The organism is Pseudoxanthomonas sp. P4_B2 (assembly GCF_056402315.1).
In genome coordinates this window covers 746,473-861,815 of sequence record NZ_JBFUHQ010000001.1, presented here as the reverse complement: position 1 = coordinate 861,815, position 115,343 = coordinate 746,473, and the positions used below count along the sequence as shown (strand labels likewise).

At 62.4% G+C, this 115,343-nt stretch carries 93 protein-coding genes and 1 other RNA gene (1 of these 94 running past the window's edge); 54 read left to right on the top strand and 40 right to left on the bottom strand.

From position 1 onward, the window contains the following. Positions 1-433: the 5' portion of a sugar O-acetyltransferase gene (locus AC1DTQ_RS03820; protein WP_477848109.1), read on the bottom strand. Its footprint begins 125 nt before the window's first position; 433 of the gene's 558 nt are visible here — the first part of the coding sequence; its start codon is at positions 431-433; its stop codon lies beyond the left edge, outside the window. Positions 434-549: 116 nt separating this feature from the next. Next, positions 550-903, bottom strand: a transfer-messenger RNA (tmRNA) gene (gene ssrA / locus AC1DTQ_RS03815). Between the two features lie 156 nt (positions 904-1,059). Here ssrA and AC1DTQ_RS03810 point away from each other — a divergent pair. Continuing rightward, positions 1,060-3,531 (top strand): S8 family serine peptidase, encoded by a 2,472-nt coding sequence (locus tag AC1DTQ_RS03810; RefSeq protein WP_477848107.1) that lies wholly within the window; start codon positions 1,060-1,062, stop codon positions 3,529-3,531. A gap of 15 nt (positions 3,532-3,546) precedes the next feature. Here AC1DTQ_RS03810 and smpB read toward each other — a convergent pair whose 3' ends face one another. Further along, positions 3,547-4,041 (bottom strand): SsrA-binding protein SmpB, encoded by a 495-nt coding sequence (smpB, locus tag AC1DTQ_RS03805; RefSeq protein WP_310090884.1) that lies wholly within the window; start codon positions 4,039-4,041, stop codon positions 3,547-3,549. 64 nt (positions 4,042-4,105) lie between these two features. Here smpB and AC1DTQ_RS03800 point away from each other — a divergent pair, with 64 nt between their 5' ends. Both AC1DTQ_RS03800 and AC1DTQ_RS03795 read left to right on the top strand, forming a co-directional pair. Continuing rightward, positions 4,106-4,534 carry a type II toxin-antitoxin system RatA family toxin gene (locus AC1DTQ_RS03800; RefSeq protein ID WP_477848105.1) on the top strand — a complete coding sequence of 143 codons (429 nt, stop codon included), beginning with the start codon at positions 4,106-4,108 and terminating at the stop codon, positions 4,532-4,534. After that, complete coding sequence (locus AC1DTQ_RS03795) at positions 4,534-4,791, top strand: RnfH family protein (protein WP_477848103.1); 258 nt, start codon at positions 4,534-4,536, stop codon at positions 4,789-4,791. Before AC1DTQ_RS03800 ends, AC1DTQ_RS03795 begins: the two co-directional genes overlap by 1 nt. Positions 4,792-4,797: 6 nt before the next feature. Here the strand turns inward: AC1DTQ_RS03795 and AC1DTQ_RS03790 are convergent, their stop codons facing one another. Then, the gene (locus tag AC1DTQ_RS03790; RefSeq protein ID WP_477848101.1) at positions 4,798-5,190 is read right to left on the bottom strand and encodes an outer membrane protein assembly factor BamE; all 393 of its coding nucleotides are present in this window, start codon (positions 5,188-5,190) and stop codon (positions 4,798-4,800) included. A gap of 115 nt (positions 5,191-5,305) precedes the next feature. On the opposite strand from AC1DTQ_RS03790, the gene fur reads away from it, so the two are divergent. After that, on the top strand, positions 5,306-5,707 hold the full coding sequence (fur, locus tag AC1DTQ_RS03785) for a ferric iron uptake transcriptional regulator (protein WP_310090879.1): 402 nt from the start codon (positions 5,306-5,308) through the stop codon (positions 5,705-5,707). Between the two features lie 168 nt (positions 5,708-5,875). Here fur and recN read toward each other — a convergent pair whose 3' ends face one another. Then, positions 5,876-7,558: a DNA repair protein RecN gene (gene recN, locus AC1DTQ_RS03780; RefSeq protein WP_477848098.1), complete on the bottom strand. Its 1,683-nt coding sequence runs from the start codon at positions 7,556-7,558 to the stop codon at positions 5,876-5,878. A gap of 102 nt (positions 7,559-7,660) precedes the next feature. On the opposite strand from recN, the gene hrcA reads away from it, so the two are divergent. The 14 genes from hrcA to recJ all read left to right on the top strand — a co-directional run bounded on the left by hrcA (position 7,661) and on the right by recJ (position 26,272). Beyond that, a complete protein-coding gene (hrcA, locus tag AC1DTQ_RS03775; protein WP_477848096.1) occupies positions 7,661-8,704 on the top strand; it encodes a heat-inducible transcriptional repressor HrcA in 1,044 nt (347 codons plus the stop codon). An 88-nt stretch (positions 8,705-8,792) separates the two neighbouring features. Then, positions 8,793-9,323: a nucleotide exchange factor GrpE gene (gene grpE, locus AC1DTQ_RS03770; protein ID WP_477848094.1), complete on the top strand. Its 531-nt coding sequence runs from the start codon at positions 8,793-8,795 to the stop codon at positions 9,321-9,323. Between the two features lie 190 nt (positions 9,324-9,513). Next, on the top strand, positions 9,514-11,430 hold the full coding sequence (gene dnaK, locus AC1DTQ_RS03765) for a molecular chaperone DnaK (RefSeq protein WP_477848092.1): 1,917 nt from the start codon (positions 9,514-9,516) through the stop codon (positions 11,428-11,430). Between the two features lie 98 nt (positions 11,431-11,528). After that, positions 11,529-12,656, top strand: a complete 1,128-nt coding sequence (gene dnaJ / locus AC1DTQ_RS03760) for a molecular chaperone DnaJ (RefSeq protein ID WP_477848090.1) — start codon at positions 11,529-11,531, stop codon at positions 12,654-12,656. A gap of 33 nt (positions 12,657-12,689) precedes the next feature. Further along, the gene (locus AC1DTQ_RS03755) at positions 12,690-13,562 is read left to right on the top strand and encodes an alpha/beta fold hydrolase (RefSeq protein ID WP_477848088.1); all 873 of its coding nucleotides are present in this window, start codon (positions 12,690-12,692) and stop codon (positions 13,560-13,562) included. A gap of 75 nt (positions 13,563-13,637) precedes the next feature. After that, complete coding sequence (locus AC1DTQ_RS03750) at positions 13,638-14,843, top strand: aminotransferase-like domain-containing protein (protein WP_477848086.1); 1,206 nt, start codon at positions 13,638-13,640, stop codon at positions 14,841-14,843. 81 nt (positions 14,844-14,924) lie between these two features. Continuing rightward, entirely contained in the window at positions 14,925-15,797 is an 873-nt protein-coding gene (locus AC1DTQ_RS03745) for a metal-dependent hydrolase (protein ID WP_477848084.1), read from the top strand. A gap of 58 nt (positions 15,798-15,855) precedes the next feature. After that, positions 15,856-16,569 (top strand): 4-hydroxy-tetrahydrodipicolinate reductase, encoded by a 714-nt coding sequence (gene dapB, locus AC1DTQ_RS03740; RefSeq protein WP_477848082.1) that lies wholly within the window; start codon positions 15,856-15,858, stop codon positions 16,567-16,569. Positions 16,570-16,742: 173 nt separating this feature from the next. Beyond that, complete coding sequence (carA, locus tag AC1DTQ_RS03735; RefSeq protein ID WP_477848080.1) at positions 16,743-17,867, top strand: glutamine-hydrolyzing carbamoyl-phosphate synthase small subunit; 1,125 nt, start codon at positions 16,743-16,745, stop codon at positions 17,865-17,867. 98 nt (positions 17,868-17,965) lie between these two features. Next, on the top strand, positions 17,966-19,876 hold the full coding sequence (locus tag AC1DTQ_RS03730) for a S9 family peptidase (protein WP_477848078.1): 1,911 nt from the start codon (positions 17,966-17,968) through the stop codon (positions 19,874-19,876). 17 nt (positions 19,877-19,893) lie between these two features. Beyond that, positions 19,894-23,139, top strand: coding sequence for a carbamoyl-phosphate synthase large subunit (carB, locus tag AC1DTQ_RS03725; RefSeq protein ID WP_477848077.1), 3,246 nt, complete (start codon positions 19,894-19,896; stop codon positions 23,137-23,139). Then, positions 23,136-23,612: a transcription elongation factor GreA gene (gene greA, locus AC1DTQ_RS03720; RefSeq protein WP_477848076.1), complete on the top strand. Its 477-nt coding sequence runs from the start codon at positions 23,136-23,138 to the stop codon at positions 23,610-23,612. Before carB ends, greA begins: the two co-directional genes overlap by 4 nt. A 12-nt stretch (positions 23,613-23,624) precedes the next feature. Next, entirely contained in the window at positions 23,625-24,545 is a 921-nt protein-coding gene (locus AC1DTQ_RS03715; RefSeq protein ID WP_477848074.1) for a phosphoglycerate mutase, read from the top strand. A gap of 2 nt (positions 24,546-24,547) precedes the next feature. Continuing rightward, the gene (recJ, locus tag AC1DTQ_RS03710) at positions 24,548-26,272 is read left to right on the top strand and encodes a single-stranded-DNA-specific exonuclease RecJ (RefSeq protein WP_477848073.1); all 1,725 of its coding nucleotides are present in this window, start codon (positions 24,548-24,550) and stop codon (positions 26,270-26,272) included. Between the two features lie 78 nt (positions 26,273-26,350). On the opposite strand, the gene AC1DTQ_RS03705 is transcribed toward recJ, so the two are convergent. After that, positions 26,351-27,541: an acyltransferase family protein gene (locus tag AC1DTQ_RS03705; protein ID WP_477848071.1), complete on the bottom strand. Its 1,191-nt coding sequence runs from the start codon at positions 27,539-27,541 to the stop codon at positions 26,351-26,353. 158 nt (positions 27,542-27,699) lie between these two features. Here AC1DTQ_RS03705 and AC1DTQ_RS03700 point away from each other — a divergent pair, with 158 nt between their 5' ends. From AC1DTQ_RS03700 to AC1DTQ_RS03680, 5 genes are all read left to right on the top strand, one after another. Further along, positions 27,700-28,611, top strand: a complete 912-nt coding sequence (locus AC1DTQ_RS03700) for a LytTR family DNA-binding domain-containing protein (RefSeq protein WP_477848069.1) — start codon at positions 27,700-27,702, stop codon at positions 28,609-28,611. Positions 28,612-28,663: 52 nt separating this feature from the next. Beyond that, a protein-coding gene (prfB, locus tag AC1DTQ_RS03695) for a peptide chain release factor 2 (protein ID WP_477848067.1) occupies positions 28,664-29,789 on the top strand; the annotation gives its coding sequence in 2 pieces (ribosomal slippage) (positions 28,664-28,738 and positions 28,740-29,789; 1,125 coding nt in all). A 51-nt stretch (positions 29,790-29,840) separates the two neighbouring features. Beyond that, positions 29,841-31,352 carry a lysine--tRNA ligase gene (gene lysS / locus AC1DTQ_RS03690; RefSeq protein ID WP_477848064.1) on the top strand — a complete coding sequence of 504 codons (1,512 nt, stop codon included), beginning with the start codon at positions 29,841-29,843 and terminating at the stop codon, positions 31,350-31,352. 292 nt (positions 31,353-31,644) lie between these two features. Further along, entirely contained in the window at positions 31,645-32,784 is a 1,140-nt protein-coding gene (gene rpfG, locus AC1DTQ_RS03685; RefSeq protein ID WP_310090849.1) for a cyclic di-GMP phosphodiesterase response regulator RpfG, read from the top strand. A gap of 21 nt (positions 32,785-32,805) precedes the next feature. After that, entirely contained in the window at positions 32,806-34,974 is a 2,169-nt protein-coding gene (locus AC1DTQ_RS03680; protein WP_477848356.1) for an ATP-binding protein, read from the top strand. Positions 34,975-35,052: 78 nt separating this feature from the next. Here AC1DTQ_RS03680 and AC1DTQ_RS03675 read toward each other — a convergent pair whose 3' ends face one another. Together AC1DTQ_RS03675 and AC1DTQ_RS03670 are read right to left on the bottom strand one after the other, a co-directional pair. After that, positions 35,053-35,922, bottom strand: a complete 870-nt coding sequence (locus AC1DTQ_RS03675) for a crotonase/enoyl-CoA hydratase family protein (protein ID WP_477848062.1) — start codon at positions 35,920-35,922, stop codon at positions 35,053-35,055. Positions 35,923-36,191: 269 nt separating this feature from the next. Then, positions 36,192-37,877: a long-chain fatty acid--CoA ligase gene (locus AC1DTQ_RS03670; RefSeq protein ID WP_477848060.1), complete on the bottom strand. Its 1,686-nt coding sequence runs from the start codon at positions 37,875-37,877 to the stop codon at positions 36,192-36,194. Positions 37,878-38,087: 210 nt separating this feature from the next. On the opposite strand from AC1DTQ_RS03670, the gene AC1DTQ_RS03665 reads away from it, so the two are divergent. Further along, on the top strand, positions 38,088-38,444 hold the full coding sequence (locus AC1DTQ_RS03665) for a hypothetical protein (protein ID WP_477848355.1): 357 nt from the start codon (positions 38,088-38,090) through the stop codon (positions 38,442-38,444). A 53-nt stretch (positions 38,445-38,497) separates the two neighbouring features. Here AC1DTQ_RS03665 and acnA read toward each other — a convergent pair whose 3' ends face one another. Further along, positions 38,498-41,263: an aconitate hydratase AcnA gene (gene acnA, locus AC1DTQ_RS03660; protein ID WP_477848058.1), complete on the bottom strand. Its 2,766-nt coding sequence runs from the start codon at positions 41,261-41,263 to the stop codon at positions 38,498-38,500. Positions 41,264-41,462: 199 nt separating this feature from the next. On the opposite strand from acnA, the gene AC1DTQ_RS03655 reads away from it, so the two are divergent. From AC1DTQ_RS03655 to acnB, 3 genes are read left to right on the top strand one after another with little or no spacing between them, the layout of a single operon-like run. Beyond that, positions 41,463-41,708, top strand: a complete 246-nt coding sequence (locus AC1DTQ_RS03655; protein ID WP_093280101.1) for an AbrB/MazE/SpoVT family DNA-binding domain-containing protein — start codon at positions 41,463-41,465, stop codon at positions 41,706-41,708. A 31-nt stretch (positions 41,709-41,739) separates the two neighbouring features. Then, positions 41,740-42,141, top strand: coding sequence for a type II toxin-antitoxin system VapC family toxin (locus AC1DTQ_RS03650; protein WP_477848055.1), 402 nt, complete (start codon positions 41,740-41,742; stop codon positions 42,139-42,141). 38 nt (positions 42,142-42,179) lie between these two features. Next, the gene (gene acnB / locus AC1DTQ_RS03645; RefSeq protein ID WP_477848053.1) at positions 42,180-44,765 is read left to right on the top strand and encodes a bifunctional aconitate hydratase 2/2-methylisocitrate dehydratase; all 2,586 of its coding nucleotides are present in this window, start codon (positions 42,180-42,182) and stop codon (positions 44,763-44,765) included. Between the two features lie 117 nt (positions 44,766-44,882). Here the strand turns inward: acnB and hflD are convergent, their stop codons facing one another. From hflD to AC1DTQ_RS03625, 4 genes are read right to left on the bottom strand one after another with little or no spacing between them, the layout of a single operon-like run. Then, on the bottom strand, positions 44,883-45,494 hold the full coding sequence (hflD, locus tag AC1DTQ_RS03640; protein ID WP_477848051.1) for a high frequency lysogenization protein HflD: 612 nt from the start codon (positions 45,492-45,494) through the stop codon (positions 44,883-44,885). Then, positions 45,491-46,645, bottom strand: a complete 1,155-nt coding sequence (gene mnmA, locus AC1DTQ_RS03635; RefSeq protein ID WP_477848049.1) for a tRNA 2-thiouridine(34) synthase MnmA — start codon at positions 46,643-46,645, stop codon at positions 45,491-45,493. The genes hflD and mnmA overlap by 4 nt, the downstream gene beginning before the upstream one ends. After that, positions 46,642-47,103 carry an NUDIX hydrolase gene (locus AC1DTQ_RS03630; protein WP_477848047.1) on the bottom strand — a complete coding sequence of 154 codons (462 nt, stop codon included), beginning with the start codon at positions 47,101-47,103 and terminating at the stop codon, positions 46,642-46,644. The genes mnmA and AC1DTQ_RS03630 overlap by 4 nt, the downstream gene beginning before the upstream one ends. A 1-nt stretch (position 47,104) precedes the next feature. Next, a complete protein-coding gene (locus tag AC1DTQ_RS03625) occupies positions 47,105-47,599 on the bottom strand; it encodes a YbjN domain-containing protein (protein ID WP_477848045.1) in 495 nt (164 codons plus the stop codon). A gap of 89 nt (positions 47,600-47,688) precedes the next feature. Here AC1DTQ_RS03625 and clpS point away from each other — a divergent pair, with 89 nt between their 5' ends. After that, positions 47,689-48,009, top strand: coding sequence for an ATP-dependent Clp protease adapter ClpS (gene clpS, locus AC1DTQ_RS03620; protein WP_310090835.1), 321 nt, complete (start codon positions 47,689-47,691; stop codon positions 48,007-48,009). Positions 48,010-48,199: 190 nt separating this feature from the next. Further along, positions 48,200-50,482: an ATP-dependent Clp protease ATP-binding subunit ClpA gene (clpA, locus tag AC1DTQ_RS03615; protein WP_477848043.1), complete on the top strand. Its 2,283-nt coding sequence runs from the start codon at positions 48,200-48,202 to the stop codon at positions 50,480-50,482. 21 nt (positions 50,483-50,503) lie between these two features. On the opposite strand, the gene AC1DTQ_RS03610 is transcribed toward clpA, so the two are convergent. The 6 genes from AC1DTQ_RS03610 to trxB form a co-directional block, all read right to left on the bottom strand. Continuing rightward, the gene (locus AC1DTQ_RS03610) at positions 50,504-50,869 is read right to left on the bottom strand and encodes a hypothetical protein (RefSeq protein WP_477848041.1); all 366 of its coding nucleotides are present in this window, start codon (positions 50,867-50,869) and stop codon (positions 50,504-50,506) included. Between the two features lie 209 nt (positions 50,870-51,078). Next, complete coding sequence (gene infA / locus AC1DTQ_RS03605; protein ID WP_079726088.1) at positions 51,079-51,297, bottom strand: translation initiation factor IF-1; 219 nt, start codon at positions 51,295-51,297, stop codon at positions 51,079-51,081. Between the two features lie 82 nt (positions 51,298-51,379). Then, on the bottom strand, positions 51,380-52,138 hold the full coding sequence (gene aat, locus AC1DTQ_RS03600) for a leucyl/phenylalanyl-tRNA--protein transferase (protein WP_477848039.1): 759 nt from the start codon (positions 52,136-52,138) through the stop codon (positions 51,380-51,382). Between the two features lie 22 nt (positions 52,139-52,160). Next, positions 52,161-53,294, bottom strand: a complete 1,134-nt coding sequence (locus tag AC1DTQ_RS03595; protein ID WP_477848037.1) for a GNAT family N-acetyltransferase — start codon at positions 53,292-53,294, stop codon at positions 52,161-52,163. Then, a complete protein-coding gene (locus AC1DTQ_RS03590) occupies positions 53,291-53,728 on the bottom strand; it encodes a GNAT family N-acetyltransferase (protein WP_477848035.1) in 438 nt (145 codons plus the stop codon). Before AC1DTQ_RS03590 ends, AC1DTQ_RS03595 begins: the two co-directional genes overlap by 4 nt. Further along, on the bottom strand, positions 53,728-54,696 hold the full coding sequence (trxB, locus tag AC1DTQ_RS03585) for a thioredoxin-disulfide reductase (RefSeq protein WP_477848033.1): 969 nt from the start codon (positions 54,694-54,696) through the stop codon (positions 53,728-53,730). Before trxB ends, AC1DTQ_RS03590 begins: the two co-directional genes overlap by 1 nt. 366 nt (positions 54,697-55,062) lie before the next feature. On the opposite strand from trxB, the gene AC1DTQ_RS03580 reads away from it, so the two are divergent. The 5 genes from AC1DTQ_RS03580 to AC1DTQ_RS03560 all read left to right on the top strand — a co-directional run bounded on the left by AC1DTQ_RS03580 (position 55,063) and on the right by AC1DTQ_RS03560 (position 62,116). Next, positions 55,063-57,447, top strand: a complete 2,385-nt coding sequence (locus tag AC1DTQ_RS03580; RefSeq protein ID WP_477848031.1) for a DNA translocase FtsK — start codon at positions 55,063-55,065, stop codon at positions 57,445-57,447. A 56-nt stretch (positions 57,448-57,503) separates the two neighbouring features. Beyond that, on the top strand, positions 57,504-59,465 hold the full coding sequence (locus AC1DTQ_RS03575; protein WP_477848029.1) for a DUF3857 domain-containing protein: 1,962 nt from the start codon (positions 57,504-57,506) through the stop codon (positions 59,463-59,465). 131 nt (positions 59,466-59,596) lie between these two features. Continuing rightward, positions 59,597-60,220: an outer membrane lipoprotein periplasmic chaperone LolA gene (gene lolA, locus AC1DTQ_RS03570; RefSeq protein ID WP_477848027.1), complete on the top strand. Its 624-nt coding sequence runs from the start codon at positions 59,597-59,599 to the stop codon at positions 60,218-60,220. Between the two features lie 109 nt (positions 60,221-60,329). Next, complete coding sequence (locus tag AC1DTQ_RS03565) at positions 60,330-61,721, top strand: replication-associated recombination protein A (RefSeq protein WP_477848025.1); 1,392 nt, start codon at positions 60,330-60,332, stop codon at positions 61,719-61,721. Further along, positions 61,718-62,116, top strand: coding sequence for a fluoride efflux transporter FluC (locus tag AC1DTQ_RS03560; RefSeq protein ID WP_477848024.1), 399 nt, complete (start codon positions 61,718-61,720; stop codon positions 62,114-62,116). The genes AC1DTQ_RS03565 and AC1DTQ_RS03560 overlap by 4 nt, the downstream gene beginning before the upstream one ends. 23 nt (positions 62,117-62,139) lie before the next feature. On the opposite strand, the gene AC1DTQ_RS03555 is transcribed toward AC1DTQ_RS03560, so the two are convergent. Then, positions 62,140-62,343 (bottom strand): hypothetical protein, encoded by a 204-nt coding sequence (locus AC1DTQ_RS03555; RefSeq protein ID WP_477848022.1) that lies wholly within the window; start codon positions 62,341-62,343, stop codon positions 62,140-62,142. Positions 62,344-62,461: 118 nt separating this feature from the next. On the opposite strand from AC1DTQ_RS03555, the gene AC1DTQ_RS03550 reads away from it, so the two are divergent. The 5 genes from AC1DTQ_RS03550 (at position 62,462) to AC1DTQ_RS03530 (ending at position 66,934) form a co-directional block, all read left to right on the top strand. Continuing rightward, complete coding sequence (locus AC1DTQ_RS03550; RefSeq protein WP_477848020.1) at positions 62,462-63,790, top strand: hypothetical protein; 1,329 nt, start codon at positions 62,462-62,464, stop codon at positions 63,788-63,790. A 119-nt stretch (positions 63,791-63,909) separates the two neighbouring features. Continuing rightward, positions 63,910-64,377 (top strand): hypothetical protein, encoded by a 468-nt coding sequence (locus AC1DTQ_RS03545; RefSeq protein WP_477848018.1) that lies wholly within the window; start codon positions 63,910-63,912, stop codon positions 64,375-64,377. Further along, complete coding sequence (locus AC1DTQ_RS03540; protein ID WP_477848016.1) at positions 64,374-65,066, top strand: C39 family peptidase; 693 nt, start codon at positions 64,374-64,376, stop codon at positions 65,064-65,066. Before AC1DTQ_RS03545 ends, AC1DTQ_RS03540 begins: the two co-directional genes overlap by 4 nt. Before the next feature lie 3 nt (positions 65,067-65,069). After that, on the top strand, positions 65,070-65,585 hold the full coding sequence (locus AC1DTQ_RS03535; protein ID WP_477848014.1) for a hypothetical protein: 516 nt from the start codon (positions 65,070-65,072) through the stop codon (positions 65,583-65,585). A gap of 62 nt (positions 65,586-65,647) precedes the next feature. Further along, positions 65,648-66,934, top strand: a complete 1,287-nt coding sequence (locus tag AC1DTQ_RS03530; protein ID WP_477848012.1) for an acetate kinase — start codon at positions 65,648-65,650, stop codon at positions 66,932-66,934. 10 nt (positions 66,935-66,944) lie between these two features. Here AC1DTQ_RS03530 and AC1DTQ_RS03525 read toward each other — a convergent pair whose 3' ends face one another. Next, positions 66,945-67,355, bottom strand: a complete 411-nt coding sequence (locus AC1DTQ_RS03525; protein WP_477848010.1) for a low affinity iron permease family protein — start codon at positions 67,353-67,355, stop codon at positions 66,945-66,947. Between the two features lie 158 nt (positions 67,356-67,513). Here AC1DTQ_RS03525 and ku point away from each other — a divergent pair, with 158 nt between their 5' ends. Both ku and ligD read left to right on the top strand, forming a co-directional pair. Next, on the top strand, positions 67,514-68,425 hold the full coding sequence (ku, locus tag AC1DTQ_RS03520) for a non-homologous end joining protein Ku (protein ID WP_477848008.1): 912 nt from the start codon (positions 67,514-67,516) through the stop codon (positions 68,423-68,425). A gap of 3 nt (positions 68,426-68,428) precedes the next feature. Then, positions 68,429-70,867: a DNA ligase D gene (gene ligD, locus AC1DTQ_RS03515; RefSeq protein ID WP_477848006.1), complete on the top strand. Its 2,439-nt coding sequence runs from the start codon at positions 68,429-68,431 to the stop codon at positions 70,865-70,867. A gap of 22 nt (positions 70,868-70,889) precedes the next feature. Here ligD and AC1DTQ_RS03510 read toward each other — a convergent pair whose 3' ends face one another. Further along, complete coding sequence (locus tag AC1DTQ_RS03510) at positions 70,890-71,963, bottom strand: SAM-dependent methyltransferase (RefSeq protein WP_477848004.1); 1,074 nt, start codon at positions 71,961-71,963, stop codon at positions 70,890-70,892. 435 nt (positions 71,964-72,398) lie between these two features. Between AC1DTQ_RS03510 and AC1DTQ_RS03505 the strand changes: the two genes are divergently transcribed. Beyond that, positions 72,399-72,824 carry a hypothetical protein gene (locus tag AC1DTQ_RS03505; protein WP_477848002.1) on the top strand — a complete coding sequence of 142 codons (426 nt, stop codon included), beginning with the start codon at positions 72,399-72,401 and terminating at the stop codon, positions 72,822-72,824. Positions 72,825-72,831: 7 nt separating this feature from the next. Here AC1DTQ_RS03505 and AC1DTQ_RS03500 read toward each other — a convergent pair whose 3' ends face one another. Further along, complete coding sequence (locus AC1DTQ_RS03500) at positions 72,832-73,740, bottom strand: LysR family transcriptional regulator (protein ID WP_477848000.1); 909 nt, start codon at positions 73,738-73,740, stop codon at positions 72,832-72,834. A 106-nt stretch (positions 73,741-73,846) separates the two neighbouring features. On the opposite strand from AC1DTQ_RS03500, the gene AC1DTQ_RS03495 reads away from it, so the two are divergent. After that, positions 73,847-74,788: an MBL fold metallo-hydrolase gene (locus AC1DTQ_RS03495; protein WP_477847998.1), complete on the top strand. Its 942-nt coding sequence runs from the start codon at positions 73,847-73,849 to the stop codon at positions 74,786-74,788. Between the two features lie 21 nt (positions 74,789-74,809). Here AC1DTQ_RS03495 and AC1DTQ_RS03490 read toward each other — a convergent pair whose 3' ends face one another. After that, positions 74,810-75,304, bottom strand: a complete 495-nt coding sequence (locus tag AC1DTQ_RS03490; RefSeq protein WP_477847996.1) for a lipocalin-like domain-containing protein — start codon at positions 75,302-75,304, stop codon at positions 74,810-74,812. 113 nt (positions 75,305-75,417) lie between these two features. On the opposite strand from AC1DTQ_RS03490, the gene AC1DTQ_RS03485 reads away from it, so the two are divergent. Then, entirely contained in the window at positions 75,418-76,257 is an 840-nt protein-coding gene (locus AC1DTQ_RS03485) for a LysR family transcriptional regulator (protein ID WP_477847994.1), read from the top strand. Positions 76,258-76,291: 34 nt separating this feature from the next. On the opposite strand, the gene AC1DTQ_RS03480 is transcribed toward AC1DTQ_RS03485, so the two are convergent. Beyond that, positions 76,292-77,740 carry an alpha-L-fucosidase gene (locus AC1DTQ_RS03480; protein ID WP_477847992.1) on the bottom strand — a complete coding sequence of 483 codons (1,449 nt, stop codon included), beginning with the start codon at positions 77,738-77,740 and terminating at the stop codon, positions 76,292-76,294. 147 nt (positions 77,741-77,887) lie between these two features. On the opposite strand from AC1DTQ_RS03480, the gene AC1DTQ_RS03475 reads away from it, so the two are divergent. Continuing rightward, the gene (locus tag AC1DTQ_RS03475; RefSeq protein WP_477847990.1) at positions 77,888-78,670 is read left to right on the top strand and encodes a copper homeostasis protein CutC; all 783 of its coding nucleotides are present in this window, start codon (positions 77,888-77,890) and stop codon (positions 78,668-78,670) included. A gap of 61 nt (positions 78,671-78,731) precedes the next feature. Here AC1DTQ_RS03475 and AC1DTQ_RS03470 read toward each other — a convergent pair whose 3' ends face one another. The 12 genes from AC1DTQ_RS03470 to glk form a co-directional block, all read right to left on the bottom strand. After that, complete coding sequence (locus tag AC1DTQ_RS03470; protein ID WP_477847988.1) at positions 78,732-79,727, bottom strand: carbohydrate kinase family protein; 996 nt, start codon at positions 79,725-79,727, stop codon at positions 78,732-78,734. Positions 79,728-79,760: 33 nt separating this feature from the next. Beyond that, positions 79,761-80,828 (bottom strand): LacI family DNA-binding transcriptional regulator, encoded by a 1,068-nt coding sequence (locus AC1DTQ_RS03465; RefSeq protein WP_477848354.1) that lies wholly within the window; start codon positions 80,826-80,828, stop codon positions 79,761-79,763. A gap of 362 nt (positions 80,829-81,190) precedes the next feature. Next, positions 81,191-82,288 carry a sialidase family protein gene (locus AC1DTQ_RS03460; protein WP_477847986.1) on the bottom strand — a complete coding sequence of 366 codons (1,098 nt, stop codon included), beginning with the start codon at positions 82,286-82,288 and terminating at the stop codon, positions 81,191-81,193. Positions 82,289-82,312: 24 nt separating this feature from the next. Then, a complete protein-coding gene (locus AC1DTQ_RS03455; protein ID WP_477847984.1) occupies positions 82,313-83,695 on the bottom strand; it encodes an alpha-L-fucosidase in 1,383 nt (460 codons plus the stop codon). Between the two features lie 100 nt (positions 83,696-83,795). Beyond that, complete coding sequence (locus AC1DTQ_RS03450; protein ID WP_477847982.1) at positions 83,796-85,640, bottom strand: glycoside hydrolase family 35 protein; 1,845 nt, start codon at positions 85,638-85,640, stop codon at positions 83,796-83,798. Positions 85,641-85,708: 68 nt separating this feature from the next. Continuing rightward, a complete protein-coding gene (locus AC1DTQ_RS03445) occupies positions 85,709-88,066 on the bottom strand; it encodes a GH92 family glycosyl hydrolase (RefSeq protein ID WP_477847980.1) in 2,358 nt (785 codons plus the stop codon). Positions 88,067-88,113: 47 nt separating this feature from the next. Beyond that, the gene (locus AC1DTQ_RS03440) at positions 88,114-89,556 is read right to left on the bottom strand and encodes a glycoside hydrolase family 125 protein (RefSeq protein WP_477847978.1); all 1,443 of its coding nucleotides are present in this window, start codon (positions 89,554-89,556) and stop codon (positions 88,114-88,116) included. Between the two features lie 125 nt (positions 89,557-89,681). Then, the gene (locus tag AC1DTQ_RS03435; RefSeq protein ID WP_477847976.1) at positions 89,682-92,312 is read right to left on the bottom strand and encodes a glycoside hydrolase family 3 protein; all 2,631 of its coding nucleotides are present in this window, start codon (positions 92,310-92,312) and stop codon (positions 89,682-89,684) included. A gap of 77 nt (positions 92,313-92,389) precedes the next feature. Further along, on the bottom strand, positions 92,390-95,074 hold the full coding sequence (locus tag AC1DTQ_RS03430; RefSeq protein WP_477847974.1) for a beta-mannosidase: 2,685 nt from the start codon (positions 95,072-95,074) through the stop codon (positions 92,390-92,392). A gap of 18 nt (positions 95,075-95,092) precedes the next feature. Next, positions 95,093-97,495 carry a beta-N-acetylhexosaminidase gene (locus AC1DTQ_RS03425; protein ID WP_477847972.1) on the bottom strand — a complete coding sequence of 801 codons (2,403 nt, stop codon included), beginning with the start codon at positions 97,493-97,495 and terminating at the stop codon, positions 95,093-95,095. Positions 97,496-97,880: 385 nt separating this feature from the next. After that, positions 97,881-100,457: a TonB-dependent receptor gene (locus tag AC1DTQ_RS03420; protein ID WP_477847970.1), complete on the bottom strand. Its 2,577-nt coding sequence runs from the start codon at positions 100,455-100,457 to the stop codon at positions 97,881-97,883. A gap of 158 nt (positions 100,458-100,615) precedes the next feature. Further along, positions 100,616-101,620 (bottom strand): glucokinase, encoded by a 1,005-nt coding sequence (gene glk / locus AC1DTQ_RS03415; RefSeq protein WP_477847968.1) that lies wholly within the window; start codon positions 101,618-101,620, stop codon positions 100,616-100,618. Between the two features lie 293 nt (positions 101,621-101,913). Here glk and AC1DTQ_RS03410 point away from each other — a divergent pair, with 293 nt between their 5' ends. Then, the gene (locus AC1DTQ_RS03410; RefSeq protein WP_477847966.1) at positions 101,914-102,996 is read left to right on the top strand and encodes a LacI family DNA-binding transcriptional regulator; all 1,083 of its coding nucleotides are present in this window, start codon (positions 101,914-101,916) and stop codon (positions 102,994-102,996) included. A gap of 195 nt (positions 102,997-103,191) precedes the next feature. Here AC1DTQ_RS03410 and AC1DTQ_RS03405 read toward each other — a convergent pair whose 3' ends face one another. Further along, positions 103,192-104,427, bottom strand: a complete 1,236-nt coding sequence (locus AC1DTQ_RS03405; RefSeq protein ID WP_477847964.1) for an AGE family epimerase/isomerase — start codon at positions 104,425-104,427, stop codon at positions 103,192-103,194. A 525-nt stretch (positions 104,428-104,952) separates the two neighbouring features. Here AC1DTQ_RS03405 and AC1DTQ_RS03400 point away from each other — a divergent pair. The 7 genes from AC1DTQ_RS03400 (at position 104,953) to AC1DTQ_RS03370 (ending at position 112,539) form a co-directional block, all read left to right on the top strand. Then, complete coding sequence (locus AC1DTQ_RS03400) at positions 104,953-105,972, top strand: aldo/keto reductase (RefSeq protein WP_477847962.1); 1,020 nt, start codon at positions 104,953-104,955, stop codon at positions 105,970-105,972. Then, a complete protein-coding gene (locus tag AC1DTQ_RS03395; RefSeq protein WP_477847960.1) occupies positions 105,969-106,808 on the top strand; it encodes an amidohydrolase family protein in 840 nt (279 codons plus the stop codon). The genes AC1DTQ_RS03400 and AC1DTQ_RS03395 overlap by 4 nt, the downstream gene beginning before the upstream one ends. A gap of 67 nt (positions 106,809-106,875) precedes the next feature. Next, entirely contained in the window at positions 106,876-107,622 is a 747-nt protein-coding gene (locus AC1DTQ_RS03390) for an SDR family oxidoreductase (protein WP_477847958.1), read from the top strand. Between the two features lie 27 nt (positions 107,623-107,649). Further along, on the top strand, positions 107,650-108,501 hold the full coding sequence (locus AC1DTQ_RS03385; protein WP_477847956.1) for a fumarylacetoacetate hydrolase family protein: 852 nt from the start codon (positions 107,650-107,652) through the stop codon (positions 108,499-108,501). 52 nt (positions 108,502-108,553) lie between these two features. Continuing rightward, positions 108,554-109,894 (top strand): L-fuconate dehydratase, encoded by a 1,341-nt coding sequence (locus tag AC1DTQ_RS03380; RefSeq protein WP_477847954.1) that lies wholly within the window; start codon positions 108,554-108,556, stop codon positions 109,892-109,894. Between the two features lie 74 nt (positions 109,895-109,968). Beyond that, positions 109,969-111,336, top strand: coding sequence for an alpha-L-fucosidase (locus AC1DTQ_RS03375; protein WP_477847952.1), 1,368 nt, complete (start codon positions 109,969-109,971; stop codon positions 111,334-111,336). A 63-nt stretch (positions 111,337-111,399) separates the two neighbouring features. Beyond that, on the top strand, positions 111,400-112,539 hold the full coding sequence (locus tag AC1DTQ_RS03370; protein WP_477847951.1) for an L-lactate dehydrogenase: 1,140 nt from the start codon (positions 111,400-111,402) through the stop codon (positions 112,537-112,539). Between the two features lie 37 nt (positions 112,540-112,576). Here the strand turns inward: AC1DTQ_RS03370 and AC1DTQ_RS03365 are convergent, their stop codons facing one another. Together AC1DTQ_RS03365 and fucP are read right to left on the bottom strand one after the other, a co-directional pair. Then, positions 112,577-112,963 carry an L-rhamnose mutarotase gene (locus AC1DTQ_RS03365; RefSeq protein WP_477847950.1) on the bottom strand — a complete coding sequence of 129 codons (387 nt, stop codon included), beginning with the start codon at positions 112,961-112,963 and terminating at the stop codon, positions 112,577-112,579. A gap of 3 nt (positions 112,964-112,966) precedes the next feature. Then, positions 112,967-114,271 carry an L-fucose:H+ symporter permease gene (gene fucP, locus AC1DTQ_RS03360; RefSeq protein ID WP_477847948.1) on the bottom strand — a complete coding sequence of 435 codons (1,305 nt, stop codon included), beginning with the start codon at positions 114,269-114,271 and terminating at the stop codon, positions 112,967-112,969. A 193-nt stretch (positions 114,272-114,464) separates the two neighbouring features. Between fucP and AC1DTQ_RS03355 the strand changes: the two genes are divergently transcribed. Further along, entirely contained in the window at positions 114,465-115,247 is a 783-nt protein-coding gene (locus AC1DTQ_RS03355; RefSeq protein ID WP_477847947.1) for an IclR family transcriptional regulator, read from the top strand. The last annotated feature ends 96 nt before the right edge of the window (positions 115,248-115,343 follow it).

Here is a 115,343-nt window from a genome sequence, read left to right as displayed (position 1 = left end):
CACCGGCACCGATCCAGACGTTCTCGCCGATGCGCACCGAGCGGCCGAATTCCAGACCCGTGCGCCTAATTTCCGGATCGCGCGGATGATCGGCCGTCAGTATCTGCACGCCCGGTGCGATCTGAGTCCTGGCGCCGATGGTTACGGCCACAACGTCCAGGATCACGCAATTGAAATTGAGGAATACGCCTTCGCCCAGGCTGATATTGAATCCGTAGTCGCAATGGAACGGCGGCCGGATGACCGCGCCATCGCCCACAGTGGCCAGACGTTCGCGCAGCAATTCGCGGCGAAACGAAGCAGGCTGATCCGCGGCGGCGTTGTAGCGCGCCATCCAATGTTTGGCCGCGGTTTGTGCGGTCTGTATTTCCGCATCGCCCGCGTCGTACAACTCGCCGGCGAGCATTTTCTGCATTTCGGATTGGGGATTCATCGGTGTCGTTTTATGCGAGGTAGCGCGATTCTAGTGTCCGCGCATACGGTTGCCGAAGCAGCCTGCCTTCGGCAAAAAAGAACGGGCCGCTTTCGCGGCCCGTTCTTTCCACTGGATGGTGGAGATGGCGGGAATCGAACCCGCGTCCGAAGGCACTCCATCCCCGGTACTACATGCTTAGCGTTCCGTTAGGTCTCGTCCCCGAGCAGCACGGCACGCAAAGCGCACCCGGTGACCAGCCTGTTTTGGTTAAGCCGTGACTGACAGGCAGCCGTCACAGCCGGTTCCGTGATAATGACCCTACATCCACGAGCACGGGCACAAGTGGGTTCGGGGCTTACGCCTTAAGCGGCGAGAGCGTAGTTGTCGTCGTTGGCAACTAGAAGTTTGCTACTGGATTAACGAGGAAAGTCGCCCCCTCGGCATGCACCAGGCAATTTCGCAACCCCCGTCGAAGCCAGTGCATCCCCGGGAATCAGATCTTGCTGATATCCCCAGTGTAGGGGCGATGGACCCGGGTCACAACTTCTGCGACAGACGCTGGTTAGCATCGCTTCATCGCTTTCCTGCCCATGGCCCCGAGCCCGGAGGAAGCGCGTTTTCCACGGAAAGGCGGAGGATCGACCATGGCAGCAAAGAAGGGCGGCAAGCGACCCCCAACTTCCCACAGCGTCGCAGCAGCGGGAAAGACGACCAAGAAGGTGAGCAAGGCGTCTGCCGGGGCCAGGAGAGCGGCTTCCCCGAAGGCCAACCAGTCGAACGCCCTGCAACGGTCCGGCTTCATGGCCGCCGCTCAGGGCGAAGCCAAGACCGTCATCTACATACATGGCATCGGCAACAAGCCCACTGCCGAGGTGCTGCGCTGCCAATGGGACAAAGCGCTGTTCGGTCGCGGCATGGGCGAGCGGACGCGGCTGGCGTACTGGGTCAATCGTGATCGTTATCCAACCCCAGAGCCCGGCACCTGCGGCGACCGCGATCAAGGCCCCACCATCAACCAGGCCGAGCAACGGGTACTGAGCGCGCTGGGCGTGGCCCCCAGCCGCCGCGACCTGGGCGAACTGGCCGACGCACTGGCCGCTACGCCGGCCGAGAGCGAAATGCTGCACACCATGCTCGACGAAATGGGCGCTACTGGGACGCCGCAACGCGGCCCCGGTAAGCGCGGGCTGCTCGACAAAGTCAACGAAATCCTGCTCAAGCTGATCTCCGCCGCCTTGTTGCAGGACGTGCACGATTTCTTCTTCGACAAGCAACGGCGCGCGGCCATGGAACGCAGTCTGCTGGACCGCATGGAATCCGGCGGCGGGCCGTTTGTAGTGGTGGCTCACAGCCAAGGCTCGATGATCGCCTACGAAGTGCTGCGTAAACTCGACCCAGCCAAATACGACGTAGCGCTGTTCGTCACCATCGGCTCGCCGCTGGGTCTGCCCAGCGTCCGCAGTATGTTCAAGCGGTCGATCGGGAAAAAGAAATTGCCGTTCCCGCCGTGCGTGCGGCATTGGTACAACGTCGCCGACCGCCAGGATCCGGTGGCGCTGGACGGAAACCTGACCGATGACATCGAGAATCCAGGGCAACGCTTCTCCAATCTGCAGGGCGCCGACGTCAATACGGACAGCCCGCGCAATCCGCATTCGGGTTCCGGCTATCTTTCCAACCTGCATGTGCGCGCCAAAGTGCGCGAAGTGGTGGGCGTGGGTTTCGATCAACCGGTTTCCAATACCGTGCTCATCAAGGATCTGTCCGATCGGCTGGAGGCCAACGGCGCCGAGCACCGCCATGAAGTTCTGATCGAACTCGATAAGCTGCCGGCGGGTGAGGGCGGACGCGAGGCGGCGCGCGCCGCGCTGCTTGCGCGTATACGCAGTCTGGCTTCGGAGACGACCAAGCTCAAGAACGAGGCGCTGGACGACGAAATCTACCTGGAGGACGGTCTGCAGCGCTTCGTTTCGGCCAAGCTGACCCGTTTCGAAATCGAATCGCTGCGCAACGACTACCAGGCCCTGAGTTTCAAGCGGCTATGGCGCGATGCGGGCAAGCGCGCGCTGCTTAACCAGTCGCGCAGCGTGATCCAGGCTGATGCCGCGCAATCGGCGTATCGCGCGCTCGGGCAGAAGATCGGCTGGGCAGTGCTGGATACCGGCATCGCCGCCGGGCATCCGCATTTCTACGAGAAGGGCAAGCGCGATGTGGTCGCGGCGCAGTGGGATTGCACCGTGCGAGGCAAGCCGAAGAAATTGCTGCGCGCCGACGGCGTCGCTTTCAGCAAATTGGACCGCAATGGCCATGGCACCCATGTGGCGGGAGTGATCGCAGGGCAATGCAGCGCTCCCTTGCCGGGTGAGGGCAAGGACAAGGTGGATTTCGCCGGCATCGCACCGCTGGCGCAACTGTACGGGTTCAAGGTGCTGGACGACGACGGCAACGGCCGCGATTCTTGGATCATAAAGGCGGTGCAGCAGGTGGCCGACATCAACGACCACGCCGGGGAACTGGTCATTCACGGCATGAACTTGAGCCTGGGCGGCTATTTCGACGCGGAAAGCTACGGCTGCGGCTTCACCCCGCTGTGCAACGAACTACGCCGCTTGTGGCGGCAAGGCGTGGTCGTGGTGCTGGCCGCAGGCAACGAAGGCCTGGCCTGGCTGGTGCAGAACGACGGCGAGTCGTATCCGGCGAACATGGACATGACCATCGGCGATCCGGCGAATCTGGAGGACGCGATCGCGGTGGGTTCGGTGCACAAGGGTAATCCGCACAGCTACGGCGTTTCCTATTTTTCCTCGCGTGGCCCGACCGCCGACGGCCGGCACAAACCCGATGTGGTGGCGCCTGGCGAAAAGATCATTTCGGCGCACTACGATTTCAAGGTAGCCGATCCGAAGACCTGGATGGTCGAGATGAGCGGCACCAGCATGGCGGCGCCGCATGTATCCGGATTGATCGCGGGCTTCCTTTCGGTGCGGCGCGAGTTCATCGGCTTCCCCGATAGGGTCAAGCAAATCGTGCTGAGCCACTGCACCGATATCGGGCGCGATCCCTACATGCAGGGGAAGGGCATTCCCAACATGATCCAGATGCTGGCATCGACCTGATCAGAAGCGTTCTGATCAGGCGTCGCGGTTGTGGCGGCGCATCACGCGCTGCTTGTCGCGCGCCCAGTCGCGGTCCTTGCTGGCTTCGCGCTTGTCGTGGGTCTGTTTGCCTTTTGCCAAGGAGATGCCGGCCTTGACCTTGTTGCCCTTCCAGTAAAGCGAAGTGGGCACGATGGTGTAGCCGTCGCGCTCCACCTTACCGATCAGTACGTCGATCTCTCGTTTGTGCAGCAACAGCTTGCGGGTGCGGCGGTCGTCGGCGACCACGTGGGTCGAAGCCTGGATCAAGGGCGTGATCTGCGCGCCGAACAGGAACAGCTCTCCGTTGCGGACCACCGCATAGGCTTCGGTGATATTGGCGCGGCCGGCGCGGATCGCCTTCACCTCCCATCCCTGCAACGCCATGCCTGCCTCGTAATGTTCCTCAAGGTGGTATTCGTGGCGTGCGCGCTTGTTCTGCGCAATCGTGCCAGTGCTGTTTGCTTTATCCTTGCCGGGTTTCTTCGCCATGGCGCTATTGTCGCCGATGGTGGAAGTGCAAGCGAGCCTAACCCAGCCAGAGCCCCGTCAACGCATGCAAACCATCCGCCGCAGCGCCCTGGTCGAACACTCCACCACCCGCATGTTCGACTTGGTCAACGACGTGGCCGCCTACCCGCGGCGTTTCGACTGGTGCAGCGCCGCCGAGCTGATCGAATCGGACACCGACAGGCTGGTCGCGCGGCTGGACCTGGGACTGGGCGCCTTGAGCACCTGGTTCACCACCGAAAACACGCTGGATCGTCCGCATAGCATCGACATGAACCTGGTCGATGGCCCGTTCCGGAAACTGCACGGGCGCTGGGAATTCCACGCGCTGGACGAATGCGCCAGCAAGGTCACCCTGACACTGGAGTTCGATCCGAGCAACCGCTTGCTGGGTCCCGCTATCGCACTGGGATTCCAGGGACTGGCGGATCGCATGGTGGATGATTTCGTGCGGGTCGCCGACCGGGGCGAATGATGAAAATAGAACTGGTCATGGCCTGGCCGCGCCGGCACGAGGCCGTAGCGCTGGATCTGCCCGAAAACGCCACGCTGGAGCAGGCTCTGGTGGAGGCGGGCTGGGCCGAGGTCGAAGGAGTGAACGGCTACGCGATCTTCGGCATCAATGCCGAAGCATCGACCGTATTGCACGAGGGAGACCGCATCGAATTGCTCAGACCGCTGCAGATCGATCCGAAGGATGCGCGCAGGCGGCGCGCGGCCAAGCCCAAATAGCGAAGATCAGCGACGGGCGCCTTTCTTCTTTTCCTTGGCCAGGTTGGGACCGAACTTGCGCACGTCCTTGGACAATTGCACGTCGTTTTCCGGGAAGTATTCGCCCTCCCACTTGGTCACCGTGTCGCCTTCGAAAAACACCGTCAGGTTCTTGATTTCGGTGGTGCCGCGACGGTTGGTGCGTTCGACGGCGGTATAGTCCCAGCGCTGCGCGTGGAACGGGTCGGCGATCGAAGGCGTGCCGAGCAGGGCGACGACCTGCTGCTTGCTCTGGCCCACGGCCAGCTGGTCCGCATTGCTCTTCTCGATCAGGTTGCCCTGGTAGATCGGCTGTTTGTACAGGATGCCGCAACCAGAGACAGCGAAGGTCACGGCGGCGATCAGCAGGAATTTACGCATCGGGAAGGGCACCGCGTTTCGACAGGGAAGAGGACCGGGCGATGATACACTTCCAACGGCCGCCGCAACCCAGCCCAAGGCGGCTGGCGCTAAACCGCCAATGAACGGAGAGGCCATGGAATCGCAGGATTTACGCAAAGTCGGACTGAAGGTGACGCATCCGCGGATGCGCATCCTGGAGCTGCTGGAACAGAGCAAGCCCCGGCACATGACCGCCGAGGACATCTATCGCCATCTGCTGGACCATGGCGATGAAATCGGGCTGGCCACGGTGTACCGCGTGCTGACTCAATTCGAGGCGGCTGGCCTGGTTCTGAAACACAATTTCGAAGGCGGCCAGGCCGTCTATGAACTGGACCGGGGCGAGCATCACGACCACATGGTGGACATCGAAACGGGCAAGGTCGTCGAGTTCTCCAGCGAAGAGATCGAAGCTTTGCAGCGGAAAATCGCGTCCCAGCACGGTTACGAGATCGAGGAACACTCGCTGGTGCTGTACGTGCGCAAGAAGCGCTGAGTCTTGGATTTCCCTGATAACGCAACTGTAGGGCGGGTCTTGACCCGCCATTGCCATCGTTCCGATTGCGATGGCAACCGGTCATTCCGCTTTATGCCGCGACTATTTTTCGCTATAGGCCAACGCGAGGTTTGTGCATGGTAATGACGGGTCAAGCCCCGCCGTGCGTTAGGCCACGTCGCTTAAAAGCCGCTTCGCCGCCGCGCGCGCTTCTTTGCTGACTTCCACGCCGCCCAGCATGCGGGCGAGTTCTTCCTCCCGCTGTTTCCCATCCAGCAACTCCACCGAGCTCTGGGTCATGCCTTCCACCGGCGCCTTGCTGACCCGGTAATGCGCATGGCCCTGCGCCGCGACCTGCGGCAGGTGCGTCACGCAGAGCACCTGACGCTTTTCGCCGAGCGCGCGCAATTTCTGCCCGACGATGTCCGACACGGCGCCGCCGATGCCGGAATCGACTTCGTCGAAGACCATGGTGGGAACCGCGTCCAGTCCCAATGCGGCGACCTCGATGGCCAAGGAGATGCGCGAGAGCTCGCCACCCGAAGCGACCTTGCGCAGTGCGCGCGGCGGTTGCCCGGCATTGGCCGACACCAGGAACTCCACGCGCTCGCTGCCCTGCGGATCGGGCCGTTCGATTTCATTGGGCTCGATGGCGATCTCGAAATGCCCGCCCGCCATTCCCAACTCGGCGATCAATACGCTGGTGGCCTTGGAAAGTTTCGCCGCCGCGGTTTGCCGGGTCTTGCCGAGCTTGGTGGCCGCGGCGCGCCAGGCAGCGGCGGCCGATTCGATTTCGGTGTTGAGACTGAGCAGGCGCTCGCCAGCGCCGCGCAGACCTTCCAGCTCCAGGGCGATGGCATCGCGACGCGCCCCAAGCTGTTCAGGGGCGACCCGATGCTTGCGCGCCAGATCGTGGATGCGGGTGAGTCTGCGCTCCAGTTCCATGAACTGCGCCGGATCGGCATCCAGGTCGTCGCGCACCTTGTCCAGGACCACCAGCGCTTCGTCCAACTGGATGTTGGCGTTTTCCAGTAGCGAATCGACTTCGCGAAGACGCGGCTCGTGCTCGGCCATGCGCGCCAGTTCGCTGCGGGTCTGTTGCAGTTGTCGGGAAACCGAAGGAGCTTCTTCGCCTGCCAGGCGTGAGAATGCGGCATTGCAGGCATCGATGAGACCTGAGGCGTTGGCCTGGCGACGATGGCTGGCGGAGAGCGACTCGATGTCCGCTGCAGTGAGGTCTTCGCGCTCCAGTTCCTTGAACTGATGCTCGAGATAGTTGATGCGGTCCGACACATCGCCTTGCTGGGAGAGGGCGTCGCGTTCGTGCAGCAAGGCATTCCAGGCTTGCGCGGCGTTGCGGACAGCGCTGCGTTCGGCTTCGTTGCGCGCATAGGCGTCCAGCAGCTCCAGCTGGCTGGCGCGGGACAGCAGTGCTTGGTGCTCATGCTGGCCATGGATTTCCACTAGCAGGCCAGCGAGCTCGGTCAGCTGGGCCAGGGTGACGCTGCGGCCGTTGATGAAAGCGCGCGAGCCGCCGTCGGCACGGATCACCCGGCGCAGTTGGCAATCCCTGCTGCCGTCGTCGGGTGCGTTGTCGAGTTCGTTGTCGCGCAGCCAGGCCAGGGCAGGGGAAGCGTTGTCCAGGCTGAACTCGGCGGAGAGCTCAGCGCGCTCGGCGCCATGGCGCACCACCCCGCTATCGGCGCGCAACCCGGAAAGGAAACCCAGGGCGTCCACCAGCAGGGATTTGCCTGCGCCGGTTTCACCCGAAATCACGGTCATACCCGGGCCGAATTCCAGTTCGGCGGATCGGACGACGGCGAAATCCTTGAGGGCGAGGTGTCTGAGCATGGGTGCGCATTGTAGTGGCATGCGGCGCAATCTCTGAGACGGACAGCGGAGGTTTGCGCAGGGCGGCTTGCATTGGTCCATCGGGAAGGCTATCTATCCGGAATGTCTACACGCCCCGCCGATCTCGACATCCGCGCCCGCCACCTACTGCGCACGCTGATATCGCGCTACATCCGCGATGGCGAACCGGTGGGCTCGCAGACGCTGGCCCGGCATGCGGGTCTGGACGTCAGCGCCGCCACCATTCGCAACATCCTGGGCGATTTGGAAGAACTCGGCCTGCTGGCCTCGCCGCACACCTCCGCCGGTCGCATCCCCACCGCGCAGGGCTACCGCATGTTCGTCGACAGCCTGGTGCAGATGAAGCCGCTGGGCGAGGGAGAAGTGGCGCGACTGCGCTCCGAACTTCCGGCCGGCGTCGGTACCCAAGCGTTGCTGGGGAACGCGTCCGAGCTGCTCTCGGCGATGACCCATTTCGTCGGCGTGGTCAGCGCGCCCAAACGCGAGCAGTTCGCCTTCCGACATATCGATTTCGTGCCGCTGGACGGGCGCCGAGTGCTGGCGATCCTGGTGTTCGCCGACAACGACGTGCAGAACCGGGTCATCGAGCCCCGCCGTACTTACGATCCTTCCGAACTGGAGCGGGTCGCCAATTACCTGAATTCTAATTTCGCGGGCCGGCCCCTGTCCGAAATCCGCGCGACCCTGCTGCGCGACTTGCGCAATGCCCAGTCCGAGATGGAAGGGCTGCTGGCGCATACCGTGGAGCTTGCCGAACACGCCTTCGTGCCGGCGAGCGACGACATGGTGCTGACCGGGCAGACCCGACTGATTGGCGTGCAAGACCTGTCGGATCTGGACCGCTTGCGGGAACTGTTCGAAACCTTCGCCCGCAAGCGCGAGATCCTGCAGTTGCTGGAACGCACCCTGCAGGCGCCGGGGGTACGCATCTTCATCGGTGAGGAAACCGGCCTGGCCCCGCTGGATGGAGTCTCGGTGGTCACCGCGCCGTATATCGCCGGCGGGCAGGTGCTGGGTGTGCTCGGGGTGATAGGACCCACCCGGATGGCGTATGAGAGGGTGATTCCGGTGGTCCAGGCCGCCGCCGACGCACTAGGCGCGGCTATGGACGCGCCGCAACCGTAACGCCCTCCGCCTTGAATCCTGCAGCGCCGGCCCCATAGGTTCGTCTTACGCCGCCCGTTCCCCGGGGCGGCCCGCCACGGAAGCCCGCATGACCCACAGCCATAACGAATCCGATTCCGCGCCCGACAGTGTCTCCGAAGGCGAGGAAAACAGTCTTGAAAACCAACTGGCCAGCGAAGTCGAACACCTGCGCGCCGAGCTGGAGCAGACCCGCGCCGACGTGTTGCGCGAACGCGCCGACCTGGAAAACCAGCGCAAGCGCGTGAGCCGCGACTTGGAGCAGCTGCGCAAGTTCGCCAACGAACGCCTGCTGTCGGACCTGCTGCCGGTCTTCGATAGTCTCGATGCCGGCCTGGCTGCAGCGGGCAAGGAACCAGGTCCGCTGCATGACGGCCTGGAGTTGACCTTTCGTCAGCTGCTCAAAGTGGCTGCCGACAACGGCCTGAGCATGCTCGACCCGACCGGCGAACCCTTCAATCCTGAATTCCACCAGGCCGTCAGCCACGTGGAAGCACCTGGCGCCGCCCCGGACAGCGTGGTGCAGGTGTTCCAGAAGGGCTACCTGCTCAACGACCGTCTGCTGCGGCCGGCGTTGGTAGTGGTGGCCAAGCACGACTGACTATTTCCTTACCTTGTAAAGGTAAGGACGGGATGGGGGATGGTTTTCGCGCAGGCGAGCTGAATCTCGAAGGCAGGCAAACACCGTTCCCACCCAACCCTCCCCTTGAAGGAGAGGGCTTAAACCCCACATTTCATCCATCAACCCGGCGCATGGCCGGCCAAAGACAGACTTTTAGGGAGCAAGCAACATGGGCAAGATCATTGGCATCGACCTGGGCACGACCAACTCGTGCGTGGCGATCATGGACGGCGGCAAAGCCCGCGTCATCGAGAATTCGGAAGGCGACCGCACCACGCCCTCCATCGTCGCTTATACCAAAGACGGCGAAGTGTTGGTCGGCGCCTCGGCCAAGCGCCAGGCCGTCACCAACCCCAAGAACACCTTCTATGCGGTGAAGCGCCTGATCGGCCGCAAGTTCACCGACGCCGAAGTGCAGAAGGACATCGGTCTGGTGTCCTACGGCATCGTCCAGCACGACAACGGCGACGCCTGGGTTTCGACCTCCGACGGCAAGAAGATTTCCGCACAGGAAATTTCCGCGCGCATTCTGGAAAAAATGAAGAAGACGGCCGAAGCCTTCCTCGGCGAGACCGTCACCGAAGCCGTGATCACCGTGCCGGCCTACTTCAACGACAGCCAGCGCCAGGCGACCAAGGATGCCGGCAAGATCGCCGGCCTGGACGTGAAGCGCATCATCAACGAACCCACCGCGGCCGCGCTGGCCTACGGTCTGGACAAGGACGGCGGCGACCGCAAGATCGTGGTCTACGACCTGGGCGGCGGCACCTTCGACGTGTCGGTCATCGAGATCGCCAATGTCGATGGCGAAAAACAGTTCGAAGTGCTGGCCACCAACGGCGACACCTTTCTGGGCGGCGAAGATTTCGACAAGCGCGTCATCGACTACCTCGTCGATGAATTCAACAAGGACCAGGGCATCGACCTGCGCAAGGATCCGCTGGCCCTGCAGCGCCTGAAGGATGCGGCCGAGCGCGCCAAGATCGAGCTGTCGTCCTCGCAGCAGACCGAAGTGAACCTGCCGTACGTGACGGCCGACGCCTCCGGACCGAAGCATCTCAACATCAAGCTGACCCGCGCCAAGCTTGAGGCGCTGGTCGAAGACCTGATCAAGAAGACCATCGAGCCGTGCCGCATCGCCATGAACGATGCCGGCCTGCGCACCAGCGACATCGGCGAAGTGATCCTGGTCGGCGGCCAGACCCGCATGCCCAAGGTGCAGGCGGCGGTGACCGAGTTCTTCGGCAAGGAACCGCGCAAAGACGTCAACCCGGATGAAGCAGTCGCTTTGGGTGCCGCGATCCAGGGCGGTGTGCTGGGCGGCGACGTCAAGGACGTGTTGCTGCTGGACGTGACTCCGTTGAGCCTGGGCATCGAGACCCTGGGCGGCGTGTTCACCAAGATCATCGAGAAGAACACCACCATTCCGACCAAGGCGTCGCAGACCTTCTCCACCGCCGAAGACAACCAGTCCGCGGTGACCGTGCATGTGCTGCAGGGCGAGCGCGAACAGGCCCGCTTCAACAAGTCGATGGCCAAGTTCGACCTGTCCGGCATCGAACCGGCGCCGCGCGGCCTGCCGCAGGTGGAAGTGTCCTTCGACATCGACGCCAACGGCATCATTCACGTCAGCGCCAAAGACAAGAAGACCAACAAGGAACAGAAGGTCGAGATCAAGTCCGGTTCCGGTCTGTCCGAGGCAGAGATCCAGCAGATGGTGGCCGACGCGGAAGCGCATCGCGAAGAAGACCAGAAGTTCCACGAACTGGTGCAGGCCCGCAACCAGGCCGACGGCCTGATCCACGCCACCCGCACCGCCATCACCGAGCATGGCAGCAAGGTCGACGGCAGTGTCATCGGCAACGTCGAGGCGGCCCTGGCCGATCTCGAAACCGCGATGAAGGGCGACGACAAGGCGCAGATCGAAGCCAAGACCAAAAATCTGGAGGAAGCCGGCCAGTCGCTGTATGCGGCGGTCGCGGCGGCGGGACAGGAAGGCGGCGGCGGTCAGGCCTCCGGCCAGAACGCGGGCGAAGACGTGGTCGACGCCGAGTTCACCGAAGTCAAAGAAGACGAGAAGAAGTGATCGGGTAACGATCGTGATTCTGTAGATCCGATGGGGCGGGGCGTTAGCCTCGCTCCATCTTGTTATCCGATTCCTGAAACCTGGTTCCCGATCAACTCATGAGCAAACGCGACTACTACGAAGTCCTGGGCGTGGCCCGCAATGCCAGCGAGGAGGAGCTTAAAAAGGCCTACCGACGCTGTGCGATGAAGCACCACCCGGACCGCAATCCCGGCGATTCCGCCGCGGAAGCCGCGTTCAAGGAATGCAAGGAAGCCTACGAAGTGCTGTCCGACGGCGGCAAGCGCCGCATGTACGACCAGCACGGGCATGCCGCGTTCGAGCACGGCATGGGCGGTGGCGGCGCAGGGCCCAACCCAGCCGATATGGGCGATATCTTCGGCGATATCTTCGGCAATATTTTCGGTGGTGGCGGTGGTGCACGCGCTGCACGCCGTGGCGCCGATGTCGGCTACGTGATGGAACTCGATCTGGAAGAGGCCGTCGCCGGCATCGAGAAACGTATCGAGATTCCGACGCTGGCCGCGTGCGAGCCCTGCCATGGTTCCGGTTCGGAGGACGGCAAGACCGAAACCTGCACCACCTGCGGCGGTCGCGGCCAGGTGCGCATGCAGCGCGGCATCTTCGCCATGCAACAGGCCTGTCCGCATTGCGGCGGCCGCGGGCAGATCATCCGCAACCCCTGCAAAACCTGCCATGGCGCCGGTCGCGTGGAAGAAGAGAAAGTCTTGTCGGTGAAGATCCCGGCGGGCGTGGACAACGGCGACCGCATTCGTCTTGCGGGCGAAGGCGAAGCCGGCCCTACCGGCACTCCCCCCGGCGACCTTTACGTGGAAGTGCGCGTGCGCGAGCACCCGATCTTCCAGCGCGACGGCGACGACCTGCACTGCGAAGTGCCGATCCGTATTTCCCAGGCCGCGCTCGGCGACACCGTGCGCGTGCCTACCCTGGAAGGCGAAGCGGAAATCCGCATTCCCGCCGAAACCCAGACCGGCAAGCTGTTCCGCCTGCGCGGCAAGGGCGTGAAATCCGTACGTAGCCGCAGCACCGGCGACCTGTTCTGCCGGGTGGCGGTCGAGACGCCGGTCAACCTGACCGCCGAACAGCGCGAGCTGATGGAGAAGTTCGAGGCCACCTTCACCGGTGAGGACGCGCGCAGACACTCGCCGAAGTCGGCCACCTTCCTCGACGGGGTGAAGTCATTCTGGGACCGGATGACTTCGTAAGGATTACCCCCGGTCCCATGCAACAATCGCCGCATGCGCAAGGGCGAGGTCACGGCCAACGGTTTGCGGTTCACCTACCTGGAGCAGGGGGAAGGTCCCCTGGTCCTGCTGCTGCATGGCTTCCCGGATAATGCGTACTCCTGGGAGCGCCAGATGCCGATGCTGGCAGAAGCCGGTTATCGCGTCGTAGCCCCTTTCCTCCGCGGCTATCCGCCGACCGAAATCCCCAATGGCGGCTACTTCGATCTGGCCACGCTGGCCACCGACATCAAGTGCCTGATCGAGGCGCTGAACGCAGGTCAGCGCTGTTGCTTGGTGGGGCAGGACTGGGGCGCAGCGATCAGCTATTCGGTTTTGAGCGCTTATCCGGGATGGATCCATCGTGCGGTCATACTAGCGGTGCCGCATCCCAAAGAAGGGCGCCGCACGATCAGGAGATCGCCCAGACACATCCTGCGTTCGTTTCACTGGTTCCTGTTCCAGTTGCCCTGGTTACCGGAAGCGCTATGCAGGGCCAGCAATTTCGCCTTCATCGAACTTCTTTGGAAAATGTGGTCGGCGACCTACGACGACCGCGCGCATGTCCAGCAGATCAAGCGGATGCTCGCGCAACCCGGCGCGATGGAAGCCACGCTGGCCTACTACCGGGCCATGATGAATCCCAAGAAAGGCGACCCGGCGCTGGCCGACGTCACCGCCAGGCTGGACGACCTCATCGCCACGCCCACGCGCGTGCTGTGCGGATCGCGCGATATACGCAAGGAACTGCTGGGCTGTCAGAGCGATCTTTTCGCCGGCCCTTACGAATGGGGCATTGTCGAAGGGGCAGGGCACTTTCTGCACCGCGAGAAGCCGCTGGAGGTCGGCGCGTCCATCATCGACTGGCTGGCGAGAACGGAAGTCTGACTCTGGAAGCGCTCCTGAGGTCCCCAGTCGGCCCCAGGACCAACGGCCCGCACGGCTAACCGGTAAACTTGCCGGATGACTACCTCCATCCAAATCTCCAAGCGCGCCCAGGGCCTCACCAGCTCGGCGATCCGTGAAATCCTCAAAGTTACCGAGCGCCCGGAGGTAATCTCCTTTGCAGGCGGTCTGCCATCGCCGGACACTTTTCCCATCGAGCGCATGCGCTGGGCCTGCACCAAGGTGCTGGACGAAGCCCCGCAGGCGGCATTGCAGTACGGCCCCACCGAGGGCTATACGCCGCTGCGCGAGTGGGTTGCCAAACGGTTGAGCCAGAACGGCGCCACCATCCGCCCCAGCCAGGTGCTGATCACCACCGGTTCGCAGCAGGGCCTGGACTTGCTGGGCAAAGTGCTGATCGACGAGGGCTGCAAGGTGCTGGTGGAAACCCCCAGCTACCTCGGCGCGTTGCAGGCGTTCTCCCTGTTCCAGCCGGCATTTTCGGCCATGGAAACGGACGAGGACGGCATCATCACCGACGCTCTGGACGAAGCGAAACTGGACGGCGCGCGTTTCATGTACTGCCTGCCCAACTTCCAGAACCCCACCGGTCGTCGCCTGCCGCTGGAACGCCGCAAGGCGCTGCTAGAAAAAGCCATCGCTGCCGGTGTGCCGGTAGTCGAAGACGACCCTTATGGCGAGCTTTGCTACAGCGGCGACGCGTTGCCCAGCCTGCTGTCGATGGCGCCGGAAAACGTGATCTACATGGGCTCGTTCTCCAAGGTGCTGGCTCCCGGCCTGCGTTTGGGCTTCGTGGTCGCGCCCGAAGAGCTGCACGGCAAGCTGGTGCAGGCCAAACAGGCCGCCGACCTGCATACGCCGTCGTTTTCCCAGCGCATCGTTTACGAAGCGGTGCAGGACGGCTTCCTGGATGCCCACATTCCCACTATCCGTACGCTGTACGCGAAGCAGTGCGAGCTGATGTTGGCTGCGCTGGAGCGTTATTTCCCCTCCGAAGCGACTTGGAACCAGCCCGCCGGCGGCATGTTCATCTGGGTCAACCTGCCCGAAGGCGTGGACAGTGGCGCCCTGCTGGCCAAGGCTATCGAACAGCATGTGGCTTTCGTACCCGGCGCACCGTTCTATGCGGTCGATCCGCAATCGAACACGTTGCGTTTGTCGTTCGTCACCGTGCCCGCAGAGAAGATCGAGATCGGCATGCAGAAATTGGGTGCCTTGTTGAAGGCGGAAATCGCCGCTTTGCCCGAGCGCAATGCGGCGTAAGTTTGTTTTTTGCTTTGCCGTAATGCGGTTTCCAGGAGTTGTAGGAAGTGACGCAGGTTGTAGGCGTCGAGGAGTCCAAACATGTCCGACCCGATCATCCCGCGCAGTTTCACGCCCACGTTGCCCTTGGATATCCCGCGCCATTGGCTTCCCGGAAATCCGGTTGTCTCATCGATTCTGAATGCCTATACGGTGCTGGTGCCGGCCAACGAGGCGTTCTACATACGCACGCTGAAGCGCTGCATGCCGCGGATCCACGATCAGGCGCTTCGCGACACCGTGGTCGATTTCATCCATCAGGAAGCGCAGCACGGAATCGCCCACAAGCGTTACTGGCGCAATCTGGATGCGCAAGGCTACCGGTTCAGAGGCTTCGAAAAGGCGGTGGAATTGCTCACTTTCCGCACGATCGAACGCACCACGCCACTCGCGCTCCGCGTGTCGCTGGTGAGCTGCGTGGAACACATCAACGCCTATATCGGCCATGAATTCCTGTCGCAGGATTTACTGGCCGAAGCGCATCCGCAGATGCGCGCGCTGATGGAATGGCACTTCGCGGAGGAAATCGAACACAAGCGCGTCGCCTTCGACGTGCTCGCCGCCGTTTCCCCGACTTACGTCGTGCGCGCGCTTGGCTTCTTGCTGACCGTGCCGCTGTTCTATCTATTGATCAGTATGGCTATGGTCCGTTTTCTGGCGCAGGATCGACTGTTGTTCAAGATCGGTACGTGGAGGCAACTGTGGCGGCATCTCGGGCCGGACCACCACATGTTTGCCCGCACCTTGGGTCATCTATGGGCTTATCTGCGTCCGCGATTCCATCCTGACCTGCTCGATGATCGCGAGATGTCGCGCACGGTGATCGCTGGCTATGCCTTGGCGCAACCGCCTCTGGTGGTGCCCACGTTACGGTCGAAAAGAATGGGGGAGGGTTCTCCCCAAACTACGAATTGAAGCCGGCACCGCTTAGATGCGGCTTGTTACCGCATGGGCATCGGGCTAGCCTTGGCGGATGAACCGCCCCATAAAAATGTTGATCCACGGTGCCTCCGGTCGTATGGGCCAGGCCTTATTGCGGTTGTGCGCCGAACAGGGCGATTGCCAAGTCGTGGCGGCGGTCACCCGTAAGTCGCCAGCGCAACGCGTGGTAGACGGCGTGCCGTTCTTCGCCGCCAACGAGCTTTCGGGTGCGCCCGCTTTCGACGTCGCCATCGATTTCAGTCTGCCGGAGGGATTCGACCCGGTGCTCGACCTGTGCGTGGCGCGTGGCGCAGCGTTGGTGTCGGGAACCACCGGGCTGAGCGAAGCGCAACGCGCTGCCCTGGACGCAGCGGCTACGAGAGTTCCACTGGTCTGGGCCTCCAATTTCAGCCTGGGCGTGGCGGTGCTGACCGAATTGGTCGAACGCGCCGCAGCGGCTTTACCCGGCTGGGACTGCGACGTGATCGAGGCCCACCACACCCAGAAGAAGGATGCGCCCTCCGGTACCGCCCTCACTCTGGGCGAAGCCGCGGCCGCGAACGGCGCCAAAGTCAGCTATGCCAGCCTGCGCGCCGGGGACATCGTGGGCGAGCACACGGTCCAGTTCACCGGCCTGGGCGAGCGTCTGGAGCTGGTGCACCGTGCCGGTAACCGCGATATTTTCGCCCGGGGCGCCTTGCACGCGGCCGTGCGCATCGTCGGCAAGCCGGCAGCCGCCTACCGGCTCCGGGATTTGTTGGACTGAACTAGGGCCTGTTCCGCCGATTCCCGAAAAACGACTGGCGTCCACGACCCCGCGCCCGTACAATTCTCGCTCGCCTGTTACCCACCGCCACGGACCGGAGAAATACCGAGTTCGCGGTTTCTTGCAGCCGCAAGTTGGAGGGACAGGGTTCCTTCACCCCCAAGGCGAGCCCAGTGACCCAACCCGCAATCCTCGTACTCGAAGACGGCACCGTATTCGAGGGCGAATCCGTAGGCGCGAGCGGCCTTTCCGCCGGCGAGGTGGTGTTCAACACCGCCATGACCGGCTATCAGGAAGTCCTTACCGATCCCTCGTATGCCCGCCAACTGGTCACTCTGACCTATCCCCATATCGGCAACACCGGCTGTACCGACCAGGACGACGAAGCGCGTCGGGTCTGGTCCGCCGGCTTGATCGTCCGCGACGTGCCGCGCCGTCCTAGCAACTGGCGCAACCAGCAAGCGCTGCCCGAGTGGCTGACGCAGCGCAACGTGGTAGCCATCGCCGGCATCGACACCCGCAAGCTGACCCGCCTGCTGCGCGACCGCGGCTCGCAGAACGGCGCGCTGATGGCCGGTGACATCGATGTGGAAAAGGCGCTGGAAGCCGCCCGCAAGTTCCCCGGCCTGAAAGGGATGGATCTGGCGAAGGTGGTTTCCACCACCCAGAGCTATCCGTGGAAAGAAGGGCAGCTGGATCTGGATACGGGGCTTCCCGTCAACGTCGGGGCCAGATTCAAGGTCGTCGCCTACGACTTCGGCGTCAAGTTGAACATCCTGCGCATGCTGGCCGAACGTGGTTGCGATGTGACTGTGGTCCCTGCTCAGACCTCGGCTGCCGCTGCGCTGGCGCTCAAGCCCGACGGGGTGTTCTTGTCCAATGGTCCTGGTGATCCGGAACCTTGCGATTACGCTATCGCGGCGATACGCGAGTTCGTCGCGCAGAAGATCCCGACTTTCGGCATCTGCCTGGGCCACCAGTTGCTCGCGCTCGCAGCCGGCGCCAAAACCCTGAAGATGGGCCACGGCCATCACGGCGCCAACCATCCGGTGCAGGATCTCGATAGCGGCCGGGTGATGATCACTTCGCAGAACCATGGCTTCGCGGTCGACGAATCGACCCTGCCGGCCAACGTGCGCGTGACCCATCGCTCACTGTTCGACGGCACCAACCAGGGCATCGAGCTCACCGATGCGCCGGCGTTTTCGTTTCAGGGGCATCCGGAAGCCTCGCCGGGGCCGCGCGATGTGGCGCCGTTGTTCGACCGGTTCATTGAACAAATGAAACTGGCAGGATGATCGCTCAATGGGATTCGCTTTAGGGGCGACGGGTGTCTGACGTCGTGATGAGAGGGGCGCAGAAGCGCCGTAAAACTAAGTTCAAAAGGGAGTTGGATATGAAGCTCGTCAGTCGTCTTTTGTTGCTGCTGCTGGTGCTATTCCCGTTGTTCGCGACGGCCGGTGAAGTGCCCATCCGGGATTTCTTCAAGGATGCTGAGTTCACCACTGTCAGTCTTTCGCCGGACGGGAAGCACATCGCTGTCAGTGTTCCCCGCGCCGATCGCACCGTGCTGGCTGTATTGAGGGTTTCCGACCAAGGAGTGGTGGGGAAGTGGGACTACGGTGAGAACCGCCATTTCCGGCAGGTGGTGTGGGCCAACAACGAGCGCCTGCTGTTCTTCGTCACCTTCAAGACCGGCGAGTTCGATTTCGAAACCTCGAAGGGCGATCTTTACGCTTCCAATATCGACGGAACCAAACGCCTCGATATTCCCAACGGGAATTTTTACAATTTCGTCGACCTGACTCCTGAAGATCCCAATACGATTCTTGTCGAGCGGTCTATCGACAACGCGTATCTGTTCAAGCTGAACGTCTACACCGGCAACATAACCACCGTGGCCAGCGCGCCCGTCGACGGCGGCAGCTTTCTGGTGGACCATCAGCGCAAGCCCCGCTTCGTTTTCGGCGAGATGGAAGACGGTCGGCAGGTCACCTATCGCCGCGACGGTGAGCAATGGAAGCTCATTCACGAAAGCCAGCGCGGTGGAGCGACCTATACGCCGCTAGGCTTCGCCACCGACGATAAGCGCGTGTACTTCTCGAAGGGCGAGGAGGGCAAGCCGGAAACGCTGGTGCTGGTCGATCCCGAAACGCAAAAGGAAGAATTCCTCTCCACCGACGGAACCGTGGATGCCGCGCGCTATCTGTGGAGCAGCGACGACAAGACCCTGCTAGCCGTGCGCTACGACAACGGCATTCCCGAGTGGGATATCGTCGCTCCGGAGCACCCCGAAGCGAAAATCTACTCCGGCCTGATCAAGGCGTTCCCGGGCAAAGCGGTCTCGTTCGGCGGAATCAGCGATGACGCGCGCTACATAGTGGTACGTGCCTACAGCGATACCGATCCGGGACAGGTCTTCCTGTACGACAGCAAATTGGGCAGCGCTTCCTATCTGCTTTCGTTCATGGATTGGATCAAGCCGGAAGACATGTCGCCGATGCGGCCGATCTCGGTGAAGACCCGCGACGGCACCATGATCCACGGCTACCTGACCATTCCGAAGAATAGCGACGGCAAGAACCTGCCGCTGATCGTCAATCCCCATGGCGGCCCGCATGGAGTGCGCGACGATTGGGGCTTCAATCCGGAAGTGCAGCTTCTGGCCAATCGCGGTTATGCGGTGATGCAGATGAACTACCGCGGTTCGGGCGGTTACGGCAACACGTTCATGCGCGCCGGTTATCGCAACTGGGGGACGTCGATGCAGGACGACCTCACCGATTCGGTGAGCTGGGCGGCCAGCCAGGGTATCGTGGACAAGAATCGCGTCTGCATTTACGGCGCTTCCTACGGCGGTTACGCCGCGCTGATGAGCGTCGTACGCGAACCCGATCTGTACCGTTGCACCGTGGGTTATGTCGGCGTTTATTCGCTGCCGATGATGTTGGCCAAAGGCGACATCCAGGAGAGCAAGAGCGGACGGAATTTCCAGAAGGATATTTTGCCGTTGGGAACCGGCGCTATGCAGACCTACAGCCCGGCCTACAACGTAGACAAGATCAAGGCGCCCATCATGTTGGTCCATGGCGCAAAAGATCAGCGCGTTCCGATCGCGCAAATGAATTTCCTGATCAGCCAGCTGAAGACGGTGGGCAAGCAACCCGAAGATGTCGTGGTCGAGAGCAAGGAAGCGCACGGTTTCCGCGACATCGACAACCAGGTCAATCTCTACACCAAGATGCTTGCCTTCTTCGACAAGTACATCGGCCAGAAAAGCGCTGCCGCGCCAGCGGCCGCCAAGTAAACCAGAGCGTATCCCCAATGCCCAAGCGTAACGACCTCAAAACCATCCTGATCATCGGTGCCGGCCCCATCGTCATCGGCCAGGCCTGCGAATTCGATTATTCGGGCGCGCAGGCGTGCAAGGCGTTGCGGGACGAGGGCTACCGGGTGGTGCTGGTCAACAGCAATCCGGCCACCATCATGACCGACCCGGAGATGGCCGACGCGGTCTATATCGAGCCCATCACCTGGCAGATGGTCGAGAAGATCATCGACAAGGAGAGACCCGATGCGCTGCTGCCCACTATGGGCGGACAGACCGCACTCAACTGTGCGTTGGATCTGGCCGACAACGGCGTGTTGGAAAAGTACGGCGTCGAACTGATCGGCGCCAAACGCGAAGCGATCATGATGGCCGAGGACCGCGAGCTGTTCCGCGTGGCCATGGCCGAGATCGGCCTGGAATGCCCGAAGGCGGAGGTCGCGCGTTCGCTGGAACAGGCGCTCGATATCCAGACCCGCGTGGGCTATCCCACCATCATCCGCCCCAGCTTCACCCTGGGCGGAAGCGGCGGCGGCATCGCCTACAACCGTGAAGAGCTCATCGACATCGTCAATCGCGGCCTGGAACTCTCGCCCACCAGCGAAGTCCTGGTGGAAGAATCCGTGTTGGGCTGGAAGGAATTCGAGATGGAAGTGGTCCGCGATACCGCGGACAACTGCATCATCGTCTGCTCCATCGAGAACCTGGACCCGATGGGCGTGCATACCGGCGACTCGATCACCGTCGCCCCGGCGCAGACCCTGACCGACAAGGAATACCAGCGCCTGCGCGACGCCTCCATCGCGGTGCTGCGCAAGATCGGCGTCGACACCGGCGGCTCCAACGTGCAGTTCGGCATCAATGCGCAGACCGGCCGCGTAGTGGTGATCGAAATGAACCCGCGCGTGTCGCGCTCCTCCGCGCTGGCGTCCAAAGCCACTGGCTTCCCGATCGCCAAGGTCGCAGCGAAGCTCGCAGTGGGCTACACGCTGGATGAACTGCGCAACGAAATCACCGGCGGCCTGACCCCGGCCTCGTTCGAGCCGGCGATCGACTATGTGGTCACCAAGATCCCTCGTTTCGCTTTCGAAAAGTTTCCCGCGGCCGACGCGCGTCTGACCACGCAGATGAAATCGGTGGGCGAGGTGATGGCGATGGGCCGTACCTTCCAGGAGTCGCTGCAGAAAGCGCTGCGCGGACTCGAAACGGGCAAGGTGGGCCTCGACCCCACGGGTTTGGACCTGAGCAGCGCGGACGATCTGACCGACCTGCGTCGCGAGATGAAGGAGCCTGGCCCCGAGCGCCTGTTCTACGTGGCCGATGCGTTCCGCGCCGGCATGAGCGTGGAAGACGTGCATGCGCTGTCCTTCATCGACCCGTGGTTCCTGGACCAGATCGAGGAAATCATCTCCGAAGAGAAGACCCTCGCTGCCGAAGGTCTCGCTTCGCTGGACGCAGCGCGTCTGCGCAAGCTCAAGCGCATGGGTTTTTCCGACACGCGTCTGGCGCAATTGTCCCAGACCAATGAAACGGCGGTGCGCAACCTGCGCCGCACGCTCAAGGTCAAACCGGTGTACAAGCGCGTCGACTCCTGCGCAGCGGAGTTCTCCACCAGCACCGCCTATCTGTATTCGACCTACGAGGACGAGTGCGAGGCGGAGCCGAGCGGCCGCGACAAGATCATGATTCTGGGCGGCGGTCCTAACCGCATCGGCCAGGGCATCGAGTTCGACTACTGCTGCGTGCATGCGGCGCTCGCGCTGCGCGAGGATGGTTTCGAGACCATCATGGTCAACTGCAACCCGGAAACCGTCTCCACCGACTACGACACTTCCGATCGCCTGTACTTCGAGCCGCTGACGCTCGAGGACGTGCTGGAGATCGTCGAATTGGAGAAACCCAAGGGCGTGATCGTGCAGTACGGCGGGCAGACCCCGTTGAAGTTGGCGCAGGCGCTGGAAGCCAACGGCGTGCCGGTGATCGGCACTTCGCCCGATTCGATCGATCTGGCCGAGGACCGCGAACGCTTCCAGCAGCTGGTCGAAAAACTGGGCCTGAAGCAACCGCCCAACCGCATCGCCCGCAACGACCAGGAAGCGCTGGTGCTGGCGCGCGAGATCGGCTACCCGCTGGTGGTACGTCCGTCGTACGTGCTCGGGGGCCGCGCGATGGAAATCGTGTACGGCGAGTCGGACCTGGCGCGCTACGTGCGCGATGCGGTCAAGGTCTCGAACGACTCTCCCGTGCTGCTGGACCGCTTCCTGGACAATGCGGTGGAGGTGGACGTCGACGTGATCGCCGACCACACCGGCGCGGTGCTGGTGGGCGGGGTGATGGAACATATCGAAGAAGCAGGCGTGCATTCCGGCGATTCTTCGTGTTCGCTACCGCCTTATTCGCTGTCCGCGAAAACCCAAGCAGAACTGCGTCGTCAAGTGGTCGAATTGGCCAAGGCCCTGAACGTAGTCGGTCTGATGAACACGCAGTTCGCCATCCAGACCAGCGACGATGGCGACGACACCATTTTCCTGCTGGAAGTAAACCCGCGGGCCTCGCGCACCGTACCGTTCGTGTCCAAGGCCACTGGTATGCCACTGGCCAAGATCGCCGCGCGCTGCATGGCCGGCAAATCGCTGGCCGAGCAGGGCGCGATCAAGGAAATAGTGCCGCACTACTATTCGGTGAAGGAAGCCATCTTCCCGTTCGCCAAGTTCCAGGGCGTCGATCCCATTCTCGGTCCGGAAATGCGTTCCACCGGCGAGGTCATGGGCGTGGGGCGCAATTTCGGCGCCGCGTTCGCGCGCGCGCAGGAAGCCGGCGGCATCAAGGCGCCACCGGTGGGCAAGGTGTTCCTGTCGGTACGCGATCCGGACAAATCCAGGGTATTGCCGGTAGCCAAGGACCTGATCCAGCGTGGTTACACGCTGGTCGCCACCCGCGGCACCTGCGCCTGGCTGCAAAAGAACGGCCTTGCCTGCGAACAGATCAACAAGGTGGTCGAAGGCCGCCCGCACATCGTCGACCTGATCAAGAACGGCGAAATCGTGTATATCGTCAATACCACCGAAGGACGCCAGGCGATTTCCGACTCGTTCTCGATACGGCGCGAAGCCCTCCAGCACCGCGTGACCTATTCCACCACCATCGCCGGCGCCCGCGCGCTGGTGCATTCGCTTGAATTCCGCGGCACCGGTCCCGTCTGGGCGCTGCAGGAACTGCACAAGGAGTTGCAAGAGCAATGAGAGCGCCACTTACATTAAAAGGCTCGCAGCGCCTGCGCGACGAGCTGGACCAGCTGAAATCGGTGAAGCGTCCGGAGATCATCAATGCGATCGCCGAAGCGCGCGCGCACGGCGATCTGAAGGAGAACGCCGAATACCACGCCGCCCGCGAGCAGCAGAGTTTCGTCGAAGGCCGCATCAAGCAGCTCGAAAGCGAACTGTCGCATGCGGAAGTGATCGACGTCGCCCAGCTCAACGCGGGGTCGCGCGTGGTCTTCGGCGCGACCGTGACCCTGGCCGACGTGGAAACGGACGAAGAGAAGCGCTATCAGATCGTCGGCGACCTGGAAGCCGATATCAAACTATCGATGATCGCGATTTCCTCGCCGCTGGCGCGCGCACTGATCGGCAAGAACGAAGGCGACTCGGTGGTCATCGACGCGCCGGCCGGTCAGCGCGAATACGAAATCGTCAGCGTCGCGTACGCGGGCTGAGCGGGGCCAACGATGGCATCGGCAACGCTGCTGCTGCCCGCACGTTCGCGGTTCGCGGGCCGGCCCTTGCCAGCAGCGTTCGCCAAGGCCCTTGCGCAAGCCGATCGCGAAGGCAGCGAGGCGGGCGAACCCGAACAACTGCGTCGCCATTTCCAACTGATTCCCGACCATTGGCCCGTCGCCGCGCTCACCCGGCAACTGGACGCCGGCGATGCGGCGCAATCGTCCTGGCTACGGGTGGACCCCGCGCACATCGCCCCGGATATGGGCGGGGCACGCATGCTCTCGCATGGCGACTCGCTGGCGCTCACCGCCGAGGACAGCGCCCAGCTGCTGCCCTCCTTGCGGCCGCTGTTCGGCGATGCCGGCTTCGCCCTGGATGCGCCACGGCCTTCGCGCTGGTATCTGCGTCTTCCCCGGGAGTCGAAATTGCCGGCGTTCGCGACCCCCGACGAAGTACTGGGCGAAGACCTGTTCGCTCACCTGCCCGAAGGCGACCTAGGGCGCCGCTGGCGCGCCTTACTCACCGAAACCCAGGTCGTCCTGCACAACCATCCCTGGAACGCCATGCGCGCTTCGCTGGGCAAACCGGCAGTCAATTCCCTCTGGTTCTGGGGCGCGGGCGCGCTGCCGGATTTCGTGCGCACGCATTACCGGCAGGTCAAAGGCAACGAGATTCTGCTGCGGGCATTGGCCAATGCCGCAGGGGTGTCGGCGACGACCGACGACGCGGAGGAAGTCGACGCGCTGGTCGACTTGCGCCATCTGCGCGATCTGGCGTTGGTGGCTCACGAGGCTGTGCAACCGTTGCTGGAAGCGGTGCGCAAACGCGAGCTGCAGTCGCTGACCCTCGATTTCGAAGACGGCGCGATTTTCCATCTGCGCCGCGACCAGCGCTGGCGATTCTGGCGGAAGCCGTTGGCGACGCTGTAGGCATGGCTCAAAGTCCGAGGATCCGTCGCCGCGAGGGCGATGCGGCAGGAAGCTGGCCGGAGAGCCTTTCGCCGCTGCTGCGCCGCATCTACGCTGGACGCGGCGCGATCAGCCTGGAGCAGGCGCAGCCGAAGCTGGCGCAACTGCTGCCGCCCGAAACCCTGGGCGGGCTGGCGGAAGCGACGGCATTGCTTGCCGATGCGATCGCCGCTCAGCGCCATATCGTCGTGGTCGGCGACTTCGATTGCGACGGCGCCACGGCTTGCGCCGTCGGCGTGCGTGGATTGCGCATGCTCGGCGCGACGCGCGTGACCCCGGCGGTGCCCAACCGCATGGTGCACGGTTACGGCCTGTCGCCGGCCTTGGTGGGCGAACTCGCCGGGCTGGAACCCGACCTGTTGGTGACCGTCGATCACGGCATCGCCTGCCATGCAGGCATCGCGGCGGCCAAAGCGCTGGGATGGAAGGTGCTGGTAACCGACCACCATCTGCCCGGCGAGTCGTTGCCGCCGGCCGATGCCATCGTCAATCCCAACCTGCGTGGCGACGCGTTTCCCAGCAAGATGTTGGCCGGTGTGGGGGTGATGTTCTATGTGTTGCTGGCGTTGCGGAAACAGCTGCGCGAGCAAGGAGCGCTGGCGCAAGGCGAGCCCGACCTTTCCACGCTGCTCGACCTGGTTGCGGTCGGCACCATCGTCGATCTCGTTCCGCTCGACGTCAACAATCGCGCCCTGGTTGGCGCTGGATTGCGGCGGCTGCGTGCAGGGCAGGGTTGCGCAGGGCTTAGAGCGCTGATCGAGGTCTCAGGCCGCGACGCCGCCCGGTTGACGGCCGCGGATATCGGTTTCGCCATCGGACCCCGACTCAATGCCGCCGGCCGCCTGGAAGACATGGCCATCGGCATCGAATGCCTGCTCAGCGACGATGCCACCCAAGCCTATGAACTGGCGCAGATATTGAATGGAATCAACGCCGAACGCCGTGGCGTGCAACAGCAGATGGTCGACGAAGCCGAGGCCGCAATCGAGCGACTCGACAGCACGGACAACCCGCAGACGCCGATAGCCCTATGCCTGTTCGATGCGGAATGGCATCCGGGCGTGGTCGGTCTTGTAGCATCGAAGATGAAGGAAAAACTGCATCGTCCAGTGATCGCTTTCGCGCCTTCGGAACCGGGCGGCAGCAGTCTGCGCGGTTCGGCAAGATCGATTCCCGGTTTCCACATCCGTGATGCGCTGGCCAACGTGGACGTCGCCCATCCGGGACTGATGGGCAAGTTCGGCGGTCACGCCATGGCGGCGGGGCTGAGCCTGGAAGAAAGCGAGTTCACCCGCTTCCAGGCTGCCTTCCTCGAACAAGTCGAGGCGATGATGGATCCGGCCATGCTGCATGCGGAACTGCTGAGCGACGGCGAACTGTCGGCCGAGGAATTCGTCGTGGCCAACGCAGAGGCGCTGCGCAGTGGCGGACCGTGGGGGCAGGGCTATGGCGAGCCGCTTTTCGATGGCGTGTTCGAGGTGATCGACTGGCGCGTGGTCGGCGAACGCCACCTCAAACTCAGCTTGCGGGTCGAAGGCCGCCGGGAACCGCTCAATGCCATCCACTTCGGCGGCTGGCGCGAGCAGGAACCCGAGTCCCACCTGCGCCTGGCGTATCGGCTGGTGCCCGACGACTATCGCGGCGGCAACGCCGTCCAGCTGATCGTCGAGCACCGCGAATCTCTGTAGAGCCGAGCTTGCTCGGCTGCTCTTGATTGCGCGAAAAGCAGCCGAGCAAGCTCGGCTCTACAAGGCTGCGGCAACCGTCTACACGACTGGTTGAGGCGCATCGCCGAGGGCGGGGGTAAGCGAACGCCGCTTGAGGCCAAACAAAGGCCGCAGCCAGTCCGCGCGCCGGATGACCTCGTATCCACCGAAACATGCCGCGAACGTCAGCATGATTAGCAGCGGGCCTTCGATCCCCGGCGCAATGCCCAGCGGCTTCATGTTGTACGCCGCTATCACGATCACACTCTGGTGCAGGATGTAGACCGGGAACACCGCCGGTACCAGATATCGCAACGCCGGGCTGTCTGCATGCCGGAAACGGTAGGCGAAACCGAAGATGGCGGCGATGCTGCTCCATTGGTTCAGCGCCCACACTGCTCGTTGGAACTGGCGCAAGGCACCCGGCGGTGCGTTGGCGTCGCCATACCCGCTGCCATAGAAGTACCAGATGATGAAGCCATAGCTGATCGCGGCCAAAGCGAGCGATGCCCAGCGCAGACGTCGCAAGGCTTCCCAGAATCCGGTGGCGCGGGCCATCAGGAAGCCCAGCAGGAACACGCTGAAGTACTGCGCATGGTTGTACCAGTCGTCGACCAGCGCATGGGTAGCTTCGAAGCGTTCGACCAATGCGATCCGCGCGACTGTCAGCAGCAGTACCGGCCACAGCAGTACGCCCCAACCGGATAGTAGGCCGCCCAGCCATTCCCCCGCGCGCCGGCAGACGTTTGGCATCAGCCGGGCGATCAGCCAGATCGCCACTGTGTACACCCACAGGTAGGCGACGAACCACAGGTGGTTCCAGGTCGGCAGATCCAGACAGCCGTCGTCATCACAGAACGTGCCATCGTTCGCCATATAGCGCCCCCAGAAGGCCAGGTAACCGTCGTGGTAGCCGCCGGGAATCCGCGAATCCATCACTTCGTAGTACGCCTGCGGCACCACGATGACCAGCATCCCGAAGATCAGCGGAACCAGCAGGCGCCAGGAACGCGACTTCAGGAATCCCTGCGGCTGCTTGCCGAACAGGAAGGCGCTGGCCGCGCCGGACACCAGGAAAAGCAGCGAGAGCCGCCAAGGGCTGCTCAGCAGCATCAGTGGCTCGAGGGTTGCGCTGGCGTAGGGGCTCTTCACGTGCCAGTCCCAGGTCACGTAATACATGCCCACGTGATAGAGGACAAGCACGCCGAAGGCGCAGACGCGGACCCAATCCAGATCGTGGCGACGTTGCATGGTCAATTCCCGTTCAATGAAGACAGGCAGCCATTGGGGCGCCAACGGTCCTGCGGCGCGAGCGCAAGGGGACCGGTTGCGGGGACGAAGGGACGAATCGCGGGTCCGCAGGGACGACCGCCCGCAGGGAATCCCGCACGCTCGCCTAGAATGCGCTTATGACCGAATCCGCTTCCGATGCCGCTTACCGCCGTTTCCTGCCCTGGCGCCGGACTTTCGAGATCGGCTTCTGGGTATTGCTGATCGGTATGAACTGCATCGGCAACAGCATCACTACGCTGATGGAAATCCGCCGTGGCCAGTCGGACATCCTGAGCTGGGAGCCGGCGGTGTGGGAGTCCAGCAGTGCGCTGGTCTGGCTGTTGGCGCTGTTGCCTGCCATCGTCTGGTTCACTCGCCGCTTTCCGCTGCATTGGGATACCTGGCGGCAGCAGCTGCCTTGGTATCTGCTGGCCAGTGTGGCGATTTCGATGTTGCATGTGGCGGGCATGGTCGCCTTGCGCGTGCTGATCTATCGCTGGCAGGGCATGGAGTACAACTTCGGCCCCTGGGGAAGGGAATTCCTTTACGAATACCTGAAGGACATCCGCAGCTTCATGATCATGGTGTTCAGCATCGAGGCTTACCGTTTCCTGCTGCGTCGCTGGCAGGGCGAAGCCAGTCTGCTCGACGCACCCGATGAGGGACCGCCGGTAGAGCGGATCGAACTGCCCGAGCGCTTCCTGGTACGCAAGCTGGGCCGGGAATTCCTGGTCGCGGCCAACGACATCGAATGGATCCAGGCCTCCGGCAATTACGTCAACCTGCGCATGCGCCAGCATGACTATCCGCTACGCAGCACCATCGCAGCCATCGAGACCAAGCTCGACCCACGCCGCTTCGCGCGGGTCCACCGCAGCTATCTGGTCAATCTGGACCAGGTCGCCTCTATCGAACCCATGGATACCGGCGACGCGCGCCTGCATCTGAAGGACGGCACCACGCTGCCATGCAGTCGCCGCTATCGCGCCGATCTGCGTGGCCGAGTGGGCGCGGGAGGGGGCGTGGAATTGGGCGCGCCCAGCGCCTGAACCCGTCAGCCTGCTAGAATTTGCGGCTGTTTCGCATCCCACCACTACCCTCATGATCGAACTCAACCCTATCCGCCAGCGCATCGCCGACCTCCAGGAACGGCTGCATGCGCTTCGGGGGTATCTTTGACTACGACGCCAAGCGCGAGCGCCTGGAAGAAGTAAACCGGGAGCTGGAAAGCCCCGATATCTGGAACAACGCCGAATACGCCCAGACGCTGGGCCGCGAACGTTCCAGCCTGGAAAAGAACGTCAACGGCATCGCCAGCCTGGAAGACGGGCTAGCCGGAGCGGTCGAACTGCTGGAACTGGCTGAAAGCGAAAACGACGAAGAAACCGCCGTGGCGGTGGTCGCCGACGTCGATCGCTTCAATACCCACGTGGAAAAGCTGGAATTCCAGCGCATGTTCTCCGGCGAACTCGATCCGGCCAACTGCTTCGTCGATATCCAGGCCGGCGCCGGTGGCACCGAGGCCCAGGACTGGGCCGAGATGATGCTGCGCATGTACCTGCGCTGGTGCGAATCGCGCGGCTGGAAGACCGAGCTGATGGAAGCCAGCGCCGGCGAAGTGGCGGGCATCAAGTCGGCCACTTTCCGCGTGGAGGGCGACTACGCCTATGGCTGGCTGAAGACGGAGATCGGCGTGCACCGCCTGGTGCGCAAGTCGCCGTTCGACTCGGACAACCGCCGCCACACCTCGTTTACTTCGGTATTCGTGTCACCGGAAGTCGACGACAACATCGAGATCGACATCAATCCCGCCGACCTGCGCACCGACGTCTATCGCTCTTCCGGCGCCGGCGGCCAGCACGTCAATAAGACCGAGTCGGCGGTGCGCATCACCCACATCCCGACCAACACCGTGGTCGCCTGCCAGACCGGCCGCAGCCAGCACGCCAACCGCGACACCGCGATGAAGATGCTAAAGGCCAAGCTGTACGAGTTGGAGATCCAGAAGCGCAACACCGAACGCGATGCGCTGGAAGCGACCAAGTCCGATATCGGCTGGGGCAGCCAGATCCGCAACTATGTGCTCGACCAGAGCCGGATCAAGGACCTGCGCACTGGCGTCGAACGCACCGATACCCAGAAAGTGCTGGACGGCGACCTGGACGAATTCGTCGAGGCCAGCCTCAAATCCGGGCTGGAAGCAGGCTCCAAACGCAGCGACGCTTGATTTCGCGCATCATCGTTCTCCCGCAATCTTCCCATTCGAATCTCGCCCCCTATGACAGACGACACGCTCCCGCCCGACGAAAACAGCCTCATCGCCGAGCGTCGCGCGAAACTCAAGGCGTTGCGCGGGCAGGGCATCGCGTTCCCCAACGACTTCCGCCGCGTCGATTACGCGGGCGATCTGCAGGCGCAGTACGGCGACAAGGACCTTTGGTCCGCCGAGGCGCTGGAAGCCGCACAGCGCGGCGTAAAGGTGGCCGGCCGCCTGATGGCCAAGCGGGTGATGGGCAAGGCCAGCTTCGCGCAGATCCAGGACGAATCCGGACGCGTGCAGCTGTTCCTGCAATCCAACACGTTGGGCGACGTCTACGATGCATTCAAGGGCTGGGATATCGGCGACATCGTCGGCGTGGAGGGCGGACTGACCCGCACCCGCACCGGCGAACTGTCGGTCAAGGTGTCCAGCCTGCGCCTGCTGACCAAATCCCTGCGCCCGCTGCCAGACAAGTGGCATGGCCTGTCGGACGTCGAGCAGCGCTACCGCCAACGCTATGTCGACCTGATCGTTACCCCAGAAGCGCGCGAAGTCTTCATCAAGCGCTCCAAGATCATCCGCGCCATGCGTGAATGGCTGGATGCCCGACGCTTCCTGGAAGTGGAGACGCCGATGATGCATTACATCCCCGGCGGCGCAGCGGCTAAGCCGTTCACTACCCACCACAATGCGCTGGGCCTGGATCTGTATCTGCGGGTAGCGCCCGAGCTGTACCTCAAGCGTCTGGTGGTGGGCGGCATGGAGCGCGTTTACGAAATCAACCGCAACTTCCGCAACGAAGGCGTCAGCACCCGGCACAACCCCGAATTCACCATGCTGGAGTTGTACGAGGCCTATGCCACCTACAACGAAATCATGGACCTGACCGAGGGCGTGATCCGCGATGTAGCCCACGAAGTGCTGGCCACCGGCCAACTGCTGTGGGACGGCGAACAGATCGACCTGGACCCCGCGTTCCGTCGCTGGCGCATGGACGAGGCGGTGCGCCATCACAATCCCGAGATCAGCCTGGCCGACTGCACCGACCGCGAGGCGCTAGTGCGCCACTGCGAGCGTTTGAAGATCCACGTCAAGCCAAGTTACGGCTGGGGCAAGCTGCTGCTGGAAATCTTCGAGAAAACGGTGGAACACACGCTGATCCAGCCGACCTTCATCACCGACCATCCGGTCGAGGTCTCGCCGCTGGCCCGCGCCAACGACGACCAGCCCGGCTATACCGACCGTTTCGAGCTGTTCGTCAACGGCAAGGAGCTGGCCAACGGCTTTTCCGAACTCAACGATCCCGAGGATCAGGCGGCACGCTTCCTGGCCCAGGTCGAGGCGAAGGAGGGCGGTGACGATGAGGCCATGCATTTCGACGCGGACTACATCCGCGCCCTGGAGGTGGGACTGGCGCCCACGGGAGGCCTGGGAATCGGCATCGACCGCTTGGTGATGCTGCTGACCGGTTCGGATTCGATTCGCGACGTGCTGTTGTTTCCCTATATGCGGCCCGAAGCAGCGGGCTGAGCGCGCTGCAAGTGACGCCTTTGGGCAGCTTTTGCCCGTAGATCCCCACCTGTGTTGCCCTGTGTCTCCGGCCGAGTGCGCCCCATGGATCTGGGTATAGTTAATATTGTGACGCACGTCACAATTACCCGCAGAGGGCTTCAGGTAAGAAAAGTGGCACGGTTTCTGCGTTATTCCAGCTAAAGACAGGACTTTTCTCTCGTTCCCCCTAACATGCGGGTGAGGAGTCTCCCAGTTCCGAAGCACCGGTTTTTTCGTCGCCAAGACGAGTTGGCCGGGAGGGGTTGAAGCTATGCTAGATGCCAGCAGGGTCTACACCGGAGTATCCTCACCCGACAGCCACGTTGCGTGGCCCAATGGGGTTGGAAGCGGCTTGGATATCGTCATCGTGGACGATCAGACATCAGCGCGGACGATGCTGCGCCATGTCATCGAGGACATTGCGTCGGAATTGTCAGTGCATGATTTCGGCGATCCCGCCGTGGCGCTGGCCTGGTGCGAAGCCAATCGCACCGATCTGTTGCTGCTGGATTACCGCATGCCCGGCATGGATGGCCTGGAATTCGCGCGCCGTTTCCGCCGCCTGCCCATGCACCGGGATATACCGATCATCCTGATCACCGTGGTCGGCGACGAGCCCATCCGCCAGGCGGCACTGGAAGCCGGTGTCATCGACTTCCTGGTGAAGCCGGTTCGCCCGCGCGAACTGCGTGCCCGCTGCCGCAACCTGCTGCAGCTTCGCCAACAGAGCGAGAACATCAAACAGCGCGCCATGTCGCTGGAGCAGCGGCTGCTTTCGAGCATGCATGAAGTGGAAGAGCGCGAACGCGAGACGCTCTCGCGACTGGCGCGCGCCATCGAATACCGCGACAGCGGCACCAGCGCCTACCTTGAGCGCATGGCGCATGTCGCCGGTCTGATCGCCGAACAGCTGGGGCTGCCCGAGGACGAGGTGCGTGCCATCGAGATGGCCGCGCCGCTGCACGACATGGGCAAGATCGCCATCCCCGATTCGGTACTGATGAAGCCAGGCCCGTTGACCGAGGAGGAGACCGAAGTCATGCGCCGGCATCCGCGCATCGGCCACGAATTGCTAAGCGGCAGCCACAACCGTTTCATCCAGGCGGGCGCCATCATTGCCTTGCGCCACCATGAGCGTTACGACGGCAGCGGCTATCCCGATGGCCTGAAAGGCGACGCGATCCCGCTCGAAGCCAGAATAGTGGCGGTTGCCGATGTGTTCGATGCGCTGATTTCGCCGCGCCCGTACAAGAAGGCCTGGGATCGCGATGCGGCCCTGGCGTATCTGTACGCGCAGCGGGGCCGCCTGTTCGATCCGGCCTGCGTGGATGCGCTGGGCCGTGGCCGCGCCAGGCTGGACGATATCTGCGACCAGTATTCGACCGTGCACGTCCGCCCGGGCATGCAGTAATCCATGCACGCTTTGACAGCCATGCACGCCTTGACGACCTGGGTCCGGAGCCGGCTCTCGAATCGCCCTGACAGCGAACACGGCCAGGCTATCGTGCGCCTGAGCCTGATATCACTGATCCTGGCCTACGCGCTGCTTCCTTCTTCCCGCGAGATGCTGGATTCCCACGAGTATTCGATCGTGCTGACGATCGTGCTTTCGGGTCTGGCCAACGGCATCGGCATCGTCGCCTGGCTGCTGGTGCGCCCCGGCAAGTCTGGTCCCCGCCGCGCGTTAGGCATGGTGGCCGATTACGGTTTGATGGCCGCTGCCATGATTGGCATGGGCGAGCCGCTCGCCTGGGCCTATATCGTGCTGATGTGGGTCACCGTGGGCAACGGCCTGCGCTACGGCAACCGTTACTTGATCATCGCAGTGACGATGGCCTGCGCTAGCTTCGCCGTAGTGCTGGTGATGAGTGACTATTGGGTGCAGAACCGCACCCTGGGCATCGGTCTGCTGCTGGGCTTGATCGCCGTACCCATGTATCTGTCCGGCTTACTGCGCCAGTTGACTCGCGCCACCGAAGAAGCCCATCGCGCCAACGAGGCGAAAAGCCGCTTTCTGGCCAATATGAGCCACGAATTCCGCACGCCTTTGAACGGCTTGTCCGGCATGTCCGAGTTGTTGGCCACTACGCAACTGGACAGCGAACAGCGCGAATGCCTGTCCACCATCCAAGCCTCCACCCGCAGCATGCTGGCGCTGGTAGAGGACGTGCTGGACATCTCGGCGATCGAAGCGGGCAAATTGAAGCTCGATGTCGTCGAATTCTCGCCGCAGGAATTGATCGAGAACATCGGCATGATCCTGTTGCCGCAAGCGCGCGGCAAACAGCTCAGCTACGAAACGCGCATCGATCCGGACGTGCCGGCCAAGTTGCGCGGCGACATCCGCCACCTGCGCCAAGTGCTGCTGAATTTGGCCGGCAATGCGGTCAAGTTCACCGATGCCGGATCCGTGAAGCTGGAAGTCAAACTGATACCTGGCCACGACGACAAGATCAATCTGCGTTTCATCGTCACCGATACCGGCATCGGCATTCCCGCCAGCGTGCGCGCAAAGCTTTTCGAAGCTTTCGAACAAGCCGACGTCAGCCTGTCGCGGCGCTACGGCGGCACCGGTCTCGGCACCACGATCGCCAAGGGCCTTACCGAGGCGATGGGCGGCAGCATCGGCTTCGAAAGCGCCGAGCACCGCGGCAGCAGCTTCTGGGTTGAGCTGCCGTTCGAGGCGGTGCAGACCGTCAAGGCGCCGGTGGTTCCGGCGTGGATCGAAGAACAAGAGCAACACAGCGCGGAAAACATCATCGCGTTCTCCGATCCGTTCTTGCGCCATCGCGCACGCGTGCGCAGCATGCAGATTCTGGTTGCGGACGACCACGAAGCCAACCGCATGGTCGTCCAGCGCCTGCTGCAAAAAGCGGGGCACCGAGTGGTCTGCGTGAACGGAGGCGAAGAAGTGCTGGACGCTCTGGAAATCGCCGACTACGACACCGTCATCGTCGACTTGCACATGCCCGGCATCAGCGGCTTGGATCTGCTCAAGCAGTTGCGCATCATGGAAGCCGGCGGCGGGCCGCGCACTCCGGTGCTGGTATTAAGCGCCGACGTTACGCCTGATGCCATCTCGCGCTGTGAACAAGCAGGCGCGCGTGCCTTCCTAGCCAAGCCGATCGTGGCCACGCGCTTGCTGGATGTGCTGGCGGAAATCGCCCAGAACGGCCGCGTTACAACCCCGGTGCAGACCGACCGGCCGCAACTTCCGGTATTGGACAACGTGTTAGATCCGAGCGTGCTCAACGAACTCAGCGTGCTGGGCATGGGCGATGCGTTCGAGCGCGAGTTCATCCAACAATGCCTCAACGATGCCGAGGGCTGCCTGGGTGCGATGGCCCACGCGATGGAAAGCGGCGATGGCGTCCATCTGCGCGAGCATGCGCATGCGCTGAAAGGCGTGGCCAGCAACCTGGGCTTGGTCAAGCTTGCGGCCGCTAGTGGTGAGCTGATGCAAGCTAGCGATAAGCAGATCGCAACAGAATGGCGTCAGCGGCTTGCGATGTTGAACACAAGCCTGAGCCAGGGCCGCGTGGCGTTGGAAGCACGCGGCCGCACGCGCGACGGCGTCAAAAAGGATAGCGATCGTTCCTGACGGCTGCGCAACGCAGCCGTTTTTCAACCTTTCCCCCTACGCTAGTCCTTTAGCGGTCTTGCTCCATAAACGACTGTTTTAGGCAGCACGCACCGAAGCGCGCCTTTCCTGGGCGCGTACGATGCGCTCCATCATCTTCAGCGACTTGTCGCCCAGCGCCAGCGCGGTATCCACCCAAACCTCGGTGATGCGCATGAGTTCGTCGTAGCCGACCGGCTGGGCCAGATTGCGGCAAGCATTCATGGCCAGGTAGGCGTGCGAGGAGCGCTTCTGCTTGTTGATCAGTTCCTGCACCGCCGATGCGCCCTGGCCCTTGGGAACCAGCACATCCACCACACCCATGCGGTACATCTCGTCGCTGCTGAAGATATTGCCTTCCAGGATGATCTTTTCCGCCAGTTGCGGCGACACGCGCTTGCACAGGAAGGAGTAGGCGCCCATGCCCGGGAACAGGCCGAACAGCACTTCCGGCAGGCCCATGTCCACGCCTTCTTCGGCCACGATGGTGTGGCAGGAGAGTGCGATCTCCAAGCCTCCGCCCAATGCATCGCCCTGAATCAGGGCGATGGTGCGTACATCGCCGCCCAAACCGGTGTTGAGGTGGTACACGCCATCGATGCAGCGACGCGCGTAGCTGAGCAGACGGTCGCGATTGCCTTCGCGGATCAACTGCGAGAACAGCGCCAGGTCGCCGCCGAGATTGAATGCGGAACCTTCGGATGCGACCACCAGATGGCGCAGCTTGCCCGACTGGCGTTGCGATTCGCGCAAGGTGACGGAATTCATGAAGCTGAGCACGTCGTCGAGCATTTGGCTGTGGAAACAAGGGCGAACGCCCGGGGCGGCCTCCGCATGCATGTACATCCAATGGCTATCGCCATTCGGCTCGGAATCGACACGAAGGGTCTGGTAGGGGCGGCTGCGAAGCAGTTTTTCGACGTTGCTCATTTTTGGATCCTCGGCTTGAATGCGTTGTAAGGGAAGCTATGGGGGCTGGACGGTGCTGCGGTCAAATGTGACTGGCGGCCCGATCCTACACCTGAACACGTCGTTAAAAACCCCTTGCGGCGCCGTGAAGAACCAATGAATGGGTGGAGTTAATGCCATCGCTCACAAAAGTGTGACGTAGATCATAAAATCCCCGGGGTCGCCCCCGAACGATGTGGGCACAGGCCAAAAAAAAGGCCGGCATTAAGCCGGCCCTCGGATTGCTGGTCTCAGGCCTTTTGCGGCGGAGGGTCGCGCAGCTCTTTGCGCAGGATTTTGCCGACATTGGTCTTAGGCAGTTCGGTGCGGAATTCGACCAGTTTGGGTTGTTTGTACCCGGTCAGGTTCTCGCGGCAATAGGCCTTGATCTGGTCGGCGTTGAGGGAGGGATCCTTCTTGACCACGAATACCTTGACCGCCTCGCCCGACTTTTCGTCGGGCACTCCGATGGCCGCCACCTCAAGCACGCCTTCCATGCTGGCAATGACGTCCTCAACCTCGTTGGGATACACGTTGAAACCGGACACCAGGATCATGTCCTTCTTGCGGTCCACGATGTAGAAGAATCCGTTCTCGTCCATTTTGGCCATATCGCCCGTGTGCAGCCAGCCGTCGGCGTCGATCACGTTGGCAGTCTCTTCCGGGCGCTGCCAATAACCTTTCATCACCTGCGGGCCCTTGATGCAGAGCTCGCCAACTTCACCCAACTTGGTAAGGACCACACCATCGTCGTCCTTCAGGCATACATCGGTGGAAGGAATCGGCAGGCCGATAGCGCCGTTGTAATCCTTCAGATCCATGGGGTTGATGCAAGCCGCTGGCGAAGTCTCGGTCAGGCCGTAGGCTTCCACTAGGGTCACACCGGTCACTTTCTTCCATTTTTCCGCGACCGCGCGCTGCACGGCCATGCCGCCGCCTAGGGTCATCTTTAGATTGGAGAAATCGACCTGGTCGAAGCCGGGTGTGTTGAGCAGGCCGTTGAAGAGAGTGTTGACGCCGGTGATAGCGGTGAAACGCGTGTTCTGCAGCTCCTTGACGAAACCGGGCATGTCGCGCGGATTACTGATCAAGTGGTTAAGCCCACCCAGTTTCATGAACACCAGTCCGTTCGCCGTCAACGCGAAGATATGGTAGAGCGGCAACGCGGTGATGATGACTTCATTGCCATCGTTCAGGCCGGTGCCCACCCAGATGGCGGCCTGCTGCATATTGGCCACCAGATTGCGATGGGTCAGCATGGCGCCCTTGGAAACGCCGGTGGTGCCGCCGGTGTACTGCAGAAAGGCGATATCCTCTCCGTCTATGTCTATCTCGGGCAACTTGTGCATGCGGCCGAGGGTCAATGCGTCCTTGAAGCGGACGGCGCCGGGGATGTCGTAGTCCGGGATCAACTTCTTCACGTACTTGAGCATGAAGTTGATGATCGCTCCCTTCGGGAACCCGACCAGATCGCCCAGCCCCGTGGTGATGACCTGCTTGAGCGGCGTATCCGCCACTACTTCCTGCACGGTATGACCGAAATTGTCCACCACCACCAGCGCGCTGGCGCCCGAGTCGATCAATTGGTGCTTGAGTTCGCGCGCGGTATACATCGGGTTGACGTTCACTACCGTCAGTCCGGCGCGTAGGATGCCGAAAATGGCGATCGGATACTGCAGGCAGTTGGGCGCCATGATGGCGACGCGATCGCCTTTCTTCAACTTCAACTCGCCGAGCAAGTACGCGGCGAAATGACGGCTCAGCGCTTCGATTTCGTTGTAGGTCAGGGTCTTGCCGAAGTTGGAGAATGCAGGACGATTATTGAAATTCCGGACTGCGGTATCGAATACCGAAACGATGGACCGGTATTCGTCCAGATCTATTTCATGCGGTACGCCTTGCGGATAATTCTTGAACCACGGACGATCCTGACTCATCTTTCACTCCCTCCCCAGGGCCTTGATTGGTCCGGCACATGCAAAGAGCAGGTGTCGATTGTGGGGTTCCACGATGCGAGCATACCGCCCCGGATGGAAAAGGCGAAGACATTGGGATCGAGGTTCCAGACCTTTCGACGATTGGCCCGAGCCGGCTTGCTGCTGCTGGCTCTAGCAGCGCTGGCGGCCTGTGCACGCGATACTCCGGAAATGGCGTTGCGCGCGGAATTGCAGCGGATGCAGACCGCGGCAAGCGAGCGAAAAGCATCGGATTTCATGGAAGGCGTGGCTGCGGATTTCATCGGAAACGAAGGAATGGATCGTGCTGCATTGCACAATCTAATGCGTGCGCAGGTGCTGGGCAATTCGACGATAGGCGTAACCACAGGACCGGTTGAAATTGAACAGAAGGATGGCCAGGCCACTGTGCGCTTCACCGTCCTGCTGACCGGAGGCAGCGGCCGCTTTGTTCCCGACAGCGCGCAGACGTACTCGATCACCAGCGGCTGGCGGATCGAAGACGGGGAATGGCGTGTGTATTACGCGCAATGGAAGCCGAACCCATAGCGCAACATTATCCCGATGCGGAGCCGGTAACCGGCCCCACGATGTCCGTACGATTACGCCTTTTTTTTGCCCGCCAACTGGCGCAGCACGTAGTGCAGCAAGCCGCCATTACGGAAGTACTCCACTTCCTTGGGCGTCATTAGCAGCACCTTGGCCTCGAACCGCAACTTGCTGCCATCGCTGCGTGTGGCTGTGAGCGCGACCTGTTTGCCGGCGCCATTCTGCAAGCCGGTGATGTCGAAAGTTTCCGACCCATCCAGTTCCAGCGTTTGCGCGTTTTCGCCGTCTTGGAACTGCAAGGGCAATACGCCCATGCCGACCAGATTGGAACGGTGAATGCGTTCGAAACTTTCCGCGACCACCGCTTTCACTCCGAGTAGGTTGGTGCCTTTCGCCGCCCAGTCGCGCGACGAACCGGTGCCGTATTCCTTGCCCGCGAACACCACTAGCGGTACGCCGTCGGCCTTGTATTTCATGGCCGCATCGTAGATCGCCATCTTCTCGCCTGCAGCGCCTTTATCGCTGAAATAAAGCGTATTTCCGCCTTCCTCGCCGCCGAACATCAGGTTCTTGATGCGGATATTGGCGAAGGTACCGCGCACCATCACATCGTCATTGCCGCGGCGCGAACCGTAGCTGTTGAAGTCGGCCGGTTGCACGCCGCGCTGCTGCAGGAAGTGGCCCGCGGGCGAGTCCTTCTTGATGTTGCCGGCCGGCGAAATGTGGTCGGTGGTGATGGAATCGCCGAACAGGCCGAGCACACGCGCACCATGCACGTCGTCGATGGTGCCGACGTGCATGGTCATGCCGTCGAAGTAGGGCGGGTTTTTGATGTAAGTGGAAGATTCGTCCCACGCATAGGACTCGCCATCGGGCGATTCGATCAACGCCCAGCGCGAGTCACCCTTGAACACGTCCGCGTAGTTTTGCGCGAACAGCTCCGGCCCCACGGTCGCGGCGATGGTGTCGCCGATTTCCTTGTTGCTGGGCCAGATATCGCGCAGGAAAACGTCCTTGCCGTCCGCTCCTTTGCCTAGCGGCTGCGTGGTCAGGTCGATATTGACCGTGCCGGCGATAGCGTAGGCCACCACCAACGGCGGCGAGGCCAGGTAGTTGGCTTTCACTTCCGGATGCACGCGGCCTTCGAAGTTGCGGTTGCCGGACAGTACCGAGGCCACCACCAGTTCGTTTTCGGCGATGCCCTTGGACACCGCATCCGGCAACGGTCCGGAATTACCGATGCACGTAGTGCAACCGTAGCCGACTACGAAGAAACCGAGCTTCTCCAGTTCCGAAAGAACGCCCGCTTTCTTCAGATAATCGGTGACCACCAGCGAACCCGGACCCAGCGAGGTCTTCACCCACGGGGCCGCTTTCAGGCCTTTGGCCACGGCATTGCGCGCAAGCAGGCCGGCGCCAAGCATTACCGCCGGATTGGAGGTGTTGGTGCAGGAAGTGATCGCGGCGATGACGACCGAGCCATCGTTGAGTTCGGCATCCTGGTCCTGGATGAAGATCTTCGAAATCGGCTTGGCGGCGAGATGTGCGGCCTGCGGCTGCGCGCCGCCTTCGGCTTTGAATTCCTCAACGGCCTCACCGTTTTTGGGCTTGCGGTTGGCGGTCAACGGGCCGAGGCTCTCGATGAAATTCCTGCCCACGTCCTCCAGTAATACGCGATCCTGAGGACGCTTCGGTCCGGCCATCGAAGGCCGCACTTCGGCCATGTCCAGATGTAAGGTCGCCGAGTAGGTCGCTTCCTGCTGACCGGGCTCATGCCATAGACCTTGGGCCTTGGCGTAACTTTCGACCAGCGCGATCAGATCGGCCGGGCGCCCGGAAAGACGCAGGTAGGTCAACGATTCCGAATCGATAGGAAAGATGCCGCAGGTCGCGCCGTATTCGGGCGCCATATTGGCGATGGTGGCGCGGTCGGCCAACGGCAGGTGCTGCAAGCCGTCGCCGAAGAATTCGACGAACTTGCCGACCACGCCGAACTTGCGCAGCATCTGGGTGACGGTCAGCACCAGATCGGTCGCAGTCGCGCCCTCCGGCAGCCTGCCGGTCAGTTTGAAGCCCACTACTTGCGGAATCAGCATGGAGGAAGGCTGGCCCAGCATCGCCGCCTCGGCCTCGATGCCGCCCACGCCCCAGCCCAGCACGCCGATGCCGTTGATCATGGTGGTGTGCGAATCGGTGCCGAATACGGTGTCGGGAAACGCTAGCAGTTCACCCTCCACTTCGCGCTCCATCACTACCCGGGCCAGGTTCTCCAAGTTCACCTGGTGGACGATGCCGGTATTTGGGGGCACCACTTTGAAATTACCGAAGGATTTCTGGCCCCAGCGCAGGAAGCTGTAGCGTTCCTTGTTGCGTTCGAATTCGATCTTGCCGTTGAGGTCCAGCGCATCGGCGCGGCCGAACACGTCGACCTGCACGGAATGGTCGATGACCAGTTCGGAGGGGATCAGCGGGTTGATCTGGCTGGCCTTGCCGCCGAGCCTGCCTACGGCATCGCGCATCGCCGCCAGATCTACCACACAGGGCACGCCGGTGAAGTCCTGCAGCACTACCCGCGCTGGCATGAAGGCGATTTCGGTGTCTGGCTCGCGGGTGGCATCCCACTGCGCCACCGCTTCGATATGGTCCTTGCCCACGGTCATGCCGCCGTCTTCGTGGCGGAGCAGATTCTCCAGCAAGATTTTCATGGAGTAGGGCAGGCGGGCGATATCGAAGCGCTGACCCAATTTGGGCAGGCTGAAGTAGGTATAGGACTTGCCGTTGACCTGCAGGGAGGTGCGGGTGGCGAAGGAATCACTCATCGGGAGGCTCCTGTAGCTGGGGGAGGGCGCGCGACTGGCGCTTGGTGCGAGGTCAGACCTCATGCCGCGTCGACCGTTCAGTAATTATCCCCAATTGGGGCGTGATCCACCTTACGACCAATGGGTATGCGAACAGTATGCGCGCTTGAGTATGGATAATAAAGTACGTATTATTGCGACATACCTGAGGAGCATGCCTATGGAAGCGACCGTCGCTGAACGTGGCCAGATCACCCTGCCCAAGGCAGTGCGCGATGCCCTGGGCCTGACCAAGGGCAGCATTCTGAAAGTCGAGCTGGAAAACGGCCGCATCGTCCTACGTAAGAGTGTGGACGACGCGATTTCCCGCGCCCGCGGCCGCTTCAAGCTGGACGGCTTCGATTCCACCGATGAAGCCATGCGCGCCATCCGCGGGCGGGCGCCTGGCGATCCGCTGGATCCTTGAAACTGAAACGCGCCCCTGAGACGACCTTGTCATGATCGCCATCGATTCTTCCGTGCTGGTGGACCTGCTGGCCGACGGTCCGCAGGCCGACGCTGCCGAAGCCTGTCTGCGTCAGTGCCTGAGCAACGGACCTGTCGTGGTCTGCGATGTCGCCTTGGCGGAGGTCTGTAGCGCGCTGCGCGATGGCTCGGAGGCCTTGAACGTGCTGGAGGAAATGAGCATTCGTTTCAATGCCCTGGAAGCCAAATCGGCGCTGCGGGCCGGAGAAATGCAGCGCCGTTATCGCCAGCGCGGCGGCACCCGTAGCCGTGCGGTACCCGATTTCCTGATCGGCGCGCATGCGCTATTGCAATGCGATGGGCTGATCACCCGCGATGACAGTTTCTATCGCGACTATTTCAAGGGTCTCAAGCTGATCGTTCCTGCCGCTTGAACCCATTCACTACAACTGATTTCCCCGGAGACGTATCCATGCTGCAAGCCTACCGCCAACACGTTGCCGAGCGCGCCGCGCTGGGTATTCCCCCCTTGCCGCTGTCTGCGCAGCAGACCGCCGAGGTGATCGAACTGCTGAAGGCGCCGCCCGCGGACGAAGAAGCCTTCCTCGTCGAGTTGATTACTCATCGGGTGCCGGCCGGAGTGGACGACGCGGCCAAGGTCAAGGCTTCGTACCTGGCTGCGGTGGCGTTCGGCAGCGAAAAGTGCTCGTTGATTTCCCGCGAACGCGCGACCGAACTGCTCGGCACCATGCTGGGCGGCTACAACATCCACCCGTTGGTGGAATTGCTGGACGACGCGCAGCTGGGCGCGATCGCCGCCGAAGCGTTGAAGAAAACGCTGCTGATGTTCGACGCCTTCCACGACGTCAAGGACAAGGCCGATGCCGGCAACGCGCATGCCCAGGGCGTGATCAAGAGCTGGGCCGAAGCCGAATGGTTCACCGGCCGTCCTGAAGTGCCGCAGAGCCTGACCGTCACCGTGCTGAAAGTGACCGGCGAAACCAATACCGACGACCTATCGCCAGCGCCCGATGCGACCACGCGCCCGGATATTCCGCTGCATGCGCTGGCCATGCTGAAGAACAAGCGCGATGGCATCACGCCCGAGGAAGACGGCAAGCGCGGCCCGGTCGAGTTCATCGAATCGCTGAAGGAGAAGGGCCATCTGGTGGCCTACGTGGGCGACGTAGTCGGCACCGGCTCCAGCCGCAAGTCCGCGACCAACTCGGTGCTGTGGTTCACCGGCGAGGACATTCCCTTCATTCCCAACAAGCGCTTCGGCGGCGTCTGCCTGGGCAGCAAGATCGCACCCATCTTCTACAACACGATGGAAGATGCCGGCGCGCTGCCGATCGAACTCGACGTAACGCAGATGAATATGGGCGATGTGGTCGAACTGCGTCCGTACGAAGGCAAAGCGCTCAAGAACGGCGAAGTGATCGCCGAATTCCAGGTCAAGTCCGACGTGCTGTTCGACGAAGTGCGCGCCGGCGGCCGCATCCCGTTGATCATCGGCCGCGGACTGACCGCCAAAGCGCGCGAAGCGCTGGGATTGGCGCCGTCCACGCTGTTCCGCCTGCCGCAGGTACCCGCCGATACCGGCAAGGGCTTCACCCTAGCGCAGAAGATGGTCGGCCGCGCCTGCGGCCTTCCGGAAGGGAAGGGTATGCGCCCGGGCACTTATTGCGAGCCGAAGATGACCTCGGTGGGTTCGCAGGACACCACCGGCCCGATGACGCGCGACGAATTGAAGGACCTGGCCTGCCTGGGCTTCAGCGCCGATCTGGTGATGCAGTCGTTCTGCCACACCGCCGCGTATCCGAAATCGGTGGACGTGAAGACCCACCACGAGCTGCCGGCTTTCATCAGCACGCGTGGCGGCATTCCGTTGCGTCCGGGCGACGGCATCATCCACAGCTGGCTCAATCGCATGTTGCTGCCGGATACGGTCGGCACCGGCGGCGACTCGCACACGCGTTTTCCGATCGGCATTTCCTTCCCCGCGGGTTCGGGCCTGGTCGCCTTCGCCGCGGCCACCGGTGTGATGCCGCTGGATATGCCCGAGTCGGTGCTGGTGCGCTTCAAGGGCGAGCTGCAGCCGGGTGTGACTTTGCGCGATCTGGTCAATGCGATCCCGCTGTACGCAATCAAGTCGGGACTGCTGACCGTCGCCAAGCAGGGCAAGAAGAACATTTTCTCAGGCCGCATCCTGGAAATCGAAGGCCTGCCTAACCTGAAAGTGGAGCAGGCGTTCGAACTGTCCGACGCTTCCGCCGAGCGTTCCGCCGCCGGTTGCACCGTGCATTTGGACAAGGCGCCGATCATCGAATACATCAACAGCAATATCGTGATGCTCAAGTGGATGATCGCCGAAGGCTATCAAGACGTGCGTTCCATCACCCGGCGCATCAAGGCGATGGAAGCGTGGCTGGCCGACCCGCAACTGCTGGCGCCCGATGCCGATGCCGAATACGCCGCGGTGATCGAAATCGACCTAGCCGACATTCACGAGCCCATCGTGGCGTGCCCGAACGACCCGGATGACGTGAAGACGCTGTCGGAAGTCTCCGGTGCGGCGATCGACGAAGTGTTCATCGGTTCGTGCATGACCAACATCGGCCACTTCCGCGCCGCGTCCAAGCTGCTGGAAGGCAAGCGCGATATCCCGACCAAGCTGTGGGTCGCGCCGCCGACCAAGATGGATGCGGCCGAGCTGACCAAGGAAGGCCACTACGGCACCTTCGGCGCCGCCGGCGCACGCATGGAGATGCCGGGCTGCTCGCTGTGCATGGGCAACCAGGCGCAGGTGCGCGAGGGCGCCACCGTGTTCTCGACCAGCACGCGCAATTTCCCCAATCGCCTGGGCAAGAACTCGAATGTTTACCTGGGATCGGCGGAGCTGGCGGCGATCTGTTCGCGACTGGGCCGCATTCCCACCAAGGCGGAATACATGGCCGACATGGGCGTGCTGGAAGCAGGCAGTGCGCAGATCTATCGATATATGAACTTCGACCAGATCGAGGATTACAAGGAAGTGGCCGACACAGTGTCGGCCTGATCTAAAGAAAACCCGGCGCAAGCCGGGTTTCTTCTTTTGTAGGAGCGGGCCCTGCCCGCGAGCTCTTGACGACGGGTCGTAAAAAGCTCGCGGGCAGGGCCCGCTCCTACAACCGCCTTAGCGCAGCCATTCGCTCGCCGCATCGGCCATCGCGCGCCGCGAGAACAGAAAATCCCAATAGCTGCCGCCGAGTTGCCGCCACAACACCGCCGAACGCACCGCCGCCAGCAGGATGGCGCGGATCTCCGCCACCACACCGGGCTGGCCCAGATAGTGCGGATTTCCCTGCACCATCACTCTCGGACGCAAGTGGCTGATCGTATCCGCATACAAAGCGCCCAATGCGGAAAGCACTTCCGGATGCGTGCTGCCGGCGGCCTCTGCTTGGGCCGCGATCTCGGTTATTCCACCGGCCACTGCAGCCGCAGTATCGGTTTCGCCAACAAAACGCCGTTCCAACTGCAACACCGCCAGCGCAAGCCGAGGCAGGCCGTCGTCGCCGGTTTCTTTGTTGAAATAGTCGCGCAGCAGACGCAGGCCGGGCGCTAGATCGGCAGCGCGGCCATAGACCGCCTGCGGCGTATCGGCATCGATGCGGAATACGCTGTCCAGCACCGTTTGCACTGCGTTGGCGTCGGACTGGCCGGTCTCGGCGATGCGTCGCACCTGGGCCAAGGCCTGGACCACGCCGGCCAGCGCCAGCACGCGTTCGGAAAGGGGTCTGCTCAAGCTGCTTGCTCCGCGGATTTCCGCTTCAATTCTTGCTCCAATTCCTGCTCCAAAGGCGCATTGGTGCGCGCGATCACCGCGCCACCCAGGCATACATCGCCCTGGTAGAGCACCACGGATTGTCCCGGGGTCACGGCCCGCTGCGGACGCGAAAAGGCAACCTCTAGCGTGCCATCGTTCGTCACCTTCACCCGGCAAGGTTCGTCGGTTTGCCGATAGCGCGTTTGCGCGGTGCACTCGAACTGATCGGCGGGCGCATCGCCCTCCACCCAATGTGCGCTTTCCGACCACAGCGTCGTCGATTGCAGATAAGGGCTGGCCGTATCCTGGTCCACGTACAGCACGTTACTGGCCACGTCTTTGCCGACCACATACCACGGCGCCGCGGCGCGGCCGCGCACACCGCCGATCTGCAGGCCTTCGCGCTGACCGAGGGTGAAATAGAAAACGCCCGCGTGCTCGCCGATCTTCTGTCCGCGAGGGTCCCGCATTTCGCCGGTTCTGGCGGGCAGGTAGCGGCCGAGGAATTCGCGGAAATCGCGCTCGCCGATGAAGCAGATGCCGGTGGAATCCTTCTTATCGTGCGTCGGCAATCCCGCTTTGCGGGCGATATTCCGCAAATCCGATTTCTGCAGTTCGCCCACCGGAAACAGGGTCGCGGACAATTGGGCCTGACCCAGCTGGTGCAGGAAATAACTCTGGTCTTTGTTGCGATCCACCGCGCGCAACAATTTGGCCACCCCGTGCTCATGGGCGATACGGGCGTAGTGGCCAGTGGCGATCTTCTCGGCGCCCAGTTCGCGGGCCGCGTCCAGGAAATGCTTGAACTTCACTTCCCGATTGCACAGCACGTCCGGATTTGGCGTGCGGCCGGCAGCATATTCGGCGAGAAAATGCGAGAAAACCCCTTGCCAGTACTCAGCGGAAAAATCGCGGAAATGGAAAGGAATTCCGAGTTTTCCGCAGACCGCGACCGCGTCGCGGCGATCTTCTTCCGCACGGCAGTCGCCGCTGCCATCATCGGCCCAGTTCTGCATGAACAAGCCGGCGACCGAGTCGCCGGTCCGTTCGCCGGCTCTCACCAGTTGCAGGGCGGCCACCGACGAATCCACGCCGCCGGATACACCCACGATGACACGTGGCGCGCTCATGCGATCTGCTGCAGCATCGACAAGGGTGAGCGGCGTCCTGCCAGATAATCCTGCACCACCTGCCAGACCAGCGGACTGCGGTGACGCGCCTGCTGTTCTTGCAATTCCGCGGGAGTCATCCATAAGGCCTGCACGATGCCTTCATCCAGCTCGCGCGCCGCGTCGTGGCTCAGCGGCTCGGCGGCGAAAGCGAAACGCAGGTAATGGCGATCGGTTTCGGCCTTCCATTGGTAGGCGCCGATGAAGGCCGTCAATTTGACCTCCCAGCCGGTTTCTTCGCGGGTTTCGCGTAGGGCGGCCTCGGACAGGCTTTCATCCGGCTCCAAATGGCCGGCCGGCTGATTGAATACCAGCTTGCCCTGAGCCCGCTCCTCGACCATCAACAGTCGCCCGTCGCGAACCACCACCGTGGCCACGGTCACGTCCGGCTGCCAGAAGCGGCCTTCGCGATAGCTCACTTTAGAGGTCGTCCTGGCCGGGATTGAGTTCGTTCTCCATCTCGTCGGCAAGCTTGACCGCCGCGTCGATGGCATCGTCCAGCTCTTCCTTGCTGGCGTCGGAGGGAATCTTGACCACGAAGGTCGCGTTCTTGCCCTGCTTCACCCAGGCGCCGAGCTTGGCGCTGTTGGAAGCTTCCAGCAGGCGATTGGCGACCGGTCCGGAGAAGTCCTCGGTAGGAGATTCATAGGCCGGCGACCACACCTCACGCACCGAATGTTTGCCGTAGGTTTCCACCGCAGACAGGACATATACGACCTGACTGCGCCCCTCGTCGCCGACTTCGAAAACCAATTTGAAATCGTTGTCGTCGTCCAGTTCGTATTCGTAGCCCAGCTCCGTCAGCTGAGCTTTAATGCCCGCGTCCGGAACGGTCCTTTCCGTTTCCTGGGCGCTCAGCGGCAGGGATAAAGCCAGGCCAACGCCAAGACCGAGGGCGAGCGATAGGGACGTCAAGGGCGATTTCCTGTGCAAAGCGACTCTCCAGTTGAATACGTTAATTGTGCGGGCAGCGATGCAGCCCGTCCAATCCGTATAATTCTCCCATGCCCCGCAATAACGAAAACGAACGCGACCACGGCGTAATGGTGGAAACCAGCAAGCCAGAAGTGGCGCGCCCGCCGCTATACCAAGTGCTGCTGCTCAACGACGACTACACGCCGATGGATTTCGTGGTACTGGTACTGCAGCAGTTCTTCGCCATGGACATCGAGAAAGCCACCCAAGTCATGCTGCACGTCCACACCCGGGGCCGCGGCGTATGCGGGGTCTATACCCGCGAAGTGGCCGAATCCAAGGTTTCCCAGGTCAACGAATATGCGCGCATGAGCCAGCACCCTTTGCTGTGCACGATGGAAAAGGCGTAAAAGGGCGGTAAGGAGGTAAGGGAACAAGGCGAATGAGGAGCAGAACGGCGGGATTGCCGGGATGTCGGTTCCCTCTTGACCCTTACCCGATCCTTGCTGCTTTCCATATCCTGAACACTGAAACCCGAAAGGGTTGTGGAAATCCGCCAGACAGGCCTCATATTGTGGGGAACAGCAGTCGGAGTAACCCATGTTCAGCAAAGATCTAGAGCAAACCATCGGCCAGTGCTACAAGCGCGCCCGTGAAGCCCGGCATGAATTCATGACCGTGGAGCACCTGCTGCTGGCCCTGCTGGACAATGCCTCGGCCCAGGCCGTACTCAAGGCCTGCGGCGGCGACGCCCCACGCCTGCGCAACGACCTGGAGCAAGCCATCGAGGCCTCGGTTTCGCGCCTGGCCGAGGACGACGGCCGCGACACCCAGCCCACCTTGGGTTTCCAGCGCGTGCTCCAGCGCGCGGTCTACCACGTGCAATCCTCGGGCAAGAAGGAAGTCACCGGCGCCAATGTGCTGGTTGCGATCTTCGGCGAAAAGGACTCTCACGCGGTCTATTTCCTGACCCAACAAGACGTCACCCGTCTGGACGTTGTCAATTACCTGTCGCACGGCATCGCCAAGCAGGGCGAGGAAAACGAATCCGGCGGCCACCCAGAAGGAGAGGGCAAGACCGGCGAGGGTGCCGATGGCGAGGGCAAGGGCGACGCCCTGGCCGAATTCGCCAGCAACCTCAACGAACTGGCGCGCAATGGCAAGATCGATCCGCTGGTGGGCCGTGCCGATGAGGTGGAGCGCACCATCCAGGTCCTGTGCCGCCGCCGCAAGAACAATCCGCTTTACGTGGGCGAAGCCGGTGTGGGCAAGACCGCGCTGGCCGAGGGTCTGGCCAAACGCATCGTCGAAGGGCAGGTACCCGAAGTGCTGCTCGACGCGACCATTTTCTCACTAGACCTCGGCGCGTTGGTCGCGGGCACCAAGTACCGCGGCGATTTCGAAAAGCGCCTGAAGGGCGTGCTGTCGGCGATCAAGAAACTGCCGGGCGCGATCCTGTTCATCGATGAAATCCACACCATCATCGGTGCAGGCTCCGCCAGCGGCGGCACCATGGACGCCAGCAACCTGATCAAACCCGCGCTGGCCTCGGGCGAACTCCGCTGCATCGGTTCCACCACCTTCCAGGAATACCGCGGCATCTTCGAGAAAGACCGCGCCCTGGCGCGCCGCTTCCAGAAGATCGATATCGTCGAACCTACCGTCGGCGAAACCTTCGAAATTCTGCAGGGCCTCAAGCCCAAGTACGAAGCCCACCACCATGTCACTTATGCGGACGACGCGTTGCAGGCGGCAGTAGACCTGTCGGTCAAGCACATCGGCGACCGTCTGCTGCCGGACAAGGCCATCGACGTCATCGACGAAGCCGGCGCGCGCCAGCAGTTACTGCCCGAAGGCGTACGCAAGAGCCTGATCGACGTGGAGGAAATCGAGACCATCGTGGCCAAGATGGCGCGCATTCCGGCCAAGCAGGTGTCCTCGTCCGACAAGGACGTGCTGAAGCACCTGGAGCGCAACCTGAAGATGGTGATCTTCGGACAGGATCCGGCTATCGAGACGCTGTCCTCGGCGATCAAGCTGGCGCGCTCGGGCCTCGCCAATCCGGACAAGCCGATCGGCAATTTCCTGTTCGCGGGTCCCACCGGCGTCGGCAAGACCGAAGTGACCAAGCAACTGGCGCTGCAGCTAGGCATCGAGCTGGTGCGTTTCGACATGAGCGAATACATGGAATCGCATTCGGTCAGCCGCCTGATCGGCGCGCCTCCGGGCTATGTCGGCTTCGACCAGGGTGGCCTGCTGACCGAGAAGATCGTCAAGACTCCGCACTGCGTGCTGCTGCTGGACGAAGTGGAGAAGGCGCATCCGGATATCTTCAATATCCTGTTGCAGGTCATGGACCGCGGCATCCTCACCGACACTAACGGCCGCGAAGCCAACTTCAAGAACGTGATCCTGGTGATGACCACGAATGCTGGCGCCACCCAGGCGGCGCGGCGTACGATTGGTTTTACCCAGCAAGACCATTCCACCGATGCGATGGAAGTGATCCGCAAGAGCTTCACGCCGGAATTCCGCAACCGGCTGGACGCGGTAGTGCAGTTCCAGGGCCTGGGCTTCGACCATATCCAGCGCGTGGTGGACAAGTTCCTGATCGAGTTAGAGATGCTGCTGCAGGAGAAGCACGTCAGTCTGTCCACTACGCCGGCCGCCCGCGACTGGCTGGCCAAGCACGGCTTCGACCCGTTGATGGGCGCACGCCCAATGTCCCGTCTGATCCAGGACAAGGTCAAGCGTCCGCTGGCCGACGAACTGCTGTTCGGCAAATTGGTGGGCGGCGGTCGGGTCAGTATCGACGTGAAGGACGACGACCTGGTGGTCGTCGCCCAATCCGAGCCCGAGAGGTTGTTGCCGGCAACGGTCTGACCATTGCCGGCGATCGCCGGGTCAATGTTGCCTGCGAGCGTACTTTTCGTACTCGTCCTGATCGACGCGTACCACTTCGCTCGCCGAGCAACTGTCGCGTTTGGTGGAGATTTTCGTGTCGTTCGGACACAGGCGGTTGACCTGGCCTTGGGTAGCGATCTTCACATTCGAAGAAAGCGAGATAGCGCTGCAGCTGCCGTTGAATCCAATCCGGTAGTAATTGTCGCCGTCCTTGACCAGCAGGTACTGAGAACCGAAGCGTGCGGCCTGGTAATCGGCAGGCAGGTCGACGCAATCCGCCAACTTTTCATTCTCTTGCCGGGCGTGGGCCACGGCTGCGAAACCCGCGAGCGCCACGAATAGCAATGTCGATTTGAGCTTGAACATCTGAGCTTGACCAGGATGACAGCCCGGGAGTGGGCTGAGCTCAGGTTAGGCAACCCAGGCCTGGCATGAATCTGCTTGAAGTGTCGGTGACCAATCGCACGTGCTCGGGCCAAAGCGTGCAAAGCCGGTAGGCGGCCAGTTAGGGCGCAGGTGCCGCAAGAACAGCAAAGGCGACCTCAGTCGCCTTTGTTATCAGTAACTTGATGAAATTATTTCATCCGATATGTGATGCGACCCTTGGTCAGATCGTAAGGGGTCATTTCGACCTTTACCTTGTCGCCGGTGAGGATGCGAATGTAGTTCTTGCGCATGCGGCCGGAGATGTGGGCGATGATTTCGTGCCCGTTCTCCAGCTTGACCCGGAACATAGTGTTGGGCAGCGTCTCGGTGACGGTGCCTTCGAATTCAATTGAGTCGTCTTTCGACATGTAAACCTGTAGGTGTAGCGAGCGGCGTGGGCCGTAAGAGCGGGGATTCTACGCGTCGGCCGCCGCGCATGCAAAAAATGCGTTAATCGGACCTGACTTCGGCCAGTGCGGCGGCCTGGAGGATACCGAAGCGCTGGCTCCAGTTGCCCGGCCCTTCCGATAGGCCGGTGAGCAGGTCGACCTTCTGCAGGAACAGGGAACGCGGCCAGCTTTCCGCCCCCAAGCTGGACAAGTGCGGATTTTCAACCTGGGCATCGATCAGCGGCCATCCCCATTCGTGCAAACGGAACGCCAGCGCAGCGAGCGCGACCTTGGAACCTCCGGACTCTCCGCTGTACATGCTTTCGCCGAAGAACATCCGGCCGATCGCCACGCCGTAGATGCCGCCCACTAGCCGGCTTTCGCCCGAAGGGCTGGCGTCGAACACTTCGACCGAATGCGCATGGCCTAGCCGATGCAGCTCTAGGTAAGCTGCCTGCATGTCGTCGGTGATCCAGGTGCCGTCCTGGCCGGGCCGCGGCGTGCTGGCACAAGCGGCAACCACGCTGTCGAAAGCGGTGTCGGCGTGGACTCGCCACGTGCTTCGACGTAACTCCCGACGAAAACGCGAGGACAGCCGGACGCCTTCGGTACGGAACACCATGCGCGGGTCCGGCGTCCACCACAGGACCGGTTGGCCTTCGGAATACCAAGGGAAGATGCCGTGGCGATAGGCGTTGAGCAGCCTTTGCGGGGAAAGGTCGCCGCCCACGGCCAGCAGGCCGTCGGGCTGGCGCAATGCGGCATCGGCCGGCGGAAAAGGCGACTCGGGATCGGGCGAGAGAAATGCAGGGCGTCGCATCGTTGAAGGTTAACCGGTGCGGCTACGACGTTCCTACGGACTTGAACGGAGAATGCGTGGCGAGTGTCGCCGCATAGCGCTTCACCGATAAGGTTTCCTCGGCGCACCATCGCCGCAGCGCATCGGCGAAATCCGCATCGGCAATCCAGTGCCGGCTCCGCACATAAGCGGGCAGGAAGCCACGCGCCAGCTTGTGCTCGCCCTGGGCGCCGGGTTCGAAGATCTTCAGGCCCTCGCGCAGGCAATATTCGATGCCCTGGTAGTAGCAGGTTTCGAAATGCAGCCCGGGCGAAGTTTCGCTCGCTCCCCAATAACGGCCGTACAAGGTGTCGCCGCTGCGCAGGCATAGCGCGCCGGCGATGGCGGTTCCTTCGCGTTCGGCGAGGAAAACGACCAGGTTGCGCGGCAAGGTCCGGGCCAGATGACGCATGAATTCCAGGGTCAGCGCAGGGGAGTTTCCGTAGTCGCGGAAAGTTAGCAGGTAGAAGGCGAACATGGTCGCAAGGTCTTCGTCGCTGGCCTCATCGCCACGCAGAACCCGGAAACTGATGCCAGCGCGCTGCACTTTGGCGCGTTCCTGGCGGATGTTCTTGCGGTGCTTGTGATCGAAGGCGGCGAGGAAACCGTCGAAGTCCTGCCAGCCCGCCTCATTGCGCCAGTGGTATTGCACGTCGGTACGGGAGAGCCAGTCGGGGCCGAAAGCGGAATCTTCTTCAAGCGTATGGAAATTGATGTGGGCAGAGGAGAATTCGCCATCGCGCGCCTGTGCGATCACTCCAGCTAGCAAGGTTTCCCTATGCGCTTCCGTGCGGGCGAGCAGGCGAGGACCGGTGACGGGCGAGTAGGGCACGGCTCCCAGCCATTTGGGGAAGTAGTCGCGTCCGTACTGAGCATAAGCGTGCGCCCAGGCGTGATCGAACACGAATTCGCCATGCGAGTTGGTTTTCAGGTAACCCGGTGCCGCGGCGACCAGTTCGTCGCCTTCCCATAGGGTGACGTGATGCGGGGTCCAACCCCAGTCGGGGCGCAGGCAACCGTGCTGCTCCAGGCCGGAGAGAAAGGCGTGCGATACGAATGGATTGCCACCGCCGTGCAGGAAATCCCATACGGTCGCAGGCACACTCGCCAGGCTGCCGACGATGCGAAGCTCGGTCATTCCGGTCCGCTTGCGGCGCGCCGATACACGTCCGGATCATGCATCTGCATATGCTGCCCCGGGTGGCTCAATTCGGTGAAGCCGACCTGAGCGTACAAGTCCTGCATGTCGCGCGTAACCAAGTGCCAGCGGCGCAGGCGGTGCAAGCGGGAATCCGCCATCAGAGCACGCACGATCTCGCGTCCATAGCCCTTGCCGCGTTGATCCGGTACTACGAACACATCGGCCAGATACGCGAACGTGGCCTGGTCGGTGACCGCGCGTGCGAAAGCCGCCTGCGCGCCATCGAGATAGCCGCCATAGCAGATGGAGTTGGCCAGGGCGCGTTCCAGGGTCGCACGAGGGATGCCCGCGGCCCAATACGAGTCACGAGCAAGGAAATCATGGATCAGCGCGATATCCAACTCCGTCGGGTCGGCACTGATCCGCAGCATCAAGCGTCCTTGTCCAGATAGCGCTCGGCGTCCAGCGCGGCCATGCAGCCGAAGCCGGCCGAGGTGATGGCCTGGCGGTAGACCTGGTCGGCGACATCGCCGGCGGCGAACACGCCCGGCACGCTGGTGACGGTGGCTTCGCCTTCCAGGCCGGTGCGGATGGTGATGTAACCGTTCTTCATCGCCAGTTGGCCTTCGAACAGGCTGGTGTTCGGCGTATGGCCGATGGCCACGAACAGCCCATGCGCGGTGATGTCGCGCGTGCTGCCGTCCTGCACCGACTTGACCCGCACACCGGTGACGCCGGCTTCGTTGCCCAGCACTTCGTCGACCGCGTGATGCCAGACCAGCTCGATCTTGCCGGACTGGACCTTGGCGAACAGCTTGTCCTGCATGATCTTCTCCGCACGCAATGTGTCGCGGCGGTGCACCAGGTAGACCTTGCGGGCGATATTGGAGAGGTAAAGCGCTTCCTCGACGGCCGTGTTGCCGCCGCCGACCACCACCACGTCCTGGTCGCGGTAGAAGAATCCGTCGCAGGTGGCGCAAGCGGACACGCCACGACCCTTGAACAGCTCTTCCGAGGGCAGTCCCAGGTATTTGGCGGTCGCGCCGGTAGCGATCACCAAGGCGTCGGCGGTGTATTCGCCGTTGTCGCCGATCAGCTTGAACGGCCGCTGGGCCAGGTCCACGGTATGGATATGGTCGAAGATCACTTCGGTGTCGAAGCGCTCGGCGTGGGCCTGCATGCGCGTCATCAGATCCGGGCCCATCAGGCCATGGGCATCGCCCGGCCAGTTGTCCACTTCGGTCGTGGTCATCAGCTGGCCACCTTGCTGCAGCCCGGTGATGAGAACCGGCTTGAGATTGGCGCGCGCAGCATAGACGGCGGCGGTCCAACCGGCGGGGCCGGAGCCCAGAATCAACAGGCGGCAGTGCTTGGACAAATTGACGGAAGAAAGGCTCATGTATACTCAAAATGAAGGTGGGAAAGGCGATGACGATGCGCTTTAACATCGTCATCGCAGGCGCATAGAGTGGCGGTGGGGGGCAATCGAATCAAGGCGCGTGGATGGAATGCGGTGGTGCGTATTGGGTTCTGGAGCTCATAGAACCGGTTCGTGGTGAGTTTCTCGAACCACACTTTTCGCGAAAGGTTCCAGGCGCATCGGTGATCCGCCAAGAACGTGGTTCGACAGGCTCACCACCAACGGGATCTTGAAACCCTTCGGCTGTCGGCAATCGCATCACAATAGTTGGCTGGGTACTGAAATCCCCTCCAGATTCGTTTATTATCAAAGACTAATGCAGCATTCTTAAGGTCTGGTCGATAGGTGGCAAAGCAGCTTCCGGAAACTTCCAAAGCCAAGGGCGCCAATTCGGCAGCCCGCAAGCAGGCGTCGACGGTCAATCCGCGTCGCCAGCGCCTGTGGCGCGACCTCGCGCTCATCGCCATCGCGCCCTTATTGCTTTACCTGCTGGCGAGCCTGTTTACCTATTCGCCCGACGATCCCAGCTGGACGCAGTCCGGCAGCCTGACCACGCCCATCCACAATCTGGGCGGCAGGGTGGGGGCCGTCGTCGCAGATCTTCTCTTGGCCTTCTGCGGCTACATCGCATTCCTGCTGCCGATCATGCTCGGCGTGGTGGCGTGGATCGCGCTGTTCGGCATGGATACCGACGGCGATGGCGAGGCCGACCTGGGCCCGGCGCTGCGTCTGATCGGCATCGTGGGCTTCCTGATTTCGTCGACCGGGCTGTTGTTCATGCGGGCGGTACCCGCCGCCGATTTTTCCGCAGGACCAGGCGGCATCCTGGGTCGCCTGGTGGGCGGCTCGCTCAATAGCCTGTTCGGCAGCCTGGGCGGCAATCTGTTCCTGTTGGCGCTGTTCCTGGTGTCGGTGACTCTGGCCACCGGCCTGTCCTGGTTCGCAGTGATGGAACGCATCGGCAAGGGCGTGATGGCGCTGCCGGCGCTGTTCCGTCGCGGCACCCATCAGGCAGCCGAATGGCAACAGACCCGGGTCTTGCGCGAGGAGCGCGAGGAAGTACGCAAGGTCGACGCCGTGCAGCGCGCCCGTCGTGAGCCGGTGCATATAGAACCGCCCCCGGCGGCGGTCATCGAAAAGAGCGATCGCGCCAAACGCGAGCAACAGATACCGCTATTCCACGGCACCGGCGGCGACGACTCCGGCATTCCGCCGCTGTCACTGCTGGACGATCCCAAGCCGCAGACCCGTGGTTATTCCGAGGAAACCCTGGAAACCCTGTCGCGCCAGATCGAATTCAAGCTCAAGGACTTCCGCATCGATGTGCAGGTGGTTGGTGCCTATCCGGGGCCGGTGATCACCCGTTTCGAGATGGAACCGGCACCCGGCGTCAAAGTCAGCCAGGTCAATTCGCTGGACAAGGACATCGCCCGCGGCCTGAGCGTGAAGTCGGTGCGCGTGGTGGATGTGATTCCCGGCAAGTCGGTGATCGGCCTGGAAATCCCCAACACCAGCCGCGAAATGATCTATCTCAGCGAGCTGCTGCGCTCCAAGGAATACGACAAATCGCCCAGTCCGCTGACCATCGCGCTGGGCAAGGACATCGCCGGACGGCCCACTGTGGCCGACTTGGCGCGCATGCCGCATCTGCTGGTCGCCGGCACCACCGGTTCGGGTAAATCCGTTGCCGTGAACGCCATGGTGCTGAGCCTGCTGTACAAGGCCAGCGCCAAGGATGTGCGCATTCTGATGATCGATCCGAAGATGCTGGAACTGTCGGTCTACCAGGGCATTCCGCATCTGCTGGCGCCGGTGGTCACCGACATGAAGGAGGCCGCTAACGGCCTGCGTTGGTGCGTGGCGGAAATGGAGCGCCGCTACAAGCTGATGAGCGCGGTAGGCGTGCGCAACCTGGGCGGCTTCAACAAGAAGGTGAAGGACGCGCAGGACGCCGGGCAACCGTTGATGGACCCGTTGTTCAAGCCTGGCTCCAATACCGGATTTGCCGATTTGGGCGAAGCGCCCATGCCATTGGAAACGCTGCCTTTCATCGTCATCTTCATCGACGAATTCGCCGACATGATGATGATCGTCGGCAAGAAGGTGGAAGAACTGATCGCCCGGCTTGCGCAGAAATCGCGGGCGGCCGGCATGCACTTGATTTTGGCCACGCAACGGCCGTCGGTGGACGTGATCACCGGTCTGATCAAGGCCAACATCCCCACGCGCATCGCTTTCCAGGTCTCCAGCAAGATCGATTCCCGCACCATCCTCGACCAATCCGGCGCAGAGACGTTGCTGGGTATGGGCGACATGCTTTATCTGCCGCCTGGCACCGCCATGCCGGAACGCATCCACGGCGCCTTCGTCAGCGACGAGGAAGTGCATCGCGTGGTCGAACACTTGAAAGCGACCGGCAAGGCCGACTACATCGAAGGCGTGCTGGAGGAAATCCAGACCATGGGCGACGGCACCGTGGTCGGCGCCACCGGCCTGCCGGAAGCCGCGGCTGGGTCGGACAACGCAGAGAACGATCCGCTGTACGACGAAGCGGTGCGCATCGTCACCGAAACGCGTCGTGCTTCCATCTCCGGCGTGCAACGCCGGTTGAAGATCGGCTACAACCGGGCAGCGCGCCTGGTCGAGGCCATGGAAGCGGCCGGCGTGGTGACTCCGCCCGAGCACAACGGCGATCGCAGCGTGCTGGCGCCGCCACCGCCACGCGGCTGATGCCGCCCGCGCTAACTGTGTCCCCACCGCAACCATTCGGATAACCGGAACCACGCATGCAACGTATCGCTGCACTGCTGTTGATCGCCTTTTTTCCTGCCGTCTGCCTAGCGCAGGAGCCGGCCAGCGCGACCCAGACGACTCCTCCCGCGGAACCGCAGCCTGCCGCGGCGCAGGAGCCGGTCAACAGCTTCAGCTTCGTTCGTTACCGCGCCGACTACGAAGTGAAGGCGGACGCCACCAGCGTCGAGACCAACGAATACGAAATCCTGATCAAGACCAAGGCCGGCGTGGACAACTTCAGCCAGGTGCGCCTGAGCTACAGCGAGAAGATGGAGTCGCTGGAAGTCATCGCCGCCTACACCATCGCGCCCGACGGCACGCGCCACGACGTGCCCGCCGACAAGATCTACACCCAGGAAAGCTATTCCAGCGCCTCGGCCGCCATGTATGCGGACCGCAAGGTCAAAGTCATCGTGTTCCCCAATCTCTCGCCCGGCACGCGGCTGGTCTACAGTTACCGGCAGAGCCAGAACATTCCGTATTTCCCCGGCTATTTCGGCCTGTGGGAAAACCTGAGCCTGTTCACCCAGTACGACGACGCGAAGATCACCCTGACCGCGCCCAAGAACCTGCCCATGCACGTGTACACCCGCGATGTGCAGGGCAGCGACCGCCCGAAGATCGAGGGCGACACTGCCCGCTGGTCGTGGACGTATAGCCGAAAAACGCCGATGCAGAACCAGAACTGGACCGCTGCCGGTTGGGAATACGGCCCCACCGTCATGGCCAGTACCTATCCCGATTTCTCGGCGATGGGCCGCGCCTACCAATTGAAGGGCGCCGAAGCGGCCAAGCTCTCTCCGAATATTCAGGCGCGTGCCGACGACATCACCAGGGGGGTCGGCGATCGTCGCGCGCAGGCCGCAGCGATCTACGAATGGGTCGCTAAGAACATTCGCTACGTAGCCGTCTATCTGGGCAATGGCGGACTGGAACCGAATTCGGCGGAAAGCATCCTCGCCAACCGTTATGGCGACTGCAAGGATCACACCGTGATTCTGGAAGCGCTGCTGGCCGCCAAAGGCATCGCCAGCACGCCGGTGCTGATCGGTGCCGGTGGCGGCCCGACCTTGCCGCCGATCGCGGTACTGGGCCGTTTCAATCACGCGATCAACTACCTGCCGGAATTCGATCTGTATCTCGATTCCACTAGTCCCTACGCACGCTTCGGACAACTTCCCTCCAGCGATCTCGGTGCTCCGGTCGTGCATACGGCGGACGGAAAACTCGCTCGCACGCCCCCCAATGGGCCTGACGTCAACGCCTACCGGGTGGAAAGCTCCTACACGTTCAGCGCCAACGGCGATGTCAGCGGACGCACTCGGCAGGACGGCAGCGCTTCCGGCGAAATCGGCCTGCGCGGCATGTTCGCCCAGCTGACTTCGCAAAACCGACCACGCGTCGAAGAATCCATCATGTCCGCCTCCGGCTTCAACGGCGTAGGGCGCCTGAAACTGGAAGGAGATGTCGACGACCTGCGCAAGCCATTCGGTTATTCGTTCGCCTTCGACGCCACCGACTACGTCGATTTCAGCGTGGTCGGTGGAATGACCCTGCCGGATCCGCCGGGCGCCGATTCCATGCGCGGCATCTACGCCACCGCTTCCAGCGAAGGCAACGCCACTCCGTTCTATTGCAACGACAGCCTGCGGGAAGAGACCTATACGCTGAAATTTCCGGCCACGGTCCCCATTATCGCCATTCCGCGCAGTAGCCGTTTCAGCAATGCCGCGGGCGAATACGAGGCCAGCTGGAAGCGGGAAGGGCAGGAGGTGATCGCCACGCATCGGCTCAGCCTCAACGCCATCCACGGCGCCGACAAGCTGTGTCTTCCCGGCGACTATCCTGCGTTCCGTGAGCTGTACCAGTACGTCCGGCGCGGATTCCGCGCGCAGATCGTATATGGGGACTTGAGCACTGCGCAGGTCGACGAGGCGGCCGTTGAGGCTCCGTAGTGCCGATGCCGTTGTGCTGCTAGGTCTTGCGGCTCCGCGATTCGAAGCGGTTCAGCAAAGATCGGGCGGATCGGTACGTGTTCAGCTTCATCTCGCGACACTGCGCCTCTAGGTCATCCAAGGACTCCCCAATGAAACTGTCCCTCCCATTGCTGTTCCTCGGCACAGCGCTGCTTGCCGGCAACGCCCTCGCGGGCGGCCGCGACGAACTCAAGTCCTTCGCTTCCGGCCTCAAGGGCCTGGACGGGCAATTCACTCAGCAGGTCTACGACGCAAAAGGCAAGCTCAAGGAAACCTCCAGCGGTCGCGTGGCGCTGTCCGCGCCACGCCTGTTTCGCTGGGAGTACGCCAAGCCGTACCCGCAGCTGATCGTCGCCGACGGAAAAAAAGTGTGGGTCTACGACCCCGATCTGCAACAGGTCACCGTGCGCGACCAGGGCAGCGAAGAACAGAACAGCCCACTGTCGGCGCTAATCGACCCGGCCAAACTGGACCAGCAGTTCAATGTGAAAGAATCCGGCAACGCCGATGGCCTGCAGTGGCTGACCTTGACCCCCAAGAGCGAAGGCGACGCGAGTTTCCAATCCGCGCGCCTGGGCTTCGGCAAGGGCGGATTGAGCCGGATGGAAGTGCTTGATGCCGTTGGACAGAACACCAAGATCAGCTTCAACGGCTGGAAGCGCAATCCCGCATTCGCCGGTACCACCTTCAAGTACACCCCGGCCAAAGGCGTGGACGTGGTTGGCGATATTTGAGCGATTCGCCGGCCCAATGCAGCCGTCGGAGCCATCCAAAATCATTAGGGGTAGCTCCGATCCACGCGGCTTCGCATCACCTGCGACCCCTGACCGTTAGAATGTCCGGGTGGCCAAGCCCAAGACCAAACTGACCGACGAGCCCGATCTGCTCAGTGTGGACCGCACTGCGATGCGTCCGCTGGCCGAGCGCATCCGGCCTCGCACTCTGGACGAAATGGTCGGTCAGCGCCGGTTGCTCGCGCCGGGCAGCGCGCTGCGCCGTGCGGTCGAATCTGGCCATGTGCATTCGATGATCCTGTGGGGGCCACCGGGCTGCGGCAAGACCACGCTGGCGCTATTGCTGGCCAAGTACGCCGATGCCGAATTCAAGGCGATCTCCGCGGTGCTGTCGGGATTGCCCGAAGTGCGGCAAGTGCTGGCCGAGGCCGCGCACCGTTTCGCCGACGGACGCCACACCGTGCTGTTCGTGGACGAGGTGCATCGTTTCAACAAGGCCCAGCAGGACGCGTTCCTGCCGCATATCGAACGCGGCACCATCATCTTCGTCGGTGCGACCACCGAGAATCCTTCGTTCGAATTGAACTCCGCGCTGCTCTCGCGATGCCGCGTGCATGTGATGGAATCGGTTTCCAGGGAAGACATCATGGAGGCGATGCGTCACGCCTTGAACGATGAACAACGCGGGCTCGGCGGGCAGGGCATCGAGGTATCCGAGGACTCCCTTCGTGAAATCGCCGGCGCAGCCGACGGCGATGTGCGTCGTGCATTGACCCTGCTGGAAATCGCCGCCGAACTAGCGCTGGGAGAGGGCGGCCTGATTACCGAGCAGACCCTGCTGCAGGTGCTTGCGGACCGCACCCGCCGTTTCGACAAGGGCGGCGAACAGTTCTACGACCAAATATCGGCGCTGCACAAATCCGTGCGCAGCTCGAACCCCGATGGAGCGTTGTACTGGCTTACCCGAATGCTGGATGGCGGCTGCGATCCCGGTTACCTAGCCAGGCGCATGACCCGCATGGCGGTGGAGGACGTCGGCCTGGCCGATCCGCGCGCGCTGCAGATGGCCATCGAAGCCTGGGAAACCTACGACCGGCTCGGCAGCCCTGAAGGCGAGCTCGCGTTGGCCCAATTGGCGATCTATCTTGCCAGCACCGCCAAGTCCAATGCCGGATATGTCGCTTTCGGCGCGGCCAAGCGCGACGTGCGCGAATACGGCACCCAGGACGTGCCCATCCATCTGCGCAATGCGCCAACCAAGCTCATGAAGGAACTGGGCTACGGCAGCGGCTACCAATACGACCACGACGCTGAAGGCGGCATCGCCCTGGACCAGACCGCGTTTCCCGATGCGATGGGCGAGCGCGTGTACTACGAACCGGTAGAGCGGGGCATGGAAATCAAGCTGAAAGAAAAGATCGACCGCTTGCGCGCCATTCGCACCGAAGCGCAACGCAACAGCGCCGGCAAGCCGCGTGGCGGCAAGAGTTCCGACGCATGAGTACGCCTTTGATGCAGGCCGTGGCGGTCGCGGTAGGCGGAGCCATCGGGGCGCTGTTGCGGCACGGCGTGAATCTGCTGCTGCCCAGATCGGCGCAGCACGCGTTTTCCGTTTCCACCTTGGCGGTGAACGTCGTCGGCTGTTTTTTCGCCGGCCTGCTGCTGGTCTGGATCCTGCAACGCAACGAAACCGATTTCTGGCGCGCGCTGCTGCTGACTGGCTTGATGGGCGGCCTGACCACGTTTTCCGCTTTCGGGTTGGACTTGCTGCAGCTGGTCCGCGCGGAACGGTGGGCCTGGCTGGGGTTGACCGTTTTTCTGCATGTGGCGCTAGGCCTGATCGCCGTACTGGCGGGCTGGCGGCTAGGCCAATCGACCTGGCCGGTGCCGGGTTAAGGCTGCGCAATCGGCTGTGTTTTCTAGCCTGAAACAAGCCTGAAAAGCGGGCGCTCTGATTGGTACCCCGACTTTTTTGTTAACCCCGATGGGCCGCCTTTTCGATGTCCTTGTTTAGGATTTTCCGCCGCGGTTGTCCGGTGGCGGATTTTTGCTGCGTTATTGGCAAACTTTTGTGTAATCACGAATACAAGCCGCTCGACCGGTATTTCGAAGCCTTCAATCATTAGTTTTTCTTCACACGTTGCAAGCGCACTCATAACAAATCGCATTGTTAATGCTGACGAACCGTCGCTTTATTGATGCCTCCCCTGGGTGTCAGGCCGACGTGTCAGGAGAATGGAGATGAGTACGAAGAAGACCTTGATCGCAACGGCGATCGCGCTTGGCCTGGGATTGGGAGGTCAGGCGTTTGCTGCGGAAAACACCGAAAACGGCGCTGGCGAAAATGTGCAGGTAGCGATCGACACGATCACGCTTACAGACAACAGCGATAACAGTGACAACAGCGACAATAGCGATAACAGCGATAACAGCGACAATAGCGCGAATGGCGTCGCTTATGCGGACGGTTACGGCACAGCCGCCGCCAACAACGGCGGAACGGCTACAGCTACCTTCTCGAATTCCTTCAACCACAGTAAAGCCGTTGCCACGACCAGACTCGATGGCTACGTCACCGATGTGCGCGTGCACGATCTCGGCAATGTCGCCAACAACTGGGGCGACGCCAATGGTGCGAGAGGCGGCGCAGGCGGTGATGGCTACGGCGGTGAAGGCAACGGTGGCGACGGCTACGGTGGCAATGGCGGCAACGGCGGAGACGGCGGCAGCGGCGGTTCCGGCGGCGACGCCAATAACGGCAGCGCATCGGCTGGCGATTCCAGCAACGGCAGCGCTTGGATCGGCGATGCGAACGCAGGCAATGGCGGCAGTGGCGGACGTTCCGACGGCAACGATAGCGGACGCGGCGGCGATGGCGATGGCTACGGTGGCGATGCCGGCAGCCTGAGTGCAGCGGGCGGCGGCGACGGCTATGCCGACGGCGGCGACGGCGGTGGTTTGAGCGCGGCTGGCGGCGGCGATGGCAGTGGCCAGAGCGGTTGGGTGCGCGAGCGCGGTGCCGGCAACGGCAGCAGCGGCGATGCCACCGGTACCGGCGGCGACGGCACCTCGGGCGATGGCACCGGCACCGGCGGAACTGGAACGGCCAGCGGCGGCGCGGGTACTGCCGGTTCGGCGACCGCTACCGGCGGCGATGGCACCGGCACCGGTGGCAACAGCGGTGACGTGGCCAGCACGGCGGGCGACGGCGGCGACGGCGGTTCGGCCACCAACGGCGATGCCACCAATGGCGGCGCATCCTCAAGCGCGACCAATGGCGATGCGACTGCCGGCGATGGTGCAGTAGGCGCGATGGGCGCCGACGGCGGCGTGGGCGGCGATGGCAACGGCGGCACTGGCAACGGCGGCGTCGGCAATGGAGCGGTCGGCGGTGCGGGCGGAAGTGGCGGATCAGTCGCCAACGACGCGGGCGCCTTCGACATGTCCAACAACATGACCAGCGTCGGCCAATCGGCGGCAGGCATCATGGTGGCGGCGCAGAACAGCGGCGCAGCTTCGCTGATCCAGCAAGGCATCACCGTGCAGGCCAATTTGACCGTAGGTCCGTAAGCGCTTCGCAGCGATGCACCGGGCCGTTACGGCGGCCCGATGCATCACGCGCAACCGCGCCAGTAGAGGCGGCAAGCGCGTGCGAAACGCATGGCAAGGATGGCAAGGGAGGAACCACCATGCGCATCAATCGCTTTATTTCGTTGCTGGCTTGCGCCGTAGCGGCCGGGCCATGCTTCGCCGGCACCAGGGAGGCGTCTGCACAGGGGCATGACACCGCTCCACTGCCGGCGACCTACACGGACGCGGGCACGATCGTCTTCGCTAACGCCATGCTTTTCGGCGAAGAACCCATGCCGGCGGCATCGACTGAAGCCAGCGACACCGGTATCGGAATTCCTGTCGATGCCAGCGAACTGGAACGGCTGCGCGGCGGAGAAAGCACGGTCGACAACGACGTGCTGATAGACGGCACCGTTGAAGGCAACACCGCCGACCATATTGTCAGCGGCGCCAATGCCATCAGCGATGGGGCTTTCACCAACGCCAACGGCATCAACACGGTGATCCAGAACACCGGCAGCAATGTGTTGATCCAGAACGGAATGGTTGTGAACGTGCAGTTTGTGGCACCGCCGTCACCATGATCAGGATCGTATCCCTGGTCATGGGCGCGGTCTTATCGTTGGCATGGGCCGCGCCCCTGCTGGCGGGTGGAATCGACGTACGCGCACCGTACGGCGGCAGCTACGATCTGCGTATCACCAGCTTGAAGGAGGCACGGTTCAGAACGACCGTGCCTCAACGCTACGATTTCAGTTGCGGATCTGCGGCCACCGCCACGCTGTTGAGCTATCAGTACGGAGTGCCGGTGAACGAAGAGCAGGTCTTCGTGAAGATGTACACCCATGGCGACCAGGTCAAGATCCGCAAAGAAGGCTTCTCCTTGCTGGACATGCGGCGTTACCTGCAGTCGCAGGGTTTCGAGGCGGACGGATTCGAGTTGCCGTTGGATAAGCTGGCCGAAGAAGGCGTACCCGCGATCGTATTGTTGAACGACCGCGGCTATCGGCATTTCGTCGTGGTCAAAGGTCTGCGCAACGATCGCGTGCTGCTGGGCGACCCGGCGCGGGGCACGCGTGCGATGTCGCGCACGCGCTTCGAGGCATTGTGGGACAACCGGGTGCTATTCGTGATCCATAACCGGCGCGAGATCGCACGCTTCAACCAGACACGCGATTGGCGCACCGCGCCACCAGCCCCGTTGGACATAGGCATCCAGCGCGAAGGGCTGCGCAATATCGCCATGCCCCGACGTGGACCGGGAGACATCTGAGCCATGAATACGACCGCCGGTTTCGTTTCTCTATTCGCGCTTTCCATAAGCGCGTGCCTGCCTTTTTCCGCGAGAGGGCAGGTCAGTGCTGATTTCCCTATTCTTCTTGGCGACGAATGGGTGCCCGTGGATCCGGCGCGATTGGCGGATATGAGAGGCGGCCTGCTGATGCCGTCCGGTCTTTCGCTTTCGTTCGGCATCGAGCGCCTGGTCTACGTCAATGGGCAACTCGTCGCCAGCGCGACCTTGCAGATTCCCGATCTCGGACGCATGACCGCCGACCAAGCTAATGCTCTAGCTGCCATCAACGAAGGCAGGGTGGTGCAGATAGGCGAAGGCAACCGCATCGATTCTGGCGCCGGTGGTAACGCGCTGGTGATCCAAAACACGCTCGACGGCCAGGACATCAGTGCCATGACCACCTTGAACGTAGGCGTGGACACGTTGGGAATGCTGCAGGAACTCAACAGCTACGACGCGCTGCACAGCGCGCTCATCACTTCGCCAGGATTGCCCTGAGCGTCCACCACAGGGGACAGCGTATGAAACGAAAGGAATTGGCTCATTTTCCGTTACTGCCCATGGCCTGCTTAGCCATGGCGATCTGCGGATCCCTCCGGGCACAGGAGCTGGTTGCGGCTGGCGGTGAGTCGAGGCTCGACGGGTTGCAAAGGCAGATCAACGAGCAGTCGCGCCAGCTCGACGACATGCGCAATTCCATCGAGACGCAGGAGCAGAGCCTCGCGCAGCTGCAACGGGTCTTGAATGAGGAGCTGCTGGCCAATGCGCGCGCCCGCGGGTTGCCTGCGCCAGCGCTTTCGACGGGCGCCATGCAAGTACCGGCCTATGCGCAGTCCAGTGCGCAGCAACCGGCTCGACAACCTGTGGGGCAGGCGCCCGAATCGCAGAACAGGCCGCCCGAAGTGGCGCAGATCTTCGATCAACCCGGCGTGCTGACTCCCTCCGGCACGCTGGTGCTGGAGCCTGGACTGCAATATGGATACTCCTCCAACGACCGCGTCGCTCTGGTCGGCTACACCATCATTCCCGCGTTGCTGATCGGCCTGATCGACGTGCGCCAGGTGAAGACCACGTCGGCGACCGCCGTGCTGACCGCCCGCTACGGCCTGGGCAACCGCTTCGAGATGGAAGCCAGACTGCCTTACGTCTACATCAACAGCGATACGGTCAGTCGCGAGATCTTCACCGGCACGGCGGTGGATCGCGTATTCAACGCTAACGGAAGCGGTATGGGCGATGTGGAAGTGACCGCCCGCTATCAACTCAACCACGGAGGCCCGGATAAGCCTTATTACGTCGCCTGGCTGCGTTACAAGAGCCGCACCGGCACCGATTTGTTCGAAGTGACCACCGATTGCGTTACCCGCTGCATCGGCAATACCACCGGCACTGGTCTTCCCTTGGAACTGCCTACCGGAAGCGGCTTCAATGCCCTACAGCCGGGCATCACCTGGCTATTTCCGTCCGACCCCGTGGTCTTCTTCGGCAGCCTGAGTTACTTGCACAACTTCAAGCGCAGCGACGTCTCGCGCACCGTCATCGGCGGGCAGAAGGAATTCCTGGGCGATGTCGAAGCCGGCGACATCATCGGCTTCAACCTGGGCATGGGTCTGGCGCTCAACGAAAAGGCCGCGATCAGCATAGGCTACGACCAGAACATCATCGGCAAGACGAAACAAAACGGCGAAGACGTGGCCGGCGCGGTACGCGTCACTCTGGCCACGCTGTTGCTGGGAGGAACCTATCGCTTCAACGACCAGGTATCGCTGAACGTCGCCCTCGGCGCCGGCCTGACCCGCGATACTCCGGATCTCAATTTCACGGTGCGCGTCCCGGTGACGTTCTGACCGACGGCGATCATGATCCACCGGATCGCTTGCCGGCAAGCTTGCGCGCGCGTTCCGCTTTCGCCTGCTTGGCCATGTCTTCGTAGCGCTGGCGCAACCGATCGAGCTCGGATTCTTCCAGTTCTTCCAGATCCAGCAACTCGTTGTTGGCCATCCGGGTGACGAAGATCAGCTCATCCAGCTTGATCTGCATGGCTTCGGTATCGCGGTTCTGCGTGTTCTGGATCAGGAACACCATTAGGAACGTAATGATGGTGGTGCCGGTGTTGATCACCAGCTGCCAGCCCTCGCTGAAGCCGAAGAAGGGGCCCGTGAGCGCCCATACCAATACGAGCGCCGCCGCCAGGCAGAAACAGAGCGGATTGCCGGTGAATTTTGCGGTGATCTGAGCCAGTTTGTTGAATGTCTTTGCGAGTTTCATCCCTGCGGCTCCATGGAAGAATGCCTCGCATGATGCGCGGCTTTTAGAAACCGCGGGTGAAGCCGAATTGCGCTTCCTCACGCTTGTATAACGGCCACAGCGGTATCGGTTCCTGGTCGGCTTGAGCTCCTACGAGTCGTCCCTCAAAGGAGATCTCCATGGCAAGACCCATCTGGACCGGCACGCTGTCCTTCGGCCTGCTCAACGTCCCCGTTTCGCTGATGTCCGGCGAACGCAAGGTGGACCTGCATTTCCGCATGTTGGATTCCCGCGACAAGAATCCGATACGTTTCGAACGCGTCAATGCCGAGACCGGCGAAGAAGTCCCCTGGAAGGACATCGTCAAGGCGTTCGAATACTCCAAGGGCAACTACGTCACCGTGGAAAAGGAGGACATCCAGTCCGCGGCTCCCGAAAGCCACGAATCGGTGGAAGTGGAAGCGTTCGTCGACGCCGGCAGCATCGACCAGCGCTATTACGAAAAGCCCTACGTTCTGGTTCCGGGCAAGAAAGCGGAAAAGGGCTACGTACTGCTGCGCGAGACCCTGAAGGCGAGCAAGAAGATCGGAATCGCGCGCGTGGTCATCCGCACCCGCGAGTACCTGTGCGCGGTCATGCCCGAGGACGATGCGCTGGTATTGATTCTGCTGCGCTATCCGCAGGAGCTGGTGGATCCTGCGGACTACAAGCTGCCTACCGGCAAGACCTCCCAATACCGGATCACGCCCAAGGAAATGGAGATGGCCAAGCAGCTCATCTCTTCCATGTCGGGAAAATGGTCGCCGGACGACTACCACGACGAGTTCCGCGAGCGTCTCCAGGCCATTATCCAGAAGCGGGTGAAGTCGAAAGGCGCCACCACCAAGATCGTCGAATCCAATGCAGAACCGGAAGATGCGGCCACCAATGTGGTGGACTTCATGTCGCTGTTGCAGAAAAGTCTGGACAGCAAGAAGCGCACACCCGCCAAGAAGGCAGCCAGAAATACCAAGATGCTTACCAAAAAGCCTGCCAAGAAGGCGACGGCCAAGGCTCCGGCCAAGAAGGTGGCCAAGCGCAAATCGGCGTGATCGATGTCGCTGCGCGATTACAACCGCAAACGCCGTTTCGACGACACGCCTGAGCCAGACGCGGAATCGAGTGGGAAGAGCGTAAGGACGCGGCGCCCGATCTTCGTGGTGCAACTTCACCATGCACGGGCGCGGCACTACGACTTCCGCTTGGAAGCCGACGGCGTCCTCAAGAGCTGGGCGGTGCCGAAGGGTCCTTCCTTTCGCTTGGGCGAAAAGCGATTGGCGGTGGAAGTGGAAGACCATCCGCGGGCCTACGCGACGTTCGAGGGAGATATTCCGGAAGGCAATTATGGGGCCGGGCATGTGGATGTCTTCGACCATGGGACATGGGCCAGCGAAGGAGATCCGCTGGAAGCCATCGCCGCAGGCAAGCTGGACTTCGTGCTGCACGGCGACAAGCTCAATGGCGCCTGGAAGTTGGTACGCACCAACCTGCGCGGCAAACAGAAACAGTGGCTGCTGATCAAGCGCGACGACGAGTATGTTGCCGATGTCGATGCGGACGAACTGGAGGCGGGAAAGAAACTGCCACCGACCGCACGTACCCGCGGCAGCGCCAGCGCCCGCAAAACGAAAAAGAGCTCAAAACCTGCCGGCAAAGCACGCTGGTCGCAGCGCGCGCTGCTCATCGAAGGCGCGCGCAAGGGCGACTATCCCGCCGGATTTTCTCCACAGCTCGCCAGCACCCGCGAAACGCCGCCCACCGGCGAGGATTGGCTGCACGAAATAAAATGGGATGGCTACCGAATGATGGCCGACTTGGTCAAGGGCAAGGTCAAGCTGCGTTCGCGCGGCAAGCTAGACTGGACCGAAACCTTTCCCGAAGTGGCCCATGCTATCGAAGCGCTGCCAGTCAAGGAGGTGCGCCTGGACGGGGAACTGGTGGTGATAGACAAACAGGGGCGCAGCGATTTCAGCGCGTTGCAACGCGCCATAGACGGAACCTCGAAACAACCGTTGCGCTACGTGGTATTCGACATGCCCGGCATCGACGGCGTGGATCTGAGCCGCTGCGCGTTGGTCGAACGCAAGCGCCTGTTGAAGGAATTGGTCGGCAGCGAGCCCGGCGTGGCGGCTTTCAGCGAACACGTTTTGGGTCACGGCAAGGAAGTATTCGCCGCAAGCAAGGAGAAAGGCCTGGAAGGCATCATCAGTAAGCGAATCGATTCGGCTTACAGTCAATCGCGCAGTCCGGCCTGGGCCAAAGTCAAGCATGAAGACACCGACGAATTCGTCGTCGTCGGCTACACCGCACCAAAAGGGTCGCGTAACGGATTCGGCTCGCTGCTCATGGCCAAGCCGGAACACGGTGCGTTTCGATACGTGGGCAAAGTGGGGACCGGCTACGACGATGCGACGCTGAAGTCGCTGGAGGCGACCCTTTCCAAACTACGGACGCGCGAAGCGTCCGTCGAACTGCCACGGCACGTGCCGTTTTCGGCGAACAGCGTGCGCTGGGTCAAACCGGCCGTGGTCGCGGAAGTTGCTTTCCGCGGCTGGGCCAAGGAAGGCCTCTTGCGCCAGGCGAGTTTCAAACGATTACGAGAGGACAAACAGATGAAGGACCTGGATACAGGCAGCAGCGAGGTAAACATTACCCATCCCGAACGCGTGGTCTACAAGAAAGAGAAAATAAGCAAGGGGCAGGTGGCCGACTATTACCGACAGGTGGGACGGTGGTTATTGCCCGAACTGGTGCGGCGGCCGCTGTCGCTGGTGCGTTGTCCCGATGGCGCGCAAGGGGAATGCTTTTTCCAGAAGCACCACAGCGATGCACTGGGCAAATCGGTGCTGGCCATTTCGCTCAGGCAAAAAAGCGGCAACGAAGATTATCTGTACATCGAGGGCCTAGCGGGACTGCTGGAACTAGTGCAAATGAATTCCCTGGAATTTCATCCCTGGGGCTCGCGCGTGGAGGCGCCCGAAAAGCCGGACCGAATGGTGTTCGATCTCGATCCTGGACCCGGCGTGACCTGGCCCCAGGTCAAGGCCGCGGCGCGCGATATCCGTAAACGCCTGGAACAGGCGGGACTGCAAAGCTACCTGCGGCTGTCGGGAGGCAAGGGGCTGCACGTGGTCGTACCAATCAACCGGGGGCCGAGCTGGGACGAGGTCAAGGACTTCTGCGACGCCTTCGCCGAAGCGCTGGCTTCCCATTCGCCGGACAAGTACGTGGCCACGATGAGCAAGGCCAAGCGCAACGGGGTGATCTTCATCGACTGGCTACGCAACGGGCGGGGAGCGACCAGCGTGTGTTCGTGGTCGCTGCGTGCGCGCGAGTTGGCCACGGTGGCCATGCCGCTGCGCTGGGAAGAGCTCGCCAAGATCGACACGCCCGGCATGTATACGATGGCGCGCGCGTTGCAGCGCGCGGCCAGGCTGCACAACGATCCGTGGGAGGGAATGGATCAGGTCAGCCAGGACTTACCTGGGACCTGATCGCACGGCCTATGCGCTCCGCTCAGCGTTTGAAGCGGTAGTGGGCCACCATCCATTCGTTGCCATTGTCGTAGCCGAACAACTCCGCGCAGGCCATCCAGAACATGCGCCAGCGCTGGTACCACACCGGTGCATCGACCATGCCGTAGACGCCTTGCAGCACGCGCATGACCTGCTCGCGATTATTGTCCTGATTCTGCAACCAGGCATTGGCGGTCTTTTCGTAATGCTGGCCGGACAACAGCCAACGTTGCTCGATCGAAATCCTGTCCTGGAAGTGCAGCAAGGTGTCGGCCGATGGCATCAGTCCGCCGGTGAAGAAATGCCGCCCCATCCAGTTGCCTTCGCCCTTGGCCTCGAACAGGTACAGCAGTTCGCGGTGGCAGAAAAGGTGCACGAACAGCTTGCCGCCGGGCACCAACCAGCCGGCGATGCGCGACAGCAGCTCCTGGTAATTGCGCATGTGCTCGAACATCTCCACCGACACCACGCGGTCGTAGCTTTCGTCTTCCATGCGCAGACTATTCACGTCCGCGGTGACGACTTCCACGTTGAAGATGGCGCGCTCGCGGCATCGGGCTTCGATGAATTCGCGCTGGAGCTTCGAATTGGAGACTGCGGTGATTTTCGACTCCGGGTACTGCTTGGCCATCCACAGGGTCAGTGAACCCCAGCCGCAACCCAATTCCAGGATGCGTTGGCCGTTGGCCAGTTCGGCGCGCTCGCCGTACAGGCGCAGCATGTGGTCTTCGGCCATGTTCAAGCTGGTGGTGGATTCGTCCCAATAGCAGCTGCTGTATTTGAGCTGCCTGCCAAGGCACAGTTGGAAGAATTCCGCCGGCAGTTCGTGATGCGGGCGATTGGCCGTCGGCGTCTCGGTGGCGATATCGCTGTTGCGCAAGCCTTCCAGCCAGGCCTGCTGACGCGCGAACACTTCATCCGCGCCGCCTTTGCGTTCGTCTTTCAGACGTTGCGCGCATTGGCGGCGGATGCCCATGCGCAGCAGGTTGTCGGGGAGGCGACCGGATTCCGCCCAGCGAGTGGCAAGACTCTCCTTTTCATCGGAATCGGCGGCAAAAGAGGTGGGTGTGGACATGCAGGCTCCAGGGGATGGATATCAACGCTCCGGGGGAAGCGGCTTCGGGGGAAGCGGTATACAAGGCTAATGGTGCGGCTGGCACCCTGCATGGTCCTGAGGCGCTCGCGCCTCCGCAGGGAATGGCCAGTCACGCTTTTCGCGAGGCGCAGCACGGCGTAACTGAACAACCCCATGACCGCTCCCCAAAGCGCACCCAACGTTACCAGCACTAGTACCAAAGAATCTGTGAAATGGACCGCACCCCAGCCATGCGAGGCGCCCCCGGTAGGAATGCCCGCTCGCAATGCGGGGCAGGGCACTTGCCGCTGTCGCCTACCGATATGCGAGCAAAAACCCTACGGGTCCGACTCAATTATCCGCATCAGCGCCCGCTTGGCGCTTCGATAGAATTGCGCAGCGCCTACGGACAGGCGGGCTGAGTGAGCAGAGGACATGCGTGTCGCGATTCTGTCGTTATTTTTTCTCATCGCCCCAGCGGGCAATGCGCAGCAGATCCATAAATGCATGAAGGGCAAGGAGGTGAGCTATCAATCCGCAGCTTGCGACGCTAGCCAGAGCCTGGTGAAGCAATGGGATGCCACGCCGGAGCCAGAGCCATCCGCTGTGGAGCTTAGCCATGACCAGGCGAAACATCGGAAAGAAGACGTGAAATCCGCGCAATTCGGACGTGCGGCAAGCGCGCGTCGAACACGTTCTGGAAACCGGGCCGGAAAGAAATCGCCTATCAATGCTGCCAACAAAAGATGCGACGCCGCCAAGGCGCGTCGTGAGGCCAAGCTGATCTCGGTGGGACTGAAAAGAACGTTCGATCTTCTTCGCAAACTGGACGATGCCGTCCATGAGGCATGCAAGCAGTGATGAGGCTCTAATCGATTAGCCGGTCCCATTCCGGCTCCTCGCCGAAACGGGTGGCGAGGAAATCCAAGAAGCTGCGCACTATCAATGGCATCTGTCGTCTGGACGTATAAACGCCGTAGATGCCCATACTATCGACGCTGTAGTCGGGCAGCACGATCACCAATTCGCCAGCTCTGATCAACGGCGAAACCAGGTAGGTCGGCAGCATGGCGATGCCCGCATCGGCGCTTACCGCTTGCAGCAATGCGGTGGCCTCGTTGGAGCTGATGTTGCCGCTGACCGCAACCGGTGTGGTCTGGCCTGCCCGTTCGAGATGCCACAGGCTCCTGCCGACGTAATGGTGGGTCAGGCAGTTGTGCATCGCCAGCTCTTCGGGATGCAGCGGCACGCCATGCCTACTGAGGTAGGCTGGCGATGCGCACAGCAAGGAGCGGCAGACGGAGAACTTGCGGGCGATCAGCCCCGGGTCGAGCTCGCTGCTGATGCGGATCGCCAGATCGATACGTTCCTCGACCAGGTTCACTGCGCGATCCATCAGCATCATGTCGACCGCGGTACCGGGATAGCGCGCTACATAGTCGGCTACCGCTGCCGCCAGGTGACTGAGGCCGAAAGAGGTGCTGCAAGTGATGCGGATCCGGCCATGCGGCGCATCGTCCGGATCGGCCAACGCGGCACGCATGTCTTCGCCCAATTCCAGAATCGTGCGGCAACGCGATAGCGCCGCTTCGCCGGCAGGAGTCAGACTGAGACGGCGGGTAGTGCGATGGAAGACCCGCACGCCCAGCCAGCTCTCCAGTTCGGCCAGGTAGCGCGACACCATGGCACGCGACATGGAGAGCGCCTCGGACGCCGCCGTAAGGCTGCCGCGGTCTGCGACCTGGACGAACACATTGAGGGCGGTGATCCGGTCCATTTGATCGATTTATGCAACAGTTAATCGACTTATACGCGGTTTCTAGATCGATTTCATTCTCTTATTGTGGCGATCTACACCCGACAGACCCAACCAGGAAACGACCATGAACGCTCGTCCTTCAAGCGCAGCCTGTGCGATCGCCATTGCCATTGCCCTCAGCGCATGCACCGCAAAGACTCCTACCAATGCTGAAGCCGAAGGCACGGCTCCGGTTGCCAGCGCGCCCGAACCCGTCCTGCAGCCGCTGAAGACCGAGGTCTACAATCCCGGCGCAAACGGTATCTTCGAGGTGTCCTCGACGCTGATCACCGGCGCCAAGGATGCGGTGCTGGTCGACGCGCAGTTCTCCACTGTCGACGCACAGAAATTGGTCGATTTGATCAAGGCCTCGGGCAAGCGTCTGACCACCATCTATATCAGCCACGGCGATCCGGATTTCTATTTCGGCCTGGTGGCTTTGACTACCGCGTTCCCGGAAGCAAAGGTGTTCGCCACTCCGCAGACCATCGCCCACATCAAGGAAAGCTCTGCAGGCAAGCTGCAGTTCTGGGGTCCGAAATTAGGCGCGGGTGCGCCCAGCCGGATCGTCGTTCCCGAGCCGATTCAGGGCAATCAGATCGACCTGGAAGGGAACAAGCTGGAGATCGTCGGCCTCGACGGCCCCACGCCGGATCGCAGCTTCGTGTGGATTCCCTCCATCAAGACCGTGATCGGCGGGATTTCCGTCTTCGCTGGCGAGCACGTCTGGATGGCTGATACGCAGACGCCGCAATCGCACGCCGACTGGCTGGCCACGCTGGACCGCATCACCACACTGAAGCCGAACACCGTGATTCCGGGCCACTTCAAGCCGGGCTCGCCGCAGAATCTGGATACCGTGCGTTTCACCGCCGACTACATCCGCGCCTTCGATGAGGAAACGGCAAAGGCCAAGAATGCCGATGCGCTGATCGCAGCACTGAAACAGCGTTACCCGGACCTGGGTGGCGTGTCTTCGCTGGAACTGAGCGCCAAGGTTGCCAAGGGTGAGATGAAGTGGCCGTAGGCTGCGGCTTGTAAGGAAAATCTAATCCTGCTTTCGCCATACTGAGACCGGGATGCCGCCGTCAGGACGCGGCGGCACCTGGTAGCTCAGCAGCCCATTCTTTAGGGTGTACTTGCGCTTTTGTACGGTGCCTTCCCAGTTGGGGAAAGAGGCCGACTCGATCGCGAAGGTGAGAATTCCTTCGTGCGCATCGACGGCCACCGTCCCGTAGTGGGTACTGGAGCCCATCACCGCGGACTTGAATTCGGATTCGCTGCCCGCGGCCTTGTCCGCTGCCTCGAAGCGCGGGCGCTCCGACTTGAATATCTGCAGGGAATAGCGTCCCTCTGCGTCGACCATCAGTCGGCCCTTGGGATTGTCGCCGTAATCACGCACCTGCTCGCCATTGGACAAGATCCGATCCGCCGCCACTAACGTCCAGGTGCCTTGCAAAGGCGATTCGATCGTCGCTTGAGCGGCCATTGCCAAGCCGCTCAGGCCGGCCAATGCGCTTAGACCAATACCTATCGTGCTCATAGTCGGTTTCTCCCTAAATGCCTGTGCAGGTGTTAACCGTAGTGCATCTTCTGTTATTTGAATATGGCATTGGTGTATATATCAGTCATTGCAAATCCATATCTTTATAGCCTATGAAAACCTTGGACGTAGCCGCGGTCAGGGCGTTCGCGCTCACAGCAGAACTGCAAAGCTTTACCCGCGCCGCGGACGTGTTGGGCACCACCCAGTCCGCGATCAGTCTCAAGTTGAGGCGACTGGAGCAACAGCTCGGTCGCCGGTTATTGGAGCGCACGCCGCGGCAGGTGCGCTTGTCTGCGGAAGGACTAGTCTTCCTGGAAGCGGCGCGCGAGCTGGTGGCGGCTCACGACCGGGCCACCGCTGCATTCGAGGTCGAGCCTCGTCGGCTGGCTATCGGTATCAGTCAACAGCTGGTGGGCGGCGAGCTGCCTGCATTGCTGCGTCAGTTGAAGGACCGTGATCCCGGTCTGCTGATCGAGCTGCGCATTGCCGGGACGCGCGAATTGATGCAGGCCTACGAGCAAGGCGAGATCGACGCGGCCCTGGTACTGCGCCCCGATGATGGGCGCAAGCGGGGTAGGGCCGTGTTCGCCCAATCCTTCTCTTGGTTCGCGCTGCCAGGCTGGACGCCCTATGCCGGTCAGCCGCTGCCGCTCGCGACGCAGGGCGAAAGTTGCCGCATCCGAACCATGGCGGTACGTGCGCTCGACAAGTCCGGGATTGCCTGGAGCGAAGTTTTCATCGGTAAAGGCGGCGCCGCCGTGGGCGCCGCAGCGGCCGCAGGCCTGGCCGTGGCCTTGCTGGCGAAAAGTACGGCGCCGGTAGCCACTGTGGACGTCGGCAGCAACCTTGCGCTGCCGCCCATCCCTGACCAGGAGGTGATGCTCTACAGCGCCCTTAACGATTCCAGATCCCGCGATGCGCTGCGTATCCTCACCATGGCCTTTCAGTGAATCTCAATGGCCGATTTGGCGCAGCCTTCGACGCCTATTGGTTAGAGGGCACAGCGCCAGGTAAGCGGAAGGCCCAGGCGTAAGCGTTGGCAGTCTGTTTGCGCAGCGATGCCGGGATCTCGACCACAGTGGTGTCGCCCTCGCGACGCCAGGCCAGCTGCGCGTCGTTTCCGAGGAGCTTCACTTCCGTGTCTGCGGCAGGCGCAGGACCGGGAATGCGTAGCGTCGCAGGCAGTTTCTTTTCATTCGCGTCAGGTAGATAGAACGCGTAAACGGTGCCGTCCTTCAGCCGCGTGTAACGAAACTTGCCGTCGCGGTAGGGGGCGACGGATCGGCTCGCGTAGATCGCCTCGCCGTTGACCTTCATCCACGCACCGATTTCGTGCAGGCGCTGGACCGCGACCGGAGGAAGTTCACCGTTGGCGTCAGGACCGACGTTGAGCAGGTAATTGCCGCCCTTGGCGACCACATCGACCAGCATTTGCACCACGCTACGCGAGGATTTGTACTTGTCGTTCGGCACGTACGACCACGATTCACCGAGAGTCATGCAGGTTTCCCACGGGTACGGCAGCGGCTGGTCGGGGATCTTCTGCTCCGGCGTGCGGTAGTTCTCGTAGCGCCCGCCCACGGCGCGATCGACGACGATCAGGCCGGGCTGGTTCTTGCGCGCCATCGCAGCCATTCCCGGCATATCGATGTCCTGCGGCCACGGCACGCCTGCGTTACCTTCCGCTACGCCGTCCGTGGTGTCGGTCGGGCGCACCCAGCCGCCATCCAGCCACAAGATGTCGAGCGGACCGTATTGCGAAGTCAGTTCGCCGACCTGCGCATGGGTGAAGTCGGTGAAGCGCTTCCAGATGTCCGGATGCTTGCGCGTGTCGTAGTTGTTGTGACGGTTCGGCGTGGCCCAGCGCGGCGACCAGTAGTCGTCGCTGTGCCAGTCGGGTTTGGAGAAATAAGCGCCGATGCCGAAGTGTTGCGCGCGGAACGCGTCGAATACTTCCTTGGTGATGTTGGAGCGCGGGTTGGTGTGGAACGGAACATTCGGCGCCGTAATCCTGTAATCACTCTGCTGCGTGTCGAACATCGCGAAACCGTCGTGGTGCTTTGTGGTGAACACCACGTACTTCGTGCCGGCGTCCTTGGCGATGCGCGCCCACAGCTCCGGGTCGAATTTGACCGGATTGAAGGTGGTCGGCAGTTGCTCGTAGCGCTTGACGTAGTCGACGTAGGGCTCGCCCTCGGGGCGTTTGCACCAATCCACGTCCTCGGAACAGATCGACCACGATTCGACCACGCCCCACTGGCTATACGGACCCCAATGCATCATGAAGCCGAACTTCCAATCCTGCCATTGCTCCAGCTTGCGCACCACCAATGGATCGGTTTCCGGCACGTAATCGCCGTGGTCTTCGGCGTGCACGGCGGACAATGGCACCGCGCACAGCAAGGCGGCCAATACGAGTCGTAGCGGTTTCATTGGTTGCTCTCGATAGGTGGATTCTTTTCGCCGCAAGGCTCGATTGGCCGAGCGGCAGGGGCGGTGCTAACGTGGACGTCCTCGCGAACGAATGCCGTTGGCGATGGCATTCTCGCAGTCCGAATCAGAACAAGGAGCCGGCAGATAGTGAAAGGAACGCCAGCAGACCAGGAACGCGCCGGGCCGAGCGCGACGTACGTCCTCGAAATCGCCGCCAACTCGCTCGCCTCGGCGCTGGCCGCGCAGGAAGGGGGCGCTTCGCGCATCGAACTATGCGCGGCGCTGGAGTTAGGCGGCCTGACCCCGTCGCCGGCGCAGATCGCACTGGTGCGCGAACGCTTGTCCATTCCGATGCATGTGCTGGTGCGACCACGCGCCGGCGACTTCGCATACGCAGACGAGGAGCACGCGACCATGCTCGCCGATATCGCCCACTGCGCCGCCGCGGGTTGCGACGGGGTGGTGGTGGGTGCACTGACCACGGAGGGTGACGTCGATGTGACGCGTTGCCGGGAACTGATCTCGGCCGCCGATCGGCTCGATCTCACTTTCCACCGTGCCATCGATGTCTGCCGCGACCCGACGGCGGCGCTTGAGACGATCATCGGTCTTGGTTTCAGGCGCGTACTCAGCTCCGGCGGCGCGGCCAGTGCGAGGGAAGGCAGCGCCAACCTGCGTCGGTTGATCGAACAGGCCGCAGGTCGCATCGAGATCATGCCGGGCGCGGGCATCGACGCCGACAACATCGCCGTGCTCATGGCCGCGACCGGCGCACGTGAATTCCATGCCTCGGCCAAGCGCATCTTGCCTTCGCGGATGCGATTCGCACCGGCGGATGCATTAGGTATGGCGGGCGGCGAAACCCGCAGCGATGCGGGGGAAGTGCGTCGCCTCGTCGAAGCATTGCACGGCGTCGCCAAGCGGACATAAGCGATGCCTCTCTCGCTACGAATGCCGGCGGTATAAGCGGCAGCGGCGAGGCCGGCTCCATCTACGCTTCCACCGCCGAAGCGCCTAGCAGCGCGATCGCTTCGGCGTGCGTTGGTAGCGCCGCGAACGCGCCATGCCGGGTCACTGCCAGCGCGCCGCAAGCCGACGCGTAACGCAGGCAGCGCTCGAGCTCGGCCGAATCGGCGAGGAACGCATCGAACGTGCGTGTATCGACTCTTTCGCGCTGAAGCTGCGACAGCAGGCCGCCGATGAAGGCATCGCCGGCGGCAGTGGTGTCGACCGTCTTGACCTCGAATGTCGGCAATTCGCCGCTGCGTCCGCGCGCGAACCAGCGCATCGGCGCGGCACCGTCGGTGATCAATACCAGGCGCGCGGTGCGCAGCAGGCGGGCAACGACGTCGTCGTCGTCGAAGCTGCCTTCTTTCAGATATTCGAGCTCCTCGCGCGCGAGCTTGATCAGATCGGCGGCCTCGAGCGCGCGCCACAGCACTGGCAGCGGTGGCGCCGCGTCCGGCCACAGGGCGGGGCGCAGGTTGAGGTCGAAGCTGACCAGCGCACCCGCGCCGCGCGCGCGGGCCATGCCCGACAGCGTCGTCGCGGCGATGTCGGCATCGGTCAGGCTGTTGCTGCAGGCATGAAAGATGCCCGCTGCGGCGAAGCAGTCGGCGTCGAAATCCGCGTCGCGGAACAGTAAGTCGGCAGCGGGCGGACGATAGAAGTTGAAGCTGCGTTCGCCGTGGGCATCCAGCGAGACGAAGGCCAGTGCGGTATTCGCCGCGGCGGTGCGGCGCACGTAGCGGACGCCGGCACCGGCTTCGCGCAGGCTGCGCAACAGGAAGTCGCCGAACATGTCTTCGCTGAGCATGCCGACGAATTCGCAGCGGCCGCCCAGTTTCGCCACCGCGACCGCGGCGTTGGCCGGGGCGCCGCCGGCGAATTGGCGGAACGTGCGGGCTTCACCCTCGACGGGCTCGCCGGCGAGGAAATCGATCAGCGCTTCGCCGAAACAGAGGATAGTGTTGTTGGCGGCGTTCATCGATCGGTTGCCGCTCGTTGCGAGTCGGTGGACTCAGGCGCTGAGCGCATGCGGGGTGCTCTCTCGTTCGGTCAGCATCACGGGCACGATCACCGACTGCCTTGGCAACGACGGTGCGGCGGCGCGCTGCAAAAGAAGTTCGGCGGCCTGGCGTCCGCGCGCACGCGGGTCGGCGTTCAACGTGGTCAGCGGCGGGACGCCGACCGCGGCTTCGGGGATATTGTCGAAACCGGTGACGGCGAAATCGACGCCCGGTTGGCGGCCCAGACGGGTCAGCCCCAGCATCAGGCCCAGCGCCACCGCGTCGTTATAGCAGACCGCCGCGGTCGGCGCCGCGTCGACGGCGAACAATGCGTCTGCGTGCACATTGGCTTCGAAGCGGGTTGGAGCGGTTTCGATCATCGCGCTCGGATCGACCGGAATGCCAGCCGCGCTCAACGCGTCTTGATAGCCCAGGCGGCGTTCGCGGCAAGAACTGGAATGGGCATGGCCACCATAGAAGGCGATACGACGATGTCCCAACTCAAGCAGCCGCTTGGTCGCCGCGCGCGCGCCGGCGCGATTGTCGAGGCCAAGAAAGTCGTATTCGAAACCCGTATCCGGCGTGCCGGTCAGTTCGCGGTTGAAGACCAGCAGCGGCGCGTGCCGGCCGATCGTCATTTCCACATCGGTGACGTCGCTGTTCTCGGCCGGCGACAAGATGATCCCGGCCGGGTGGTGTTCTATGAGCGAACCCAGTAACTGACGCTGCCGCGCGGGCGACTCGTTGCTGCTACCGAGCAGGGTGACGTAGCCCTTCGCGCCGAGCGCCTCGTCGACGCCGGTAGCGAACTCGGCGAAGAACGGATTCGACAGATCGTTGATGACCAGTGCCACCGTGGTGGACACGCGCTGGCGCAGGTTGGCGGCGGCGCGGTTGTAGACGTAGCCCTGACGCTGCATTTCCGCCTCGACCCGGCGGCGCATATTGGCGTGCACCAGCGGACTGCGACGCAACACCAGCGAGACGGTCGCGCGCGAAACCCCACAAGCGAGCGCAATGTCGTTCAGGGTGATACGGCGCGGTTTATCCAAGGCGTCACCAATCCAATTTAGATCGATCCAACTCCCGTATCCTGCGACAAACGGGGCATACCTGCAAGTCGTACCGTCTCGTTCTTCGCGCTTGCGCGGTGGGTGCCTATTGAGGCACGCCAACGGCCAAATTGACTGTGCGTGGTCGAAGCCGGGGCTACCAAAGCATAGCCGCTCGACAGTGGCGCAAGTGCCGGTCAGGTAGCGTTTCCTGGACCAACGCGAGCTCACAAATGAGTTTTGTGAGCCCTTGGTCACAGATCGCCGGGCCTGGCCTCTATCGGTTGCCTGTGGGCTTCCGGCGCCCCTCCCGCGGCAGCGCGTAAACCTTCCGTTCCGATGACCCAAGCCGGCGCCAAGAACATAAAGGCTCGTTGCGTAGGCAGCCACTAGGGCTCATCCGTCGACGATGGCAGCAAGCGCGGATCCAGCACTACATGCTTGATGCGCTGGCGCTTCCAGGTGTAGCTGATGTGTACCAGTCCGTCGCGAGTCTGGATGACCGCCGGATAGGAAAATTCATCCTTGGGACTGTCCTCTAGCGTCAGCACACGTCGCCAACGCACGCCGTCATCCGACAGCGCCACCGCCAGCACACCACGACCTTCCCACCAGTCCTTGCCGGCCAAGGTCGGGTTGTAGACCAGCAACGCGCGACCGTCGCGCAGCATCACCGCATCGGTACCGGCGTTGGGGTTCTCGATGTCCAGCAAAGTCATCGGACCCCAGGTGACGCCATCGTCATTGGAGAAGACGCTGAACACACGATTCTGTTTGCTGCGCCCGAGCGCCTGTAGGCGGCCGTCGCGATGGCGCAGCAGGCTGGGCTGGATCGCACCGATATGGGCCGGATCGTTGAGTGCGCCGCCACGCCGCCAGTGCAATCCATTGTCGTCGCTGGTTTCGATGTGCGCGCGCCAGCCGTCGGCCTCGTCCTCGCTGCTGCTCGGGGCGAGAATGCGGCCGCTGGTCAGTTGCAGCGGCTTGTTCTTTATCGGACCGAGAATGCCGTCGGGCAGGCGCCTGGGCACCGACCAATGCGCGCCGTCGTCGGAGGAAAGGGTGAGCAGTCCCCACCATTGCCGCGGATTGGGGCCGGCTTTGTAGTACAGCTGTAATGGGCCCTGCGCAGGTTGGAACAGCACCGGATTCCATGCCGGCTGCGGCTGGCCGTTGTCCTGCATATTGTTGTCCTGGGCGCCGTCGGCCACGCGTCGCGGCGATTGCCAGCGGCCTGCATCGCGGCGAGCGAGCCATATACCTACATCAGCTGCGCCTTCGCGCTGGCCGCCGAACCAAGCGGCGAGCAAAGTGCCGTCACGGGTTTCGACCAGAGTGGAAGCATGGCTTTGCGGCGTCGGCGACCGCGTGGCGATGAATTCCTCCAGCACCACCGGCGACCGCGCGGGTAAGGTTCCGCACGATGTCACGGTCAGGGTGGCAAGCAACGAGTAGGCGAGTAGGGCATCGGTTCGTGGAAGACGCATGATGAGGATTCGGTTGCGGCGCGCTCATCGCGCCGCTGCTGCGCCTTTGCCGGTGTTGAACAATTGGAACTCGCGGATATGCGCCGGATCGGTACTGGACAGAATGTTCAGGCGTACGCGCGAGGTGGTCACCGGCGCGAACCGATCGATTTTCATTCGTCCGATCGCCTGCGCCTGCGCCAGCCGCACCCATTGGCCGTCCTGCCATGCTTCCACCGCATATTTCTGCACACGCTGGCCGGCATTGATCCATTCCATGCTCAACGCGCTGTCGAAGGTCACCGGCTGCTTGAAAGTCAGTTCCAAGGTCGCATGGTGCGAGCCGTCCGGCGCGCTCCAGAAAGTGTCCCGGTCGCCATCGGCCGCCGCGGTACCGGCGCCTGCGCTTTTCAGATTACTCAGGACCAAGTTCTTGGCAGGGCCATACAGCGCCTGGATCGCTTCACCCAGCTCGCGCAGCCGCTGCACGTCGGCTTCCGGCAGTAGGCCGCGAGTGTCTGGCGCGATACCCAGCACTAGCTGTCCGCCCAAGCCGACGCTCTTCTCCCAGATTTCCACCAGCTCGTCCAGACTCTTGAGCGTCTGATCGCTGTTGGCATGCCAGAACCATTGGAAACGATGCAGCGGCGTATCTACTTCCACCGGCCGCCAGCGCAAAAAGCCGTGACGATCGATCACGTTCCAGTTCTCGCCCACGATGAAGCCGTCTTCGTTGCCGACCCAGCGGATGTCGCCGTATTCGAACAGCGCCGTGTCGGCGAACACCATCGCATTCGGTTGGTAGGTGCGCAGCTCCTCGATGTATTTGTCGAAATCGTAGACGTGGCCGGCGCTGCCGGCGCCGTCCAGCCACCATTCGGTGATCGGCCCGTAATGGAGCGCTAGGTCCACCAACTGCGCGGCGTAGAACTTGTCGTAGGCCTTGGTGTCGGCGTACTTGGGTTCGTGCCGGTCCCATGGCGACAAATAGATACCGAAGCCCAAGCCTTCCTTGCGAACCGCTTCGCTGGTCATCCTGACCAGGTCGCCCTTGCCTCCCAGCCAGGGACTGTTCTTGACCGAATACTCGCTCTGCGCGGTCGGCCATAGGGCGAAACCGTCATGATGCTTGGCGACCAGGATCAGATACTTCGCACCGGCTGCCTTGGCCGCGCGTGCCCATTGCCCGGCATCGACCTGAGTAGGGTTGAACACCGACGGGCTGGCGGTGCCGTCGCCCCATTCCTGGTCCAGCCAAGTATTGGGATTGAAGTGGACGATCACGCCGAACTCCAGATCCTGCCAAGCCACTTGCTGTGGCGACGGCCGAACCTCGGAGAAGTTCTGCGCAGCGGCCAGCGGCAAAGCCAGGAAGGACAGGGCGAGCGCGGCCAGTCGACGGATAGGAGAGCGAAAGAGGCGGGGCATAGGAATACCTTGCAGGCGATGGAGCGGCCATTGGCCGCTCAGCTCGGGAACGGTGGGTGAAGGGTTTGATCCGGCGAGCATGCGGCGAACCTTAGTCATCTCAGCGGTTGCTCCACAACGGTTCCGTGCTGCCGCGGACGTTGGCGTCGTCGACGTTATCCAAGTCGAACACCACCAACTGGTTGTCGCCTTGCCGTTGCCACGGTGCCGGGAAATACAGCGTGCGCTGCGGGCCGATGTTCCAGTGGCGACCCAGATTGCGGCCGTTGGCCCAGGCGAAACCCTTCCCGAACGCAGCCATGTCGAGCCAGACGTCGGCCTGAGCGGTGATGCGCAAGCTGCCGCGATGGAATGCCGGACCTTCTACCTTGGCCGTGGTCCAGCCTCGCAGCGTGTCCGGCGAACGCATCGGCAGCGGAAACGCCTGCCAGCCCAACAAGGGTTCGCCGTCCAGCAACACCGGAGCGACCAATCCGGCACGGCCATCGGCCATGCGCGGGCCGTAGTTGATGCGCCCGCTGTTCTCCACCAGTACGTCGAGGGTGTGTTCTCCAGCGGGTACGTCCAGCGTCACCGATACTTGTTGCAAGCGGCGTTCGACGTTCCCGCTCGGCTTGCGGTCGAGATAGACCCGCGCGTAATCGCGCACTTCGCCCAAATACAACTCGCCTTTGCGCGGGCCGGTCACGGTGGTGCGGTAGAGGATATAGCCGTAGTCCTGGCCATAGGCTTCCATCGGCAATGGGGTTTCGCTGGCGACCGGATCGGGCAGGTTGTCCCATAGCGACGCCGATTCGCGCAGCGCAACCTGCGGCAGCGCGGCAAAGCGCACCGGCGCCGGCAGCGGTGGCGGCGGCACTCCGGTCGCGCGTGCGATGGCATCGCGGAACAGCGCGAACTTAGGCGTCGGCCGTCCAGCCTCGTCCAATGCCGCGTCGTAGTCGTAACTAGTGGTCTGCGGCGCGTAGTGATCGCTGGGACTGCCCTGCAAGTTGGCGCCGTTCATGAAGCCGAAGCTGGTGCCGCCGACGAACATGTACAGATTCACCGAATGGCCCTGCCGCAGCATCCATTCCAATTCCTCGGCCTGCTGTTTCGCATTGGTATTGGCGTGCGGCTTGCCCCAATGATCGAACCAGCCTGCCCAGTATTCGCCGACCATGCGTGGCCGGCCCGGCTGGAACTTCTCCAGCTTCTCGAATGCGCTTTTGGCTTCTCCGGGCGCGAAGTTCACTACCGCCAGCGTGTCGGGCGACATACCGTTCGCGAGCGCGCCGTTGGCCAGCATGTCGGCGCCATCGGAGGTGAACAGCAGCGCCTTGTCGAAGCCGGCCTGCACGAACAATTCGCGATTGGCTTGCATATAAGCGTGGTCGTCGTCGTAGGAGCCGTACTCGTTCTCGACCTGCACCGCGATGATCGGACCGCCGTTGCCGTTGAGCAGCGGGCGCACCTGATCGGCGACGGCTTTCAGGTACGCACCGCTGGCGGCGAGGAAACGCGGATCGCGGCTGCGCACGCGTATGCCCGGCTCTGCGAACAACCAGGCGGGATAGCCGCCAGCTTCCCACTCGGCGCAGACGTAGGGACCGGGGCGCAGGATCACGTTCAGTCCTTGCGCGGCCGCCTCGCGTACGAAGGCGGCGACGTCGTTGTCGCCCTGGAAGTCAAATTCGCCGCGCCGCGGTTCCACCAGATTCCAGAATACATAGGTCTCCACCGTGTTCAGACCAAGCGCTCGCGCTTTCTGCAAACGGTCTTTCCAATACTCGCGTGGTATGCGCTGGAAATGGATCGCTCCTGAGATGACCTGGTAGGGCTTGCCGTCGCGGGTGAAGTGGGTGGCCTCGGTAGAAAAGGTCGGCCAAGCGTCGCCCGTGCTGGCGGTGAGTGGCAGCGCCAGAACGAGCGTCAGAACCAGTGAAATGAAACCTTTACGCAGCATCGATAATTCTCGGAACGTGAGGTGTGTGCGACGGCGACTTGTTCGGGGGATAGGGCGCTATCGCGGCTTCAAACGAACGACGGCGGCAGGTCCTCCAAGCGACTGCCGAAATCCCGATTAGGCTCCGGCCCCATTTCGAATTCCAGGGTGCCGCCCGCGGCCAGGTCGGCGTGGCGTATCCAACTGCGCGCATACGGTTTGCCGTTCCAACGCACGCGTTGCACGTAGACGTTCTGCGCGCTGTTGCGGCGGGTGACGATGCGCAGGGTGCGGCCGCCGCCGACATCCAGTTCGGCGCGACGGAACAGGGGACTGCCGAATACGTAATTGCCGCTGACCGGATCGACCGGGTAGAAGCCCAGCGCGCTGAGCACGAACCAGGCGCTCATTTGCCCACAGTCTTCGTTTCCGGACAGGCCGTCGCGGGCGTCCCGGTACTGCTCGCGCAGTAGCCGGCGCGCCATGGCCTGCGTCTTCCATGGTTGCCCGGCGTAGGCGTAGAGGTAGGCTACGTGGTGGCTGGGCTCATTGCCGTGTGCGTATTGGCCGACCATGCCGTCGATATCCGGCGGGGCGCCGGCCGGCAGCTCGGAGCTGGTGCTGAACAGTTCATCGAGCTTGCGCACGAAGCCGTCGCGGCCACCGAACCGTTCCATGTAACCGTACAGATCGTGCTGATTGAGGAAGGTGGCCTGCCAGGCGTTGGATTCGGTGAAGTCGTGCCAACGCTCCGAATGGCCGAGTGCACGCGGATCGAACGGTGTGGCCCAGCTGCCGTCTTCCAATCGCGGCTGGATGAAGCCGCTGTCCTGGTTGAACAGATTGCGGTAGTTGCGCGAACGGGCGAGAAGAGTGGCGTAGTCGTCCTCGGCGCCGGCGGCGCGCGCCAGATGTGCGCTGGCCCAGTCGTCGTAGGCGTATTCCAAGGTGCGGCTGGCCGCTTCGTTGACCTTGTCGCTGGGGATGTAGCCGAGCCGGCGATAGTAGGGCAGGCCGTGGAAGTCGTCGTCCATCGCGCGTTTGCGGTACAGCGGCCAAGCGGCGGCGTAGTCGATGCCATCGAAGCCCTTGGCATGCGCTTCGGCCAGTGCCACCACCGAGTGGTAGCCGATCATGGTGCCGGTTTCCACGCCCTGCAGCGGCCAGATCCCGACGCCGTCCGGGCATTCCGCCGCGCCGCGCACCAGGCCCTGGATCAAATCGGGAACGCGTTCGGGCTGTATCAAAGTCAGCAGCGGATGCAAGGCGCGATAGGTGTCCCACAGCGAATAGGTGCTGTAGTTGTGGTAGCCCTCGGGCAACGTATGAACCTGCAGGTCCATGCCGCGATAGCGGCCATCCACATCGCTGAACAATGTCGGCGCCGACAACGAGTGATACAGGCCGGTGTAGAAAATGCGCCGCTGTGTGCCGTGATCGGTATCGGAGTCGTCGGTATCGATGCGCACCCGCGCCAGTTCCTTCTCCCAGGCAGCGACCGCTTCGGCGTGCACGCGGGCGAAATCGAAGTCCGGCAACTCGGCATCGAGGTTCGCCAACGCATTCTCTGCGCTGACCGCGGAGATGCCGACCTTGATCAGCAGCGGCGCAGCGGCGGCATCCGGGAAGTGCAGCGCTGCCTTCAAACGAGTGCCGTCGGCCTGGCGCACCGGTTCGGCCAGCGGCAGGTCGTCGCTATACAACTGGACCTGCGCGAACGGACGCGACAACCGCATCGCGAAGAACAGATAGCGGCCCTTCGCCCATTGATAGACGCGGCGGCCGCCGGTGACTGTGCGTTCGTCGACGATACGCAACTGCGCGTCGCTGACGCGCGTCGGAGTGGATGCGTTGTCCTGGAAGCCGTGGCTCAAATCCAGCAGCAGATGGCCAGGCCGGCCTTTAGGGAAGCGATAGCGGTGCAGGCCGGCGCGCGGGGTGGCGGTCAGTTCGGCGTGGATGCCGGTGTCCTTCAGCAGTACGCGGTAATAGCCCGGAGAGGCGGCCTCATCGGCGTGATCGTAGCGCGAGCGGTAACCGGTCTCTGGTGCGTTCAGCGGGCCGGGCTGCAGTCTGACCTCACCGGTTCGCGGCACGACCAGAAAGTCGAGCATGTCGCCGATGCCGGTGCCGGACAGATGGGTGTGCGAGAAGCCCATGATCGAGCCGTCGGATTCGTGATAGCCGCTGCACGCATCCCAAGCCGCGTTGTAGGTATCCGGACTGAGCTGCACCATACCGAACGGCAGCGTGGCGCCGGGAAAAGTGTGGCCGTGGCCACCGGTACCGATGAACGTATCGACATGGCGAGTCAGATCTGCGCGCACGCGGGTGTCGGCGGGCAGCGCGAAGTTGCCGGCAAACGCGCGTGCCGGCCTGGCCTGCCCGCCCACGCCAAACAAGGCCAGCGCAATGGCGCTTTGCAGGAATCCGCGTCGTGTTGGCATGCATGTTCTCCGTGGTGCGTTCTCCCGCGAGCGGGAGAAGGGATAGGTCAAACTTTGCGCAGCAAGTGCGGTTTGCGCTGCGCCAAATCGATAAGCAGTTCGCCGAACAAGCTGTTCGCCCACGCGAACCAATCGCGGGTGAACTTCGCCGGATCGTCCTGATCGAAGGCCTCATGCATGAAACCGGTGCCGGCATGGGTGGTCTTGAGCCAATGCAGGCACTGACGGATCTGCGCATCGTCGTCGCTGGCCAGCGCGTACTGGATGATCGCCATCGGCCAGATTGTGCGCAGGCCGCTGTGCGGGCTGCCGACGCCCTCGGCGGCGCGGCCGTGGCAGAAATAGGGGTTGCGATCGCTCCAGGCCAACTGGCGGGAACGCTGGAACACTGGATCGTCGCGCTCGCAGCAGTCCAGATAAGCCAAGCTCAGCAAGCCGGGCGCGTTAGCGTCGTCGATGAATAGTTGGTTGCCGTATCCGTCCACCTCGTACGCCCAAAACGCTTGACCATCGGCGTCGCGCATCAAGCCGTGCTGGCGCGTCGCCTTTTCCACTTGGTCGGCGAGCGCGCTGCAGTCGGAGGCGAAGTCGCGGTCGTGATGGATCGTCTGGCTCATCTGCGCCAATTGCCGCAGCACCGTTACCGCGAACAGGTTGGCCGGCACGAACAGCGGATACACGCAGGCGTCGTCGGAGGGCCGGAACATCGAGTGGATCATGCCGTTGGCTCGGGTCGGCTGGCCGTAGCCTCCCAGCACCAAGGTCTCGGTAGCGAGCGATGAGGGCCTCTGGAAAGTGTAGGGACCGCGGTCGTGCAGGCGCTGCTGTTCGCGGAAAGTGCGCACCACGATGCGCATCGCCTCGCGCCAGTCGTCGTCGAACGGCGCGGTGTCGCCGGTGGCGCGCCAGTATTCATGCGCCAATCGGATCGGGTAACACAGCGAATCGACTTCCCATTTACGTTCACCTACGCCGGGCTTCATCTCGGTGATGTCGTTCACCGACCACTTCAGAGGCTGGGTCGCGCCGTCGGGCAGAAAGGCGTTGGCATAGGGATCGAGCCGAATGCAGCGCGACTGCCGCCGAATCAGGCCATGCAGCATCCGCCGCAGCGCCGGGTCCTGTTTCGCCAGGGGGATATAGGAATGTACCTGCGCCGAGGAGTCGCGCAGCCACATCGCTTCGATGTCGCCGGTGATGACGAAGGTGTCTGGCTTGCCGTCTCGGGTGCCGGTTTGCACGGTGGTGTCTAGCGTGTTCGGGTAGCAGTTCTCGAACAGCCAAGCCAGCTCGGGATCGCCGATGCCTGCTTTGACCCGCGCCAGCTGACGTTCCACCGCCGCGCTGACGAAGCGGCGCTCGCTTTTCGGCGGCCGCTTGCTGGCGAAGGCGCCAACGTTCGCAGCGGCAAAGGCGGGCAGGGCGCCGGCGAGCAAACCGGCGCCAGCACTTGTGCCAAGAAACTGGAGGATGTCGCGGCGGGTGGGCATGTCGGAATCTCCTGGGTTTGTTGCTATGCGCTTCAACTTGTAGAGCCGAGCTTGCTCGGCTGCCGTTAGCGGGAAAGCTTCAGCCGAGCAAGCTCGGCTCTACAAGAGCGCGTGGTCGAACGTGATCACTTGGGCAGCGGCATCCGGCCCTCGATCGAGAATGCCGCCTCGCTGCCCGGCGCGCCGCTGTGGGGCTGGCCGCCGCCGACGAAGACCCGGTAGTCACCGGGTTCGACCGCACGCAGGCCGACGCGGTCGACATCGCTGAGCTTGCGCGCGTCCAGTTCGAAGCTCATTTCTCGAGATTCACCGGGCTGTAGCGTCACCCGCTCGAAACCGACCAAACTGCGGATAGGCGATTGCGATTGCTGCGCCTGTTCCGCGTGAGCCTGCTGCGAACAGACCCGTTCAAGATAAACCTGCACCACTTCGTCGCCGCTACGCTCGCCGCTGTTTCGCACTCGCATGCTAACGCGCAGCGGCTCGCCGGCCTTCAACGTCTGCGTCGACAGTCGCGGCGTGTCATAGGCGAAGCGGGTGTAGCTCAGGCCATAGCCGAACGGATACAGCGGTGTGCCGGTGAAGTACCGGTACGTGCGACCCTTCATGTCATAGCTGATGTAGGGCGGCAGATCCTTCGTCGAGTGGTAGAAGGTCACCGGCAGTCGGCCGCCGGGATTGGAATCGCCGGCCAGCGCCTGGGCGATGGCGGTGCCGCCGGACTGGCCGGGATACCACGCGGCGAGGATCGCGTCGGCGTGTTGCTGCGCCCAGTTCAGCGCCACCGCGCTACCGCTCATCAGCACCACGATCAGCGGCTTGCCGTCGGCCTTGGCGCGTTCGAGCAATGCCTGCTGCATCGCTGGAAGACCAATTGCGTTACGGTCGCCGCCGTCGAAACCGAGCACGTCGACCTTCAGTTCCTCGCCTTCGACGTCCGGCGACAGGCCGACGAAAGCCACTACCGTGTCGGCTTGCGCGACGACGCGCTCGGCCTCAGCCAGTTGCGCTTCGGCCGGCGCCAGCCATTCCAGCCGCAGTCCCTGGTCCTGGCCCTGGTGTTCGATCTCCAGGCGGATGCGCCGCGGGCGTGCGTCCTCGAAATGCAGTTGCGCTTCGACGTTACGACCGTCGGCGTTATGCGCGCCGGTCGCGACGCGCTTGTCTTCGGCGTTGCCCGCGATCACCAATTCATCGTCGATGTACAGGCGCACCGGGTCGTGGCCGGTGCAATCGAAGCAGCGTGCCACGCGTACCGCCAACGTGTAGTCGCCGGGACCGGGCGGTAGCAGTTCGCCGGTCCAGCGCACCGAGTAACGATTCTTGTCTACGCCAGAAGCCGGCGCCACCTGATCCCAGTTGAAGCTGATCACACGATCCTGACGCGTCACGTGTGGGCCGCCGAGCAAATCCGGATTGTCGAAGTACTCGCCTTTCAGTCCCGCTTGTCCGCCACTGCGCAGCGCGGTTTCCGGAATCATCACCGGCACTCCTGCGGACAGCGGGGCGCCTTGCGCATAGTTCACTCGCTGGATACCGAAGCGTTGCCGCAAGCCCTGCAACGGCGTCACCGGATCGACTGAGGTACCTTGGTAGTTGGCTTCCAGTGCAGCCAGAGCATCGGCATTCGGGCCGATCACCGCCAGCCGGGTATCCGGCTTCAGCGGCAGCGTCGCGTCCTTGTTCTTCAGCAGAACCAGCGATTGCAGTGCCGCCTCCAGCGCCAGCTTGCGGTTGGCCGGCGTGCCGATCTCATCGGCGCCCAGCCGTGCGTAGGGATCCCGTTGCGGCCGTCCGAGTTCGCCCAAACGGTAGCGGGCGGCGAACAGGCGTATCAGCGACTGGTCCAGCAGCGCCTCGTCGGCTTCGCCACGATCCAGCGCCTGGCCCAGTGCGCGATAGGTGTTGCCGCAATTTAGGTCGTGCCCGGCCTTCAGAGCGGCAGCGGCCGCGCCGGCTTCGTCGGGACGGAAGTAATGGAAGTGGAGCATGTCGTAGAGCGCGTCGCAGTCGGACACCACGAAGCCCTTGAAGCCCCAGTCGCCGCGCAAGCGGCCATTGAGCAACCAGTCGGCAGCGCAAGCCGGCAGGCCGTGCAGCGAGTTGTAGGCGCACATCACCGCGCCGGCATGGCCCTCAACTAGCGCGGCGCGGAACGCAGGCAAATAGGTTGCCTCCAGATCGCGCGGGGAGACATCGACATCGAAGCCGTGACGTCCCGGCTCGGGGCCGCTGTGCACGGCCAGATGCTTGGGTGTCGCGATCGTCCGGGGACGCTGCGGGTCGTCGCCCTGCAGGCCGCGAATGAAGCCGACCGCCAGTTGTCCGGTGAGATAGGGATCCTCGCCGTAGGTTTCCATGCCACGACCCCAGCGCGGGTCGCGAAAAATATTGATGTTCGGCGACCAGATGGTCAGACCTGCATAACGCTTGTGATCGCTGCCCGGGCCACCGGCCAGGTTGAACTTGGCGCGCGCCTCGGTCGAGGTCACCGTGCCGACTTGTTCAAGCAGATCGATGTTCCAGGTCGCCGCCAGTCCGATCGCCTGCGGAAACACCGTGGCATGGCCGCTGCGGGCGACGCCGTGCAGACCCTCGTTCCACCATTCGTAGGCCGGGATGCGCAAACGCAGAATCGCCGGAGCCGCATTCATCGACTGGGCAATCTTCTCCTCGCGAGTCATCTTCGCTACCAATGCGGCGGCATGGTCCTCGGCCTCGTCGGCGCGCACGGGTGCGGCGGTCAGCAACGTCATTGCCGAAAGAGCAAGCAGCGCCGCTGACGCGAAGTTGCAGGACATCCATCCCGACAGAGAAGAGCGGTAAATCGCCATCATTGCGCTGCCTCGGGTTCAGCCGGTGCGCCGGCCAGTGTGCCGACCAAGTCACGCACCTGTAGCGCCGCGCGCAACTGCTCCTGCGTGGCCTGACCGCTTACGTGCAAGGTCAGCGGTTCGCTCGGCAGCAGGTCGAAGGCGTTGTCCGAGAGACGCACGTCGAGATCGCCGAACGACAACCAGACCTCGCGCGCCAGTGTGTCGCTGGACAAGGTCAGCGCAAAGCCATCGCCGTCCGCCTTCCATTCGCTGCGGACCTGCGATGCGGGCAGCGCCAGTTTCTTGGCGGCATTGAAGAACACCAGTTGGCGTGACAGTACGCGCTCGCCGTCGAGCAGCTCGAACACCGCGAAGCTTCGCTTCGGATCGGCGCCGCCGAGCAACTGCTTGTCGCTGAACTGGCCCACGCGGGTGCTGCTCAGCGGCGGCAGCGTCGCTGCCTTCTCGCGGCGGCTCAGTTCCTTCCCATTGAAATCCAGCACGCGCAGCCGCCAGCGTGCGGCCAGCGGGGTAGTGCGGTCGGAGACCAGCGACAACGTCGTCGTACCGTCCTTGCGCAGCGCGGCGGCCAGTTCCGGCGCGTAGAAATGGCGGGCGTGGTAGTTCAGCGCTTTCCAGCGTCCGTAGTAGTCCACGCTGGACCACGAGGCGCCCGGCCACACGTCGTTGAGTTGCCAGTACAGCGAACCCATCCCCTGCGGACGCGACGCGCGCAGGTGCGAGGCGGCCAGGCCGATGCCTTCGGCCTGCATCAGCTGGCTCAGGTAGACGAAGCTTTCGAAATCCTTCGGTTCGCCGAACTCGCGGCGGATGTACAGGAGCAGACGCTGGTTGCCGTTGCCGTTGTCGTATTTCTGATGCGCGCGCATCACCGGCGATTCCGGGTCCATATCCTGCGGGCCGGCGAAGGCGCGGAGGGTGCGCATGTCCGGAAAGGACTGCAGCCCGTATTCGGATAGGAAGCGGCTGTCGACGTCCAGGTAGGCCTCGACCGGCTTGGCTTCGCCGCCCCAGACCTGCCAATAGTGCATGTCGCCATCGTCGCTCAGATCCGCGCCGCCATCGAAATCGGTACCGGGCGAGGTCGCCCAGTACGGCACGTCCGGATCGTGCACGGCGACCACCTCGCGTAACACCGTGCCGAACAACGTGGTCATACCGCGTTCGATGCGAGTGCGCTCCTCAGGATCGATCGACTGCTTGAATTTAACCCGGTCGCCCCAGTGATCCCAACCGGTCTGCACCTCGTTGTTGCCGCACCACATCACGATGCTGGGATGGTCGCGCAGCCGCTTGACCTGTTCGATCGCTTCCTGCCGCGTATTCTCGCGGAAAGCCACGTCGTAGGGCGGGATCGCGCCGCCGAACATGAAGTCCTGCCAGATCATGATGCCCAGTTCGTCGGCAAGCTCGTAGAAGCGGTCGTCCTGATAGTGGCCGCCGCCCCACATGCGCAGCATGTTCATGTTGGCCTCGCGCGCGTCGAGCAGCGTGCGGCGCATGCGAGCTTCGTCCACGCGGGTGGGGAAGCTGTCCAGCGGAATCAGGTTGGCGCCCTTGGCGAAAATCGGGATGCCGTTGACCACGAGTTCCATGCTCTTGCCCCACCGGTCCTTCTCGCGGCGCAGCTCGACGGTGCGCAGGCCGGTGCTGCGCTGGATCGTATGCGAGTCGCCACTGGCGTCGCGTAGCGTCGCGGCGAAGGTGTAGCGATCCTGGGCGCCATAGCCGAACGGGAACCAGCGCTTGGGATCAGCGATGCGCAGCGGCAGATCAATGCGATTGCGGCCGGGGTCGACCATCGCATCGCGTTCGATCCGCGTCACCAAGGCACCGTCAGGGCCGCGCACTTCCAGCACGACCTGCACCGGCCCGCTGGCATTGGCCTCCAGTTCGATCTGCGCCTCGAGCTGCGCCGCTCGTGCGTCTACCCGTTGCTGGGCAATGTACAGGCCTTCCACGCGCACCGCGTCCCAGGCTTCCAGACGCACGTTCTTCCAGATGCCGGCAGTGACGATGCGCGGCCCCCAGTCCCAGCCGAAATGGTAGGGCGCCTTGCGCACGTAGGTGGTACTGAGTCGCGCCGCCGGCTCATCGCCGAAGGCCGAGTCGTAGCCGCCGGGCAGCGCATACGGTTGTTGCGCCAGCCATGGCTGGATCTTCTTGATCGGCGAGCGCACCGTCACTTCAAGCACGTTCTCACCACGTTTGAGCAGCGGTTTGGCATCCACGCGCCAACGTCGGAACATATTGTCCGCGTCCAGCAGCGGCTTGCCGTTGAGGCGGACCTCGGCCAGCGTGTCCAGCCCATCGAATACCAGTTCAACGCGCTCACGCTTCAAAGTCACCGCATCGACACTGAAACGGCCGCGGTACTGCCAGTCGCTCAGGCCCACCCATTGAATCGCGCCTTCGTTGCTGCCTAGAAACGGGTCGGGTACCAGCCCAGCGGCCATCAGATCGGTCTGCACCGTGCCTGGTACCTGCGCCGGCAGCCACACCGTCGCTTGCGGATGTTCCTTCGCCTGCGCCTGTCCCGGCACTAACCGAACCTGCCAACCGTCATCGAGGCTGAGCGAGGTTGGTGGTGCGGCCCAAACCGGCATTGCCAAGGTCAGGCAAAGCAGCGCGACCAGATGCGGGATACGACAGGAACGAAAACGAGAGCGTGACAGGAACATGCAAACTCCTAAAGTGGATCAGCGCCGGGTGGGTGGCGACTGCGCCGTGGCCTCGATCAAATGGACGGCCCCGATCGCGTACAGCGGACCTTCGATGGGCGCAGTGAAGCGCAGGCACAGATCGTGGACACCTTCGCGCGGTGGCAGCGGCGTTTCCAGAGTGAACTGTTCGCCTAAGGTAGTGCCAGCCGGCAACGCCACTTTGGCTAGCCTCTCGCCTTCGCAACCGTTCAGCACTTCTAGTTCTCCCTGCGCTGAGCTTGGAGGATATTGATGCACCTTGGACTGATCGTGCGCCAGCCCATAATTGCGTGCCAGTCGCGCAGCGTCGATGCGGATTCCTGAGATACCGTCCAGCCGTGCCTGCGGGTAGGTCCAGCAGGCATAGAACAAGTCGACGTTGTACACCGGCGTGTCGGTGCCTGGCATATCCGGCAGCAGCGGTACGCGCAGGCCCAGCGGACCTCCATCGTGGCAGTTGCGCAGGCCTTGAGTGTCGACGGTCAGCAGCGCGTCGTGATCGAGGTGGCGGCTACGCGCAGCGGCCAGCGGCTGTCCCTCCTCGGTGAACACCGCGGCTTTGACCGTAACCGGCAGCGTCACCGCGAACGGCGCGCTGTAGTGCGAGGACTTCAGTGTCGGCTCGCTGCCGTCGGTGGTGTAGTGGATCTGGCCGATGCCGGTCTGGTTGCCCAGTGCGATCTTGGCAGGACCACCGTTCAACACCCTATTGGGGCCACCGTCGATCTTGATATCGGCGGCGAAGGCGCCGTCGCTGTAATCGATGCCCAGCGCGCGATAGCGCCGCAACTGTGCCGGCAAGCGCGCGAGGAAGCCGTCCCAGCTGCGCGCGGCCATCGGCGACCACGCTACCTCGGCCACCGCGGCCATACGTGGGAACAGCGCATGGTCGACGTGGCGCGGCGAAGGAATGTATTCGCTCCACAGCGCACCCTGCGCGCCCAGCACGTGTCGGGCCTGGTCGGCGGTCAGCCCCGCGGGCACCGGATCCAGTTCGTACACACGCGACAGCGGCAGTACCGCCAGGCGACCGTTGGGCTCATCGCTGCGATCGGTCTGCAGATTGTCGAGATACATCCAGCCGGCCGGCGCCAGCACCACGTCGTGGCCGAGTTTGGCGGCGGCTACGGCACCTTCCACACCGCGCCAGGACATCACCGAGGCGCTCTCCGGCAGCCCGCCTTCCAGAATCTCGTCCCAACCGATCAGGCGCCGACCCTTGCCAGTCAGATACTTGGCTAGTTGCTCGTTGAACCAGCCCTGCATCGCATGCGCGTCCTTCACTCCAAGCTGCCGCATCTGCGCGCGGATCGCCGGCGACGCTTCCCACTGGTCCTTGACCGCCTCGTCGCCGCCGATGTGGATGTAAGGCGAGGGGAACAGTTCCAGCACTTCGTCGAGCACGTCTTCGATGAACTTCATGCTGCGTCCGTCGGTGTCGAACAGATAGGGATTGACGCCCCAATCCACCGACACCGCAGGGCGTTCGCCGGTCACGCCGACTTCTTCCGGATAGGCCGCCACCGCCGCCTGTGCGTGGCCGGGCATGTCGATCTCGGGCAGGATGGTGATGTGACGCGCGGCGGCATAGGCTACCAGGTCGCGGATTTGTTCCTGCGTGTAATAGCCTCCATAGCGCTGCGGCGTACCGTGGCGGCCCGCGCCCGGCGGCGTGCGCCAAGCGCCGATCTCGGTGAGCTTCGGATAGCGCTTGATCTCGATGCGCCAGCCCTGGTCGTCGGTAAGGTGCAGATGCAGCACGTTGAGCTTGTGCTGGGCCATTGCGTCGATCACGTGCTTGACCGTGTCCACGTCGTGGAAGTGGCGGGCCACGTCCAGCAACTGGCCGCGCCAGCCGAAACGCGGCCAATCGCGGATCGTCACCGCCGGTATTTCGAAAGCACCGTGCTTGGTATCGGCGCTCGCCAATTGCCAGGCGCTGATCGCGCCATAGAACAGGCCGGCGGGGTCGCGCGCGCGGATGCGCAGGCCTTGTGCATCCACATCCAACGCGTATCCCTCGGCCTGGGTCACTGGCGACTGGGGATCCAGCTGCAAACGGATGCTGGCGGCCGACGGTGTGGCTTCCTCGCGCACGCTCAGATCCAAGCCGCGCGTATCGCGCAACAGTCGAATCAAATGGCTCGCAGTGTCGCGCGCAGGGGCATCGTTCGGCGCGACCGAAACGACGGTCTTGGCGGTGATCTGGAAGCGACCCTCGCCGCGCTTGGCCTGGACCGGCGCGGGGATCAGTGGCAGCACTTCGACGTGCGCAGCGGCGACTGCCGTCGGAGCCGCGCGCTCCGCGCAGCCGGACAGCGAGAGGCCGGCGACCAACAGCAGGGAGAATGAGCGTATCAACGTATCGATGCGTACGGAACGAGCAGGTGTCGTGATCATGCGGTCGCCTTCTTCATCGTTCTTGTCGGGGACAGCAGTTGCCTGGCAACCATGCGCTGGCATTGGTCTGGCTCGCCAAGCATTCGCATTGGGAGACGGTGGCTTTGAGGCTCGACTGTCGGAGGAACAATAGCGTGGTCGCGGTCGGCGCAGCAGGCGACCCTGTCACGGTGGCGAAAAAAATAGGGGAGTGCGCGCGGCGATGCAGACGTTCGGCGTGCGGCTCCAGCGTGGCGGCGGAATGGAGCTGCTGCGTGGCAGCGGCTATCGGGCGTCATGGAGAACGGCACTCCCTGTGGAAAAGCTACTGGGTCGCTTGCACGGTCCTGCAAAAAAAGGGCAGGCCATCGTGGAGGGAACGATGGCCTGCCCGTACCACACCACACTAGAACTTGTAGGTGAAGGCCAGTTGGTAGTTACGTCCACTCTTGTATACGCCGAGCGGAGTGCGCTTCTGGGTGTCGTACCAGTAGTAGGTTTCGTCGAGCAGGTTGGTGGCGCTGAAGGTGACGCCGAACATATCGTTGATCTGATAGCCCGCGATCAGGTCGAGTTGCTTGTACGCATCGGCGAACACGGTGGATTGCTGGCGCCCGATCTGATTGAAGTACTCCGAGCGATAGCTATAGTTCACGCGCACATTGAACGGGCCTTTTTCGAAGTACGGGGTCAACGTATAGGCGTTCTTGGAGACGTAAGGCAGGAACAGGTCGCTGCTGGTGCTGGTATCGGTGTAGGTGTAGTTGGCGTTGATGCCGAAACCGTTATCGAACGCGTGCTGGTAGATCAGCGCGACGCCGGTCGCAGTAGCATCGGCGACGTTGATCGGACGGCTGATGGAATAGACGCCGGACACGCCGGAGATCGGATTGGTCAACTGCTGTTCCGTAGTGTTGGTCACGACGTAGTTGGTGATGTCGCGACGGAACACCTCGGCGGCCAACATGCTGCTCGGGGCGAAGTACCACTCGAAAGCCAGGTCGTAGTTGGTGGCCTCGTAAGGTTTCAGGTCGACGTTGCCGCCTCCACCGGTCAGATCCGCGTCGTTAAGGTCCAACGTCCCGGCCAATTGGCCGTAGCGCGGGCGGGCCATCACCTTGGCGGCGGAGAAGCGCGCCACCATGTCGTCGTTGAGCTCGTAGGCCAGGTTGAAGCTGGGCAGCGGCTTGTAATAGCTGCGGTTGGCCAGCGCCCGATCGTAGCCGCCCGCACCATTGCTGACCCAGTACAACGACTTGTCCGACGTGTCGACATATCGTACGCCCAGGTTACCGCGCCACTTGCCCGACTCGAAGTTCGCCTGCGCGTAGAACGCGTTGGTGATTTCCTTGACGTCGAACGAGGGTCCGTAGTTGTAGTTGTAAGGACCGCGCGGCGTCAGCGTATTGAAATAGGCGATGGCAGCGCCCAAGTCGGCCGTTGGCCAGCTCGTCAAATCTCCGCTCGCGCCGAGGCCGTCGTATAGGCCACTAGGTGCCAGGCCGCCGAGGATCTCGGTCAGATTCAGTGCAGAGACCACATCCACCGCGTTGCCGCGCGAAGACACGCCGTTGTCATGGTTGGTGTACTTGTAGCCGAATTGGAGCTTGTTGATCGGCCCCCATTCCACGTTGTGCTCGGCGTCGAACTGGAAGTAGCGTTCTTTATCGCGGCTGGTCTCGTAGTACTGTCCGCCGTACTGCTGGCCGGGAGCCAGACCCCAGTTGGACGCGTCGTTGTTGTCGTAATTGACGATGGTGTGGTTGGCGTCGTACTCGAAGTCGAAGCCGCCGCTTAGCAGCAGCGTCTTCATCAGGTACTCCGGATCCTTGCCGCCCTTGGCGCTGGTGGTGCCCGCCTGGGTGGTGAACACCCAGTTGTCGCCATAGTAATCGTGGCGCAAGTTCAGGCTATTGGTCTCGACTTGGCTCTTGCGCAGGTTGAAATCGTGCTGCGCATAGGCGTCGCCGTCGACGTCGGCTGCGACCACATAGCCGTCCTCGATGGTGGCGCTGGTGATCTGGCTCAGGCTGCAAGCCGGGCAGACGTAGCGCGCCTGACTGAAGTTGTCGTACTTGCCCTTGACGTAGAGCCCGGTCAGGTTGAACTCGTTGCGGTCATTGGGCTTCCACTGCAGCGCCGCCTGCAGGCCATCGCGCTTGCGATCCTGCTGAAAATAGGAACTGCTGATGCCAACCGGCAGCTTGGCCTCTGCAGGGTCGCCTTCACCGGTGATCGTGGCGGTGGCGGGAAGTCCAGTGGTGTAGCCCCAATACTCGATGCCGGCGCGAGAAATGCTCTGCTCATCGTGCGTGCCCGAAACCAGGAAACCGAAGTCCTCAGCGTCGTTCTTCCAACTCCATAGCAACGAACCGCGTGGATTGCCGTCTTCGGAGCGGTCGTTGTAGTTGTAGCCGAGCGAACCGCGGATGGTGTTCTTGGGCAGGTCCAGCGGCTTGCGGGTATGCACGATCACGGTGCCGCCGATCGAACCTTCGTCGATGCGGGCTTCCGGGGTCTTGTACACCTCCATCAAGCCAATGATTTCCGGCGAGAGCAGGGTGTAGTTGAAGGTACGGCCGCTGGTGTCGGTAGGATTGCCACCCCAGTCACCGGAGGCGATGGTCTGGCCGTTGACCAGCACTCGGTTAAGCGCCGGGTCGGTACCGTTGATGCTGACCTTCTCGCCTTCGCCGAACTGGCGGTCGACGGTAATGCCGGGCAGATGCGAGAGCGATTCGGCCGCATTGGTATCAGGGAACTTGCCGATGTCTTCCGCGCTGATCGCGTCGACGATGGAATTGGCCGAGCGTTTGACCGCCTGACTCTTTTCCAGAGAGAGGCGGTAGCCGGTAACGGTGACGGTGTCTAACTGCGTGGCCTGCTCATTGGAACTAGGCGCCTGGCTGGCTTCTTGCGCATGGGCGCTGAACGCTATGCTGGCGACGATGGCTGCCGATAGTGCTGACTTGCGGTACTTCATGCCACTCTCCCGATCAGTCTGTTGGTTGCTGCGGTGGTTGTTCTGTTACCTAGTGGGTTGTGTTGTTGCCGAGCTGTTGTTGCTCCATAGATTTCCACCCCGGACGCCGTATACGTCCACTCCGTGTCTTTGATCGCGGTTGCGAAAGTTTTTGTTCTCTAGTTCAAATACCACTGCGCTGCGCCGACCACGCCAAGCTGTCCGTGCTCGACCAGACGCACGGGAATGCGCTCCAGCGCTGGGCGCATCGGTCCCTTGTTGAGGTAGCGCGCGACGAAGTCGCTATTCGGAAGGAAGTCGCGGATCTGCGGCAAGATGCCGCCGGCCAGGCGGATGCCGCCCTGCACGCCGTAGGTCAGTGCCATGTCGCCGACCACGCTGCCAAGGAAGCCGCAGAAAACTTCGAGGGTTTCGCGCGCGAGCGCGTCATCGCCGGTCTGCGCCGCCGCGGTGATCTGACTTGGTTTTGACAATACGGGTTTCGCGCCGCGCAGCACCGCCAGCGCGTTGTACAAGTTGAGGATGCCGGGGCCGGACAACACATGTTCGATCGTCACGTGCGCGTGCTGCTTCAGCAGTTGCGCCAGCAACGCCAATTCGAGTTCGTTGTTCGCCGCCAGCGAGGCCTGGCCGGCCTCGGTAGCCAGCACAAAGGGACGGTCGCCGCGAGGAATCCACACTGCGGCGCCGAGGCCGGTGCCCGGACCCAGCACCAGCATAGGGCCGTTTACGGTGGACTCGTATGGTCCGGTGATGTGGGTGGTTTCCAAGGTGGGGAGGGCGGCGGCGGCGTAGGCCACGGCCTCGAAATCGTTGACCAGACGCAGATCGGCGAAGCCGAGGTGCTCACGGGTTTCGCGGATCGACAGCGGCCACGGCAGATTAGTGGTGATGACCGTGCCGTCGTCCAGTGCGTAGCCGGCGCTGGCGACCACTCCACGATCCACTCCGTGGCCGTCGTGCGTGGCCAGGAACTCGGCGATGAACTCGACAAGCGAGGCGTATTCGGTGCAGTCGTACTTGTGGAAAGCCAGCACTTCGACCGGCTGCCCAAGCCCGGCTCCGGCACGCACCAGAGCCAGGCGCGCATGGGTGCCGCCGACATCTGCGGCGAGGAAGGGCATGCCCTTCGCCAATGAACTTGTTGTGGCTCGATCGATCATTGCGAACACACTTCCCTCACGCCCCGGATCTGCTCTGGCACCTGACAAGGTGCCCCTGTGGCCCGAGTTTGGATCGATCTAAACAACGATGTCAATGACCTGTCATCGGTTTCTGTTAAAGAGCTCTTATAAGCAATAGAAACGCCTGTTCATATATGCAAAGTCATGGATTGATTACAAATTTGTTGATATTTTGCCGTTTTAGAACGTTCTAATGCGCCAAACTTCTGGGCGACACTGGTGTCCAAAAGGCACTCTTTAAGCCTGAGAAGAGGGGTCGAATCGGGAAACGTATGACAACGCAAGCCATCACACGCAGATCCACCATTAAAGACGTCGCCGAACGCGCCAAGGTCTCGCTGAAGACAGTGTCCCGGGTGATCAACAACGAACCTTCTGTGACGCAGGGCACGCGCGCACGGGTAACCCAGGCGATCACCGAGCTCGACTACGAACCCGATCCGTCCGCACGCAATCTGCGCAATGGTTTGTCGTTCGTGATCGGCTTGGTCTACGACAATCCCAACCCGTACCACATCATCGCGGTACAGAAGGGCGTACTCGCTGCCTGCCGCGAAACCGGCTACGGCCTTCAAATCCAGCCGGTGGACTCGACGTCGCCGCTGCTGGCCGACGAACTGGTCGACTTCGTGCAGCGCTCTCGCTTGGCCGGGCTGGTGCTGACCGCACCTATGTCCGAACGCAAGGATCTGATCGACACGTTGGCCGAGCGTGGCATTGCGCTGGTGCGCATCATCGCCGCAACCGAAGACCCGAACGACGGCCTGCCGTGCGTCTACGTGGATGACCGCAACGCCGCCTACGAGATCACCGAGCACCTGATCCAGCTCGGCCACCAGCGCATTGGTTTCCTGTGGGGCGGCCCGCAACACCGTTCCAGCGGCGAGCGCTACGCAGGCTACCAACAGGCGCTGAAGGATTACGGCATCACCGTCGACGAGCAGTTGGCGTTGCCCGGCGATTACACCTTCGACGACGGCTTTCGTGGCGCGCGGTGCCTGCTAGCGCTGCAGGAACCGCCGACCGCGATCTTCGGCAGCAACGACGAGATCGCCGCCGGCGTGCTGGCGGCGGCGAAATCCGCCGGCATCGACGTGCCCTACGAACTTTCCATCGCCGGCTTCGAGGACAGCCCATTCTCGCGCCAGTCGTGGCCGCCGCTGACCACCGCCAAGCAGGCCACCGAGAGCATCGCCAAGCAAGCTGCGCGCCTGTTGATCGGCGGCCTGCGCCAGCACGCCTACGCCGACAAGCCGACACCGCTGCGCAATCAGGGTTTCTTGCCGCAACTGGTGGTGCGCGGATCGACCGCGCCGCTGCGACTGGGTCCGCTTCCTATTCGGGACGACCTTTAACCGACGCTACACCCAACGAAATACGAGAGCGTCATCCCAGCGAAAGCTGGGATCCATCTTGACTTTGGACCTTTGCGCTAGGAGCAAGATCAAAATGGATCCCAGCTTTCGCTGGGATGACGGCTTGAGTACACCTTGTCCGAGAATATCCTGGTGTTCATTGCGCCAGGACGCAGCGAGTGAGCGTGGAACCTCTCAGACCGACGATTGGCGCAGCACCTGCAGGACGTCATAGCACGCACCCATGGTGTGGTAATCGGTCTTGCCGGCGGGACTCTTTTCGTTGCTGTACTTGCGGTTGTCTCGATCCAGGATGCGGTACCAGGCGCCGTGTTGGTGATCGACGAAATGCCGCCACGAGTAGGCCCACAGTTTGTCGTACCAATCCCAGTAACCGCTGTCGCCGCTGCGTAGCGCCAACCGCGCCGCCGCCGCGATCGATTCGGCCTGCACCCAGAAATACTTATCGTCGTCGCAGATGCTGCCGTCCGGTGCGAAGCCATAGCAGAGTCCGCCGGATTCGTCGTCCCAGGCCCGCGCCACCGCGGTATCGAACAGGTGCCGTGCGGTCGGCAGCAGCCAGGCCTCCGCAGTGCCGCGTGCTTGCAGATGGCCATCGAGGATCACCAACAGCTTCGCCCATTCGGTCAGATGGCCCGGCTGGAAACCCCAGGGGCGGAAAAGATGCTTGGGGTCGTCGCGATGGTAATCCCAGTCGACGTTCCAATCGCGATCGTAGTGTTCCCATATCAGGCCGCCGGCTTTCGCCGCCTGGCGCCGGGTTATATGGTCGGCCAACGTCAGCGCGCGATCGAGGTAGCGGAGCTCGCCGCTGGCTTCGTAGGCGGCCAGCATCGCCTCGCACATATGCATGTTGGCGTTCTGGCCGCGGTAATCGCTGAAGTTCCAATCGGCGTCGGCTTCGTCGCGATACAAACCGGCAGCCGCGTCCCAGTAGCGAGATTCGAGCAACTCCCAGGTTTCGTCCATCCACGGCACCACTTCTTCGATGCCGGCCTTGCGCGCGGTCGCGTAGGCCAGCAGCACGAAGGCGACGCCGTAGGCATGGTTGGTGCGGTCTTCGGCGAGGCCGTCGCGGATCGTCCAGACATAGCCGCCGCTGCGCGGATCGCGATGGGCATCGCGGAGGTAGCGCAGACCATGGTGCACGGCGTCGAGGTATTCCTGCCGCAACGCCGCATCGCTGCCGAACTCGTTTGCCGCCATCGCGTAGTTGAAGACGAAACGCGTGCTACTGACCAGGTGGCGGTGGGTCGCGTCGTAGACCGTGCCATCGTCGCGAAAGTAATGGAAGAAGCCGCCGCTCGGGTCGATCACGCGCGGATGGTAGAACGCCATCGTGTCGGCGATGTGCGCGCGCAGGAAATCTTCGGTGCGGAAATCCTGCCGGTCGGAAAGGTCGGGAGTCATAAATTCTGCTCGCAATAGGGGGTGGGCGTTGGCGTGGCCGCGAACGCTTTTGGTGGTTCGGGTTTCTGCGCAGCGGTTTGCATACTCACAGTCTTCGCCAGCTGCTGTTGATGTTGAGAAAACTTGTCCGACTTTCTGCATCGGGCTCCGCTATCGGCCGGCGGCAAAAACCATAAGCAAGAAGATCGACGATGCTCTGATGCTCGCCTGTTCGTTTTACCGACTTCGCCGTGTCTGAGCGGCACCGATTAGCCCCCGACAAGTGTCTTGGCACAGCAAATCCATGATTATCAATAGGTTGAGCGAACATTCGTGCCGTTTGTACATACAGGCTTGCATTGTTCAAATATGATATGCATATTCGCATATAAAATAATGGTACCAGTAGCATAGTGACGCGTCTGCCCAGACCGCCACTGCCACGGTTTCCAACTCCCTGGGAGGGGACGCCATGTACAGCTTCCTGGTTCGCAACCAGAAACCTTTGTTTCTGCAGCGGCGATTTGCCGAAGAGTGAATCGAACGATGTCTGCCGTCATCGAGATCGCTGAACGCCGCTTGGGTGCCACCGACGTGCGCTTGCCGGTGCTGGGCTTCGGCGCGGCGCCTATCGGCAACCTGTACACCGAAGTGACCGACGATGAGGCGATGCGGGCGATAGGCACCGCGCTGGAAAACGGCATCTATTATTTCGATACCGCGCCGTACTACGGCTATGGCCTGAGCGAATCCCGCTTGGGTCAGGGACTGAAGGGCGTGGGGCGCGACAGCGTCCGCATCTCGACCAAGGTCGGACGACGAATTTACGAAGACGCCACCCGCGAGCCGGGTCGGGAAGGTTTCGCCGTCTCTGGCCGCAAAGCGGAGTTCGACTACAGCCGCGACGGTGTGATGCGCTCGTTCGAGTCCAGTCTGCAACGGTTGGGAACCGATCGGGTAGACATCCTGTTGCTGCACGACATCGGTCGGCTTACCCATGGCGATAGCCATCCGATCATGCTGCGGCAGGCGCTGGACGAGGCGCTGCCGGCGATGGCGGAACTGAAGTCCTCCGGTGCGTGCGGCGCCATCGGCATCGGCGTCAACGAAGAAGACATCGCCGTCGAACTGATGCCGCTGTTCCCGCTGGACTGCGTGATGCTGGCCGGCCGCTACACCTTGCTGGAACAGCACGCATCGCAACGGATCATGCAGGAAGCGCAAGCGCAAAACGTCGGCGTCCTGATAGCAGGCCCGTACAGCTCGGGTTTGATGGGCGATGCGCGGGCGCCAGGCAGCACCTACAACTACGCACCGGTGGAGCCGCGAGTCCTGCAACGCGCCCAGCAGATCTATGCCATCTGTGCTGAATATGGCGTGGATGTGGGCGCTGCCGCTTTGCAGTTTCCGCTGGCCCATCCAGCAGTGATCAGCGTGGTGGCCGGAATGCGCAACGCGGAAGAAGCGATGAGCGCGTCGCTACGCTATAGCGCGGAACTTCCCGCAGAATTCTGGCAACAGCTACGCGCCCAAGGATTGATCCAGAACTGGGCGATAACGCCGTGAGAATCGTCGATTCGCATCTGCACTTCTGGCAGCTCTCGCGCGGCGACTATCTGTGGCTGACGCCTGAATTTTCTGCGCTGTACCGCGATTTCCTCCCTAACGACATCGATGCGACCTTGCGAACATGCGGAGTCGAGTCGGTGGTGGTAATCCAGGCAGCGGCGACCGAAGCCGAAACCCACTACCTCCTCGATCTCGCGCGCCACCATCCTGTGATCGCCGGCATTGTCGGTTGGACCGACTTCGAAGCCGAGGACGCGCCGCAGCGGATAGCCTCGCTTTGTCAGGCTGCGCAGGGTCGTTTGAAAGGGCTGCGGCCGATGGTCCAGGATATTCCGGACACGCAATGGCTGCTGAGGCCTGCGTTGGATCCGGCGTTCAATGCGCTGATTGCCAATGATCTATCGTTCGACGCCTTGGTCGCGCCTGTGCACTTGCCAGTGCTTACGGAGCGGCTGAACCGTCATCCCCAGCTGAGGGCCGTGCTCGACCACGCTGGCAAACCCGACATCGCCGGCGAGGGATTCGACACCTGGGCGCAGCAAATTACGCGCCTGGCCAACCAAACCAACGTGCTGTGCAAGTTGTCCGGTCTGCTATCCGAAGCGAGACGCTCTGCGTCCGCGGCGGACATTGAGCCTTACGTAGCGCATCTATTCGCCAGTTTCGGACCCAGAAGAATCATGTGGGGCAGCGACTGGCCGGTAGTGACCGCCGCCGCCGGCTATCTCCACTGGTTCGAGATGGCCAAAGCGCTGGTTCAACGCCTGGCCGCAGGGCACCAGGAAGACGTCTTCGCCAACAACGCCCAGAGCTTCTATCGCCTGGCACGGTAATCGTACTTGTGAATCGCAGGAGAAAAACGATGTCTCAACTATCTAACGAATATCAGGCGGTTGCGCGATGAGCGGCCGCTTGCAAGGAAAGCGTTGCCTCATTACCGCGGCCGGTGCGGGCATCGGCCGCGAAAGCGCACTGGCGTGCGCGCGCGAAGGGGCGCTGGTGCTGGCCACCGATATCGATGCGCAGGCCTTGGCCTTGCTTTCGGCGGAGTCGGAGGCGATCGAGACACAGGTGCTGGACGTCACCCGTTCCGAGGATATCGACATGTTCGTGTCCGCACAGGGCCCATTCGATGTGCTCTTCAACTGCGCCGGCTACGTGCATCAAGGCAGCATTCTCGATTGCGATCAGGAGGCGTGGCGCCGTTCCTTCGCGATCAATGTGGATGCGATGTATTCGCTGTGCCGCGCGGTGCTGCCCGGCATGCTCGCGCAAGGTCGGGGAAGCATCATCAACATGTCCTCGGTCGCCTCAAGCATCAAAGGCGTGCCCAACCGATTCGCTTACTCCACCACCAAGGCGGCGGTGATCGGTTTGAGCAAGGCGATCGCGGCTGATTTCGTCACCCAGGGCGTGCGTTGCAATGCGATCTGTCCCGGAACCATCAAGACCCCGTCGCTTTCCGAGCGCGTCGCCGCGCTGGGCGGTGATCAGGAAGCGGTGTGGAAAAGCTTCATCGAGCGTCAACCGATGGGCCGGCTGGGCGAGCCGAAGGAAATCGCTGCACTGGTTGTCTACCTGGCATCCGACGAGTCCTCTTTCACCACCGGACAAACCCACATCATCGACGGCGGCTGGTCGAACTAACGAATGCAAGAGTAAGGAGATACTGCGATGAAACTACTGCGCTACGGACCGAGCGGAAACGAACGGCCGGGATTATTGGACGGCGAGGGACGCATTCGCGACCTCAGCCATATCGTCGACGATATCGCCGGCGAGCATCTCACCGCCGCGGAATTGGACGCGCTCCGTGCCCTGGACATCGCGTCCTTGCCTCTGGTCGCTGAAAACGTGCGGCTGGGTGCAGCGGTAGGGCGGATCGGCAAGTTCATCTGCGTAGGCCTGAACTACGCCGACCATGCCGCCGAATCGGGTATGACCGTGCCGGAACAGCCGATATTGTTCATGAAGGCGACCAGCGCGGTGGTCGGACCGAACGACACGGTGGTGATTCCACGCGATTCGCACAAGACCGATTGGGAAGTCGAACTGGGCGTGGTGATCGGCGACAAGGCGCATGATGTGCCGGTCGAAACCGCGCTGGAGCATGTGGCCGGTTACGCGGTCATCAACGACCTTTCCGAGCGCGAATTCCAGCTCGAGCATGGCGGGCAGTGGGTCAAAGGCAAGAGCTGCGACACCTTCGGCCCGATCGGGCCCTGGCTGGTCACCCGCGACGAAATAGCGGACCCGCAAAACCTGGCGTTGTGGCTGGAAGTGAACGGCCACCGTTACCAGAACGGCAATACCCGGACCATGGTGTTCACGGTCGCGAAACTGGTGAGCTACATCAGCCGCTACATGACGCTCATGCCGGGCGACGTGATCAGTACGGGTACGCCGCCGGGCGTGGGTCTGGGCCAGAAGCCGCCGGTGTACCTCAAACCGGGCGACGTCATGGAACTGGGTATCGAAGGGCTGGGCCAACAGCGACAGCAGACCGTCGCTTATGGAAAACATTGATTCAGCCACCGACAGTGGCGTGGAAAAGCATAAAGAAGCTTGAGGAAAGGGTATGAGTAAATTCACCGCAATAGATACTTACGATGTTCGCTTTCCCACCTCGCGCGAACTGGACGGTTCCGATGCGATGAATCCGGATCCCGATTATTCGGCCGCCTATCTCATCCTGCGTACCGACGACCCCGATGGATTAGCCGGCTATGGGCTGGTCTTCACCATCGGGCGCGGCAATGATGTGCAAACCGCGGCGATCTCCGCGCTCTCGCATCTGGTGTTAGGGCGGGACGTAGATGCGGTACTGGATGATCTGGGCGCCTTCGCACGCACCCTGACCGACGATTCGCAACTGCGCTGGCTGGGTCCGGAGAAGGGCGTGATGCACATGGCCATCGGCGGCGTCATCAACGCTGCCTGGGACATGGCCGCGCGCCGCGCGCGCAAGCCGTTGTGGCGTTACATCGCCGACATGACACCGGAACAGTTGGTGCGCACCATCGATTTCCGCTACCTCTCCGACGCGCTCACACCGGAGCAGGCGCTCGATCTGTTGCGCGCCGCGGAACCGGGCAAGGCGCAACGAATGGCGTCGTTGCTGCAGGAGGGCTATCCCGCCTATACCACTTCGCCCGGCTGGCTCGGCTATTCGGATGAGAAGTTGATGCGGCTGGCCAGGGAGGCGGTGGAGGATGGCTTCCGCACCATCAAGCTCAAGGTCGGACTCAGCGTCGAGGACGATATCCGCCGTTGCCGTCTGGCGCGCGAAGCGATCGGCCCGGATGTCTCCATGGCGGTGGACGCCAATCAGCGCTGGGATGTGGCCCCGGCCATCGCCTGGATGAAAAAGTTGGCACCCTTCGACATCGCCTGGATCGAAGAGCCGACCAGTCCGGACGACATTCTCGCGCATGCTGCTATCCGCCGCGGCATTGCGCCGGTGCCGGTCTCCACCGGCGAGCACACGCAGAACCGTGTTGTCTTCAAGCAGTTGCTGCAAGCGCAGGCGGTGGACCTGATCCAGATAGACGCGGCTCGCGTGGGCGGGGTCAACGAGAACCTGGCCATCCTGTTGCTAGCCGCCAAGTTCGGCGTGCGCGTGTTTCCGCATGCCGGCGGCGTGGGTCTATGCGAACTGGTCCAGCATCTGGCCATGGCGGATTTCGTCGCTATCAGCGGCAGCAAGGAGGATCGCGCTATCGAATTCGTCGATCATCTGCACGAGCACTTCGTCGATCCGGTACGCATCCATCATGGGCGTTACCTTGCGCCGGAACAGCCAGGATTTTCGGCGGAGATGCATGCGCAGTCGGTGCAGCAGCATCTCTATCCGGGCGGGCCGGTATGGAGTCCCACGACGGCGGTCAACACCTCCGGCGCAGTGGATGTCATGGCATAGTCGCAGCGATAGGCATCGCGCTTGTCGGGTGTCCGGTTGGTTTTCCTATTGCAGGAACTTCAGGTGAAGTGATCATGCGAATTTTGTTCCTGAAAGCATCGGCTGGAGCCTTGCTCATGCTTGCCTCTCTGGCGCATGCACAGGCCCAGCCGCAAGCTGCGGCCGACGCCGTCGTTGCGCCGGCCTATCAGCCGACGGAATCGAACCTGGCGGCGCGACGCTGGTTCCAGGACGCAAAGTTCGGCGTCTTCCTGCATTGGGGGCTCTATAGCGAGCTCGGGGGCGTTGGAAGCAAGGGGTTATCCGAGTGGATCATGTACGACTCGCGTATCCCCGCCAGCAAGTACGAACGCCTGGCAACATTCTTCAACCCAACGAAATTCAATGCCGATGAATGGGTCGCAACGTTCAAGGCGGCCGGAGCGCACTACATCGTCATAACGGCAAAGCACCATGACGGCTTCGCCATGTTCGACAGCAAGGTTTCGCCGTACACGGTGGTCAAGTCGACGCCATTTGCCCGAGATCCTATTGCGGAACTTGCGGCGGCCTGCAGACGGCAGGGCATCAAGCTGTTCTTCTATTATTCGCAGCTGGATTGGCATAGCACCGACTATTATCCCCGCGGCAGTACCGGACAATTTTCGGGTCGGCCGGAAACGGGAGACTGGGACAAATATCTCGACTACCAGGATGCGCAACTGCGCGAATTGCTGACTCAGTACGGCCCGATTGGGGGGATATGGTTCGATGGCTGGTGGGACCAGCAGCACACGCCGATGCAGAATCGCTGGCGCCTCGAACGTACCTATAAGCTCATCCATTCGCTTCAGCCCCAGGCTCTGATCGTCAACAATCATCACCAACCGCCGTTCCCGGGCGAGGACTACCAAACTTTCGAGCGCGATCTTCCCGGCGAGAACTCGATGGGCTTCAACAAGGGACACATCGGCTCGCTGCCGCTTGAAATGTCAGAGACCATGAATGGCACCTGGGGTTTCAGCCTTACCGACGATCAATACAAAAGCGTGGAAACCCTGGTTCGAACCCTGGTGGGCGCTGCGGGACGAAACGCCAATTTCCTGTTGAATACCGGCCCCATGCCGAACGGGCAGCTGCAGCCGGAAAATATCGCTACCTACGCCGAGATAGGCCGATGGCTTAAGACCTATGGCGCCAGCGTTTATGGCACGCGAGGCGGTCCGGTTTCTCCTCGCAACTGGGGGGTGACTACGCAGAAGGGAAACACGGTGTATGTTCACATTCTCGACTGGAAGGACGATCGCTTGTTCGTTCCCATCACACAGAAGATAAAAGATGCGACCTTGGTGCGCGACGGCAGCCACGTCCGCTTCGACAAAGTGGACGGCGGCATCGAACTGTTGGGAGTCGCGAAATCAGCAGGGGCCTATGACGAAGTCGTCTCCCTCGAGCTGGAATGAGCTGGTGATGGGATCTTTAACTTATCGGCGCTGGGACTTGATGTCCCGTAAGCGAGTGTGAACATGGCCAGACCCGTTTCCGATCTGCGCGAAGCCGCGCGACGCCGTCTGCCGCGGCTGTTGTTCGACTACATCGATGGCGGCTCGTACGACGAGATTACCCTGCGGCGCAATATCGACGACTTGAAGGCGATCGCGCTACGTCAGCGGGTGATGACCGACATCTCGACATTGTCGATGGCCACGAGTTTGTTCGGGCAGGCCATGAGCATGCCGTTGGCGCTGGCCCCGGTCGGCTTCGCCGGGATGTATGCACGGCGCGGCGAAGTGCAGGCAGCGCGCGCGGCGCGTGCGGCCGGCGTGCCGTTCTGTCTTTCCACGCTGAGTATCTGCGGCTTGGAAGAGGTGGTGGAAGACAGTGGCGGCCCGGTCTGGTTCCAGTTCTACATGTTGCGCGACCGCGGCTTCTGCCAGAGTCTGATCGAACGGGCCAAGGCAGCCGGCAGCCCGGTGTTGTTGCTGACCGTGGATCTGCCGGTCGCCGGTGCGCGTTACCGCGACTTGCGCTCCGGCATGTCCGGACCGATCGGCTTGAAGGGCGCCTGCATGCGCGCCTGGCAAGGCGCGACTCACCCGCGCTGGCTCTGGGATGTGCGATTGCACGGGGGGCCGCATCGTTTCGGCAATATTCCGCCGGAGGTGATCGGCGAGGGTGGAGTGGGCGCATTCGCAGGGTGGATCAAAACCAATTTCGATCCTACCGTCACCTGGAAAGACCTCGATTGGGTGCGCAGCCATTGGGATGGCCCGATCGTGATCAAAGGCCTGCTGGATCCCGCTGATGCGCGCGCGGCGCTGGCTGCAGGCGCCGACGGCATCGTGGTATCCAATCACGGCGGGCGCCAGTTGGACGGGGTGCCGTCGGGCATAGCGGCCTTGCCGGGAATCCTGGATGAGGTGGGAGGACGCGTCCCGGTGCTGATGGACGGCGGCATCCGTTCGGGCCTGGATGTCCTACGTGTGCTGGCCACGGGTGCGCAGGGCTGCCTGGTCGGCAAGGCCTGGGCGTATGCGCTGGGTGCGGGCGGCGGGCAAGGCGTGAGCGAAATGCTGGCGACCTTCAAAGCCGAGCTGGAAGTGGCCATGTCTTTGACCGGCTGCACGGATCTGAGCAAGGCCGGCCGCGAGTTGCTGGCGCTTTGATCGTTATCGAGCTGACCTGCTCAGACCGCCATTGTCGCTAGCATTCAGAGGGCAGGGCGGCGCTGTCGTCGTCAGGTTTGCGCGACTGGGCTAAAGAGAAAATGCGAACCATCGGTCGCCATTTCTCGCCTGGCGCGGATCCGGGCAACGGCTTCTGGAAAGTGGACATCAGCGCTTCCCACGCCTGCACGCGCGGGTTGGCGCTGTCGGCTGCCGCTTTCGCTTCGGCGGAATAATCTTCGTCCACGTCGATGGTCAACACCAGCCGGTCGTCGACCCGGTAGATCTCCATATCGCGCACACCTGCGGCGACGATGGATTCGATGATTTCGGGCCAGATCGCCTCGGGGCTATGCCAGCGCTCGTATTCGGCGATCAGCGCCGGATCGTCGCGCAGGTCCAGTGCGTAGTAGAGCCGTGGCATCGCTCATGCACTCCCGGTCGCGCGCGCGACTGGGGTGGCAGAAGCGGTGAACGCGAACCACAGGATCACCGCAAAGCACAGGGCTGGAACCGCCATCGCCCAATGTATGCCTGCCTGGTCAGAAACCGCGCCCATCAACGCGGTCAGGATGGCGCCACCGATAATCGACATGACGATCAGCGAGGACCCCAGCTTGCGCTCGTCATCGCCCAAGCCTTCCAGGCCCAGCGCGAAAATGGTCGGGAACATGACCGACATGAAAAGACTGCTGGCCACCAGCGCATAGACGCCGATCGAATGCGGCGTTGCCACCGCGATCGAACACAGCGCTAGGTTGATCAGCGCGAATATTCCCAGCAGACGGGCAGGGGGCAGATAGCGCAATAGCGCCGTCCCTACGAACCGCCCCACCATGAACAGCACCAGAGAAGCGGTGAGATACACCGCGGCCGATTTTTCCGGCGTCCCTGGCAAACCGTCTTGGATGTATCGAATCAGGAAACTCCAGATGCCGACCTGCGCGCCCACATAGAAAAATTGGGCCACGATGGCCAGGACGAAGCGCCGCTTGCGTAAAAGGCGGCTGAAAATACCGTGACCCTGACCGGCGGGTTCGGCCGCGCTCGAGGTTGTGGGGAAGCGGGTCAGGGCGATCAACAGCGCCCATAACACCACGATGCCGCCGATGATCAGATAAGGCGTCTGCACGGCCGAAGATTCGGCCGCGTAGAAAGCTTGGCGTGCCGCAGGACTCATTGCCGCCAGATCGGTGGCCGTATGCTCGACGCCCGAGAAGATGAAGTGCTGTCCGATCAGAATGCCGGTGATCGAGCCCAAAGGGTTGAACGCCTGCGCCAGATTCAAACGTCGGGCAGCGCCTTCGGCCGGCCCGAGGACGGTGACCAATGGATTGGCCGTGGTTTCCAGAAACGCCAGGCCACTGGCGATCACGAACAGCGCCAGCAGGAAGAGGTTGTAGGTATGCGCTTGCGCCGCCGGATAGAACAGGAACGCGCCGGTGGCGTACAAGAGCAAGCCGAGGACGATGGCCGCCTTGTAGCTGTAGCGCCGCATGAACATGCCGGCGGGAATGGCGAACACGAAATAGCCGAGATAGAACGCGCTCTGTACCAAGCCGGCCTGGAAATCGGAAAGTTCGAAGGCTTTCTTGAACTGCTTGATCAGGATGTCGTTGAGGTTGTTGGCCATTCCCCATAGGAAGAACAGGCTGACAATCAGGACCAGCGGCAGAATGGCGGTCCGAACCAAGGAATTGGGCGCAACCGTGTTGGCGTCTTCGAAGTGCATGCCGCTTACCCCTCCCAAGGCTTGCTGCGCTAGCGTCTTTCGGAGCCTACTGCGGCTGACGTTTTTATGCAAATATAAAAATAATATTCATATATGAATGTGCTGCTATGAATGTGGTGTTCACCGCAGAGCTCCAAGACTCAATTCCCGGCCGCTGTGCCGGTACTCGCCTTGTTCCCTTATCCTGTTCAGCATGATTGCCAAGACCCCGAAGTACCGAGCACCCGCCCTGGACAAGGGCCTGGACATCTTAGAGTTGCTGGCTCAGAACGCCGGCCCTCGATCCATGGGGGAAATCTCGGAAGGAGTAGGACGTTCGCGTGGCGAAATCTTCCGCATGCTGCAGGTGCTTGAAGAGCGCGGCTATCTGACCAAGTTGGCCGGCGATGGGGGCTATATGCTCACCAATCGCTTGTTCATGCTCGGCATGCAACAGCCGCAGGTGCAGAACGTCACTGAAGTGGCGTTGCCGGTGATGCGCCATCTGGCCGATAAGATCCGCCAACCCTGTCATCTAGTCGCGCCCTCCGGCGATCAGATCGTGGTGATCGCCCAGATCGATGTGCCTAGCGACCTCGGCCTGGTGGTGCGCCCCGGCCATCGACGGCCGCTGGCGCACTCGACCTCGGGCCTGGTGCTGTTCGCATTTCAGCAGGAAGACGAGCAGGCGCGCTGGCTGAAATTGATCGACGAAAGCGAAGTGCCGTACGAGCGCGACGAGTTCTTGAAAGCTGCGCAGGAAGTGCGCAAACAGGGCTATGCGATGCACCCCAGCGAGGCCGTGGTGGGCGTTATCGATCTCACCGCGCCGATCCTGCAACAAGAGCACGCTACCTACACGCTGACAGTTCCTTTTATCGAGCGCCGTCCGCAGCAAATCAACGCGCAAGAAGCCTTGCAATCGCTGCGCGAAGCGGCCGATGAGATATCGCAAGCGCTTATGTATCGTTCGCCGCGGAATGCTGGGGTTGTTTGAGACGATGGCCTGAGTGGATCTAGATTGTGTTTCGTGGATGCGCCTCAAATTACTTCGAAGCGCTCCGAAGCGGGTGATGCCGTCGTCAACCAAACT

Excerpts from the sequence above, each read along its gene's own strand:
- AC1DTQ_RS03810 (WP_477848107.1), top strand. The coding sequence starts at position 1,060 with ATGGCAGCAAAGAAGGGCGGCAAGCGACCCCCAACTTCCCACAGCGTC.
- smpB (WP_310090884.1), bottom strand. The coding sequence starts at position 4,041 with ATGGCGAAGAAACCCGGCAAGGATAAAGCAAACAGCACTGGCACGATT.
- AC1DTQ_RS03800 (WP_477848105.1), top strand. The coding sequence starts at position 4,106 with ATGCAAACCATCCGCCGCAGCGCCCTGGTCGAACACTCCACCACCCGC.
- AC1DTQ_RS03795 (WP_477848103.1), top strand. The coding sequence starts at position 4,534 with ATGAAAATAGAACTGGTCATGGCCTGGCCGCGCCGGCACGAGGCCGTA.
- AC1DTQ_RS03790 (WP_477848101.1), bottom strand. The coding sequence starts at position 5,190 with ATGCGTAAATTCCTGCTGATCGCCGCCGTGACCTTCGCTGTCTCTGGT.
- fur (WP_310090879.1), top strand. The coding sequence starts at position 5,306 with ATGGAATCGCAGGATTTACGCAAAGTCGGACTGAAGGTGACGCATCCG.
- recN (WP_477848098.1), bottom strand. The coding sequence starts at position 7,558 with ATGCTCAGACACCTCGCCCTCAAGGATTTCGCCGTCGTCCGATCCGCC.
- hrcA (WP_477848096.1), top strand. The coding sequence starts at position 7,661 with ATGTCTACACGCCCCGCCGATCTCGACATCCGCGCCCGCCACCTACTG.
- grpE (WP_477848094.1), top strand. The coding sequence starts at position 8,793 with ATGACCCACAGCCATAACGAATCCGATTCCGCGCCCGACAGTGTCTCC.
- dnaK (WP_477848092.1), top strand. The coding sequence starts at position 9,514 with ATGGGCAAGATCATTGGCATCGACCTGGGCACGACCAACTCGTGCGTG.
- dnaJ (WP_477848090.1), top strand. The coding sequence starts at position 11,529 with ATGAGCAAACGCGACTACTACGAAGTCCTGGGCGTGGCCCGCAATGCC.
- AC1DTQ_RS03755 (WP_477848088.1), top strand. The coding sequence starts at position 12,690 with ATGCGCAAGGGCGAGGTCACGGCCAACGGTTTGCGGTTCACCTACCTG.
- AC1DTQ_RS03750 (WP_477848086.1), top strand. The coding sequence starts at position 13,638 with ATGACTACCTCCATCCAAATCTCCAAGCGCGCCCAGGGCCTCACCAGC.
- AC1DTQ_RS03745 (WP_477848084.1), top strand. The coding sequence starts at position 14,925 with ATGTCCGACCCGATCATCCCGCGCAGTTTCACGCCCACGTTGCCCTTG.
- dapB (WP_477848082.1), top strand. The coding sequence starts at position 15,856 with ATGAACCGCCCCATAAAAATGTTGATCCACGGTGCCTCCGGTCGTATG.
- AC1DTQ_RS03730 (WP_477848078.1), top strand. The coding sequence starts at position 17,966 with ATGAAGCTCGTCAGTCGTCTTTTGTTGCTGCTGCTGGTGCTATTCCCG.
- carB (WP_477848077.1), top strand. The coding sequence starts at position 19,894 with ATGCCCAAGCGTAACGACCTCAAAACCATCCTGATCATCGGTGCCGGC.
- greA (WP_477848076.1), top strand. The coding sequence starts at position 23,136 with ATGAGAGCGCCACTTACATTAAAAGGCTCGCAGCGCCTGCGCGACGAG.
- AC1DTQ_RS03715 (WP_477848074.1), top strand. The coding sequence starts at position 23,625 with ATGGCATCGGCAACGCTGCTGCTGCCCGCACGTTCGCGGTTCGCGGGC.
- recJ (WP_477848073.1), top strand. The coding sequence starts at position 24,548 with ATGGCTCAAAGTCCGAGGATCCGTCGCCGCGAGGGCGATGCGGCAGGA.
- AC1DTQ_RS03705 (WP_477848071.1), bottom strand. The coding sequence starts at position 27,541 with ATGCAACGTCGCCACGATCTGGATTGGGTCCGCGTCTGCGCCTTCGGC.
- AC1DTQ_RS03700 (WP_477848069.1), top strand. The coding sequence starts at position 27,700 with ATGACCGAATCCGCTTCCGATGCCGCTTACCGCCGTTTCCTGCCCTGG.
- lysS (WP_477848064.1), top strand. The coding sequence starts at position 29,841 with ATGACAGACGACACGCTCCCGCCCGACGAAAACAGCCTCATCGCCGAG.
- rpfG (WP_310090849.1), top strand. The coding sequence starts at position 31,645 with ATGCTAGATGCCAGCAGGGTCTACACCGGAGTATCCTCACCCGACAGC.
- AC1DTQ_RS03680 (WP_477848356.1), top strand. The coding sequence starts at position 32,806 with ATGCACGCCTTGACGACCTGGGTCCGGAGCCGGCTCTCGAATCGCCCT.
- AC1DTQ_RS03675 (WP_477848062.1), bottom strand. The coding sequence starts at position 35,922 with ATGAGCAACGTCGAAAAACTGCTTCGCAGCCGCCCCTACCAGACCCTT.
- AC1DTQ_RS03670 (WP_477848060.1), bottom strand. The coding sequence starts at position 37,877 with ATGAGTCAGGATCGTCCGTGGTTCAAGAATTATCCGCAAGGCGTACCG.
- AC1DTQ_RS03665 (WP_477848355.1), top strand. The coding sequence starts at position 38,088 with ATGGCGTTGCGCGCGGAATTGCAGCGGATGCAGACCGCGGCAAGCGAG.
- acnA (WP_477848058.1), bottom strand. The coding sequence starts at position 41,263 with ATGAGTGATTCCTTCGCCACCCGCACCTCCCTGCAGGTCAACGGCAAG.
- AC1DTQ_RS03655 (WP_093280101.1), top strand. The coding sequence starts at position 41,463 with ATGGAAGCGACCGTCGCTGAACGTGGCCAGATCACCCTGCCCAAGGCA.
- AC1DTQ_RS03650 (WP_477848055.1), top strand. The coding sequence starts at position 41,740 with ATGATCGCCATCGATTCTTCCGTGCTGGTGGACCTGCTGGCCGACGGT.
- acnB (WP_477848053.1), top strand. The coding sequence starts at position 42,180 with ATGCTGCAAGCCTACCGCCAACACGTTGCCGAGCGCGCCGCGCTGGGT.
- mnmA (WP_477848049.1), bottom strand. The coding sequence starts at position 46,645 with ATGAGCGCGCCACGTGTCATCGTGGGTGTATCCGGCGGCGTGGATTCG.
- clpS (WP_310090835.1), top strand. The coding sequence starts at position 47,689 with ATGCCCCGCAATAACGAAAACGAACGCGACCACGGCGTAATGGTGGAA.
- clpA (WP_477848043.1), top strand. The coding sequence starts at position 48,200 with ATGTTCAGCAAAGATCTAGAGCAAACCATCGGCCAGTGCTACAAGCGC.
- AC1DTQ_RS03610 (WP_477848041.1), bottom strand. The coding sequence starts at position 50,869 with ATGTTCAAGCTCAAATCGACATTGCTATTCGTGGCGCTCGCGGGTTTC.
- infA (WP_079726088.1), bottom strand. The coding sequence starts at position 51,297 with ATGTCGAAAGACGACTCAATTGAATTCGAAGGCACCGTCACCGAGACG.
- aat (WP_477848039.1), bottom strand. The coding sequence starts at position 52,138 with ATGCGACGCCCTGCATTTCTCTCGCCCGATCCCGAGTCGCCTTTTCCG.
- AC1DTQ_RS03595 (WP_477848037.1), bottom strand. The coding sequence starts at position 53,294 with ATGACCGAGCTTCGCATCGTCGGCAGCCTGGCGAGTGTGCCTGCGACC.
- AC1DTQ_RS03590 (WP_477848035.1), bottom strand. The coding sequence starts at position 53,728 with ATGCTGCGGATCAGTGCCGACCCGACGGAGTTGGATATCGCGCTGATC.
- trxB (WP_477848033.1), bottom strand. The coding sequence starts at position 54,696 with ATGAGCCTTTCTTCCGTCAATTTGTCCAAGCACTGCCGCCTGTTGATT.
- AC1DTQ_RS03575 (WP_477848029.1), top strand. The coding sequence starts at position 57,504 with ATGCAACGTATCGCTGCACTGCTGTTGATCGCCTTTTTTCCTGCCGTC.
- lolA (WP_477848027.1), top strand. The coding sequence starts at position 59,597 with ATGAAACTGTCCCTCCCATTGCTGTTCCTCGGCACAGCGCTGCTTGCC.
- AC1DTQ_RS03560 (WP_477848024.1), top strand. The coding sequence starts at position 61,718 with ATGAGTACGCCTTTGATGCAGGCCGTGGCGGTCGCGGTAGGCGGAGCC.
- AC1DTQ_RS03555 (WP_477848022.1), bottom strand. The coding sequence starts at position 62,343 with ATGATTGAAGGCTTCGAAATACCGGTCGAGCGGCTTGTATTCGTGATT.
- AC1DTQ_RS03550 (WP_477848020.1), top strand. The coding sequence starts at position 62,462 with ATGAGTACGAAGAAGACCTTGATCGCAACGGCGATCGCGCTTGGCCTG.
- AC1DTQ_RS03545 (WP_477848018.1), top strand. The coding sequence starts at position 63,910 with ATGCGCATCAATCGCTTTATTTCGTTGCTGGCTTGCGCCGTAGCGGCC.
- AC1DTQ_RS03540 (WP_477848016.1), top strand. The coding sequence starts at position 64,374 with ATGATCAGGATCGTATCCCTGGTCATGGGCGCGGTCTTATCGTTGGCA.
- AC1DTQ_RS03535 (WP_477848014.1), top strand. The coding sequence starts at position 65,070 with ATGAATACGACCGCCGGTTTCGTTTCTCTATTCGCGCTTTCCATAAGC.
- AC1DTQ_RS03530 (WP_477848012.1), top strand. The coding sequence starts at position 65,648 with ATGGCCTGCTTAGCCATGGCGATCTGCGGATCCCTCCGGGCACAGGAG.
- AC1DTQ_RS03525 (WP_477848010.1), bottom strand. The coding sequence starts at position 67,355 with ATGAAACTCGCAAAGACATTCAACAAACTGGCTCAGATCACCGCAAAA.
- ku (WP_477848008.1), top strand. The coding sequence starts at position 67,514 with ATGGCAAGACCCATCTGGACCGGCACGCTGTCCTTCGGCCTGCTCAAC.
- ligD (WP_477848006.1), top strand. The coding sequence starts at position 68,429 with ATGTCGCTGCGCGATTACAACCGCAAACGCCGTTTCGACGACACGCCT.
- AC1DTQ_RS03510 (WP_477848004.1), bottom strand. The coding sequence starts at position 71,963 with ATGTCCACACCCACCTCTTTTGCCGCCGATTCCGATGAAAAGGAGAGT.
- AC1DTQ_RS03505 (WP_477848002.1), top strand. The coding sequence starts at position 72,399 with ATGCGTGTCGCGATTCTGTCGTTATTTTTTCTCATCGCCCCAGCGGGC.
- AC1DTQ_RS03500 (WP_477848000.1), bottom strand. The coding sequence starts at position 73,740 with ATGGACCGGATCACCGCCCTCAATGTGTTCGTCCAGGTCGCAGACCGC.
- AC1DTQ_RS03495 (WP_477847998.1), top strand. The coding sequence starts at position 73,847 with ATGAACGCTCGTCCTTCAAGCGCAGCCTGTGCGATCGCCATTGCCATT.
- AC1DTQ_RS03490 (WP_477847996.1), bottom strand. The coding sequence starts at position 75,304 with ATGAGCACGATAGGTATTGGTCTAAGCGCATTGGCCGGCCTGAGCGGC.
- AC1DTQ_RS03485 (WP_477847994.1), top strand. The coding sequence starts at position 75,418 with ATGAAAACCTTGGACGTAGCCGCGGTCAGGGCGTTCGCGCTCACAGCA.
- AC1DTQ_RS03480 (WP_477847992.1), bottom strand. The coding sequence starts at position 77,740 with ATGAAACCGCTACGACTCGTATTGGCCGCCTTGCTGTGCGCGGTGCCA.
- AC1DTQ_RS03470 (WP_477847988.1), bottom strand. The coding sequence starts at position 79,727 with ATGAACGCCGCCAACAACACTATCCTCTGTTTCGGCGAAGCGCTGATC.
- AC1DTQ_RS03460 (WP_477847986.1), bottom strand. The coding sequence starts at position 82,288 with ATGCGTCTTCCACGAACCGATGCCCTACTCGCCTACTCGTTGCTTGCC.
- AC1DTQ_RS03455 (WP_477847984.1), bottom strand. The coding sequence starts at position 83,695 with ATGCCCCGCCTCTTTCGCTCTCCTATCCGTCGACTGGCCGCGCTCGCC.
- AC1DTQ_RS03450 (WP_477847982.1), bottom strand. The coding sequence starts at position 85,640 with ATGCTGCGTAAAGGTTTCATTTCACTGGTTCTGACGCTCGTTCTGGCG.
- AC1DTQ_RS03445 (WP_477847980.1), bottom strand. The coding sequence starts at position 88,066 with ATGCCAACACGACGCGGATTCCTGCAAAGCGCCATTGCGCTGGCCTTG.
- AC1DTQ_RS03440 (WP_477847978.1), bottom strand. The coding sequence starts at position 89,556 with ATGCCCACCCGCCGCGACATCCTCCAGTTTCTTGGCACAAGTGCTGGC.
- AC1DTQ_RS03435 (WP_477847976.1), bottom strand. The coding sequence starts at position 92,312 with ATGACGTTGCTGACCGCCGCACCCGTGCGCGCCGACGAGGCCGAGGAC.
- AC1DTQ_RS03430 (WP_477847974.1), bottom strand. The coding sequence starts at position 95,074 with ATGTTCCTGTCACGCTCTCGTTTTCGTTCCTGTCGTATCCCGCATCTG.
- AC1DTQ_RS03425 (WP_477847972.1), bottom strand. The coding sequence starts at position 97,495 with ATGATCACGACACCTGCTCGTTCCGTACGCATCGATACGTTGATACGC.
- AC1DTQ_RS03420 (WP_477847970.1), bottom strand. The coding sequence starts at position 100,457 with ATGAAGTACCGCAAGTCAGCACTATCGGCAGCCATCGTCGCCAGCATA.
- glk (WP_477847968.1), bottom strand. The coding sequence starts at position 101,620 with ATGATCGATCGAGCCACAACAAGTTCATTGGCGAAGGGCATGCCCTTC.
- AC1DTQ_RS03410 (WP_477847966.1), top strand. The coding sequence starts at position 101,914 with ATGACAACGCAAGCCATCACACGCAGATCCACCATTAAAGACGTCGCC.
- AC1DTQ_RS03405 (WP_477847964.1), bottom strand. The coding sequence starts at position 104,427 with ATGACTCCCGACCTTTCCGACCGGCAGGATTTCCGCACCGAAGATTTC.
- AC1DTQ_RS03400 (WP_477847962.1), top strand. The coding sequence starts at position 104,953 with ATGTCTGCCGTCATCGAGATCGCTGAACGCCGCTTGGGTGCCACCGAC.
- AC1DTQ_RS03390 (WP_477847958.1), top strand. The coding sequence starts at position 106,876 with ATGAGCGGCCGCTTGCAAGGAAAGCGTTGCCTCATTACCGCGGCCGGT.
- AC1DTQ_RS03385 (WP_477847956.1), top strand. The coding sequence starts at position 107,650 with ATGAAACTACTGCGCTACGGACCGAGCGGAAACGAACGGCCGGGATTA.
- AC1DTQ_RS03380 (WP_477847954.1), top strand. The coding sequence starts at position 108,554 with ATGAGTAAATTCACCGCAATAGATACTTACGATGTTCGCTTTCCCACC.
- AC1DTQ_RS03375 (WP_477847952.1), top strand. The coding sequence starts at position 109,969 with ATGCGAATTTTGTTCCTGAAAGCATCGGCTGGAGCCTTGCTCATGCTT.
- AC1DTQ_RS03370 (WP_477847951.1), top strand. The coding sequence starts at position 111,400 with ATGGCCAGACCCGTTTCCGATCTGCGCGAAGCCGCGCGACGCCGTCTG.
- AC1DTQ_RS03365 (WP_477847950.1), bottom strand. The coding sequence starts at position 112,963 with ATGCCACGGCTCTACTACGCACTGGACCTGCGCGACGATCCGGCGCTG.
- fucP (WP_477847948.1), bottom strand. The coding sequence starts at position 114,271 with ATGCACTTCGAAGACGCCAACACGGTTGCGCCCAATTCCTTGGTTCGG.
- AC1DTQ_RS03355 (WP_477847947.1), top strand. The coding sequence starts at position 114,465 with ATGATTGCCAAGACCCCGAAGTACCGAGCACCCGCCCTGGACAAGGGC.